The organism is Nocardia sp. NBC_00403 (genome assembly GCF_036046055.1).
Lineage (GTDB): Bacteria > Actinomycetota > Actinomycetes > Mycobacteriales > Mycobacteriaceae > Nocardia.
In genome coordinates, this window is the sequence record NZ_CP107939.1 from 4,764,801 (window position 1) to 4,880,143 (window position 115,343).

The following is a 115,343-nucleotide window of genomic DNA, read 5'->3' on the forward strand; positions in this document are numbered from 1 at the left end:
GCCAGGGGCCTGCGGTGGAGGCCGTCACGCAGGGCGTCCCGGTGTTGCTGGCCGACCTGGCGGCGAGCGGCGAGCGCTGGCCCGGTTTCGCCGCGGAGCTCGCTCGCATCGAAAGGATTGGGCACCCGAGGATTTCCGGACCGATGGTCGCGGTGCCGTTGCACCTGGGTGCGGTCCGGTTGGGTGCGCTCGATCTCTACGGCGAGCATCCCGGTCTGCCGCGGCCCGCAATGATCTCTGCGGGGCTGCACATTGCCGATCTGGTGACCGCACAGCTGGTCGCAGGCGCTGCGCAACCGGGTCATGGTGTGCCCCGGTGGCGGGATCAGCCGTTGACAAGCGGTGTGATCCATCAAGCGGCCGGAATGGTGATCGGGCAGTTGGGTATTCGCGCGGCGGATGCCTACGCGCGGTTGCGTGCCTATGCCTTCGCACACGGGATGTCGCTGGCCGAGGTGGCCGAGTCGGTGGTCGCCAGCCGGATCCGATTCGACGCCGCCGATTGATCGCCGACGACCTGGGCTCACTCCGGTGGTTCGACGACGATGTCGGCGATGTCGATCCGGCCCTCGACGAGGTCGGCGGCGAGGTCGGCGAGGCGAACACCGGTGGTGCGGGCATACCCTGACCGTGCACGACACCGTGTACGGCCGGGTCGAGCCTGCCGTCCATGGTTACATCCGGGAGCCGGGCGTGTCGACCCACCGATTGTGTACGAGAGCAACGGAATTCGTCGGCATGGCCATACCATGGAAATGTCGGCGAGTGCGGCGCTGGACTCGACAGGACGATCGGTCTTCGCGTGCGGGGTGGTGCGGGTGTCGGACAGTCAGGTGCTGGTTGCGGCAGTGTCGCGGCTCGCGGACGCGGTCGCCGTTGTCGGCGAGACCCCGCGGATGGTGCGGCAGCTGATGGACAGCGCCATCGACGTGCTGGATCTGGCGGGCTGCACGGTGACGCTCGTCCAGGACGGGCCGGAGAGATTCACTGAGGCGACACCCGACGCCTTGTTGGAGGTCGAGCGCTGTCAGCACCGCACTGGACGTGGCCCGTGCGTGGCCGCGATGCGGCACGGCGCACCCATCGCGGTCACCAACATCGGCTGTCGGCGTGCGGTGTGGCAGGAATTCTGTGCCGAGGCAGTCCGACAACAGGTTTCGTCGGTAGTGGTGGTACCGATGCGGTCTGGGGATGTCACAGTGGGTGCGCTCGGCATGTACACCCACGAGCCACGCGACTGGACCGAACAAGATCTCTCGGTGGGCGGTTTGCTCGCCAGCATGGCGGCCGGGCACATCGTCAAGTCGACCGCCATTCGTCGCCAGGAACAGCTGACCGAGCAGCTGATGCACGCGCTGGATACCCGGATCATCGTCGAGCAAGCCAAAGGTGTGCTCGCCAATGCCGGGCGGACGACACCCGATGCCGCCTACGAGCTCATCCGAGCCCATGCGCGGACCAATCGTGTGCCGGTGCAGGCGGTCGCCAAAGCCATCGTGGAGCTCGGGCTCCGGATCTGATTCTGCCCCAGCCATTCTCGGCATTCACCGCATCGACGAATTCGCGACGGCACCTCGATAGAGACCGGTAGTCTGACGAACGGTGGATCCGATGGCCCCTGTCCCTGGCCGGATTCGTTTACCACACAGCACCGTCCATGCCCTCGACGGAGTGTTTCGACGTATCTCCTTCTTGTCGTATCACTGTTTGTCAGGGGGCAATCGTGACCATGCTCGATGCAGAATTGGTGCACCGCATCGGTAATGGCGATCGTGACGCATTTGCGCAGTTGTATCGCCGCACGCGAAACCTGGTATTTCAGCGAGTTCTCGCCGTTGTCCGAGACCCTGGATATGCCGAAGAAACGTGCCAGGACGTCTACCTGGAAGTGTGGCGGTGTGCGGGTGGCTTCGATGAACATCGCGGATCGGCACTGACGTGGTTACGGATGCTTGCCCATCGGCAGGCGGTGGACCGGGTACGGCACGAGCGGGCGACCGTCGACCACAATCACCAGTGGGGCGCCCGCGCCTACCAACCGCCCATGGATGTGGTCGCCGAGGAAACCCTGCGCAACCACGACCGCGAAGCCGTCCGCCGGAGCCTGACCGGTCTGAGCTCGCTGCAGCGCGAATCCATCACCCTCGCCTACTATCGCGATCTCACTTATCCGCAGGTCGCGGCCTGCCTCGGTATCGGGCTGCCCGCCGCGAAATCCCGGATCCGCTCCGCGCTGCAGCACCTGAGAACGGATCTTGCCGAGCAATAGCGCCCAGTCGCCGGATGCGGTCGCCGCCGTCACGATCGATGCGTGACGGCGGCGACAGTTTCGGCGATATTGGCGCGGAAGGCGCTGGGGGAGAAGGACATTGCGTGGTCGCGGATGGTTGCGGGGTGGTAGGCGGTCGGGTCGAAGGCGCGCATGGCCGCGGCCATGCCTTCGATGACGTGCTCGTCGCTACCGTGGTCGACGTACGCACCGGTGACGCCAGGGCGGACGGTATCGAGCGCGCCGCCCTGTCCGACGGCGAGAACCGGTGTGCCGCAGGCCATTGCCTCGACCGGCACGATGCCGAAATCCTCGATGCCCGGCATGAGCAATGCATTGCAGCGCCGGTAGGTGTCGAGCAGCACGTCGAAGGACGTGGCGCCGAGAAAGGTGGTTTCGGGGCCCGCGATGGCGTCGAGTTGGCTGCGGAAGCGGCCGTCGCCGAGGACGACAAGGCGGACCCCCGCGCGTTGGGCGGCGCGGATGGCGAGATCGGGGCGTTTGTAGGGCACCAGCCGGCCTGCGAACAGGAAGAAGTCCTCGCGAGGGATCGCGGCATCCGGAGTGAACTGCTCGACCTGCACCGGTGGGTTGACGACCGTGGCAGGCAGGCCCCACCAGTCCTGGACACGGTCGGCGACGGCATGCGAGTTGGCGATGATGTGGGTGAGGTGCGGTGCGGCGCGCAGTTCGGCGCGACGGGCGAGCCTGCCGAGGGCGGTGAGGGCCAGCTGCCCGGCCCGCCCGCCCGCCTCTTGGGCGCGGAATTCGGCATCCCACGCCCAGCGGGCGGGGCTGTGGACATAGACGATGGTCGGTGCGTCCGTGGCGAATACCGCCTGGGTGGCGAAGGAGTGATGACTGATGAGGACCGCGTCGAACCGGCCGCGCAGCGGCAGGCGGCGCAAGGCTCGCGGCACGAAGGGCAACAGCGGGGCGTGCGAACGGCGACCGGTGGCGGCGTGGGCACGGCTGAGCCAGGTGTCGTGCACCGTCTTCAGTGGCGTCCGCACCCCGTCTGGTTCGATGATCGGTGCGAAGACCTCTGCGTGCGGCCAGGTTTCGACGAATTCACCGATGACGGCCTCAGAGCCGCCGAACTCGGTGAAACGCTCGTGCACGATCGCAAGGCGAGGCTCGTTCATGCGCTCACCGGCTCGGTGATCCTTGTGCGTGCGTGGTTGCCGTCGGCGCGGCGATGGGTCATTCGACTTCCTGTCGGAGCACGGGGGGTCGGTGATGGACCGAGGAGCGGATTCATGTCGGGTCGATCCTGCGGGGCGCGGCGTGTCGCCGCAATGCGGGGGCGACGGGCCGGCCTTCGAGCAACCCGTCCACACAACCCTGCTCGATCGCCTTGCGATACACCGCCGCCGCCTCGCGGCACGCGCCGACAGTGTGGGCAATATCGGCGTCGGTGTGGGCGGCGGAGGTGACGAAGGATTGCCCGAGGACGCCGCGTTCGAGGAGTTCCTGCAGAAACAGGGTGCGGAACTCTTGGGACGGCTTACCTTCGGGATCTCGGGTGACGAAGATCAGGCAGGATGGGCGGCCCAGCACCTGCAGGTAGTCGGCGATACCGAGTTCGGCCGCGACCGCGTTCACGCCGTCGGCGAGTAGCTGCCCGGCGTGTTCCATGCGGGCGACCGGGTCACCGGTGCGGTATTCGTCGACCACGGCGCGGAAGGCGGCCAGCGAGCCCGATTCCGGGCCGTGCGTAGTGGACAACAGGAATACGCGGTCGTGGTCGGTGCGCAGGCCACCGAGTTCCATGAACTCGCGTTTGCCTGCCAGCGCCGAGATGGGGAATCCGTTGCCCATGGCCTTGCCCCAGCACGACAGGTCGGGGCGGACGCCGTACACCGCTTGCGCGCCACCGGCCGACCAGCGGAATCCGGTGATCATCTCGTCGAAGACGAGCAGGGTGCCGTAGCGGTCGCACAGATCGCGAACGCCCTCGAGGAAGCCGGGTTCCGGCTCGGCGAGCGCGGTGGCCGCCTCCATGACGACGGCGGCGACCGCGCCGGTGTCGAGCACCGTCGCGAGGGAGGGCAGGTCGTTGTAGCGAAACTTCATGGTGCCCGCTGCCACGTCGCGTGGGATGCCGCTGTCCATCGGAGTGGTCCCGATGAACCAGTCGTCGACCGAGAAGAACGGCTGATCGCACATCGCGATGACACTGCGCCCGGTCGCGGCACGGGCCAGCCGCACCGCCGCCGTGGTCGCATCGGAGCCGTTCTTGGCGAACTTGACCATGTCCGCACCCGGCACAAGGGTCAGGAAATCCTGTGCGGCAAGCACTTCCAGCTCGGTCGGGCGGCTGAAGCTGACCCCGTCGGCGATCGCCGTGGTGACCGCGTCCAGCACCGGCCGGAACCCGTGTCCGAGCGTGACCGAACGCAGGCCCATCCCGTATTCGACATACCAGTTGCCGTCGGCATCCCACACCCGTGCACCGCTGCCGCGGACCAGGATCGGCGCCATGAACTCGGGATACTGATCGGCGCCGCGCGCATAGGTGTGCGCGCCGCCGGGCACCAGATCGTGCAGGCGGGATTGGAGTTGGTTGCTGCGGGTGAAGGGTCGGCGATCGGCCGACGGGTTGCTACCCGGGACATGGACCATGATCGGCTCCCGATGGGTCGTGAGGCACGCACACAGAAAGCCGTCGGCACGAATCTGTTTGCGCGCGATGGATCTCGGAATCACTGTACGTCCGGCTCGGAGACTTGTCCTCGCGAGGACTGGTCGGCCTGTGTAGTTACCGCCCAGAGGTCGTGGTCGGCGCGTCGACCGGTGGCACCGACGTAGGAGTGCATCCGGCCCTCGCGGATCATGCCGACCCGAGCGGCGACTTCGGCGGCACCGAGATCGTCGAGTTCGATGGCCGTCTCGACCCGGCACAGTCCGAGCTCGGCGAAAGCGTAGTCGAGCAGCAGCTGGGTGGCCGCGAGCCGGATCTGTTCAGCACCGGCGGTATCGGTCCAGACGAACATCTTGGCATTGCGGTCGAACATGTCGAGATCGAACAGTCTGCCTTCGCCGAAGTACGCGCCGTCCACCTCGATGGCGAGCACCAGTCCGGTCGGGGAATGCAGACCTGCCCTGGCCCGCAGCAATTCGCGCCACCACCGGGAACGGGAGTGCCGTGCCGCCCAGGCGGCTTCGGATTCGCCGGGTCCCGGATCGAGCCGTCCTCGGCTGTGCATGCGCGCCGCGCACCACTGCGCCCAGTCCCCACGCCTGCGGCTGCGCAGTACCAGGGCCGGATGTTCGGCGTCGGTGAGCCGGATCGGTTTCGGTGTCCGCAGCGGATCCAGCATGTGCAAGACGCGGCCCGCGTAATACCGGGCGGTGGCGACGAGCACGGTGGTCGCCGGAATCGGTGCACCCTCGGGAGCGCTCGGTGTGGTCGGTGCGGCCGATAACTGGCCGTCGTAGCGGGTGATCCAGCGGGCCGTGAAGCCGTTCGGCGGAACCGCCTCCCGGGTGATCGCCCACAGTTCGTGATCACGCCTGGCGCTGCCGACGTCGAAGTATCGCGTCATCATCGCCTCGCGTCGAAACCCCATCAATGCCGCCCCGCGCGAGGTCGCGATGTTCGCGGGCGAGATCGGGGCGGTGAGGCGTTGCAGTCCGGCCGCCCCGAAGGCGAAGTCCAGGATGAGCGATGCCGCGAGCCCGCCGAAACCGTGCCGTGCCACGTCGGCATCCACCCAGAGACCCAGTTCCGCTGACCCGGTCTCGGGTGCGATCGAAACGAGCTCGATCTGCCCGGCGAAGCGGCCTGCGACTTCGATCACCGTGGACAGCCGCCGACCCGCACGCGCCTGCGTGCGGACCACGAGACATTCACGAACCCACTGCTTTCCGCTGTGCCGTGCCGCCCAGTCCAGTGGTGAACTGGTCCAGAACGGCTCGATGGTCCGCTGATCGCGCAACCGGATCCGCCGCCACTGCGCGTAGTCCGCAATCCGGGGCGGCCGCAACACGACGATGACGCCGTGCAGGGTGGCCGGCCCGAGTCGGATATCGGACAACGAAGGTGAGTGATCGGTCACGGCTCACTCCCGGGGTCGCTGACTACCGAGCGAGGTCGTTTTCACCGCACCGTCGGTAGCTACCGAGAGTCGCCAATACCCGCCTGCCGGATCCTTGAGCACGATCCCGCTTTCTGGATGATCGGAAAGCCATGCACCACTGGATAGGACGGCGGAGCGCACGGCTCCGTCGGCGGTCTGGGCCTGGAAGATATCGGTGTCGCCGCGCCCGGCTCTGCCGACGATCGTTCCGGTGAACCGAGGCGAATGCACACTGTTGCGACCCATCACATGCCAGGCGTCCGGGAACATCGCCGGATTGAGTTCATCGGTGGAACTGGAGATGAGGTTGATCGCGGTGCCCTCGGGGCAGCCTGCGGGATCTATGCGCAGCTCGATCGGCGGCTTGTCGAGGTCGGCGTCGAATTGCACATTGGCGAGGTAGGGCTGACGGCAGTAGACCAGGTCGATGCCGACGGAGCGGGCGGCGACCTTGCAGTTGGTCATGCCGAATTGGGCGGGTCCGCCGCGATCACGCCGGCCGATCGACAGCGCGATGTCCGCGCCCTCGAACCAGACATTGGTCAGCCACCAGTCATTGGCCGCGCCATCGATGGCGATGTGCTTGTCGGTGGTGTGCGGGTCGTTGTCGGAGACGAATTCGACGTTCGTCATGGCAAGTCCGGCATTGTGGTCGCTGCCGGTGCCGAGCACCCCGATGTAGTTGCTGGTGAGCTTGGAGGAGGTGACGTAGTTCTGGATGCACGACGTGACGATGCCGACGCCGAAGTTGTTGATGTCGCAGTTGATGAATGCGGTACCGCCGGTGTTGTGGTCGAGGACGACACCGCGCTGCTCCAGAAAGCGTGGATGGTTGTCGCTGAGATGGTTGCCGCGGATCACCACGGCGTCGAACGAACAGCGGAAGCATTCCGAGAGCACGACGGCGGTGGAGCGCGGCCCCGTCATGAAGATGCCGAGGCGGGCGAACCGGATCCGATTGCGCTTGCGGAGGTTGATCAAGGTGGTGTCCGCGTCGCAGACCACAACCGACACGTCCGCGCCGTCGCCGAGGACCGTTGCGTAATCAGACATTTCCGGCCACGACTGCACTATGTAGTGCCCAGCGGGCAGGTAGAGCACCAGCGGCGTGCCGCCGACCGCGGCCGCTGCGGCGAACGCGGCGGTGTCGTCGGCGACGCCGTCACCGACCGCACCGAAGTCACGGACATTGCGTGCCGCGGGTGCGTCGGTGACGTTGGGCGAGCGGAAAGGGCTACCAGGGGGATCGGACGAGGCACACGCCGCGAGTGGGAGCGCGGCGGCGGCGCCCAGCGATGCTGCGAGCAGTCGTCGTCGACCGACGGCGTCCTCGGGCATCCTTACGGCCTCCCCATCAGTCGCTGCAGGCGGCTGCTCGGAACGCTGTGGGCGACAACACCCGTGAGCGCGGTGTCGCCGAAGGTGGCGAGCGCGCCACGCACCTGTGCGCTGGAGGTGCTGCCGAGCTGGACCACGGCGAGGGTCTGGTCGAACAGTGCGGCCAGTGCGATGGCATCGGCGGCGTCGGTGATCGGGGCCACCTGCACAATGACGTGATCGAAGTCGGTGCGCAGTTTGGCAATGACGGCCGAGAACCGATCGGAGGCCAGCAGGTCGGAGGTCTGTGGGTCGGCGTCGCCGAGCGGCAGCACCGAGACACCGGTCTGCTGCCACCAGGTCACCGATTCCGGAACCTGTGCCGAGCCGCGCAGCACGCGAGCCAATCCGGGGGACTGGTCCGATGTATAGGGCTGCAGGCGACCCGCGTTCGACGTGTCGGCATCGACGAGCACCACGTGACGGCCGGTGTCGGCGAACGATTTCGCCAGCGCCATGGTGACGTCCGATTCCGACTTGGTCGTCAGACTGGTCAGCATGATCGCGGCCGCATCGCCATTGCGCAGCAGTCGGGTCCGCAGCCTTCGGGTTTCGTCTTCGGCGCCAGGACGGCCGGCATCGATGATGCCGAGGATCGGCACCGCTAGCACGGCCTCGAGTTCGTTGGACGTGCGCAACGTGCGGTCGGTGCGGTCGCGAACGAACGCGGCCAGACAACCGAGGCCGAGGCCGGCGAGCAGGCCGAGCACGAGCAGCCGCGTTGTCTGCGGACCGGTCGGACCGGTGGGCAGCTCGGCGCGATCGATCACCTCGACGCGTGCCGCGGGCGCCGCGCCGACCTCGATCGTTTCGAGTTCACCGATGAGGCGCCGGAATTGGGCGACCACACCGTTGGCGATATCGCGCGCCCGGGTCGGGGTGCTGTCGGTGACCGAAACGTTGATCATGGTGGTGGCGGGCGGCGAGGTGGCGGCGATCTTGCCCTGGAGATCACCGATGGACATCTTCAGGCCGAGATCATCGATGGTGCGTTTGGCCAGTGTGGCGCTGTTGGCGAGATCGACGTAGGAGCGCACGCGCTGCTGCGCGGCCAGGCCGCCCTGGTAGGAATCGTTCACCGAGGTTCCGGTGGCCATCGTGACATACATGCTGCTGGAAGCCACATAGGTGGTCGGCAGGCTTTGCGCGTATCCCACCGCTGCGAGCACACACAACAGCAACACGCTGGCAATGATCAGCCAGCGCCTACGCGCGATATGCCAGTAGTCGATCAAACCCATTGCCCGGATCCTCTTTTCCCGATGAATACTGGTGTTGCGTGCGGCGGGGACAGCGGGCCCGGCCCGGGCCGGGCCCGCCGCCGATACTCTTTGACCGCCAGATAGATGAGCCATGCGAGCACGGCGGACTGCACGAACTTGCCCAGTGCCTCCATGCTGCCCAGGATTCCGCGCTCGAACAGCGAGGAGGCGCCGGTCATGGCAAGGCCGAGCACCACAATCGGGAAGTAGCGGGAGTACAGCGATTTGGCCCACGCCAGCAGCAGCCCGAAGGTGAAGGCGACCGAGACCACCACGCCGGCGTACCCGCCGAGGACAAAGCCCTCGTTGACGTTGCCCTCGGCCAGTGATACCGAGACCCGCGTCATGTCCACAGAGGCGCCGCGAACGTCGTTGGCCCATGCGGTGCCGGACTGGAACTTCTCCGTGCCGAGCAACTGAGCCGGAATCAGGGTCAGGGCGGCGTGCCGGATCACCTCGTCGGGCGCCACCCAGAAGCCGGGCCCGTGAAAGTAGGCGTCGGTCGCGGCCTCGAGCAGGTCGAAGCGCCGCAGGATACTGAGGAACGGCTGCACCATCGGGGGGTAGCTCGAATTGGTCAGTGCCGATTCGCTTTTGGCGAATTCCGTGGACTTGAACGACTGCAGCCAGCCGAAGCCGCCGATGCCCAGGACCGCGATCACCACCACCCCGACGGCCTTGCCTTTGGTCCAGCCGACGAGCGCGAAGCGGACAGCCACCGCAAGCGCGGCGCCGAGGATCGGGGTCTTGGACTCGGTGGCCACGGTCCACCCGAGCTCCATGACCAGCAGCCCACCCAGCATCAGTACCGTCGTCAGCGGCCGCGCGGGCCGGGCGAAGATGATCAATCCGAGCGCGGCGATGGTGCCGAGAATGGCGACGAAGTTGAGAATCGGGTTCGCGCTGTCGACATCACCGGCATGGCCGGTGGCGCCTGCGGCGATGGTCGCGCCGCGCCCGAGGACGCCGACGGCATAGATGGCCACCAGCGCCGGGATGAAGTCCGGGTCGGTGAGTGTCGCGGGCTCGCCCGCGACACCCAGCATCGAGGACCGCCGCCGCGACCAGATCGCGTACCCGACGATGAACACCGCGTACACCCACATGCCGAACACGACATGGTGCAGAACCAGCGCGATGCTGTCGTCGTAACCGTATTCGGCCAGCCGCGGATCGGGCACGTTGTCGCCGTAGTGCGGATCCGGTTGCACCACCAGCAGCACGACGGGTCGCGCGATATACGACAGCGACCAAAAGGCGGCCTGCGCGATCACGAATACCCGTGCGACACCGGGGACCCATGCGGCAGCCACCACGAGGGTGGCCAGCGCGCAGGCGATCAGCGCGATCTCGGTGTAGGCACTCACGACTGTGACTCGTCGGCACCGCGCGCCGTGTTACCTGGAAACGCGGTGTTGCCCACAACTGCACTGTCACTCGCGGGCTTTGCGAACGTCGGTCGCTCGAGCGAGGCGATGATTTCGCGGGCGCGATCGACATAGCGATGGCCGCCGTCGACGATCCTTCGGTACCCGGCCGCGGCGACCGCGGCCGCCTGCTCCGGGTGCGCCGCGCACCACTGGACGATCTCGTGCAGCTCCGCCGCTTCGGTGAACAAGAAGCATTCGACGGTGTCGCGCAGTAGCTCGGCGTGCTCGTCGGTGCGTTGGCCGACGAAAAGGCCACCCGCTGCGGGCACTTCGAACGTGCGGCAGGTGTGAGTGTCGCGGTTGTCGGAGTTGAGCAGCACCAGATTGGCGGTGATATCGGCGATCACCGCCGAATAGTGCTGTCCGTACACCGGTCCGGCCACCACCGCGCGAGTGGTGCGCAATTCCGGGACCCGACGCCAGCCGGGTCCGCGGACCAGCATCCGATCGCCGTAGGTTCGGGCGAGCGCGACCATGTCATCGCGCCGGTCGGGTCGGCACACGCCGATGAAGCCGAGCAGGAATTGCCGGGCGCCGCGTCGCGCGGCCGGATGATGCCAAGCCGGGTCGTAGGCGCTGCGCACGAAAGTCACCGCGCGGGCGCCACGGTCGCGCAGCTCGGCCACGTTGTGCTGCTTGGTGGTGACGATCAGGTCCCATTCGGATTCGTGCGCGAGATACTCGGGACTGATGTTCTCGGGATTGGCGACGTCGTCGGGGCTGTAGTGCACGTGCAGCCGGGCCAGGGTGTCCAGCAGTCGCCGCTGGTCGAGGTGTACGGATTTGAAGGCGAACAACAGGTCGGGCCGGAAGTCGGCGGCGGCGCGCTCGATGTCGGCGTGTACCTGCTCCACAGCCCACGGCGCGCGCCGGTGCGTGGCCTTGGCGTAGAGCCACGGCGGTGACAACCGTGTGGGCAGGGTGACCGGCGTGGAGTCGATCACGACGACCTCGTGCCCGGCCTGCCGAAATCCGTCGGCCAGCGAGCGGGCATTGCTGCCGACCCAATCGTCGCCGACATACAGGATTCTCACGAGCGTCTCTCCTCACGCATGAGCACGACCGCGGGACCGGCGGCCGACAGTGCGCGCTCGCGGCCGATGAGGGTGCGCACGCGCGCGAGATACCAGAACGCGACCGTCCATTCGACGATCACGCTGCCGTAGACCAGCGTCCACACCGAGTGTGTGCGGAAGGCGATGACCAACGCGACGGCCGCGACGCAGGTCCCGAGGATGGCACCGATCAGCACGCCGGTGGTGTCCTGGCGCACCGGCAGCACAGCGGTGGTGATGAAGGAGGTGATGGTGGTGGCGGGCAGCATGAAGACCTCGACGCGCAACAGCCCGACCGCCGAGGCGAACTCGTCGCCGAAGACCAGATGGATCATCGCGGGAGCGGCCAGCCACACGGCGACCACGGCGAGGCAGGCCAGACACACGCAGGCCGAGAGGGCCTGCAGGGCGCGGCGCCAGAACCCGGCTTCGGCGCTGCGCTTGGCCATCCGTGGCAGTAGCGCGAAACCGATGGGGTCGAGGGTGGATTGGATGGCGCGCACCAGCCGATCGCCCGCGGAGTACAGGCCGAGGGATACCGCGTCCAGCACCGCGGCGTACACCGCAGCGGCGCCCTGGCCGTAGGTGGTGACCAGCAGACGTGAGGCGAAAACCGGTGCACCCGTGCGCAGCACCTCGCGGAAATGCCGTGGCCGCGCGGGCGGCCCGAACGATCGCAGCGAGTCCCACCAGGTCAGCACCACGGTGGGAATGGACGAGACGAGCAGGCACAGCATCGCGATCTCCGCGCTGGGAATCCGCGGCAGCACCACGACCAGTAGCACGAGGTAGCCCACCCGGCCGACCGCCTGATAGCCGGTGGACGCGCCGAATCTGCCCTGCCCGATCAACAGCCAGTCTTCGGAGACCGACCAGAATCCGCCGGCAAAAAGCCCCAGCAGGAGCATCTCCACTTGGTCCGAAGCGCCCGCGGCCAGGCTCAGCAGTAGGGCGGCGCCGATGAGACCGAGGATCGCGGAGCGGATGGCGAGGTAGTCCCCGCGCAATTGGTTGATGTTCGCGATGCGATCGCGGTCGTGGGAATCGTGGACGCGCGCAGCCAGGAAGGAGGTGATGCCGAGATCGACGAGCAGCGATCCGATGAAGTACGACGACATGCCGATGGCTAGCAGGCCGAGACCGTGCGCCCCGAGCACCCTCGCGATCAGCGGCACCGTCACCAAGGTGATGACGTACTGCCCGTACTTACCGAAGGTGACAAGGCCGATGTCACGCAGCACCGCGACAATGCCCTGCGAGCGGTGCGCACCGTCGCCGTTGCGGCCGCGGCCGCCGTCGTATCTGCGGTGGGCGCCGCCGGTGGTCGATGGCGGCCGTTGGTCAAGCGGCGGCGGGTGGCCTGCGGCATGTTTGCGCTCAGACATGCGGGTTCCGTTCGACACGCGGAGTCCGTTCGTCCGGATTCTGGTGTCCCACAGCGCCGGTGCGTCGGGTGAGGGTGTCGAGGAAGTCGGCGACAGTGTGCGCCGAGGCCCCGATATCGAAGTGCTCCGCGCGGGATCGGCCCGCGGCCGACAAACGGGTGCGCAGTGCGCGATCCGCGATGAGCGTGTCCAGCGCGTCGGTGAGCTGCCTTTCGTCACCGCCGTCCACGAGTAGTCCGCTGACGCCGTGCTCGACTATCTCCGCCGGGCCGCCCGGGCCTGCGGCGATGACCGCGCAGCCGGCGTGCATGCCCTCCACGACAACCTGTCCGAACGGCTCGGGCAATACCGAGCAGTGCACCAGGATGTCAGCGTCGTGCAGGTGGGGGTTCGGGTCGTCGACGTGCCCGGTGAAGGTCACCGGTAGCGCGAGATCGCGTGCGAGCTGTTCCAATTCGGCACGGTAGGGCTCTTCGTCGAAGAAGGTGCCACCGATCAGAAGGATCCGGTGCGGGCGCACTGTCGCGGCGGCGGCGGCGCGTAGCAGGACGTCCTGGCCTTTCCACGGACTGAGTCGGCCGACGACGGCGACCACGGTTTCCTCGGGTACGCGCTGGTCGGCGCGGTGCGCGGCGGTGTCGGCGTGCAATTCGACGCCGGGGTAGGCGACGATCGCGGGGCGGCGACCGGTGCGCAGCGTCGCCAATGTTGTTTTGCTATTAGCGATGTAGCCGCGCGCGATCAGTCGCCCCAGGGTTTGCAGGACGAGGGCGGGTACCCGGCCGAAGTAGTCGACGGCGATGCGGTCGTGCACCTGCCAGACGAGCGGAATGCCCGCGCGGCGCGCGGCGACTGCTCCCATCACCAGCGCTTTGCTGCTCTCGGCGACCAGCACCTCGGCGTGTAGGCGTTTCGCGGTGGCGCCGATCGCCCAGCCGAGACGCAGCAGGGCGAGGAACCCGGCGAGCAGCCGGACGGGGCCGGATCCGATGGTCATGGCGCGACTGTCGAATCCGCTTCGCTGCACACAGGTCTCGATCCCGCGCGCCCGCATGCGCTCGACCATCGGTCCATCCTCCGTGAATATCGCCGTGACCTCGGCGCGCCCGAGCTCCCGTAGTGCGGACAACAGCCGCAGTGTGGCGAGTTCGGCACCGGATGGTGCGGCGGTATGCGCGAGGAAGAGGGCTTTGGTCATTGCCTTAGTTCCTCGTACATCGTCAAATGTCGCGTCGCTGTGACATCCCACGAGAAAGTTTCTGCGTGCGAGCGACATTCAGCGGGGGAGGGTAGGATGCCGCGCAGCGCGGCGGAGATTCGGTCCCCGAGTGCGTCGGTGTCACCGGCGCGCACGATGAGTGAAGGGTCGAGCCCGCGTACCGAATCCGGGAGTCCGCCACAGTCGGTGACGATGGGCGCGCGGCCTGCCGCGAGCGATTCCAACGCGATCAGGCCGAATCCTTCCAGGGCGATGGTGGGGACGACGGTCAGTTCGGCCTGCTCGTAGAGCTCGGTGAGTCGCGTGTCGTCGATATGCCCGGCGAAGACTATAGATTCGGCGGCCTTGCTGTCCATCGCGGCGGCCTGAGCGCGCAATTCCTGCTCCGCCGTGCCGGTTCCGACGAGGACGAGACGGGCGTCGGGATGCTGGTCGAGGACGCCCGGCCAGCAGCGCAGCAGATTGGCGATGCCCATGCGGCGTTCCAGTCTGCGCACACACAGGACGGTGCGCCCGGCGGAGGCTGCGGCCGGGATCGGTGTCGCACGGAAGCGGCTGAGATCGACACCGGGAGCGATCACCTCGATCCGTTCGGCAGGCACCCGGTAGTCGTTGGCGAGCACGTCACGGAAGTAGTTGGACAGTACGACGAATCGGTCTGCTCCGGCGTAGCGCAGGCGCTCGACCAGGTATTTCGCCTTTGCGCCCAGTTCGCTCTGACCGGTGAGCCTGCTCTCGGCCGCCCACGGACCGTGGAAGTGCACGACCAGCGGGACCCGTCCGCGCCGATCGATCGCGGCAGGTCCGTACAGGCAGAAATGCCGGTCGAGCACCGTTGCTCGACGCAATTCGGTGCGGTCCAGAAACGCCGTGCGCGCCCGATGCAGGGTGGATCCGCCGAGCGGTCCCCAGGATCGGGCGCCCGGCAGGCCTGGGGCGGAGTCCGTGGACACCGCACCGAAGGCGGCGGCGGACACCTCGACATTCGGCTGTCGGGTGAGTGCGTCGAACAGGTCGGTGAAGTACCGATTCAGTCCACCCGGCGCCGCTGCGAACCACTCGGACCCTGTCATATGTACGCGGAGCGGCCCGGTCGGTGCCGTCACCGTTGCCCCCTGTTGCTGGTGATCTTGATGCGAGCCCTCCTACCGAACTCGCTTCCCGCGCAACAGTCTAAGTTACATCCGGCAATTCGGGCTCCCGAGGAAGATCGACCAGTAGCTGGAACAGTCTTTTTTCAACTCCGGGCTACCGGGCGCATCCGGTGCGACCCGGCGATCTGCGAGTCGACATCACAGTGGGGCGGGGGTGTTTGCCGGGATCTAACCAAGGTCGAAAAGGTTCGGTTGGCCTGTTCGATATCGTGCTGCATCCAATTGGCGCAGCGGCTCGAAAGCCGGTATCGAGTCGCGAGTGAACAGCCGGGCCCGCGGCGCGCTCGAACCCGCCGCCTCCAGCAGTGCGTTCACGGCGGTACGGCCTGCCTCGTCGGCCCCCTCCATGGTGGCCAGGTCGAAATTCGTCTGCACGTAGTCGGCGGCAAGGAAGAGGTTCGGAATCCGTGTGTGCGCGGTAGGTCGATCGGCCCAGGACCCGATCGTATTGACCAGCAGCGGTTCGTCATTGTGGTTCTGCCCGTCGGCCCAGGTGATACCGGGGTCGAGCAGCCACTCGCGCACGATGCCCTCTTTCAATTGAATCCTGCCGTCATCGTTGAGCGCCGCGGTCATCTGCGCCCAGGTCTCCTGGTAGATCTCCGCGCGCGTGCACTGCTTGGCGGTTTTCCCGAAGAGGATGCCGGGGGTATCCCAGTCGGCGATGTCGATGGTCAGACCGTCGACGATACTGCCGTCGCCGTACTTCGCGGCGTAGTCGACATCCCAGAACGCGCGCTGGGTATAGGAGGTCAGCCGCCACGGCGCATCGAGGTAGATGTTGTATCCCGCGCCGAGTTCCAGCTTCTCGTTGACGAACATCTGCATGCCGTTCATCCAGTCGACATGGAGCGCGTCCATCCGGCCCAGAGCCGGGTCGAGGGTGCGGATCTCGGGCGACCACAGGCGGCGGGCCCGGTCGGTCGGCATCGCGCAGACATACCAATCCGCCTCGAAGACCTGGATCGAACCGTCCGGGCGCTGGATGCGGGCGTCGCCGATCCGGTCGTCGTCCACCACGAAGCCCTGCAGTGCGTGACCTGGGTGGAACTGCACGCCCATATTGCGCAGCAGGGAGATCCACGGGTCGAGCCAGGCCTCGTTGGTCGGACCGTTGAGCACCTCGTATACCTTCGGGCCGCCGGTCAGCTCCTGCATCAGCGCTATGAAGAAGCCCTCCATCATGTTGCCCATCGTCCTGGTGCTCGCCACGTACTCCTTGGCGGCGACGAGCGCACGGGTGAGGCCGGTCGCCGCAAGTGCCTGGAACTGGGCCGAACGGGTGCCCGCACCGACGAAATCCCACCAGCTGACGTGCTCCCACTGCCCGAAGCGGCGTTCCTCGCTGGAGGTGAGATAGGTGATCACTCGCCCGGCCATGTACATAGCCTCCGGCAGCGGAATGAGGTTGTTCTTCATGAACACCTCGACGAGGACGCGCTGCATCCCTTCCGGCGTGAGCGCCTGGCGCGGGTCGAAATAGAATCCGAACATCAGGGGGAAGCCATCGGGGAGGTTGTTCGCGCGCGGGTAGCGCGGGTCGTTCACCGAGAACGGAATCAGATTGTCGTAGACGGTTTTGCCGGTGCCGGGCACCGGAATGCGGCGCATCGTGTCGTGCACGTGGTGATAGAACGAGGTGAAGCCGCGGGCGCCGTGTTCACCCGGCAGCGGCGCCCGGCCGTCCACGCCGGTGCCGGGCAGCGGGATGGTGCGCGACTTGCCGCCGAGTTCTTTGCGGTCGAAGACGGTCACCTGGAATCCGCGCTCGGCCAGTTCGTGGGCGGCGGTGAGCCCGCCGATACCCGCGCCGAGCACCGCGACGGTATTGCGCGCGGGACCATTTCGCCTGCGGGGCGCCCGGGCGGCGGCCGGTCCCGCGGTGGTTCCTGTCGCTGCTGCCAGACCTGCGGTTCCCGCCGCTGCGGCGGCTCCGCGCAGCAACGAGCGTCTGCTGAAGCCCGAGTTCTGTGGGCGATGTGTCGATGAACCTCGAGTTGTCATGAAGACCCTGTCTAATTCTGACTATCCTGATCGTCATATTTAGCAGATGGTCGCCGCAGATGGGAGACAATGCAGGCATGACAACGACGTTGGCGCGGATGTCGTGAGTGAGCGCGGCGAGCGAACGGCAGACGCGGCCGCCCCACGACAGCGGCGGCCGGTCCGCTCCTATGGCGGCGTCGACGCGGAAGCCCGGGTAGCCGCCCGGCGCGGCAAGCTGCTGGATGCCGGCCTGGAGCTGTTCGGCACCCGCGGGTATTCGGCGACCGGCGTCAAGGACCTGTGCCGTGCGGCCGGCCTGACCGACCGATACTTCTACGAGTCGTTCGCCGGGACGCGCGAGCTGTTCGCGGCGGTCTTCGACCACGTCATCGACGAGTTGTTCGCCGCGGTGGCGCGTGCGGTGGAGGCGACGCCGCCACAGGGGACGCGCAAACTCCGGGCGGGCATCGGTACGTATCTCACGGCGCTGGCGCAGGATCCGCGCAAACTTCGTATCGTGTTCGTCGAGCCGAACGCAGCGGGGGCGGAGCATCGCCTGCGCGATGCGTTATGGCGCTTCGCGCGATTGGTCGCTGCCACCGCCACCGAGGCGCGGCCGGCGGATCATCCGCCCGCACCGATCGTCGACATTTTCGCGTTGTCGGTGGTCGGCATGCTGGAGCGGGTCATCGTGGAGAAACAAGGCGGTCGGCTGGCGGTGCCGATGGACAAGCTCATCGACTATTGCACCGCCTTTGCCGGGGCTTCGCTGCGGGACATCCATTCGGGCGAAATCGATAAGCGCACAAAGGATTAGGAAACGAAACCTACCGGAAGGGTTGGTCGCAAGTCTGGCCGACATCTCTCGGGTGCGGTAGATTTCACAACGAGTTCGTGCCGGTCACGAACCGGCCCGCGGGGGACTGGCGGGAGGACATCACAGTGGGGACCGAGCATTCGGTTGCAGATCGTTCCGATATAGACCAACAAGAGATTCGAGTACTTGTCGAGAACGGCGAGTATTGGCTACGCAATCGCGGCGATATCGCCATGATGACCGTCACCATCGAGCGATTACGAGAACGCTGGCCGCATGCGCGCATCGGCGTGCTGACCCATCAACCCGCCGTGCTTCAGGCATTGCTGCCGGAGGCGGAACCGATTTGTGGACCCGAGTGGTGTTGGGGATCGGACAGTTGGCAGGGACGGCTGTCGCGAACCGCGGGCACGAGACTGATCGGACCTGCGGCACTGCGGTGGCGCGCCGCGACCGACGGGCCGAAGGATCGGCTGCGGGCCCTGCGTTCCAGCGCATGTCTGCGCCGGTACCACGACGAGTCGGAAGCCGAAGCGGCCGGCGCCGAGTTTCCTGTCGAGATCCCAGCCGCCGTCGCCCACGCGTCGCTGGTCATCGCCCTCGGCGGCGGCTACATGACCGATGTCGATCGCTACCAGGCCAATCGCACCCTCAACCTGCTCGAACGCGCTCATGCGTTGGGCATTCCGACCGCGATGGTCGGGCAGGGCATGGGGCCGCTGCGGGATCCGCTGCTGCAGCGCCGTGCCACGCAGGTGTTGCCGGGCGCCGATTTCATCGCGCTGCGGGAACCGCGCCGCGGCCCGGAACTGCTGAGCGGGTTCGGCGTGGAGCCCGAGCGGGTCATGATCACCGGTGACGACGCGGTCGAGTTCGGCTATCGGTTGCGCGGCGCTCGGATCGGGACCGATATCGGGCTGTGCCTGCGGGTGGCCGATTATTCGAAGGTCAGTGCGGCCGCCCAGGCGACGCTCGGCGGGGTGGTCCGGGACCAGGCCGTCGAGCTCGATGCCGGTGTGGTGCCGCTGATCATCTCCGAATACGCCTCGGAGGATCGACTCGCGACCTTGCCGCTGCTGGCCGGGGCGGCGCGGACGGCGGCACCGGTCGGGCGTGGCGGCACCGCGCACGATGTGGCACGTCAGGTCGCGCGTTGCAGGCTGCTTGTAACAAGTGCCTACCATCTAGCGGTATTCGCACTGTCGCAAGGCATTCCTGCGGTCGGAATTACCGCCTCGGAGTACTACGACGACAAGTTTCACGGCCTGGCCCAAATGTTCGGCACCGGGCTGCAGGTGGTACATCTGAACGATGCGGAGCTCGAGGACAATCTCGGCCGCGCGATCCGGGAGGTATGGGACGATGCGCCGGCTGTCCGGGATTCGTTGCGGCAGAAGGCCGTCGATCAGATCGACGCCAGCCGGGCCGGCCTGGAGCGAGTGTTCCGGTTGGTGGAGAGCGGCCCGGTGCGCCGCGCGACCGTTTAGGGGGCACCTGTCATGACAACGCTGTCGGTATGCGTTCCGGCCTACAACTCGGCGCGCACACTTGCGACGACGCTGCGCTCGGTGCTGGAGCAGGATGTGGATTTCGAGCTCGTCGTCCTCGACAACGCGAGCACCGACGCCACCTCCGAGATCGCGCACTCCTTCGACGACCCGCGCATCCGGGTGCTCCGCAATAGTTCCGTGCTACCGATCGGCGACAACTGGAACACCGTGATCCGGGCCTCGACCGGAAAGCTCGTGAAGGTGGTCTGCGCCGATGACGTGCTGCGACCCGGCGCGCTGACCGCACAGTTGACGGTGATGGCCGACGAGTCGATCGCCATCTGTGCCAGCCGGTTCGAGGTGATCGACGAGGCGGGCGAGGTACTCGAAACCGATCTCGGTTTGGCCGGGTTGGAGGGCAGGCAGCCGGCCCGTGCGCTGGCACGCACGATCGTGCGCCGCGGGCCCGCCGATTTCGGTCCGACCGCGGCGGCGATGTTCCATCGCGAGCACTTCGATCGGGTCGGCGGGCTGCGCGGCGACCTGGTGTTCCCGATGGATGTCGACCTGTTCGCGCGGGTGTCGTCGTTCGGGGTGTTCTACGGAATGCCCGAAATCACCGCCGCGTGGCGGAATTCATCGTTCAACCTGTGCAGCAGCACCTCGACGGTCAGCAAGCTCACCGATATGCTCCGCTTCCACCACCGTCTCGCTGGCGACTACCCGGAGTTGGTGAAGCGTGCCGACGTGCTGGCCGGCGACACCCGGCTGGCGAAGGCGGCGCTGCAGCGGTTGCGGATCCGTACCGTCGCGACGGTACGGCACCGTCCAGATCTGCTCTGAACGGCCCGCTCTCGGCTCTGTACGCCCTCGACGACGAACGTGGTGCCCCCGGAAAGGACACCACGTTAGGTCTTTCCGAGGTCAGATGGTCCAGAGCCTGCCGTAGGTGATCACTGTGTCGCCGCTGGAACTGACCACCCGGACGAACGGACGGATGTTGGTCGGGCCGAGGACACCGGTGACAGTGCCGTGGAAACCGGACATCCGGATGAATCCTGAAGAACCGGAGATGTCGCCGCCCGCGCATTCGACCGTCTGGATGCCGGGGCCGAAACCGACCTCGAGCTGAATGCCGCCGCGCGGGATCAGGTCGTTGAGCTTCAGCAACGCACCTTCGCTGCCGCCGAGATCTAGTCCGAGACTCGGTGACGACCACTCGAATCGCAATTTTCCATTGAGGGTGGCCGGGAATCCGACCATATAGCCGACGGTGATGTGGCCGGTCCAGTCCTCCGCGTCCGGGCCGGAGATCTGGAAGGCCGCCTCACCGTTGTGGAACCACTCGCGGGTCAACGGGTTTCCGTCCAGCGGTGCCACGAAATCGATGCGAGTATCGGATTGGATTGCCTCGACCATACGGTCGCTGTGGTCGACGACTTGATTGGTGCTGTCGATGGCGGCCGCTGCGGTGCCGTTCGCGAAGATCAGGCCCGACGCGACGACCGAGGCCATGGCAAAAATGCGCAGACTCCGGCTACGGAACGGTGCTGTTTCCCTCATCAGATTTATCCCCTTGGATTCCCCTCGCACTGCCGAGCGCTGCCGCGCTCGACGCCCGACCCCCCCGGCTCATGGGGGCGACAAGCCCTTCAATCGTCCCGGGTGGGCTGGTGGTGGTAAATAAAACTAGTCATGTCAACTACGTTGGGTTGATTCAGCAACAATCCGGTTTCGGCACAGCGAATTCAACGCAATATTTCACCATCCCTCCGAGGGGCCCGCCGGGTCGTCGAGCACCCAACGTCCTTCCAGCTCCGGGAACTCGGCTCGAACCTCGGGCAGCAGGTCACGCAGTGTCAGCAGCACCGAATCCGGTCGGGCCGAGACGAGTTCGGCGGGGGAGATGATCGGAATATCGGTGCCGGGCATCCGGCGTCCGTGTTTGGCGGGCGAGGCGTCGGCTACCGCCGCGACGAGTCCGCGGTGCAGGCCGGCCAGGCTGAACAGCGCCACCGCACGGGAGGCGGCGCCATAGGCGTACACGCGTTGTCCGCATGCGGTGGTCGCTTCCAACCAAGCCCGCAACATTTCGGCATGCTGGTCGGTCGTGTGCTGGAGCCCCCGTAGGGCGGCAACATCGGTGTGTTCCGCCTCCGCGGCCAGTACGGCCTGCACCGCTCGATCGGGCTCGACCGCACCGTGTACTGCACCGACCAATACGGTTCCGCCGTAGAGGTCGAATTCCCATGCCGTCGCTACGCTCATGCCTGCCGACTTCAGCAATCGGCCGAGTGCGGCCAGCGAATAGTAAGCAAAGTGTCCGTGCCTCAGCGCGTTCCACTGACCCGCCGAGACGATGGTGGCCAGCGAGTGGTACTGGATCAGCAGCAACCCGTCCGGCGCGGTGGCGGCGGCACGGTCCTTGACTGCCGCGGCCTGATCCGGTTCGTGCATGATGCCGAAGCAGTCGAGCACGATGTCGGCAGGCTCCGCGCTGGTCCGGAATCCGCGTTCGGCGAGCAGCGGCAGCCAGGTGCCGCCGTGCGGACTGCCGAACTCGCGCACCGTGGTCCCGCGCAGCAGACCCGCCTGCGCGACCCGGGCGATCGCATCGGCGGCCTGATCGCGCAGCGCCTGCGGTTCCACGCCGCGCGGCTCCTCGGTGCGGGTGTCGTCGTCGGCCAGCTGCGCGAGCCCACACGCCTCGCACATATCCATGCGGAGCGGATGCGCGTCTTCCTCGACCCCGATCGCCGCGTGGGCGCTGGGGAAGTAGTCGGCGGCGGGCACGGCGCCGAGATCGAGCACCGTTGTCAGCCGGTCGCTTCCGCAACCGCGGCAAGGGCTACCGTCGGCGTTCACGACAGCCACAGTCGTGACACCATGGCCACGTGCGTATCGAGCCGACCGAACTCGCCGATGTCCTTGTCCTGGCGCCGGAGCCCTTTCGTGACGAACGCGGGCTGTTCACCAGGACTTTCGATGCCGAGGAGTTCGAAGCCGCGCTGGGTGTGCCCGGTGCCGCGGCAGCGTTCCTGCAGGACTCGCAGTCGCGGTCGATGCGCGGGGTGGTCCGGGGCATGCACGGCCGCTCCGGGCGCGGCGAGGCGAAACTGGTGCGGTGCGCGAACGGCGCGGTGCACGATGTGCTTGTCGACATCCGGCCCTCGTCGCCGACCTTCGGGCAGCAGCAGTCTTTCCGGCTCGACGACAACGACTTCCGGCACCTGTACGTGCCGCCCGGGTTCCTGCACGGTTTCCAGGCGCTCACCGCGACGGCCGACGTGTGCTATCGCATCGACCGTCCGCATGATCCGACCGAGGACATCGGTGTTGCTTATGACGATCCGGACCTCGCCATCGGCTGGCCGTTGCCGGTCACCGTCGTCTCCGCCCGCGACCGCGCCGCGGGCAGTTGGCAGCACCTGGTCACACGAGTGCGGTGACACCCCGACCGCCGACCCGCCGCATCGAAGCGTCGAGAATCCCGGCGTCGCGAAGTTTCTCGAGGTGCGGCAGTCTGGTGAACCGGTGGAAAAAGTCGTCACTGGTGAGTCCCCTGGCTGTGTATTCCTGATACAGCTCTTGCGCGCCCGCCGGAATGGTCCATGCGGCATGGAAGCCGATGGCTTCGCGCGCGGCGGAGAAGTCGACGCGATAGGAGCGCGGATCGGCGCCGCTCTCCCCGGTGATGTTGAGCCGCGAACCCGGGACCGCGTCCACCACCGCCTGCGCGATGTCCGCGACGGTCAGGTTGTTGGCCTCGGTGCCGATATTGAACGCGCGGCAGTGAATCGCCTCGGTCGGCGCGGTGAGGCAGGTCGCGAAGGCGGTCGCGATGTCGGCCGCGTGCACCAGTGGGCGCCACGGCGTTCCATCGGAGAGCACCTTCACCTCCCCGGTGAGCACTGCGTACCCGACCAGATTGTTCAGCACGATGTCCGCGCGCAGCCGCGGCGAGAAGCCGAATGCCGTGGCATTGCGGAGAAAGACCGGAGTGAAGTCGGCGTCGGCCAGTGCTGCGACGTCGTCCTCGACGCGTACCTTGCTCTCGGCGTAGGGCGTGATCGGCTTCAATGGTGCGTCTTCGGTGACCAGCTCTTCGCCGGCCGCACCGTACACCGAGCAGGTCGAGGCATACAGGAAGCGCGCGACGCCCGCCGCTTTCGCGAGCCGGGCCAGCCGGACCGACGCGTGATGGTTGATGTCGTAGGTGATCTCGGGATGCAACGCGCCCAGCGGGTCGTTCGACAGCGCGGCGAGGTGGATCACCGCGTCGAAACCGGCGAGTTGCTCGACGGTCACATCGCGTAGGTCGACGGCGATGCCGGGCGGATCGCCGGGCAGCGCGCCGAGCACGCAATCGGCGAAGAACCCGGAATCGAGCCCGACCACGTCGTGCCCGTCGGCGCGCAGCACCGGAACCATCACGGTTCCGAGGTACCCCTGGTGCCCGGTGACCAGAACTCGCATGCTCATTTCCCTCCCAAATCGAGGACAACCTTATCGATCACGAATGCCTCGGCGTACTCGGCCCGGCACTGCACACCGCGCAGTCGGGCCAGGCCGGTGAACGCCTGCTCGTCGAACCAGTCGCGGCCTGCCTGCGACGGATAGTGCTTCAGCAGCAGCCTGGCCTTCGCCTCCGTGAATTCCGTGCTGACCGGGTGGAATACGGTCGGCTGCGGGGTATCGGTCTCCCACTTGAGGATCTCGTAGCCGAGTATCAGGTGGTCGCGGAACTCGGTGGGGACCAGCTCCGCGAGCAGCCGATGGTCCTGGTGGGCATCGCCGCGCTGTGGCGCGAAGACCAGATCCGGATCCGCCTTGCCACGGAAGTGCTGCACGGCGTTCTTGATTCGGTCCCAGTGCGCGGGCGCTCTGCCATCGGGAACATCGAGCACGGTGAGATCGAGATCGGCATTCGGACAGAATTCGGCCAGCGCCGTCTGCTCCTCGAACTCCCGCTCACTGTCGCCGCCGGAAATCACCAGGGCGCGGACCCGCAGACCGGGATGCTTCCCAGCCAGCGTCAGCAGGGTGGCGCCCATACCGATGGCGATGTCGTCGCAATGCGCGCCGAGCACAGCTATTTCGGTCAGCGGTGCGGTGGTCAGCGCGATCATGCGTCCTGCTTCTCCCACACCATCCACGGACGAACGCCGGTGCGATAGCCCGCGTCGAGCTCGGCGCGTTCTTTGAACGTGTCGGCGGGCTTCCAGAAGCCTTCGTGCTGGTAGCCGAACAACCGCCCCTGTCCGGCCAGGGCGCCGCAGGCGTCTTCGACGAGATCGCCGCCCGGCGGCAGCAGGTCGAGAACCTCCTGGGTGAGCACGAAGTAGCCGCCGTTCTCCCAGATCGGCATCCGCGACACCGGCATGATTTCTTTGACTTCGCCGTTCGCCGTCACGTCGACGCAGTGGAACGACGACTGCGGTGGTACGACCATCATCGATGCGGCGGCGCCGGAAGCGGTGAACTTCTCGATCATCTCGTCCAACGGCGCGTCGGTGAGGACATCGGCATAGTTGGCAAGGAAGGTCTCTTCGCCTTCGAGATAGGGGCGCACCCGGCGCAGCCGTTCGCCGATCGCCGACTGGACGCCGGTGTCGACGAAGGTGATCGACCAGTCACTGATGTCGCTGTGCAGCAATTCGACACGACCGTCACGGATCACGAAGTCGTTGGACACCGATTCCTGGTAGTTCAGGAAGAAGTTTTTGATGTGCTGGGCGCCGTAGCCGAGGCACAGGATGAATTCTTTGTGCCCGAAGTGTGCGTAGTAGCGCATGACGTGCCACAGCAGCGGCCGGGGGCCGACCATCTGCATCGGCTTGGGGATCACGTCGTCGGTGCCGTCACGCATCCGCATGCCGTAGCCGCCACAGAACAGCACAACCTTCATCGCGCAGGCCTTTCGGTGTTTTGATTGCTCGGATCGGCGCCGGAGTCCAGCGCGGCGAAGTGCAGCGTGGGTAGTGGATAGACGAGCTGGGCGCCCCATTCGGTGATGTGGCGAAGCTGCTCGGTGATCTCGGCTTCGAGATTCCAGGGCAGGACCAGCACGACATCGGGCCGATCGTTGTCGATCCGCCCGGGCTCGTGGATCGGAATCCTGGTGCCTGGCGTGAACTTCCCGTGCTTATACGGGTTTCGGTCGACCGTATAGTCGAGCAGATCTGGCCGGATGCCGCAATAGTTGAGCAGCGTGTTGCCTTTGCCCGGTGCGCCGTAGCCGACCACGCGTTTGCCTTCGGCGCGCTGTTCGAGCAGGAAGCGAAGCAGCTCCTGCCGCACCGCGTCGGCACGGGGTTGCAGGTCACGGTAGCCGGCGACGTCGTGGAGACCGGCGGCTTCTTCGGTGCGGAGCACCTCGAGCATCCGCTCGCTCGGCCCGTCGGCGACCGCCTCGGGCCGTGCCCAGAGCCGAATCGAGCCGCCGTGGGTGGCAAGCAGTTCGACATCGACCACCGTCAATCCGGCGGTGGCGAGGGCCCGCTGGGCCGAGAGCACCGTGTAGTACTGGAAGTGTTCGTGGTAGATCGTATCGAACTGGCCCAGGCGCATCAGGTTCAGCGCGTGGTGCACCTCGATGGAAAGCCAGCCGTCGTCGGCCATGAGCTCGCGCAGCCCGCGAGTGAAACCGCGCAGGTCGGGGACGTGCGCATAGACATTGTTGGCGACGACCAGGTTCGCGGGCCCGTGCTGGGCGCGGACCTTCGCGGCGGAATCCTCGTCCAGGAAAGCGGTTTCGGTGGGTACGCCTGCCAGCCGGGCGGCTGCGCCGACATTGACCGACGGCTCGATCCCCAGGCACCTGATCCCCGCAGCGACTGCGTGCTGCAGCAGGTAGCCGTCGTTGCTTGCAGCTTCCACTATGAACGAATCCGGTCCGAGGCCGAGCTTTTCGATGGCGTGGGTCACAAAAGCTTCGGCATGCCGAACCCAGCTATCGGAATATGATGCGAAGTAGGCATACTCGGTGAATGTTTCCTCGGGCGTGATCAATGCCGGAATTTGCAGAAGGAGACACTCGTCACACAAACGCAGGTGCAGTGGGAAGGTGGGTTCGGCGAGATCGAGTTCGGCTGCGGCGAGAAACTTCTCGCACGGTGGGGTCGCGCCGAGGTCGAGAACGCTTGATAGCTTATTGGAATCACAGAGTCGACAACGCATGCAGGCCCCACTTCTGCGGCTAGTTTGATCGCCCGGCGCATTACCGGCACGCCCCAGACGTCGGTGCGATCCAGTGAGACGTTACAACGAATCGCCTGCATGGCGATGCTGAAATCTTCTGGGTGATAGCGGTTTCTGGACGGATTTCCCCCATGAACGATCGGTAGCATCCGGACAGTTACCGATAGTGTCGGGGGCAATACCCTGATCGCGAAGCGCGGCAATCGGTGGCGCACGTGCTTCACCTGCTTGGTTGTCGCTACAACGATCGTCGAGTGACGGGCGGCAAGCTGGCCGTCCCGCTATTGGCTATCGCGTGGAATACTTTGCGGCCCTTGTGATTCGATATGTGAAACAGACTGTGTTCTGTAACAATCAGCTTCTGGTCACCGACTGATGGAACACCCCAGGCGGTCAGGCTGAGCCGAGGGGACCGATCGATGTCGATCGGGGGCAACGAGTTTCTCTCCCAGGGGGAGGTGCGTCTTCTTATGAGCTTCGAGCTCACCGATGGCGACGATCTGGATGTATCCAGACCGCCGCTGACTTCGCCGCGCTCGGAACGCGAGCGCTGGCAGGCCGAGTATGTACGCCGCTTGGCGGCAACGGATTCAGTGGTCATCGCCGTCGCTGTCGGGTTGGCGCAGGTCATTCGCTTCGGTGGGCCGGTCGCACCGCCGCTGGCTTGGCCGATGCCTTATGAGGTCGGCTATGGAGTTGTCTCTACAACACTGGCTTTGGCCTGGATAACCTTTCTGGCCGCGTGCAATACTCGGTCACCACAGGTGGTCGGCATCGGCTCGGAGGAATACCGGCGGTTGGTCTCGGCCACATTGCGATTGTTCGGTTTCCTTGCCATCGCGTCGCTGATCTTCCAGATCGAGTTCGCGCGTGGTTATCTGGCGATCGCGTTGCCGCTCGGCTTGCTCGGGCTGATGTTCAGCAGGTTGTTGTGGCGGCTGCACGCGCGTGCGCGTCGCGGCGTCGGCGAGTACCGGACATCGGTCCTGGTGGTAGGTGGCGCCGAGGCGGCACAGGCGATGGCGACCGCGTTCTCGCGCGACCCGGACTCCGGCTATCGGGTGGTCGGTGTGTGCATTCCGGACGGGGTCAACGGAGCCACCGCGTACGGCATCGAAGCATCGGGGCGCACCTATTCGGTGGTCGGCGACGACCGGTCGGTACTCGAGGCGGTGCGTCGCAGCGGCGCCGACACCGTCGCAGTCACCGCGACCGACCATCTCGGCCCGGTCGAATTGCGCCGCATGGCCTGGGAACTCGACCCGATCGGGGTGGAACTGATCGTGGCTCCCGGCGTCGTGGACATCGCGGGCACCCGCCTGACAAACCGTCAGGTTGCCGGCATGCCGATGCTGCATATTGCGAAACCGCAGTACGACCGTGCCAAGTCGACCGGCAAGGCGGTGTTCGACGTCTGCTTCGCGGGCACGGTGCTGCTGGCGATCGCGCCGGTGATGCTCGCCATCGCGCTTGCGGTCAAGCTGACCAGCCCTGGGCCGGTGTTCTACCTGTCGGAGCGAATCGGGCGTGGCGGCAAGCCGTTCCGGATGATCAAGTTCCGCAGTATGTATGTCGATGCAGACAGCAATGTCGCCGCACTCATCGAGCGCAACGGCGGCAACCCGGTGTTCTTCAAGATGAAGGACGATCCACGCATCACGCCGATCGGGCGCGTCATCCGCAAGTTCAGCCTCGACGAGCTACCGCAGTTCCTCAACGTGCTCGGCGGTCAGATGAGCGTGGTCGGGCCGCGCCCGCAGGTGCAGCGCGAAGTGGACTCCTACGACGGCAACATGCGGCGCAGGCTGTTGGTGAAGCCGGGGGTCACCGGGTTGTGGCAGGTCAGCGGGCGATCGGATCTGTCGCTGGAAGATTCGGTGCGACTGGATCTTTCCTACGTCGAGAACTGGTCGATGGTGCTGGATCTGCTGTTGATCGCCAAGACCATCGGCGCCGTGGCCCGCGGCGAAGGCGCGTACTGAACGGCCCTGGTCAGGATGGCCGCCGGGCCGGGAATTCGGCGGCCAACTCCTCGAAGACCGCGGTGTTCATGGCGAAGGCGCGCTTGCCTTCGTCGAGCACCCTGCGGCGTTCGAGCTCGTCGAAGGGCAGTTGATCCAGCAGGGCCCGGTATTCGCGCTTGAAGGCGGCCGGGTTGCCGACGGCATCGAAGACGTAGAAGCGCACGCCATCGCCGCGATGCGGCAGGTTCCAGAGTTTTTCGGCGGTGCCGCGGATGACCTGTCCGCCGGACAGGTCGCCGAGGTAGCGGGTGTAGTGGTGGGCGATGTAGCCGGCGGGCCATTGGTGTGCGCACTCGACGATGCGGGCGGCGTAGGCGGCGGTCGCGGGCAGCGGTTGCAGGTCTTCGCGCCAGGCCGGTCCGATCAGGTGGGTGAGGTCGCGTTCCAATTCCGCGGTCCTCGCCAGTTCCGGTCGGATGAACGGACCCGCTACCGGATCGTCGGAGAGGTGGTTCCAGCGCCCTTCGAGTGCGCGGTAGATGAACCAGAGCTGACCGGTGTAGCGGTGATAGGAGTCCACACCGAGCGCGCCGCCGAGCATGTCGCTCATGAACCGGGAGTTCTCGGCCTCGGTGTGCTGTTCCTCGGTGGCGGTACGGATCGCCGTCGAGAACGGAATTGTGTCCGACATGTCCGAAACCACCTCGCTATCTCGCGGGCGTCCGCTGTATGGCTACCCTAACTAACCGGTACGACGATACCGGGTTACCGCCGAAGTCGCACGGGAGTCCCGCAACGCGGCCCGGAAGCCGCGGTCGGCTCGGCGGCGTCGCACGATCGGCCTGCGCAGTGCACCGAAGCGACTCAGGATCCGTGGCCTGCGCACTGTGCGGTCGAACCATTCGCCGAGGGTAACGCCCGCGGCCAGCGCACAGCCGACACCGATGGCCGCGAGCAACTGGTTGGCTCCGATCAGCAACTCGTCGTTGAGCAGCGCGTAGAGACCGCGGTACACGCTGAGTCCCGGCAACAGCGGTGTGATGCCTGCGACCGCGACGACCAGCGGCGGTGTCAATGCGCGACGCGCCATCAGACCACCGGCGAGGCCGACCAGGGTGGCGGCTACGCCGGAGGAAACCACCGGTCCGAAACCGGTCTGCTGTACGAGCAGATAGCAGATCGTGCCCGCGGCACCGCTGCACGCGGCGGCGGCAAGGGCCCGGCGCTCGGCATAGCAAGCAAGGGCGAAGGCCAGCGCCGCGACCGCGCCCGCGATTACCTTCACCGCGAGGTCGGTGATGTCGCGGCTGGCTAGATACACCGGCGGAACCGTGGCGCCGACGAGGTCGCCGATCCGCAACGCGACCGTAATGCCCGCGATGATGCCGCCGGTCATCATGACGACCTCGAGCATGCGCGCGGACGCGGTGATCGGCGCGCCGGTGATGGCATCCTGCACCGCGCCGACCAGCTGTAAACCGCTGAGTAGCACGGTGATTCCGGCCGCGATGATCAGTGTCGGGTCGACATTGATGTGCAGTGGCCCGGCCAGTGTGGCCAGCGCGACCGCGGGTGCGGCCGCGATGGCGCCGCCGACCATGTGCTGGAAGAAGAACGGCAGTCCGAACCGATTGAGCACCCGGTTGGCCCGGTCGATCGCCAGGGTGGTCGCGAAACTGATTGCGGCGACGAGCACGCCGCCGCCGAGCAGGGCCGCAATGGCCGCGGCGAGCAGTGACCAGCCGAAGGTGGCCATCCAGCGGTGATAGGGATGCGGGGCCGAGGTGATGGCGTCGAGCGCGGCACGCGCGTCCTCCGGGGCGACCACTTCGTTGCGGATGCGGCGCGTGAGTCGATCCACGGCGGCCAGCCTGGTGAAGTCGAGCGACCGATAATGCACGATCCGCATGGTGCTCGCGGGCGGCAATTCCGGACCTCGATCGGCCCAGATCCTGATCGCGTCATAGGTGACGTCGATGCTGCAGCGTGACAGCCCGTAGGTGGCGGCGATGAAACGCACCTGAGTGGTCGTGTCGATGACACCGGTGCCCGATGCCAGCACCACTTCGCCGACGCGAACGGCGAGATCGAGCACCTCGGCGACGCGGGCGTCGTCGGTGAGATCGATCGGCTGCAGCGGAGTCGGGGCAGCGACGATGGTGTCGGCGGTGGCCTGCCGGTCGGCGACCAAGCGCCCGACGGCCTGACTCACCACCGGAATTCGCGGTGGCCGACGCAACCATCGCGCGCGCCGCCCGCCGAGTTCGTCGATCCGCGGATCGACGTCGTCTCTTTCCGGAAGTGCGTCAGAGCCCATGGACGCGAACCTAGTCATCTAGGGGTGCCCGCGTCATCCGCGCTGTTCGCGGCGGGCGTGTTGGTTCTCATTCGGTGCGGCAAGGGCCTTGGTCCTGTCCCGGAAAGGTGGTAGAACTTGTTCTAATTCTGCGATGGGAGCGCGTACAGTGCGGTACGGAATTGTGTTGTTCACCAGTGACCGGGGCATTACGCCCGCTGATGCGGCGGCAGCCGCCGAACAGGCCGGCTTCGATGCCTTCTACGTGCCGGAGCACACCCATATCCCGGTGGTCCGTGCCGCGGCACATCCGCGCACCGGCGATGCGAGCCTGCCCGACGACCGTTACCTGCGTACGCTCGATCCGTGGGTCGCGCTGGCCACCGCTGCCGCCGTCACCAGCAGGATCACCTTGTCGACCGCGGTGGCGCTGCCCGCCGAGCACCATCCGATCACCCTCGCCAAAACCCTCGCCTCGCTGGATCACCTGTCCGGCGGCCGGGTCAGCCTGGGCGTCGGATTCGGTTGGAACACCGACGAACTCGCCCATCACGGGGTGCCCGCCGGTAAACGCCGGACGGTGTTGCGCGAGCATCTGGACGCCATGCGGGCCCTCTGGTCGGAGGAGGAGGCAAGCTTCGCCGGACAGTTCGTGAACTTCGGTCCGAGCTGGTCGTGGCCGAAGCCGGTGCAGAAGCACATCCCGGTCATCCTGGGTGCGGCGGGCACCGAACAGTCCTTCACCTGGTTGGCAAAGAATGCCGACGGCTGGCTCACCACGCCGACCGAGGAAGGTCTGGATACCAAGATAGAACTGTTGCACCGGGTCTGGCGCGAACACGACCGCACGGGGACCCCCGAGGTCATCGCGCTGGCCGGACGGCACGATGCCGCCCAGCTCGCGCAGTGGGCCGAATTCGGTGTCACCGAGGTGGTTTTCGGCCTGCCGGACCGCGATGCGGACGATGTGCGCGCCTATCTGACGCGGCTGGCAGGAAAGCTGGGCATCGAAGCAGCCCGCTGACACCGGCGCTGCCGCACCTATCTTCCGCCCGCCGCACCGGGGTAAACCCGGTGCGGCGGGCGGACTCTCGTGCTAGCCGCGACGCCTGCGTGCGAAGAACCAGCCGCCGACCACACCGAGCACGCCGACGCCCACCGCCCCGACAATGGCCACCACGATCAACGTCGACGACTTCGAGTCGGTCGCGCTCGCCGCGCTCGCGGCCTCGGGAGTGCGGCCACCGGTGGATTTTCCGCCGGCCGCAGGTGTGGTGTTCTCGCCGAACACGCCGTCGGTGGCCGAGGTCGAATACTTCGGTCCGTCCTCTTGGGCGCCGGACACGGTGAGATCCAGGCGAATCGGGACCGGGTTGGTTCCGCCTTCCTCGAAGGTCGAGCCCACTTTGACCGCGATGTAATACCAGCCGGCGACCGCCTGCCGGCGAATGTCCAGGTCGTCGGCCTTGCGGTTGTTGTACCGGATCGGCACGGTCGCCAGCGCGGGCTTGTTGGACGGCAGCACATTGTCGGTACCGGTGTAGGCCGCGAAGTCCTCGTCGATCTCCTCACGGATGGGCGAGTACAGGGTGGTGCGGATATTCGAGATGCCGCTCAGGCCGCGGTTGCCGTTCTCGCCGTAGTGCACCCGATACGCCAGCCCCTGTCCCCAGTTCAACCGCACGCGGTAGAAGACGAACTCGCCCGGCCGCAGGGTGTCGGCGTAGCTGCCGCTGCCGGTCAGGGTGGAGGCGACATTGAACGAGCCGCCGCCGGTCGCCGTGGTGCGGGCACCGATCGGCTCGGTGAAGGTCGTCTCCGGACGGACGGCCACCGGACCGGGATCGGTTGCGGCGGGCTCGATTCCGACGAGCAATTCGATCGGCAGTCGTTCTGGTACCCCGTTGGAGACGTGATCCCAGGTCAGCGCGAAGTAGTACCGGCCCCCGCCTTTACACTTGTCGAAGCTGCTGCCGTCCTTGCGTTCCTTGGTCGCGCCATCGAACGCTTTGGCGACGGTGAGCGCTTCACCGTCACTCGACTTGGTTGTCATCTCGGATTCGAAGACGTTGCAGTCCTTGCCATCTGCGCCGTAGACGCGCATTTGGAGGGTATTGATGTCGTCGGTGGACGAGATGTTCGGCAGCCGCGGGAACGACAGCGTGCCGCTGAAGTAGGTGGTGGCGCCCGCGGGCACATCGACGGCCCAGTAGCGCTTTTCTTTCTGGCCGATGGTGTCCAGGTACTGACCCGCAGTGGCAACCGGTGCCGTGTCGTAGCCGGCGGTGCCGGTGATCGGCGCCCCCGCCGCCTTGTAGTTGCGCAGCGCGGCCGCGCTGACTCGTGGCAGCGTCCGCTCGAGCGTGGGGCCATCGGCCGCGTCGGTGTAAGTGCCGCCGGTGGCCTGGGCCATGCAGGTGAGCTGGGCGCGGGCCTTGGCGTCCACGGCGAAGCCGATCGCGTGCATCACCAGGTCGAGGCCCTGCTGCTTCAATTCCCTTGCGACCTCACACGGGTCGGGCGGGGAACAGGTGTCGTCACCATCGGAGACCAGCACGATGGAGCGCGGTCCGGACTTGGGCAGTGTCGCGGCGGCTCGGCGCAGCGCGGTGCCCATCGGTGTCCAGCCGCTCGCCTTGATGCCGTCGACCGCGCTGGTCAGCGCCGCCTTGTCGAGGGTGTCCGGCTGGTGCAGCACCTGCACGTCCCGGCACCCGGCCGGCTTGTCGGACTCGGCATTCCCGGTGCTTGTGCCGTAAACAGTCAGCCCCACCTTGGATTCGGCGGGTGCCGAGCCGACGAAAGTCCGTACGGCGTTCTTGGCGGCATCCATCATGGTGCCCGCCGGGTCGGGACGCTGCATGGAACCTGATGCGTCCAGGATGAGCATGGTCGGCGCGTAGTGAGGGGCCTGCTCTTGGCCCTCCTCCGCGTGGGCGGGTAGGGCGGCAATGGAAAGGCTTGTCAGCCCGATAGCTAGCGCCGCGGTGAGCCCGGTCAGTCGCTTGGTAACTCTCGACATGGTCCTCGTCTGCTTGGTTCGCCTGCTGTATTGCGAGTTGGACATTACAGACAGCAACCAGTCGGTTCCCTTGTTCAAAAGCTCACCGGCATAACAAATCGTTCATCGCTGCTGGTTATCGCACCAGGTCGGCGCGTGCGCGACGACCCACCAGGAGCGGGAACCCCTGGCGGGTCGCCTCGCGATCAGCGCAGGTCGCGACGGCGGAAGGCGGCGATGCCAACTGTCAGCAACATGGCCGCGATCCCGAGCAGCCACAGCACCGGGGCCGCGTGGAAGGCCGCGCCGGGCAGCTTCGGCGGATGGACGAACGGCACCAGGTCGACGAGCCACTGCGGCAGTCCGTCGAGCGAGCCGAGGAAGAAGATCACCATCATGACGCTCAGAACGCCCCAAGCGACCGGCGTGAATCGTGGCACTATGCCGTAAATGGCCACGGCAATTCCGGTCACCACCCACACCGCGGGCAGCTGAACCGCCGCCGCGCCGAGTGTGTCGCCCAGCTTGGCGGCCAGGTCACCGTCCATCGCGCCGTAGACGATGCCGATCGCCGCGCCGGCGATCATCAGGACTACCACCGGACCGAGCAGTGCGAGACCGATGTGGCTCACCGCGTACCGCACCCTGCCCACCGACCCGGCGAGGGTCGCCTCGGCGCGCTGACTTGATTCCTCCTCGTGCAGGCGCAGCACCGCCGAGATGGAGTAGGCGGCCGCCGCGACGGCGAGCATGGCGATCGCGAAGGTGATGAAGGAATTCTGCAGGACATCGGTGCCGCCGACCCGGGCGAGCATGTCGCGGATCTGTTGGCTGTTGTCGAGCATCTTGCCGACGGAGTCGAGGGCGCCGCCCATCAACATGCCGTAGAGGAGGAAGCCGACGGACCAGGCCAGCAGTGAGCCGCGCTGCAGCCGCCACGCCAGCCCGGTCGGTCCGGACAGCGTCGGCGCCGCGACCGGCGGTCCGGGGCGCTCCGCGAGCAGTCCCGAGCCGGTATCGCGCCGGCTCAGCAGTACATAGGCGGCTGCGGTGGTGAGCACGGCAACCGCCGCGAGCGGAATCAGCACCCACCATCGTTCATCCGCATACGGCCGCATCTGGATGCACCAGCCGAGCGGTGAAAACCAGGACAGCACACCATTTCCCGCGTCGCCGACCGCGCGCAGCGCGAACGCGGACCCGAGCGCGCCGAACGCGACGCCGCGTGCGATTCGCGCGCCGGTGCTGACTTGGGCGGCGACCGCGGCGACACCGGCCCAGGCCAGACCCGATGCGGCCAGCGCCGACCCGAAGGCTAGCGAACCGGCGGCGGGCAGGTCGTTGGCGGTCAGCAGTAGCGTGCACAGGATTCCGGCGACCAGACAACCTGCCGCGGTCATCAGGATGGCTGCAGTGAGTCCGGCATAGCGGCCGATGCTGGTCGCGCCGACCAGCTCGGCGCGTCCGGTTTCCTCTTCGACCCTGGTGTGCCGAATGACGGTGAGGATCGTCGCGATCGCGATGATCGCGAAGTAGGGCCCGGCCTTCCACAGGGCGATCGAGCCGAGTTCGGTGCTGAACACCGGCCCGTACATGGCGACAAGTGCGGGGCTTTCGGTGATGGACTTGGCGTAGTTGTCGAGCTCGGCTTGGGTGTCGTAGACACTCTTGGTGCTCGCGACGTAGAAGGCGGGCAGCATGCCGAAGGCGAGTACCCACAGTGGCAAGACGATTCGGTCGCGGCGCAGATAGAGGCGAAGCAACTCGGCGGTACCGGCGAAGTCGGCCGAGCCGCGCACGGCCGGGGCCGCGTGGTGCCTGCCGGCGGTGATGGTGGTCATGCTCGCACCTTCTCTCCGGAATGCGTGGCGGCGGTCCGCGAGTCGTTGCCGTCGACGTGGTAGTGCCGCATGAACAGTTCTTCCAGCGTCGGCGGCGCGCTGACGAGGCTGCGTACGCCGGTGTCGCCGAGCACTCGGATCAACTCGCCGAGGTGCTCACCCTCCACCTGGCAGCGCAGTGTCGAACCGTCGAGTTCGACATCCTCGACGCCGGGGATGCGGGTGAGATCGCCTGGGTTGCCGAGCAATTCGGCGGTGATGGAGGTGCGCGAGAGGTGTCGCATAGCCGCCAGCGAGCCGCTCTCCACGGTGCGGCCGGCCCGGATGATGGTCACCCGATCGCACAGCACCTCGACCTCGGACAGGATGTGGCTCGACAACAGGACTGTGGTGCCGCGCTGGTTGGCTTCCGCGACGCATTCACGAAATACCTGCTCCATCAACGGGTCCAGACCCGAGGTCGGCTCGTCGAGCAGCAGCAGGCGCACGTCGGAGGCGAGCGCCGAGATCAACGCGACCTTCTGCCGGTTGCCCTTCGAATAGGTCCGCGCCTTCTTGCGCGGATCCAGGTCGAACCGTCCGATCAGCTCGGTGCGCCGCTGTTCGTTGATGCCGCCGCGCATTCTGGCGAGCAGGTCGATGGTTTCGCCGCCGGAGAGCGACGGCCATAGTGTGACATCACCTGGTACATAAGCGATTTCGCTATGTAGGGCGACCGCATCGGCCCACGGGTCGCGGCCGAGCAGCGCGACTTTCCCTGAGCTGGCACGCAGGATGCCGAGCAGGATGCGGATCGTGGTCGACTTGCCGGCCCCGTTGGGGCCGAGGAAGCCGTGGATTTCACCTTCGCTGACCGTGAGATCGAGTCCGTCGAGCGCGGTGAAGTGGCCGAAGTTCTTGTGCAGATCATGAACTTCGATGATGTCGGACATCAGGTCTCCTTGGTGAGTGTGTCCAAAATCGAGGGGTCGGTGAGTAGGCCCTGGGTGTAGAACTCCAGGGCAGGTGGTGTGAGCTCTTCGGTGAGCTCACGGGTGATCTTGCGGAAGTCGAGCTTCTCGCCTCGTTGTTGACGCATCTGCACGTAGAGCAGGGTCGCGCCGAGGTTGAGCATCATCAGATATCTGGCGCGCGCAGCCGGGTCTCGGCTCGGCTTGATGCTGCCGGCGTCGACTCCGGCCTGGATGTACACCTCAGCATCGGAAACCATGTGCTCGAAAAGGGATTCGGCCAGTGGGCCGCCCGATTGCAGGCTGCGCACCATGTAGGCGACCAGCGGTCCGTATTCCTCGATGTCGGCCAGCGCGGTGAGCATGCCTTTCGCGATGCTCGGTGCAGTGGTCGCCTTGGCCTTCTCATTCCTGGTCAGCTCCAGCACTCGCTCGTCACAGGCGGCCCGCAGGCCGTCCTTGGAGCCGAAGTGATGGTTCACCAATCCGGGGGAAACGCCGGCGGCGGCGGCGATGACACGAACTCCGACCTGGAATCCGTGCTCACCGAACACCTCGATCGCGGCATCGCGAATTCGGGCGGCGGTCGTGAGATCTGAGGTCTGTGTCACGGCGAATTCTATCTCGGCGGGTCTTTGCGGTAGGGCTCCTCGATTAAACGCATGTTCAACATCTTAAACACTCGTTCAACGAGAGGCAAGAGTTCGCGCGGGATGTCGTGTCAACTGTCACGGTTTGCCCGGACCGGGGCGGGCTAATGTCGAGTGATGACTACCGGCACCGCCTCGACGGCAGATCACCTTCGCGCAGCACTCGACGGACCATGGGGCGCGGTCCGGGAAGAGGCCCGCGGCCGGCTCGCGGACGAGAAATTCGCCGGAGACCCCTACCTCGACTACAAGGCAGCGCGGGCGCGGGTCCTCGACCAGATGCGGGCCATCGCGACCATGGGGATCGCCGAGCGTGGCTTCCGGCTGGAGAACGGCGGTACCGGAGAACCCGGCGCGGCCGTCGTCGCCTTGGAGATGCTGGCATACGCGGACCTGTCACTGTGGGTGAAATCGGGTGTGCAGTGGGGCCTGTTCGGCGGTGCCGTGGAGAACCTCGGCACCGAACGCCACCGCGATGTGGTCAAGGCGCTGCTGTCGCTGGATCTGCTCGGTTGTTTCGCGATGACCGAATCCGGGCACGGTAGCGACGTCGCCAACCTCGAGACGACCGCAACCTACGATCCGGACACCCAGGAATTCGTCGTGCACTCGCCGACGCCGTCGGCGCGCAAGGACTACATCGGCGGTGCGGCCGAACATGCAAGGATGGCAGCGGTTTTCGCGCAGCTGATCACCCAGGGCGAGAGCCGTGGCGTGCACTGTCTGCTTGTCCCCATCCGGGACGAGCACGGCAATGATCTGCCCGGCGTCACCACCTACGACGACGGGCTCAAGGGCGGGCTGCCCGGTGTCGACAACGGGCGCATCGTGTTCGACCAGGTACGGGTGCCACGGGAGAACCTGCTCAACCGATTCGCCGATGTAGCTCCGGACGGCGCCTACGACACCGAGATCGAGAATCCGAGCCGACGCTTCTTCACTACCCTCGGCACCTTGGTGCGCGGTCGAGTGAGCGTCGGCGGCGCCGCGGCCGCCGGTGCGCGGGTCGCGCTGAGCATCGCGACGAGGTACGCGCTCGAGCGGCGTCAGTTCTCCGACCCGGACACCGGCCAGGAGACGCTGCTGCTCGACTACCGCAGTCACCAGCGTCGGTTGCTGCCGTTGATCGCCCGGTCCTACGCGCTGGCCTTCGCGCAGAACGATCTGGTGCGCCGTATGCATCTCGTGCAGACCGGTCAGGACCTGGACCCCGGCTCGCAGCGGGCGCTGGAGACGCGGGCCGCGGGCCTGAAGGTCGCGCAGACCAGGCATGCGACCCGCGCCATCCAGGAGTGCCGCGAAGCCTGCGGCGGCGCAGGCTATCTCACCGAGAACCGGCTGGTCACGCTCAAAGCCGACACCGATGTGTTCACCACCTTCGAGGGCGACAATGTCGTGCTGACCCAGCTGGTGGCCAAGGAACTGCTCACCGCCTATTCGGACGAGATTCGTGAGCTCGATGCGCTCGGCTGGGTGCGCTTCGCCGCGACCATGGCCGGTGACGTGGTGCGCAAGCGTTCGGGTGTGCGCCAACTGATCCAGACACTGCGCGACCGCGGTGACGACACCGTCGACGAGGCCGATGTGTCACGCCGCTCGGTGCAGTTGCAGCTGTTCGCCGACCGTGAGGACTATTTGGTGCGCACCGCAGGCCACCGGCTGCGCGCACGCGCGAAGGACACGACTCCGTTCGAAGCGTTCAACAACGCGCAGGACCACATCCTCGCCGCGGGCGCCGCGCACATCGATCGGTTGATTCTCGAGGAATTCATCGAAGGTATTGCGGGCATCGAGGATCCGGCGGCACGCGACCTCGCCGAGACGGTCTGCGATCTGTTCGCGTACTCGATGCTCGAGGAGAATTCGGCCTGGTTCATCATGCACCGGTTCATGTCGGTCGAACGCGCCAAGGCCGTGCGCAGGGGAGTCAACGAGCTGGTCGACCGGCTGCGCCCGGACGCACTCACGCTCGTCGAAGGCATGGGTGTGCCGGAAGGGATGTTGCGTGCGGCGCTGCTGTCGGACGCGAGCGTCTTCGATCGGGCGGGCCGCAGCGAGGCGCCGGTATAGAGGACGGTCGCGGCTTGGGGCTGGGTCGCTAGGCGTGCAGCCGCGCCGCCGGGTGTACGCGTTCGGTCCGCAGGAGAAACCGATCGGCCGGCGAGCACAGCGCGGTGACCATGGCGATCGCGGCGGCCGCACCGCCGAGGATGTCGGTCGGTAGGTGATAGCCGAGACCGATCATGCCGACAGCCGCGCAGAGCATGGCGAGCACACTTGACCCGAGTGTTGTCGCCCGCGCCCTCGGCGCATCGGTCAGCAGCACGAAGGCAGTGGCCACCGCGACCAAGTGCACCGTGTGTCCGCTCGGATACGCGAGGTAATCGTGCAGCGGCCGCTCCCACAGCGGTTTGAGCAACCAACTGTTGACCGCGACGGCGAGCTCGGGAACCACGACCATCGTTGCCGCACGCCACCACCGGCCGCGGTAGGCGAACCAGCAGGCGGCCACGAGCAGCAGTGGTATCACGATGTAGCCGTTGCTCGGGATCAGGAGGGTTTGGTACACGCCGGGATGGCTGTCGAGCGCCGAGTGGATCGGCGCGGCAAGGTCGCGATCGAGGTCGGTCGGCCCGTCGTCGTGCGGAAAACTCAGCGGCAGACTCACCGTGACCACAGCACACAGCAACACCAGGCCCAGCCGGAATGTGGTAGGCCAACCGAGTGCCTGTCGTGTAGTGCTCACGCCGACGACGATAACCAGCGGTCGTAGTTGATCAGCCGGGCCCGTAGGTCAGGATCGCGGTGACGACGAACCAGAGAACCCACGCGAGGCCGATGACCATACCGATCGCCAGCGTGATCCGCATGAACGCCCTACCGAGGTCCATATCGCCCGACTCTCGCGGATACAGCTTCCACGGGCTGTACCACGGCGCTTCGATCACCAGGGCGGGCGAGTGCGCTTCCCGCTCGGCCATCGCCAGTTCCTCGGCATAGGCCTCGGCCTGGGCCTGCTGGGGGCCGCCGTGCCAGAGGGTGATGTCGATCGGGCCGATGAACCCCTCGTTCAGCAATTCCTGCGGCGCGGGCAGATACGGCAGGATGCCCAGGCTGCGGAAGGCCACCGCGACATCATTGGCCGTCCACAGCTGCTTCTCGCTCTCGGCCAGGGCGTCGAAATAGTGGCGCAACCTGCCGGGGTCGGTACCGAGGATCACATCGAAGCTCGGGTCGCTCCACGCCTGCTGTACCTTCAGCGCGGCACCGCGCAACGGGACGATCAGCGCGACGCCGTGCACCGCGCGCTGGCCGAGGCCGCGCGCGGCCAGCCAGGTCTGCAGGGCGAAGGTGTGCTCGCGCGACTTCTCCAGTGGAGTGCGCCGATCCCGGCCCTCCATGGCGACCGGCTCACCCGAGATCGTCCATGCGCCGTTGAGCGGGATTTCCAGCACGCCGTCTTGGCGGGCGACCAGCGCCTCGGCCTCGATCACCACGCAACTGGTCGGTGTCCAGACCACAGCGTCGAACTGGTGCAGCCGATCCTTGTGGAACAGACTGCAGTTGATCGTCGCGACACCGTGCGGGCTTGCCGGGTCCTTCCAGGTGCGCAGCCAGTCGATCAACGCCCGTTCGGCGTTGGTGCCTGCCGGATTCTGCACTCGCACGAGCATTCACGACCGCCCTTCACGTCGACACTCGATAGTGGAAAGGATACGAGCACCCGGGCCCGGTTCGCTGCGCCTGCGGCCAGACACGGCGTGTTGGGCACGAGATCTACTGCGGCTGTTCGGCGACGACCTTTCCGGCGTGCACCGCGGCGACCAACGCGCTGTGGTCTTCCTCGGTGCGGTCGGCGTAGCGGACCGCGAAGCGGGCGACCGCGTCGTCGAAACGATCGTCACCGTCCAGATAGCCCGCCACCAGCCGCGGATCGAGCGACCGCGAATGTGCGCGAGCGAGCAGGGCGCCTGCGAGCCTGCCGTAGTCGTCGAGATCGCTCGACGGCAGGCCCGCGGGATCGATATCGCCTTTGAGGTTACGGAATTGGCGCACGACGAACGGTAGCGCACCCGTGGGCAACTCGAGTGTGGTCCAACCGAGCAGGATGTCACTCTCGGACTGAACAAGCCTGGCGCCCTGCACAATTCGTTCCCCCTCATGTCGCGGCGACGGCGCGTCCAGGAACGGGGCGAGCGCGGACGGGTTCGCCTGTTTCACCTGGAGCACCAGTGCCTCTCCGTCATTGCCGTGCAGCAGCGCGACATAGCTGTGCAACCCGACACTACCGGTGCCGACGATCCGAAAGGCAATGTCGGACACGGCAAATCGGGCGATCAGATTCCGGCGGGACTCGCGCAACGTGTCGGTGTACCGTTCCAGGCCTTCGGTGACAGCTGCGGCGACCGCAGCCTCGACGTGGGTGAGAATCGGTGGGTCGCTGACGAATCGGTGCTTGCTGATGCCGGTTTCGTGATCCTCCAAGTGCTCGGTCCACTTCGCCACCACCTTGGCGCTGGTGTTCTTGCGCGCCTTCTTCGCAGCCTTCTTGAAGTCGTCGAGCAGATCGTCGGCTCTGGCCTTGCTGATCACCGATTCGTCGGGCAGCGCGGTCCACGATTCCATGAACGGCAGCTGCGCCAACTGGGTGACCGCGAGCCGGTAAGAGGTCGCCGCGTCGCGTGCCGCCTGGTAGCAGTTGTCCTCGTCGGCGCCACCCTCGCGGCCCGCGAGCACCAGACTCGCCGCGAGTCGTTCCAGGTCCCACTCCCACGGCCCGACGATGGTTTCATCGAAATCGTTGATGTCCATGATGATTTCGCCGCGCGGCGTGCCGTACAGGCCGAAGTTCGCGGCATGCGCGTCGCCGCAGATCTGCGCGGCCAGCCCGCTGTCCGGGCTGCCTGCCAGATCGGCGGCCATCAGCCCGGCCGCGCCACGGTAGAAGGTGAACGGGGTGGCGAGCATGCGGCCGATGCGCAACGGCGTCAGATGCGACAGCCGACCCGCATTGCTCGCCTCGATGAATTCGAGCACGCTCGGACGCGTGGCCCAGGTGGCCGCGCGGTCACGAGCGGTGACCGGAACCCGCTGGCGCTGCATACGGCCGCGGGCCAGCACCTCGTCGGCGGACACGTAGGTGCGAAGGTCGATACCACTGTTGGACACAACATCCCACGCTAGCCGGTATGGAACCGCCTGGTCTTGTCGGATTCGCCACGTCGGCCACGTCCCGTCGCCCGCCCTGTGCCGGGGGAGCGCAGCGTCGGGACGGCTGTTCAGTTGGCCGGAACTCCCGGGTCGACCGGAGTGATCGGCAGACGCAGCGCGCCGGGCGCCGCGCCGGGGACGGCCGGATGGTTCGGCGCTACTGGGGTGATTCGCTGGTAGGTGGTGCCGAGCGCCGGGCGGGGGTCCGCCTCGTCCTTGTTGGGCCAGAACGCCATTGCCCGCTCGGCCTGTGCGGTGATGGTCAGCGACGGGTTGACGCCGAGATTGGCCGTCACTGCCGAGCCGTCCGCGATATGCAGCCCGGGATGCCCGTACACCCGCTGATACGGGTCGACCACCCCGGTATCGGCGCTCTCGCCGATGACGCAACCGCCGATGTAGTGCGCGGTTGCCGGGATGTTGAGCACGTCCATGATCAGGCCGTGGGTGTCACCGTTGACCTTCGCGCCGAAACGGCGGCCGACATCGTGGGCCAAGGGAATCCAGGTCGGGTTCGGTTCGCCGGTACCCGCCTTGGTCTTGAGCTGCCCGCGCTTGCGGAAGGAGGTCAGCGAGTTGTCCAGCGACTGCATCACCAGCAGGATTACCGACTTCTCCGACGCGTGCCTGGCATTGAGACTGCGCAGGAACACCAAGGGATGCAACACGATCGCCAGCAGGAAGCGCAGGAACCGGAACGCGCCGCCGTCGACGATCGGCACCGACATCGGGAACAGGGCGTTCTGCCCCTTGCCGTAGTGGCACACCTCGATATGGGTGTCGGCCTCCGGATGGATCGAGGAGGTGATCGCGATGCCCTCGGCGAAATCGTGGCGTGCGCGACTGACCACATTGAGGATGGCCTCGGAGTTACTGCGCGTCAGTTCGCCGAGGCGCGGCGAGAGGTTGGGCAGCACGTGCTCGTCGCGCATCTTGTGCAGCAGCTTCTGGGTGCCGAGCGCGGCGCCGGCGAAGACGACCTGTTCGGCGGTGAAGGTTGTGCGCTCCTTGCGGATCCAGCGATCCGAACGCACGGTATCGATCGCGTAGCCGCCCTCCGGGAGCGGCCGCACCGCGGTAGCTGTGGTGAGTGGGCGGACCTCGGCGCCGGCCTTTTCGGCCAGGTAGAGGTAGTTCGTAGGTGTGGTGTTCTTCGCGTTGTTGGGGCAGCCGGTGAAACATTGCGCGCAGTGCACACAGCCGCGCCGTCGTGGGCCCGCGCCGCCGAAATAGGGATCGTCGACTTCGGTACCCGGGTCGTCCTCATTGAAGAACACCCCCACATCGGTCGGATGGAAGGTGTGGCCGACACCGAGGTCCTCGGCGATCTCCTTGATCACTTCGTCGGCCGGGGTCATCCGTGGATTGGGCGCTACGCCGAGCATGCGCTGTGCCTGGTCGTAGTACGGCGCGAGCTCGGATTTCCAGTCGGTGATGTGTGACCACTGCTTATCGGTATAAAAGTTCGGCAGCGGCTCGTAGAGGGTGTTGCCGTAAATCAGCGAGCCGCCACCGACCCCGGCGCCGGAGAACACCGCGCACTTGCCGAGGATGCTGATCCGCTGCGGACCGGTCAGGCCGAGTCGCGGCGCCCAGATCGAGTTGCGCACATCCCAATTCGTTTTCGGGATGTCCTCGGCATTCCACCGTCTCCCCGCCTCGAGCACACCGACCCGATACCCCTTCTCGGTCAGCCGCAGCGCGCTCACACTGCCGCCGAACCCGGAACCGATCACCACCACGTCGTAGTCGAATGCGGGCATGACTTCCTCTCACTGACCGAATAACGGATGAGATGTTTGCACAGTCATTCTGTCACCGGGTCGGATGCGACGGAATCCATAGCATGCCGCCGTGCCGATGTGGTCGCAACCGGCGTGCCCGGATGGCGCCGGCGGGGGTCGGTGCGGTATGCACGGGCGGTGACAACGGAATCGGGGACCACGGAGCCGGGCGAGCGCGCCGGCTCCGGCAATGACGGCGCGGCGGGCGGCATCTTCGCCGACCGCATCCTCACCGTCCCCAATGCACTGAGCGTGCTGCGCCTCCTGGGGGTGCCGCTGTTCCTGTGGCTTCTGCTGGTCGAGCGGGCCGACGGCTGGGCGTTCGCGCTGCTGGTCGCCAGTGGCGTCACCGACTTCCTGGACGGCAAGCTGGCCAGGCTGCTAGACCAGTCCTCGCGCCTCGGTGCGCTGCTCGACCCGTTCGTGGACCGGCTCTACCTGGTGACGACACTGGCCGCTTTCGTGATCCGCGGGCTCATCCCATGGTGGGTCGCGGTGATCCTGGTCGGTCGTGATCTGTTGCTCACGCTGACGCTTTCGGTGTACAAACGCCGCGCACTCGACCCGCCGGAGGTGATCTACCTGGGCAAAGCGGCTACCTTCGCGTTGATGTCCGCATTGCCCTGGTTGCTTGCAGGTCAGATGGATTGGGCGCTGGCAGGTTTCGGTCGGGCCTTCGGCGGGGCATTCCTGGTCTGGGGTACGGCGGTGTATGTGTGGACCGGTGTCCTCTACACCGGGAAGGCCGTCGCGGTCGCGCGAGCGATACCGTCTGTGCCGCACCGGTCCACATAGCGATTAGAGTTTGCGTGAAGGTTCCCGACGGAAAGGACGGCCTGTGACCCAGACCCCCGAGGATCTGCGCTACACCGAAGAGCACGAGTGGGTGCAACGGATCAGCCCGACACGGGTTCGGGTGGGCATCACCGATTACGCCCAGTCTCAACTCGGTGACGTCGTGTTCGTGCAGCTGCCGGAGGCAGATCGGGATGCGGCCGCGGGCGAGAGCATCGCCGAGGTCGAGTCGACCAAGAGCGTGTCCGATATCTACGCTCCGTTGGCCGCGAAAGTTGTTGCGGTGAACGAGGATCTGGTGCAGAAGCCGGAGACGCTGAACACCGATCCGTTCGGCGAAGGGTGGCTGTTCGAGCTCGAACTGGCCGACCCGGCAACCCTGGATGCTGCACTTGGCGAGCTGCTGGATGCCGCAGGTTATCAAGGAGTTATCGGGGGCTGAATCAGCCTTCCCGGTTCTACCTGCACGGGTACGCCCTGGCAGGGTACGGTCAATGCCAACAGATGTGCCGGTGAGCTGATCCGGTGTTCTAGCGTCAACGATCCCAGGTCGTGGCGGTGAAGGCAGCACCTGCTTGCACGGATAATCAGGTTCGAGGAGGAGAGAAACGGTGAGCGAGAACAAAGACCCGGGTTACGGGGAGACCGCGGCCGAGACGACGTCGGTCTTCCGCGCGGATTTCCTGAACGAGGTCGACGCGTCGCGCTCCGGGGAGCCGACCGGTGAGCAGCCGGTCCAAGGGGTCGAGGGTCTGCCGGTTGGTGCGGCTCTCCTGGTCGTCAAGCGCGGACCGAATGCCGGCTCGCGGTTCCTGCTGGATCAGCCGACCACGTCGGCGGGTCGCCATCCCGACAGTGACATCTTTCTCGACGACGTCACCGTCAGCCGTCGGCACGCCGAGTTCCGGCAGGACGACGATTCCTTCCAGGTGGTCGACGTGGGCAGCCTCAACGGCACCTACGTCAATCGGGAGCCGGTGGACTCCTCGGAGCTGCAGAACGGTGACGAGGTGCAGATCGGAAAGTTCCGTCTCGTCTTCCTCACCGGCCCGCGCGCCCAGGTGAACGAGTCGTCTGCGGGTGCTGGCAGTCTATGACGCATACGGCACGGGTCCTCGTGACGGCCGTGTTGGCAGGGAAGAACGCGGCTTCATGAAAGACTCGATGCTATGACGGGCGCGGCGCAGTGGGCGCGCGGAGGCATGTCGATCGGCTCCGTGCTGGACCTGCTGCGGCCGGACTTCCCGGACATCACCATCTCGAAGATCCGTTTCCTCGAGGCCGAGGGTCTGATCCGGCCGGAGCGCACTCCGTCTGGATACCGCAGATTCTCGATTGCCGACTGTGAACGGCTCAGGTTCGTACTGACCGCGCAACGCGACCAGTACCTGCCGTTGAAGGTGATCAAGGAGCAGCTCGAAGCGATCGACAGCGGTGCGGCGACGCTCGGTGTGCGGGAAGCCCGCGCCCGGGCGCACGCCGTCCGTGACAACGAGCTCGCCACACCGTCCGAGAATGGTCGGGCCGCGCGCGGCGCGACTGTCAGCGCGCCGCGCAGGCTGGGTGTCGTGCCCGGTGAGGTCTCGCCGGACGAGCTGCGATTCGATCACGAAATCCGGCTCACCCGTGCCGATCTGCTGACGCAGGCCAACATCGACGAGAAGTTCTTGAACGACCTGATTCGGGCGAATCTGATCACCCCCGGCGCCGCGGGCTTCTTCGACGCCGAGGCGGTGACGCTCGCACGGACCGCCAAGGCGATGGCGGAATTCGGTCTGGAGGCGCGGCACTTGCGCGCCTTCAAGCTCGCCGCGGACCGGGAAGCGGCGCTGGTTGCCCAGATCGCCGCCCCGATCGCCAAGAGTCGCGACGCGGGCGCCCGCGCCCGCGCAGAGGAGACCGTGCGCGAGCTTGCCGCGCTGTCGCTGACCCTGCACACCTGCCTGGTGAAAGCGTCGGTGCGGAACTCGCTCGGCGGCTGAGTCTTCGGTGCGTCGTCGCTTGTCACGGCCGTAGCGGGTTCCACTCCGACAACACGGAGATTTCGGCTGTGCACACGGATCGCTCGACCCCTTCCCGTTCGCTTAGACTCGGTGGTACGGCGAGCTCTGCGGTAGTCATGCCGGGTGGCCGGCGGAGGTATTGGGAGGCAGTGCGATGAGTGAGCGCAGCGAGCGAATCATGTCACAGGGTGCTTCGCGCATGCCGGAGCTGAGCGTTAGCGAGGCGCAGGCATGAGTGAAATGCGCGTGATCGGCATTCGTGTCGAGCAGCCACAGAACCAGCCCGTGCTGTTGCTCCGTGAGGCGTCCGGCGATCGGTATCTACCGATCTGGATCGGACAGGCCGAGGCGACTGCGATCGTGCTCGAACAGGAGGGGGTGACCCCGATTCGTCCATTGACCCACGATCTGATCAAGATCCTGATCACCGACCTCGGGCACACCCTGAAGGAAGTGCGGATCGTGGATCTGCAAGAGGGCACTTTCTACGCGGATCTGGTCTTCGAGAACGATCTACGGGTTTCGGCGCGGCCGTCGGATTCGGTAGCGATCGCGTTGCGGGTCGGTTGCCCGATCTATGCCGAGGAACCGGTCCTCGAGGAAGCCGGATTGGTCATGCCGGACGAGCGCGAGGACGAGGTCGAGAAGTTCAAGGAGTTCCTCGAGTCGGTTTCGCCCGATGACTTCAAAGCCACTGACAGCTGAGGGATTTCGAACTTTCTTCTAGACCTCAACTACAGGTCGAGACTCTTACCGCGCGTCGCGTTTGGTCGGACGATGCCGCTCCCGGGACAATCAGAGGGAGTAACCTCGATAGTTGGGCCACGTCCGTTATGACTGGGTGTATGTGGTCAACGGAGCCGGGACATTGATGAGGCCAAGGCATCGGCGAAGCAAGGGAGTGGTCAGTGGCAGAGCAATCGCAGGGAGTGGTACAGCCAGGCCTGTTCCCGGACGATTCGGTACCTGACGATCTTGTCGGCTACCGCGTTCCCAGCGCATGCCAGGTAGCCGGGATCACCTATCGGCAGCTCGATTACTGGGCGCGCACCGGTCTGGTCGTGCCGTCCATCCGGAGCGCCGCGGGTTCGGGCAGTCAGCGGCTGTACTCGTTCAAGGACATTCTGGTCCTGAAGATCGTGAAGCGACTATTGGACGCGGGGATCTCGCTGCAGAACATCCGCATCGCGGTCGATCACTTACGCAGTCGCGGCGTGCAGGACTTGGCGGGCATCACACTGTTCTCCGACGGCACCTCGGTGTACGAATGCACCTCGGCCGAGGAGGTAGTTGATTTACTGCAGGGTGGGCAGGGCGTTTTCGGCATCGCGGTGAGCGGTGCAATGCGCGAGTTGACCGGCGCAATCGCCAACTTCCCAGCCGAGCGGGCCGTCAGCGGCAGCGCGAGCGAGCGCCCCGAGGACGAACTGTCGTTCCGGCGCAAGGCGCGGATGAACCAGAAGACCGGCTAGAGATTCTGTGGGAGTGCCCGTCGCCTGCGGCGGGCACTTTGCTTTCTGCGGAAAGTGACGAGGGCGACACCGCCATCCGGGGTCCGGTGGCGCGGTTCGTTGTGCGCGCGGCATAAACTAGCGGTGCGTCGCCGCCGTGCGGGAGAGTCCCGGTCTTCAGAAGAGTCCGGGCGCCGAAGGAGCAGCACCTCCCCGTCAACCTCTCAGGCAACAGGGACCGTACGGGCTTCGACGCCTCTGGAAAGTGGTGACCGCTGCAGACAGCGCACGGTCGCCCGCCCATGGGGAAAGGGGTCGCACCCCGAATCTCTCAGGCTCCACGACAGAGGGGGAGGGCTGGTATCCGTCGACCGCGTTGGTCGACCCGCCCGACCTTGGGAGCTGCTGCCGTGACTCGATCATTCGCCGACCGCCATATCGGACCCGACCGGGACGAACTCGCCCGGATCCTGGACCTCGTCGGCGTCGGTTCGCTCGACGAGCTCGCCACCGCCGCCTTGCCCGCGAGCATCCTCGACGGCTCCGGTCTCGATGTGCTGCCGCCCGCGGCCACCGAGCACGAGGTGCTCACCGAGCTGGCCGAGCTCGCCCATTCGAACACCGTCGCCACCTCGATGATCGGCCTCGGCTACTACGACACGTTGACCCCGCCGGTACTGGTGCGCAGCCTGCTGGAGAATCCGGCTTGGTACACCGCCTACACCCCCTACCAGCCCGAGATCAGCCAGGGCCGTCTCGAAGCGCTGCTCAACTTCCAGACCATGGTGTCGGATCTGACCGGTATGGAGGTCGCCAACTCCTCCATGCTCGACGAGGCCACCGCGGCTGCCGAGGCGATGACGCTGCTGCGCAGGGCGGGCCGGTCGAAGTCCGAGCGACTGCTCATCGACACCGACCTTTTCCCGCAGACCAAGACCGTGCTGTACACCAGGGCCGAGCCGCTCGGCATCGAGATTGTCGAGGCCGACCTCTCCTGCGGTCTGCCCGACGGCGAGTTCTTCGGTGTGCTGGTGCAGATTCCCGGTGCGTCGGGCCGGGTGGTGGACTGGGCGCCGCTGATCGAGGCGGCGCACGAGCGCGGTGCGCTGGTCGCCGTCGGTGCCGATCTGCTCGCGCTGACGCTGATCACGCCGCCGGGGGAGCAGGGCGCGGACGCCTGCTTCGGCACCACACAGCGGTTCGGCGTGCCGATGGGCTTCGGCGGACCGCACGCCGGATATCTGTCGGTGCACTCCAAGCATGCGCGGCAGTTGCCGGGCCGGCTGGTCGGCGTCTCCGTCGACGCGGACGGTTCGGTCGCCTACCGGCTCGCACTGCAGACCCGTGAACAGCACATTCGCCGTGAAAAGGCGACCTCCAACATCTGTACCGCCCAGGTGCTGCTCGCCATCCTTGCCGCGATGTACGCCAGCTATCACGGTCCCGACGGGTTGCGGGAGATCGCGCGGCGGGTGCACGGCCATGCACGGGCCATCGCCGCCGGACTCGACGGCGCTGTCGTGCACGACAACTTCTTCGACACCGTGCTGGTGCACGTGCCCGGCGGCGCGGAAGCCGTTGTGGCGAAGGCGAAGTCGCGTGGCATCAACCTGCGACTGGTGGACGCCGATCACATCGGCATCGCCTGCGACGAAGCCACCACCGCGGCGCATGTCGCCGCCGTGCTCGAATCCTTCGGTACCGCACTGTCTTCCGAGGCGTCGGCCCCGGCCGCGGGCGGATCGATCGAGACCCGCGCCTCCGAATATCTCACGCACCCGGCCTTCACCAACTACCACACCGAGACCGCGATGTTGCGATATCTGCGGCGGCTGTCGGACAAGGATATTGCTCTGGACCGCAGCATGATTCCGCTCGGTTCCTGCACCATGAAGCTGAACGCGACCGCCGAGATGGAGGCCATTACCTGGCCCGGCTTCGCGCGGGTGCATCCGTACGCGCCGGTGGAGGATGCGCCGGGGCTGTTGCGGGTGATCCACGATCTGGAGAGCTGGCTCTCGGCGATCACCGGGTACGACTCGGTGAGCCTGCAGCCGAACGCGGGCAGTCAGGGCGAATACGCCGGGCTGCTCGCCATCCGGCGCTACCACCTCGATCGTGGTGACACGCACCGGGATACGTGCCTGATCCCGTCCAGCGCGCACGGCACCAACGCGGCGTCCGCGGCGATGGCCGGGCTGCGCGTCGAGATGGTGAAGTGTCGTGACAACGGTGATGTCGACCTGGATGACCTGCGCGCCAAGATCGCCGACCACGCCGACCGGCTGGCCTGCATCATGATCACCTACCCGTCCACGCACGGCGTGTACGAGCATGAGGTCGCCGAGCTGTGCGCGCTGGTGCACGATGCGGGCGGTCAGGTGTATGTCGACGGCGCGAACCTGAATGCGCTTGTCGGACTTGCCCGTCCGGGTCGCTTCGGCGGCGATGTGAGCCACCTGAACCTGCACAAGACCTTCTGCATCCCGCACGGCGGCGGTGGTCCAGGCGTCGGCCCGGTGGCGGTGCGCTCGCACCTGGCGCCGTACCTGCCCGGCGATCCGCTCGAAACCGGTTCGCACGCGGTGTCGGCCGCCATGTACGGCTCGGCCTCGATCCTGCCGATTACCTGGGCCTACATTCGGATGATGGGCGCCGACGGTCTGCGCAAGGCCACGCTGACCGCGATCGCCTCGGCCAACTACATCGCCCGCCGCCTCGACGAGCACTTCCCGGTGCTCTACACCGGCGAGCACGGCATGGTCGCCCACGAGTGCATCCTGGATCTGCGCGAGATCACCAAGCAGACCGGCGTCACCGTCGATGATGTCGCAAAGCGTCTGGCGGACTATGGTTTCCACGCCCCGACCATGAGCTTCCCGGTCGCAGGCACCCTGATGGTGGAACCGACCGAAAGCGAGAACCTGGCCGAACTCGACGAGTTCATCCTCGCGATGACCTCGATCCGCGATGAGATCGACAAGGTAGCGGCCGGCGTGTGGCCGGTGGAAGACAACCCATTGCGCGGCGCACCGCACACTGCGGCGTGCCTCGTCGGCGAATGGGATCACCCCTACAGCCGGGAGGTCGCGGTGTTCCCGCACGGTCTGACCCCCGACCGTGGCAAGGTCTGGCCGTCGGTTCGCCGTATCGACGGTGCTTATGGCGACCGCAACCTGGTCTGCTCCTGCCCGCCGCTGGAGGCGTACGCCGACTGACCACCGCCATACCGGCCCGCATCCTCTCCTCGGAGGTCGGGCCGGTATGGCGTCAGCATCTGTTCGTTTGTTGTGCCGCAACGGGTTCGGCTGCTGCCGGGAACCGGGCGAGCGTCCTCGCTCCGAGGACAACTGCGGCAGCTGAGCGCGCTGTGGCGCGGATCGTGCCGCGCGGATGCCCGAACCGATCGTCGGCGGTCTGGGCGCTCAGCGATGAGGGGCGAGCTGGATTCAGGGGGTGGTCAGCGCGCGCACCGTGGCGGTGCCGAAGCTGATGTCGTCGGAGCTGGCCAGGCGGGTGTAGGTACCGCCGGTGCGCTGGGCGGCGGTTTGCAGGGTTTCGGTGCCGTTGCCGCCGATGACGATGACGTCGATGCGGACCGGGCGGGATTTATCCATGGCATTGCCGAGGTCTGCGATCAGTTTGGTGCCGGTGATCGTCGAGTCGTCGTCGGGGCCGTCGGTGATCAGGAGGACCGAATTGGTCCGGCCCGCGGTGTAGCCCTGGACCGCCGCGCGATAGGCGGCCAGTAGCGACGGGTACGCCTGGTCGGTGCGGGATTCGGTGGGGCTCAGGGTATTCAGCGCCGTGGTGAGAGCGGTTCGCTGGTCGACGGTGAGTGGTGCGGTGACCGCCTCGACCCTGTACGGAGCGGCGCCGTCGAGATTTTTGCCGAAGGTCCAGACACCGAGGCCGAAGTCCGGCGGCATGACATTCATCGTCGAGGTGAGTGCGCCGAGGACATTCGTGAGTCGGGTGGTCGAGCCGTCGGTGGTGCCCATCGAGGCGGAGACATCGAGCAGCACCGTCGACTGCACGCCGAGAACCGGGTTGGCGAGGGTGGCGCGCACCTTGTCCAGCGCGCCACGGGATGGCACGGCGGTCGCGGTGGCCGGTGCGGCAGCGAAGCCTGCGGCGGCGAAGGTCTGTGCCTGCTGTGGGGTGCGCAGGTAGTCGGCGAATATCCCTGCGATCAGGTTCTGGGTCTTGTCCACCCAGGGTCCCGACATCAATGCGGCCGGGTGGTCGGCCACCGGCGCAGCACCGGCGGGGCTGAACGTTGCGAGTCCGCCCTGCGCCCTGACCTGCTGCGCGGTGGTGGCCACCACATGAACGGGCGCGTCTGCCGGTTGGGGCGCGCCCGCGACGGCGGCCAGTGCCATCGTAGTGTCCTGAGCCTCGGGTGCTTTGGCGGCGAGCAGGGAGATCGCGGACACCACCTGGCCGGACTGCGCTGCCTGATCGGAGAGTGGATCGGTGCCGGACACGGTCGAGCCGACCGCGGCGGCCGCGGCCAGCGTCGCGTCGCCCGGCGGCAGCGCCATGCGCAGTCCGGCCCAGTCGGGCAGGCCGAGCTCGGCAAGCGAACCCTGTTGCAGGCGTGGCAGATCTGACCAGGTGACCTTGGCTTCGTCGAGCGCCCGGCCCAGGTCTTCCGGGACGGCGAGCACGATCGGGCTGACCGCGACCGGCGCCGGATTGCCCTCGATCAGACCTGGTGTCCGCATGGATTCGATGGAGCGCAGCGAGTCGGCGATCCACAGCGCGGGCTGGGGTCCGAGCTGCTGGTTCCACGGCGCGTTCGCGGTGAAGGCCGCCACCATTGCCGCGGACGGTTGGGCGGTCACCTCGACCTTCGCACAGTGATCACGGATGCGCGGATTGGTCGCGTTGTAGCCGTCGGCGATCGTGCGCACCGAGGGCGCAATGTCCGAGTCGGCTGTGACGTACAGCGTTGCGGGCCCTTCCACGCACTCCGCTGCGGCGGCGCTGTCCCGATCGGCGGCCCTGTTGCTCAGCTTGTTCCAGGCGAACACGCCCGCGACTAGCAGCACGACGGCCGCCACTGCGATAACCGGACCTTTGCTGACCCCCCGTGATCGGGTTCCGCTGCGATGAGTGCCCACGAGATCAAGTGTATGTTCACGTGAGATTTGCCGAGCGGGTGTGGCATCGATCGAGACGTCCGACACCAAACCGCCCGTCAAACCGGTGTAAGCCGGGAGTTCGGGTCCCGGCTTACACCGGCTGGTTACGGCACCGGCATTCGGTTACTCGCGGATCATCCGACCACGGTCGAATTCATGGCCGCCCCAGACACCGGATTGATCGGTGCGAGCGGCGAATTCACCGCAGGCCACCCGGATCGGGCAGCCTGCGCAGACCTCGCGGGCATAGTCGAAATCCTGCGACGGATACGGGAACCACGCTTCGTGATTCGGGTCACCGCGGCACGCCGCTCGGTGCCAGTCCTGGCTGTCCGAGAGCGGGAGCAGATCGGTCAGTGTCGATTCGGCGGGTGCGGTTGTCTCCAGTCGGACGTTCATGGCGATCCTTCTCCTTTCTCACGCGGCTCGAGTGCCTGCCAGTTGCTTCCAGATCTGCCGCTGCCGCTTTTCCAGATGATGCGGCGCCTTCGGCTCCCACAGCAGCCGCATGCCCGCCTCCTCGGGGGTGCGGTCGGCCTTGATCGTGTTGCACGGCGCGCAGCAGGCGATCAGGTTGCTCCACGTATTCGGTCCGCCGCGGCTGCGCGGGCGGACGTGGTCGACGGTGCTGGCCCACGCGGCGCAGTAGCCGCACCGGTGGCTGTCGCGGCGCAGCACCCCGGCCAGCGTCGCGTGGCTCTCGTCCTGCACTCGGACCACATGCTCGAAGTACACGTAGCGCAGCAGCCGGATAGTTTCCGGCAGTGCGATCTCGAGGTGCCTGGACCGGATCGGGAAGTGCGGCTCCCGGTCGGCGACGGACTCGGCGACCCCGCTCATGAGCAGCACGACGGCCCGCTCGGCAGTGATCTCGTCGAGCGCCTCGTAGCTGGCGTTGAGTACCAGCACACGGGTGCGTATCCAATTGTCGACAGTCAACACCACCGGATCGGTGGCACGGTGGAACGTCATGGGAATCACCATGTTTCGAGTGAGAGCGAGCGAATTCGAAGGAGAGTGGCGGGCGGTCAGACGCCGGCCGGGAGGCGGCCGAGATCCGATCCACTGCTGGTCGCGCGCTGGCGCATATTGATCAAAGCCACCTCCTCCTTTCTTGGTGCTCTTGATCACCTCGGAATCGGGTGATCGTCGTCGAATCACATGGTGGCACACCACACCCGCCGTTGTCGGGTCATTTTTCGCCGGCCTCGCGCGCTATCGGCGATCAGCGGTGGCGGAGTTTCCAGCCACAGGGAATACGCAAAGGCGGTCTTGCGCAAAGGCATTGACATACTGAGTCGCGTCGAGTTTCGGCTGTCGGGTCTGCCATGGGATGGCAAGGCGCATCGTTCTCGAGGTGGAGTGCTCACCGATCGAGTCGTGGGAACGAGGGAAATGATCGCGGTCGAAGTACTGCTGTGGGGACTCGTCGCGGGACTTGTCCACTTTGTTGCGATAGTGGTCCTGTACGGAAGTCCGTTGGTGAAACGGATTTATGCCGCCGACAGCGAGGTGAGCCCGCCCGCGCGGATCGGATCGGATCGGCCTCGCGCTATGTCCACTCGTTTGCTGGGTACGCAAATCGAGGTGTACATCATGACGATCGGGTTTGCTTGGCTGCATCCGCTGCTCCCCGTGCACGGTCTGGCCGGAGCGATGTTGCTGGCCGGGTTGTTCGCCGCGCTGCGGGTCTATCCGCCGGTCTGGGCCCTGTGGATACAAGGCGCCTACTCCAACGGTTACCTCTTCGTCGAAGTCTTGGGCGGCGTCAGCGGTACCGTAGTCGTGATGCTCGCACTGTATTTCCTGATGTGAGGGTAGGCCCCAGAGTGGGGCTACCCGGTTCCGAGCTTGTCCGACGGCTCATTTCTGCTCGACCAACCACTGGCGCAGCCACGAGGTGGCGGTGGCGCCCGACGGGTCGACGACGTAGGCGGGATAGTTCTGGTGGACGAAGGAGTTGTAGAACTCCTCGAGTTTCTGCTTGCGCTCGTCCAGGCCCGGATCGGCGAGCTGGTTCTGCAACATCGGGACAATGCCGACGCTCATCAGATCGTTGAAGATTGCGACGGCTTCCTGCTGGTAACGCCACAGCTGCGCCGGGTTCGGATCGGAAGCCTGGGCGAGGAAGCCTGCGAAACGGGCCGCGAAATCGGTGGGCGGGGTCGAGCAGTACAGGTCGCCGTCCGCGCAGAAGGTTCGAGTCTTGTGGCTGAGGAGGCCGAAGCCGCCGATCCGCGGACCACCCGCACCCGCACCCTGCACCGGCGGACCGACGAGCGCGTCATTGGGGGAGCGGCGCGGATCCGAGACGAGGCCGACCGCGGCGATGCGCTCCGGTTCGACCGGACCGAAGCCGGTGCCGATTTCCGCGGCCAGGTCGCCGGCGGCGTCGGCGCCCTGGCTGTAGCCGATGAGCGCGATCTTCGTCGCGCCGCACCGCTGAGCCATGGCGGTGACCAGGCCGCGGGCGTTGTCGGTGGCCTGCTTCTTGGAGCGGCCGTAGACGTCGACCTCCCACGGGAAAGCGGTGGCGGCATAGCTCACGTAGTCGGTCCGCACATCGGAGGGCAGATTGTCGGTGACGCTCGCGAGCATGCCCTCGCCGGGCTTGCTGTCGGAGGTCTCCCAGGTGCCGGGTATCGCGACGACGTAGAGATCGGGGCACTCGGGTGCGGCAGGCGCTATGCCTGCTCCACTGACGGCGCCTGCCACGCCGATCGTGACGGATCCGACGATGGCGCCGATTATTCTGCGAATCATCATGTTCATACCCCGGGTGTACTGGTTCCGAAGCTGGCTGGTTGCCGCTGGCGACCACTTTGGTCCCCACACTGACAACCGTACGGTCTGTCCGGGGAGTTCGACGGGAATCGCGGCCGACAAAGAGTAGACATTTTCCGCCGACCGCCCTGCGCAGGCCCCTCATCAGGGGAATGATCCGATTCCGGCTCTGCCGCATTCGAATTGGGCGGCCGACCAGCTCTATGTGTGGGCCGCCCTGTGCGGCAAGAGGTTTGCCGCCGTGTCAGCTCTGTTCGAGTCGGGCAGCGCCGAAAGACATATTGAAGCGATCACACCAGATGCTGACGCTGGTCAGCGTGGTCAGGTCGGTGTCCACGGCTTCGACCCGGTCAACCTCGTGGTGGCGGATTTCGCCCCCGACTGGTCATCTGGAGTGCTCGGCGCGGCGTGTTAACGCCGGTGTGTTGTTTCGAGAGACCCGCACGTCGTGTTCAGCCGATCGGGGAGTGCCCCAACAGCACGCGTCCGCTGAACCGAGTCTGCTTGGCCCGCGGGAGCGGGTGGAACAGACTGCCGTGCACGTCGCGGTAGCGCATTTCGATATCGCAGGTGCGGGAATAGCCCAGACCGCCGACGGTGTCGATGGCGAAGCGGACGGCCGAGATGAGAGCCTCGGCGGCCACCGTCTTGCGGCTTAGTGTGCGGGCGGCGTAGGCATCGGTGTTGTCGAAGCGCAGATTGTCGGAGTCGGTGAACATGGCAGCGATCAGGTCGGCTGCGGTGGTGTGGGCGTTGGTCATTTCGCCCGCCAACTGGAAGGTGTGCGGGTCGGTGCGGTCGGCTACCAGCAGGGCGGCCGATTCGATGGCGCCGTCGGCGATGCCGAGACAGGCGGCCATGACCAGCGGCATGGCCGCGCCGATCACCACGTTCAGCACCGGCGGCCAGACGCCGACCGGGCGGACCATCGAGACCGCGGCATCGGGCACGAAGACCTCGTCGAAGACCACGGTGTGTGATCCGCTGGCTCGCAAACCGAGTGTGTCCCACGTTCTTTCGATCCGTACGCCGTTGGCGGAGCGCGGGATCGCGCAGTGCAGCACCTGCGGCCCTTCGGGTGCGTCGTCCCATCGGATGCTGGTGACGAGCACCGTGCCGACCTCGCAACCGCTGGCGGGAGCCTTGCGCGCGCTGACGCGGAAGCCGCCCGCGACCCGCGAGGCCCGGCCATTGGAGTCCACCCAGTCCGAGGCGCCGGTACTGACCAGGATCGCGCCCGCCGCCACCTTGGTGAAGACCGGTGTGGCGTCGATTCCGTGGTGATGCCGCCACACTTGCGCGGCCACCAGATGCGAATGCATGGCGAAGGCGACCGCCGTGGACGGGTCGTGACGGCCGAGTTCGCGCAGGACCGCACCCATCTCCTGGTGGGTGGCTCCGCCGCCGCCGAATTCGGTGGGCACGAGCGCGGCCGTGAGTCCGGCGGTGCGCAGCAGGTCGTAGGCGTCCTCGGCGATGTCGCCGGTCCGGTCGCGTTCGGCGACGCCTGGGCTCAGGTTTTGGCCGATCTGCCGCGCGAGGGCGATCCAGTCGGTGGCGGTCCGGGTGGTGTCTACAGCGGTAGTTGTCATGTTTCGAAGTTAGGAACGGCCGCGATAAACGGATAGTCCACAAAGTGGACTCTCCCGGTTCAGAAGTAGGACCCTTCGTGAGGTGACCATGATCCACCACCCATCGACTGCGGGGTACGGCCAGTACTGCCCGATCTCGCGGGCCCTCGACGTGCTCGGTGAGCGCTGGTCGTTACTCATCCTGCGCGACCTGCTCATCGGCACGTCCCGATTCAACGACCTCGTCCGCGGGCTGCCCGGGCTGTCGCGCAGCCTGCTCGCCAAACGGCTGCGCCAATTCGAGCGTGCCGGTCTCGTCGAGACGGCGGGCGGCAACTACCTGCTCACCGCGGCCGGGCAGGAGTTGGAACCGATCCTGTTCGGCCTCGGCGAATGGGGCGCCCGCTGGACCTTCGGCGAACCGCGGCAGGAGGAACTCGACCCGGGTCTGCTGGTCTGGTGGATGCACTCCCGGCTGGACACCTCGTCGTTCCCCGGCAAACGGCACGTGTTCGCGGTCCGCTTCCGCGACGAGGTCCGCCGCTACTGGATCGTCGTCGAGTCCGGCATCGCCTCGGTCTGCGTCGGTGACCCCGGCTACCCGGTCGACGTCACGATCACCGCAGACATGGCCTCGCTCTACCAGGTCTGGCTCGGCCGCATGCCCCTGTCGCACGCCGTGCGAACGGGCCGCGTCGAATTCGCGGGCCCGTCCGCACTGACCCGCCGCATGCCCTCGGTACTGAAACTGAGCCCCGTTGCGCCGTACTCGGATTCGCTATCCACCCTCGATCCCGCCACCCGCGCCTCGTAGCGGCGCCGTGAATCGCCGGGCGGGCGGGGCCGATAGGGTGTCGCGTCAGAGGTTCCCGACGAGGTGCTCGAGACGGCGCGCCACCAGTTCGCGTGCCTGTTCGCGCAGCGCCGGGCGATAGCCGCTCGGATAGACCGGATCGCCCGGTGCGTAGTCCTTCAGGACCTCCTTGGCCAGCGTGATCTTGTGGACCTCGGTCGGTCCATCGGCAATGGCCATGACCTCGGCGTAGTTCATCATGTCGACGAACGGGAGATCGGTGCTGACGCCGATGGCGCCGTGCAGATGCAGTGCGCGCTGCGCGATATCGTGCATCACCTTGGGCATCGCGACCTTGATGGCGGCAATGTCCTTGCGCACCTTCAAGTAGTCCTGTTCCTTATCGATGCGCCACGCGGTGCGCAGCACCAGTAGCCGGAACTGCTCCATCTCGATCCAGCTGTCGGCGATACGTTCCTGCGTCATCTGCAGTCCCGCCAGCGGTCCTTTGCGCATCGGCCGGGAGACGGCGCGCTCAGCCATCATGTCGAAGGCCTTGCGCACCAACGCGACCGTGCGCATGGCGTGATGCACGCGGCCGCCGCCGAGACGGGTCTGGGCCACGACGAAACCCTGACCTTCGGCGCCGAGCAGATGGTCGGCGGGGACCCGGACGTCGGTGAAGCGCAGGTGGCCCTCGTGCTCGCTGAAGCCGTGGACATGGAAGTTCTTGACGATCTCGAGGCCGGGGGTGTCGGCGGGCACGATGAACATCGACATACCCTGGTACGCGCTGACTTCGGTGTCGGTGACCACCATGACGATGTGGAAGCTCGCGAACTGCGCGTTCGAGTTGAACCACTTCTCACCGTTGATCACCCAGGAGTCGCCGTCGCGCACGGCCGTCGTCTTGAATGTCGTCGGATCGGAGCCGCCGGTCGGCTCGGTCATCACATAGCAGGATCCGATCTCACCGGACAGCAACGGTTCGAGGTACTTCGCCTTCTGCTCCGGCGTGCCGTAGTGCGCGAGAATTTCCGCGTTGCCGGAATCCGGTGCCTGACAACCGAATACCGAGGGCGCCCACATCGAGGTGCCGAGCACCTCGTTGAGCAGCGCGAGCTTCATCTGTCCGTAGCCGGGGCCGCCGAGTTCGGGACCCAGGTGACAGGCCCACAGGCCTTGGGCCTTCACCTGCTCCTTGAGTGGCCGCATCAGAGCCATGGCTTCGGTGTTGGTGCGGTCGTAGGGATTCGGGTAGAGCAGATCCAGCGGCTCCACCTCGGTGCGGACGAATTCCGCTGCCCAGTCCAGTTTCTTCTGATATTCCGGGTCGGTTTCGAATTCCCAAGCCATGGTCAGCCTTTCGTCTGTTCGGTCGGGCGCACAATGCCGTCGAGGAAGGTGGTCGCGAGGATGTCGGCGATCTCTTCGGGTGTGTGACCGCCATGCGGGCGGTACCAGAACGTCACCATGTTCAGCATGCCGAGCACGCTGTTGGTGACGACATGGTCGTCGGTGCGCAACAGTCCGGCCGCGCAGCCCGCGTCGATGACGCGCTGCCAGCAGTGCTGCACCTGATCGCGCAGGTCTTGCAGTTGGCTGCCGCGCTCGCCGGTCAATGCCGTCACGTCACGCAATTGGATGGCGACCTCGCGACGGTGCCGTACGATCAGGTCGACGTGGCTGTGGATCAGCTTGCGCAGCTTGGTGATCGGGTCGTCGTCGTTATCGGCGATCTGTTGGGCATCGATGAGCATCAATTGGATGTAGTCCCGCAGGATCTGCCACAGTAGTTCTTCTTTGGACCCGATGTGGTAGTAGAGCGCGCCGCGCTGCACCCCGGCCCGATCACCGATTTCGGCCACGCCGGTACCGTGGAAACCCTTCTCCGCGAACAGTTCCACGGCGGCATCCACAATGCGCTCGCGGGTCGCCTCGGCAGTTGTTTCCGTCGCGGGCGGGCGACCGCGACGGCGTGGAGTGGCGATATCGGTCATCGGCATGGATCCAGCACGACTTTGGAGACGCCGTCGGCTCGTTCGGCGAACATCCGGTAGGCACTCGGCCCCTCGGACATCGGGAGTCGATGCGACACAACCGCTTCCGGAGTCAGCCGCCCGGCCGCCGTGAGACGAAGCAGCGCGGGCAATTCGTATTGGATCGAACACAGCCCGATGTGGAACTCGAGCTCCTTGACCTGCGCCAGCTGCATATGGAAAGGGAACGCTCGATTCTGGCTCACTCCGACCACGCTGACCCGCCCACGATGTCCGACCGCACTGATGGCGAGCTTGATCGTCGCGTCGGCGCCGACCGCCTCCAGCGCGACATCCGCACCGCCGCCGAGCATGTCGCGGATGGCGGCCTTGGGATCGTCGGACTCGATGGGCTCTGCACCCAATTCGGCGGCCCGCTTGCGGCGCTCGCCGACCAGATCGACGCCGAGCACCCGCGCGGCGCCCATCGCGAACGCCGACTGGACCGCCATCAGCCCCACCGGCCCGAGCCCGATGACCACCACGGTGTCACCGGGTGCGATGCGGGCCCGGCGCGCTCCGTACCAGGCGGTGGGGGCGTTATCGGTCAGCACGACCGCGGCCTCGTCGCCGACCGCGTCGGGTAGGCGCACCAAGTTTCCTTCGGCATGGGGGACCGCGAGTAGTTCGGCCTGCGTGCCTGCCAGCGACCCGCCCAGCCCGTAGCAGGCATCGATCGGCAGGGGATGGCGTTCGCAGGCGGCGACGATGCCACGCTTGCACTGCGCGCACCGACCGCAGCCGACCGAGGCGGAGGCGAGCACCCGGTCGCCGATCGCGAAACCTTCGACATCGGGACCGAGTTCGACGATCTCGCCGACCGCTTCATGGCCGACGGTATATCCGGTGCCGTCGGTGAAGCCGTGTCCGGCATAGATGTGCAGGTCGCTACCACAGATGCCCGCCGCTGTGACGCGGATGATTGCCCCGTCGCGCCCCGGCAACGCCGGATCGGGCACTTCGGTGAACGAAATCTGCTGCGGGCCCACGTAGGTCAATGCCTTCATCGGATGCTGCCCTCCACATAGTCGAGTGCTGTGTTGCGCGAAATCGTTGGGGTTTCTTGGTATTCAGGTGCTTTCATCGCCAGCCGCCATCCAGAGCGAGGGTGGCTCCGGTGCAGAATGCCGAGGCATCGGTGGCGAAGAAGAGCGCGGCGCCGACGATCTCGTTCGGTTCGCCGACCCGGGCCAGTGCGTTATGTCTGGTCATCTCGGCCCGTAGCTCGTCGGGCCACGACTTGGCGATATCAGTGGCGAAGGCGCCGCACTGAATGGTGTTGACGCGCACTGTCGGTCCGAATGTCTGTGCAAGACCGCCGGTCAGATTGGACAACCCGGCCTTCGCCGCCGCGTAGGGAACCGCGAGCGGCTCCGGCCGTGCCGCCTCGATCGAGGAGATATTGATGATCGAACCGCCGCTCCCAGCCGCCATGCGCGTGCCGATCACAGCGGACAGGCGGAACGGACCCTTGAGGTTCACCCCGATCACCTTGTCGAACATCGCTTCGGTCACCTGGTCCAGGCTCGGATACAGCAGCGACATTCCCGCGTTGTTGACCAGCACGTCGACCGTGCCGAATTCGGCGTAGACGGTGTCGACCAGTGCATCGCACTGCGCCCAATCGCTGACATTGCATGCCACCGGCAAGGCCCGGCGACCGTAGGTGCTGCGCACCTCGTCGGCGAGCTCGACGCACCCGTCGAGCTTGCGGCTGGCGATCACAACGTCGGCGCCCGCTCCTGCGAACGCGAGCACCATCTCCCTGCCGAGGCCCCGACTTCCCCCGGTGACCAGCACGACCTTGTCCGACAACGACTGTCCCGGCAACGACACCCTGCACTCCATTGGTCTAGGCATACGAACCTATAGGAAATGTTCCAATCAGTACATTAAATGTACCGGCCGATACAATCAAGGGTCTGCACGACCTTCCGTCGCACCCTTTGGACGCGCAGACGAATGGGCGCCCGATGGTCGGCGTGGCGGAATGCTGTGGCAGCAGGCGCCGCAAGTGCGACGCGTCGACCCGACGCATCGAGGTGTCACTACCCACGGGTAACATTGGCGGCGATTTTCCTACCCGACTTTCTCAAAAGTGAGGCAGTAGATGACAGAGCGGATTCAGGTCGGCGGGCTCCAGGTGGCCAGCGTTCTCCACGAGTTCATCGAGAACGAGGCGCTCCCCGGTACCGGCGTAGATTCCGCCGCGTTCTGGGCCGGCGCCGAGCAGGTCATCAATGACCTCGCTCCGCGCAACCGTGTCCTGCTGGCCGAACGCGACGAGATCCAGGGCAAACTCGACGCCTGGCACGCCGAGCATGCCGGCGCGAACTATGACAAGGCCGCTTACAAGAGCTTCCTCGGCGAGATCGGCTACCTGCGCCCGGAACCGGCCGACTTCGCGATCGCCACCGAGAACGTGGACACCGAGATCGCCGTCACCGCAGGTCCGCAGCTCGTGGTTCCGGTGATGAATGCGCGCTTCGCGATCAACGCCGCCAACGCGCGCTGGGGCTCGCTCTACGACGCGCTCTACGGCACCGACGCCATCTCCGAGGCCGACGGCGCGGAGAAGGGCACCAGCTACAACCCGGTCCGCGGCGCCCGGGTGATCGAGTTCGCTCGTGCTTTCCTCGACACCGCGGCACCGCTGGCCAACGGCTCGCACCGTAGCTCGACGCATTACGCCATCGAGAACGGCGCGCTGGCCATCACGCTGGCCAACGACGAGGTGACCACGCTGGCCGCCGACGGCGCCGAGCTGGTCGGCTACCTGGGTGACCCGGCCTCGCCGACCTCGGTGCTGCTGAGGCACAACGGATTGCACGCTGAGATCCAGATCGACGGCTCCTCGCCGATCGGCAAGACCGACCCTGCTGGTGTCAAGGACGTGGTGCTGGAGTCCGCAATCACCACGATCATGGACTTCGAGGATTCGGTCGCCGCGGTGGACGCCGAGGACAAGGTCCTCTGCTACCACAACTGGCTCGGCCTGATGAAGGGCGATCTGGCGGAGAAGGTCAGCAAGGGCGAGAAGACCTTCACCCGCACCATGAACCCCGACCGCGTCTACACCGCCATCGACGGTGGCGAGCTGGTGCTGCACGGCCGTTCGCTGCTGTTCGTGCGCAACGTCGGTCACCTGATGACCAGCGACGCGATCATCGACTCCGATGGCTACGAGGTGCCGGAAGGCATCATGGACGGCCTGATCACCTCGCTGATCGCCACCCACAGCCTCCAAGGCGACACCAAGCTGAAGAACAGCCGCACCGGCTCGGTCTACATCGTGAAGCCGAAGATGCACGGCCCCGACGAGGTCGCCTTCACCAATGAGCTGTTCGGCCGGATCGAGGACGTGCTCGGCCTGCCGCGCAACACCCTGAAGGTCGGCATCATGGACGAGGAGCGCCGCACCACGGTGAACCTGAAGGCGTGTATCGAGGCCGCCCGTGAGCGGGTCGTGTTCATCAACACCGGCTTCCTCGACCGCACCGGCGACGAGATCCACACCTCCATGGAGGCCGGGCCGATGGTCCGCAAGGCCGAAATGAAGCAGCAGCAGTGGATCCTGTCCTACGAGGACTGGAACGTCGACACCGGCTTGACCACCGGCCTGCCCGGCAAGGCGCAGATCGGCAAGGGCATGTGGGCGATGCCGGATCTGATGCACGACATGCTCGAGCAGAAGATCGGCCACCCGCGTGCGGGCGCGAACACCGCATGGGTGCCCTCGCCGACCGCGGCCACCTTGCACGCCACCCATTACCACCAGGTGAATGTCTTCGAGCGCCAGCAGGAGATCGCCGCAGGTGGCCGCCGCGCCACGGTCGACCAGATCCTGGAGATCCCGCTGGCCGCGAACCCGAACTGGTCGGCCGAGGAGAAGCAGCAGGAGCTGGACAACAACTCGCAGGGCATCCTCGGCTACGTGGTGCGCTGGATCGACCAGGGTGTCGGCTGCTCCAAGGTGCCCGACATTCGCGACGTCGGCCTCATGGAAGACCGTGCGACGCTGCGCATTTCGAGCCAGCTGATGGCGAACTGGCTGCGCCACGGCGTCGTCACTGCCGGCGAGGTGCTGGCCAGTTTGGAGCGGATGGCGCCAGTGGTGGACAAGCAGAACGCGGGCGACCCGAACTACCGGCCGCTGGCGCCGGACTTCGCGGGCAGCATTGCTTTCCAGGCCGCCAAGGAACTGGTCCTCGAGGGCACCAAGCAGCCCAACGGCTACACCGAGCCGATCCTGCACCGCCGCCGCCGTGAGGCCAAGGCGCTGGACTGCCTCTGAGTTTCGACGGTGAACTCCCTGGTCGGCACGATGTCGACCAGGGAGTTCGGCTATCACGCGAAGGTCGCTGTCGGGTGGCCGGCGAATTCAGGGCCCGATGCCTATCCGTTACTCTTGGCCTGCACTGCAGACGCCCGATGTGAGGAAGTTTTATGGGAAGCGTTGTCCTTGATGTGATCGCCCTGGTGGCCAACCGCGCCGCGTCGTTCTGGAATTGGGCTGTCACCGGCTCGGCCGGTTTTCCGCCGCTGTGACACCGAGCTGATCGTCTAGCATCCGAGCCCCTGGCTCGTGGCCGTCGTTTTCGGTCGCCACGGCCAGGGGTTTCTTTATCCGGCGGATGTTTGCTCATCGGACGCCAACCCCGCTCGGCGCGTAGTGCGCTCGAGGACGCGCGATTGCGGCTCGGGCCACCTCTCTGCGCCGTATCTTGTTGGCATGAACAGTGTCGCCACCGCCCGCGCGCGTTCGGGCCCGCCGCGCTGGTTCGTTCTGTGGATGGGTTTCCTCACCTGTGTGGTCGCGGTCGTGTGCGCCGCGCTGTGCTGGGAGTTGGCATCCTTCGGGGATCATTTCACCAAAGTGCTACTGTGGGTGGGTCTTTCGGTGGTCAGCGTGGTCGCGCTGTTCTTCGGCCTGATCGGTCTGATTCGGTATCACACCATTCAGCTCAGCCTCGCGGTGCCCTTGTCGATCACTGCGCTCGCCGCGCTGGTCTGGTTCGAGGTCCCGCAGGAAGCGGGCTGGCAGGTGTCGCGAGGCATCCTCGAAGACCAGTCGATCGATTGTGCCAACCCCGGGCCTCGCACCAGGCTCGGTGTCTACGCCATCATCGCCATCACTCCGCGTGACGGCGGCTGTCTGTTCTATGTCCAAGGGACATCGAAAGTTTCGGAAGGCTTCGCCTACTTCCCGCCCGAAAATGCGCCGCCGAGTCTGGGTCCACCGGCCGAACGAGGTGTCGAATATCGGCCCTACGATGGGCGCTGGTACCGGTTCGTCGACTCGTCCTGAGGCCTCAGGTGGAGCTCCGGCACTTCCTCCCTGATCATGATCGACGATACCTGCGTCGAGCGATCCGCCGATTGCGTGACTTACTCGCCGAGCACCTCCTTCAACGTGCTAGCTGTCGCTCCGCTCCATGAGTCGAGCGCAGCGGTACAGCCGGCGATCTCGGCTCCCTGTTTTTGACAGTGCGGCGGCATCAAGGGAGGGGCTGGGCGCCGAGCTGGGTCAGCAGAACGCTGATTACACCCGTTTCTTGGCTTTGGGATTGGAACATGGAGCGGGCGGATTCTTTGACCGGGCCGGAGGGGAGGAGTCGGTCGGCGGCCTGGGACATAGTGAGGCCACCCTGGTGGTGGCGGAACATGAGTTGTAAGAAGAGGATTGCAGCGTCGCGACCGCGGGCGGTGGCGAGGGCGTCGAGTTCGGACATGGTCGCCAGCCCCGGCATGGTGGTGTCCGGCGGGTGATCGGGGGCGGCTACCGAATGGTGGTGCGGCGCGGGTTCTTCGGTGTGCATCCAGGCCATGGGGTGTGGGGACAAGGGGGTCTCGTTCGTGAGGCGGAGCCAGCCGAGCATGGTGCCGATTTCGATGCGTTGCACGTCGGCGAGCTGCTGTGCGAGGCGCAGAACGGTGGGGTCCGCGCTGCGGTCCAGGCGTTGCACCATGATCAGGGCCTGTTGATGGTGCGCGGTCATATCCTGGGCGAAGCCGACCTCGACCGAGGTGAGAATCGGTGTGGCGGTGTGGTGTTCGGGGAGAACGAGTGGGCGCAGTGCTGCCCCGATCACCAGCAGCGCGAAAGCCGACGAGGCGATTGCGGCAACCTTGATACGACCGGTGTGCCAGATCGCTGTGCGCGAGCCGTCCCGGTGAGCATCGGCATCGCTCGCGCCGGCCACGTCCGGGCGGATTGCGTCGGCGTCTGTTCGGATCGAGCTGGACAATTTGCCTACGACCCGACGATCGATTGCTGGTCGGCGGGCGGGCTGTACACATCGTTGTCGAGTTGCAGCACCATGAATCCGTTGTCGGAGCAGGCGACGTAGAGCTGATCGCCGCGCCACTCCGGCGGGGAGAAGCACCAGTCGGTGGAGACGTCGCCGAAGGCGAGCTTGCCGGTGCGCGGGGTGATGGCGTCCCAGGGGTTGAACTGTCCTTCGAGCACCGCGCGGGCCGCAGGCGGCGCGGTCATCAGCGGGACGCCGATGATCGAGGCCAAAGCGTGCGGGGAGTTCCAGAGCGACAGGTTCTGGTCGGTGCGGGCCGGCGGATTGAAGTAGGCGATCTCGTGAATGTCGTGCGGGTTGCGGATATCGAAGACGCGGATACCGGAGGAGATCCAGCCGCAGGCCAGTGCGGTGGGGTCGGTCGGTCGGTCGGCGGCGCAGTAGTGCGATTCGTAGGCGAAGACCGAACCGCCCATGGACGAACCGATATTGGCGTCGATGTGTTGCGGCAGGTTGATCTCCAGCTTGATCTTGCCCGCGACCTTGGGGGCGGTGTCATCGGAGATATCGATGAGTTTCACACCGCCGGAACCACCTTCGTCGACGGTGTAGAGGTAGGGCTTGCCGCTGTAGCTGACCGGAATGCTGTGCTGGGTGGCCCAGCCGTCGGTCCAGAACGTCCGCCCGATGTGCTGCACCTGTGGGTTGGGGTCGCGTCGTTGCACTGCGCTGATATCGAGCACGGTGAAGCCGCCCAGCGCCGACAGGTACATCCGATTGCCGTCGGCGCTGATGCCGAAGCCGTGTGCCTCGATACCGGTCAGGCCCTGCCAGATGACACGCGGGTCGGCCGGATCGGTGAGGTCGACGGCGCTGACGAAGCCGGGGGCGACACCGGAGGCCCAATACGTGTTGCCGTCAGGAGAGAAGCCACCCTCGTGGGTGGTGATCGGCAGTGGCATCAGTAGATTCGTACCTGCGCCAGGATTGAGCAGGCGCGGATGTGCGCAATCGGAGATGTCGTAGACCGATAGGTAGCCGACGCCCTCACCGACGGGAACGCCGGTGCCGACCAGTAACTTGCGAGCGGCATTGACCTTCAGGCTCTCCCAGGTGCCCGCGAGCATGGCGGGTTCGGTCAAGGTCGCCGTCGGCCGCGGGTTCACCGGATCGGACACGTCGAGCACCTGGACGCCGCGGCCCTCGCTGATCAAGTCGCCGGGAAAGAACGAGCCCATGTACGCGCAGTTCTCGTAGCTGGTCGAGGTGATGCCCGCGCCGCGCCCTGCGAAGCCGCCGAGCATGGTCATATTGCACCGGTAGCCTTGGGTGCTGCGCCGACTGTCGCGGTCGGCGGCAGGCACGTCGCCCTGCAGGCCGGTTTCCGGCATCGACCCCGGCCCGCAGTCCGCACGCGGCACCGATGTGCGGCCGACATCGAGGAATTCCTGGACGAAGGTGGCGATATCGGACTGTAGATCGGCCGACGCGCTGCTGGGCACCATCATCGCGGCAATCATCGCGGTGGCGACCAATGCCAGCGTGCGGGCGCGGCGAATCCTCACCAATGGGCGCATCGTTGCATCCCCCAACTTTCTTCGATCTCGAACCATGCCGGCCGCGCTGACTCAGTCAGCAGGCGCGAACTGACTGAATAGTAGTAATACTCAGTAACTTATGGCAGTGGTTTGGAGATAATTCCAGATGCTCGGGTTGTTCGGAAGGCATGATGCTCACCGAGATCGCCGGACCCGGGGCTGGTCGGCGCGGGTGGCCGGGGGATGAACCGGGTCTAGATCTGCGAGGTACTAGCTGCTGAGCAGGGAGGTGTCGAGCGCCTGCGTGTCGACGGCGAGCAACGCGTCGCAGAGCTCTAGAAGGCGCTGTCTGAGTCGAACCGATTGTTTCGCGAGGTTCGACTGTGCTCGGACGTATTCGGCTCGTCCTGTCGGCGTTTCGATGCGCACCGGCTCGTACCCGTAGGCGGAGAGATCGTACGGACTCGCGCGCATATCCAGTTCCCGTGCGGCGCAGGCGAACTCGAAGAAGTCCAGTAACATGTCCGAGGCGATGAGCGGGGCCAGTTTGAAACCCCATTTGTAGAGGTCCATGTTGGCGTGCAAGCAGCCGGGCTGTTCGCGGGATACCTGGTCCGCGCGCGTCAGCGGCTCGATATTTCGCCCGATCGCTTCCGGCGTGAAAAAACGGAAGGCGTCGTAGTGGGTGCAGCGCAGCGACATCGATTCCACGACCTCGTCGGTGCCTGTCCTGCCCAACCGCAGCGGGACCTGCTGGTGGCGGACGTCGTCGGTGCGATAGACCATAGCCCACTCGTGTAACCCGAAACAGGACAGCTGTGCGGGTCGAGATGCGGTGGCGCGCAACAGGTTCGCGACGAACTCGATGGTGTCCCGACGCCGTGCGAGATACGCGGGATCGGCGGTGAACGTGCTACTGCCGGAATCGGATCCGATTCGCGAACCGTCGCCGGCGAGCTCGGTGGTGCTCGGATTCGCCGCGAGATCGCCGGTCGGCACGACGCGATGGTATCCGCGAGCGCCCTCGTATTCGGCCGCGCCTGCGAGTGCCACCCCGTAGCCGGGATGCCAGCGCCGCAACTGCGCGGGCTTGTGCCCGTAGTAGGTGAACAGGAAGTCGATCACCGGATGCGACGACCCCGCCGCCCGCCGTTGGAGATAGGGCCCGACGAGTTCATCCAGCCGTGCCCGATGCGCAGCGGCGTGGGCTCGCCACTGCGCCTCGGGCAGTACGCGCAGACTCATTCGAACGGGACCTGCCTCATTCGATCACTCGGTGCGTGTTGTCACGGACCGTGCCGACGAACTCCTCCACCAGATCCTCGAGTGCGACGATGCCGGTGGTGTTGCCGCGACTGTCCACCACCCGGCCGAGGTGGCTGTTGGTGCGGCGCAGCCGCGCAAGCGCCTCGTACAACGTGGTGCCCATGCTCACCGTCGGCAGCGGCCGAATATCGGTGCGCGGGATAGGGGTGTTCGGTCCGGCCGTCTCATCGGCGACCTTGTCGAGCACATCCTTCACGTGCAGATAACCGACCAGCGATCCATCGACGGCGCGGACCGGATAACGGGAGAAACCGGTCTCCGCGACGGCGGACTCGATGTCGCCGAGCGTGGTTCCGTTGCCGCGCAATGGGACCGACCTGGTTGTTTCCAGTGGCACCACGACATCGGCGACCACGCGATCGGACGTGCCGAGCGCCTGGGTCAGTCGCCGGTGCTCCTCCTCGTCGAGAAGTCCCTCCGACCGGGATTCCCCGATCATCTCGGCCAGCTCGACGCTGGAGACGGTGGCATTGAGCTCGTCTTTCGGCTCGATCCGCAGCAGCCGCAACGACAGGTTCGCGGCCATGTTGTAGATCGCGATGAGCGGGCGGGCCAGCCGCAGCCACGCCAGGTGGATCGGAACCAGCAGCAGCGCGCTGCGTTCCGGACCCGCCAGCGCGATGTTCTTCGGGATCATCTCGCCGAACAGGATGTGCAGGATCACCACGATCGTCAGCGCGACGGCGAAGGCAACCGGATGCAGCAGCTGATCCGGCAGGCCGACCAGCTCGAACGGGCCCTCCAGCAGATGCGCCACCGCGGGCTCGCCGACTCGGCCGAGCAGGATCGAGCAGATGGTGATGCCGAGCTGTGCCGCGGCGAGCATCATCGACAGGTTCTCACCCGCCCGGATCACCGTGGTCGCATTGCGCTTGCCCTGTGCCGCAAGCGCTTCCAGACGGTCCCGGCGGGCCGAGATCAGCGCGAATTCGGCGGCGACGAAGAAGGCATTGCCCGCGAGCAGCACCACCGTGAGCAGCACTCCGAACAGATCACCCACGACTGTGCTCCTGGTCTGCGTGGTGCACACGGGAATGCAGCACCTCGGAGGAGACGGGAATCAACCGCACGCGGTCGATGCGCCGCCCGTCCATCCGTTCGATCCTGGCGATCCAGCCGCCTTCGTCCGAGTCATTCGACGGTCGGTTGTGCGAACCCGGATTCGGTAGCACCACCTCGTCACCGGTCACCGGAATGCGGCCGAGCCGGGTGAGCACGAGGCCGCCGAGCGTCTCGTATTCACCTTCGGGTGCGTCGTATCCGGTCGCGCGCGACACCTCGTCGATACGCAGCAGACCAGAGCAGTCCCACCCGTCGGAGACCCGGCGGACGTCGCGCTCCTCTTCGTCGTGCTCGTCGCGCACATCACCGAGGATCTCCTCGATGATGTCCTCCATGGTGACGATGCCTGCGGTGCCGCCGTATTCGTCGACGACCAGCGCCACCTGCATGCCGTCGCGGCGTACTCGTTCGAGCACCTCGTCACCGTCGAGACTGGCGGGCACGATCGGCACCGGCCGCGCGAGCAACTGCAGCGGAATGGTGCTCCGGACGCTCGCCGTATGGGTGAACGCCTGCTTCACGTGCACAACTCCGAGAGTGTTGTCGAGATCCCCGTCGATCACCGGGAAGCGGGAGTACCCGGTGCGGCTGGCGGCCGCGATGAGATCGGCGATGGTGTCGGACTTGTCCAGCGATTCGATCTTGACACGCGGAGTCATCAACTCCTCGGCGCTGCGCTCGCCGAACTGCAGCGAGCGGTCGATCACCACTGCGGTGCGCTGATCGAGCGCGCCGCGCAGCGCAGACGTTCGCACCAACGAGCCGAGCTCCTGCGGTGAACGCGCTGAGCGCAATTCCTCCGCGGGTTCCACCCCGAGGCGGCGAACCACCCAGTTCGCGGTGCCGTTGAGGAAGTGGATCATCCACTTGAACACCACCGAGAACGCGATCATCGGACCCGCGGTGAGTCGCGCGGTGCCGAGCGGCATCGCGATCGCGATGTTTTTGGGCACCAGCTCGCCGTAGATCATCGACAGCGAGGTGGCCAGCACCAGCGCCAGCGTCAGCGAGATGCCGTGCGCGGCACCCGCGCTCACGCCGAGCGCGATGAACGGCGGGGACAGCAGCCTGGCCAGCACCGGTTCGGCAATGTAGCCGGTAATCAGTGTGGTGATGGTGATCCCGAGCTGGGCGCCGGAGAGCTGGAACGACAGCGTGCGATGCGCCTGACGGACCATCCGCGAGCGTGCGTCACCGGTGCGCGCATGCGCCTCGACGGTGCTGCGTTCGAGTGCGGTCAGGGAGAATTCGGCGGCGACGAACAGCGCGGTGCCTGCGGTGAGTGCAATGAAACCGACCAGGCTGAGCGCGGTGAGCACGACAGACATCATCAGCACCGCCCGCGGGACGCGGCACGGTCGACCGCGGGGAATCGAACTGAATCAGAGTGGACTGCTGCGGGAAGGAGAGCGCCGGGTTTGTCACCCGGCTCGGTAGAGGAGCCCTCCTGTGCGGCGCCCTCGGACGCGGGTGACAACTTGTTCCTTTCGCGAATGGGAGCTGTAATGCCGGAGACCGGCAACCCTCATGCTACCGGCTGTGTCTTTTGGCCGCGCCTGCGGCGCGGCGTGTTCGCGGCCCCCGAGGCTCGCGTCCGAGCGGCCGAGACTCGTGCCTGCGGCACATGCGCTTCGGCCGCTCGGACGCGAGCCGGCCGCGAACGGTCGCTCGTAAGACTCGCTCCGTGGTGGGTGGGTGGGTGGGTGGTGTCAGGTGCCATGACGAGGCGAGCCTGCTGGAGAGGGCTGCCCGGCTCTTGCTGGTCGCTGTGGGGTGGTATTCCATCGGCGAAACCGGCGGCCGACCGCACTTGGAGGATGATTTTGTTGTGCGGTTCGGTTTGGGCTGCGTGTGCGGGGGTAGGTGCGCGCGCAGCGTCATTGATGGTTTGTGCCTGGTCTTGGCCGCTGCTGGGTGCGGGTGTTCTTCGGTGAAACGGGCGGCCGACCGCACTTGGAGGATGATTTTGTTGTGCGGTTCGGTTTGGGCTGCGCGTGCGGGGGTAGGTGCACGCGCAGCACCGCTGATGGAGTGCGCCCGGTTTACCAGCCGCTGGGCAGGGGGCGGCCCTCGGCGAAACCTGCGGCGGACTGGACGCCGAGGACGGCCTTGTCGTGCAGTTCGGCGAGGCTGCGCGCGCCCGCGTAAGTGCAGGCGCTACGAACGCCGGAGCAGATGTGGTCGATGAGGTCCTCGACGCCGGGGCGCTCCGGATCCAGACGCATCCGTGAGCTGGAGATGCCCTCCTCGAACAGTGCCTTGCGGGCCCGGTCGAAACCGCTGTCGGAGGCGGTGCGGGCGGCGACGGCGCGCTTGGAGGCCATGCCGAAGCTCTCCTTGTAGGCGTTGCCGTCGCGGTCGACGCGCAGGTCGCCAGGCGACTCGTAGGTGCCTGCGAACCAGGAGCCGATCATCACGTTGGACGCGCCGGCGGCAAGTGCGAGTGCGACGTCGCGCGGGTGCCGGACGCCACCGTCCGCCCAGATGTGCACACCGAGTTCCTTTGCCGCGGTGGCGCATTCGGCGACCGCTGAGAACTGCGGGCGGCCGACGCCGGTCATCATGCGAGTGGTGCACATGGCGCCGGGGCCGACGCCGACCTTGATGATGTCCGCGCCTGCCGCGGCGAGGTCGCGAGTGCCCGCCGCCGAGACGACGTTGCCTGCGACCAACGGAACGCCGAGGCCGAGGTCGCGGATGGCGCTGAGGGTTTCGAGCATCTTGGCCTGGTGGCCGTGCGCGGTGTCGATGACGAGCAGGTCGGCGCCGGAGTCGGCGAGCGCCTTGGCCCGGGCGGCCACGTCACCGTTGATGCCGACGGCGGCGGCGACGCGCAGCTGATTGTTGGCGTCGACATTCGGCTGGTAGATGCCATCACGGACCGAACCGGTGCGAGTCATTACACCCGCCAGGGAGCCGTCCTCGCCGACCAACACGGCCAACTGGGCATGCTTGGCTTCGAGCAGATCGAAGATGTCGCGCGGTGAGGTGCTGGCCGGGGCCTGCACGAAATCGGTCATCGCGACGTCGCGCAGCCGGGCGAACCGGTCGACGTCGGTGCATGACGCCTCGGTGACGACGCCGATCGGCTTGCCGCCGTCCACCACAACGACGGCACCGTGGGCGCGCTTGTGCATCAGAGCGACGGCCTCGGACACCGAACGCTCGGGGTCGAGGGTCACCGGGGTGTCGGCGGTGAGCGATCGGCTCTTGACGAAGCCGATGGTGTCGGCGGCCGCGCTGATGGGCAGATCCTGCGGCAGCACCACGATGCCGCCGCGACGGGCGACCGTCTCGGCCATCCGGCGCCCCGCGACCGCGGTCATATTCGCCACGACGATGGGGATGGTGGTGCCGGACCCGTCGGCAGTCGACAGATCGACGTCGAACCGCGACGCGACATCCGTCCGATTCGGGACGAGGAAGATGTCGTCGTAGGTCAGGTCATACGGCGGCTGATGGCCAGGGAGAAACTGCACTTAACCGATGATATCCGGCTCTGTGGGGCCGCGTGCAATTCCCCAGCATTGGACGCGTGGCATAAGAGAGACGCCCATCACACACGGTGGCGGTTGCCGGGGCGGGGTGAGCAGCGCGACCAATGCCGGCTGCTGGCATCGACAGGCGCGCCCAGATGACCGCGGATCCGCGGCAGCGGAGGAAGATCGGCGGTGCGGTGTTCGGCTACGTGGTGCCGAGTCCGTTCTCGGTCCGCGGCCGGGTTGTCCGTCGGACTTCAAGCTTCCGCTTGGGCACGTGAGAGCTGGATTGTGGTCGCGCACATGACAATCACCGTGCAGCCGATCACTACGAGGCCGATGGTGCCGGTGCGCAGCCGCTCGTCGAGGACGGTGATGCCGACGTAGGCGGCAGCCAAGGGCTCGGTGATGCAGATGGCGGGCAGCGAGGCGACGAGGGGGCCGGCTTGGAACGCGCGCTGCTGGAGGTAGAAACCGATCAAACTGGAGGCGACGAGCGCCCAGGTCTGCCAACTGCCGAGTATCTGACCGAGGCCGTGCTCGAACGAGGTCGTGACGTATTCGGTGAGCGCGGCGGCCAGACCGAACAGCGCGCCGCCCGCCGTGCCGAGCAGCATCGCGCGCAGGGCCGGGGCCGCGGTGGCGGCACCGATCGCGATCGCGGCGGCGATCAGGCCGAGCAGGATCGCCAGCGGCACGATCCACTCGTGCAGGGGTGCGTTGGCATTTCCCTCCGACGGATCACCGACGATCAGGAAGCACGCCAATGCCGCGACGAGTGCGATGGCGGTCGCCCAGGTGCGTACGGTGACGGTGCGTCTATTGAGACGCGCGGACAGCGGCAGCGCGAAGACGAGCATGCTCACAAGGATCGGCTGGACGAGAAGCACCGCGCCCAGCGCGAGCGCAACGACCTGCATTGCGAAGCCGCCCGCGTCCCCGAGGATCCCAGCCCACCACCGTGGATTGCGCAGCAGTGCGCGGATCAACGAGTCGCCCTCGGGCACCGCCGCGGCCGCATGCTGCTGGGCGACCGCGGCGACTGCGAACAGCAGCGCCGCGAGCAATGCGCACACGATGGCGCCCAGCGGATGGTGGGGCATAGGTTAGTTTGCCATGCGGTTGCTGTTGCCCGCCACTCCCTGCGGCCGACCGGCGCGTCGACGTGTATTCCCGGGCGTGTCACCCGCGGTGGTCCGGCTCGGCGCGGCGTTCGACGAACCGGTCGCGCGCCCGGTCGAACTCGTTGCGTGACCGGTCGTCGCCGAACCGGCGGCGCGATTCGACGACGACGCCGGGCCCGCGGCTGGTGACGTCTTCGTCGCGCCCGCTGCGCGGCCTACCGCCGCCGAAGTGCCTGTCGAACGGCCGGAAGTCTTCGCTGCGCCCGCGCCGCGCGCACCCGAACGTGCGCCGCGCCCGCTCGACCCGCGACCGCCTGCCGCGGCACTGCCGGACTTGCGGCTCGTGGACCCGGATCGACCGCCAGCCGTCGCGGACTTCGGCTCTGCGTCGTTGGCCACCGCGGCAACGACGGGTATGCCCGACGGCTGCCCGGCACCGGTGATCGCGATCAGTCGCCGATCTCCCGGCCGCACCTCCACCGCGTCGATGTCCACACCCGCCTTGCGGGTCATCTTGTCGACGTCGTCGCGCTCGTCCTCGGTGACCAGCGTGACGACGACGCCGTCCTCGCCCGCGCGGGCCGTGCGCCCGGCACGATGCAGGTAGGCCTTGGACTCGGCAGGCGGGTCCACGTGCACGACAAGGGAAATCCCGTCCACATGGATACCGCGCGCGGCGACGTCGGTGGTCACCAGAACCGGGGTCGAGCCGTCGGAGAACGCGGCGAGGGTCCGGGTCCGGTTGTTCTGCGCCTTGCCGCCGTGCAGCGCGCCCGCGGCGATGCCCGCGGCGCGCAACTGCTTGGCCAGCCGGTCGGCGCCGTGCTTTGTCCGCACGAACATGATGGTCAGCCCGTCGCGGGCGGCGATCTCGGCGATGACGGTGCGCTTGTCGATCTTGCGCAGATGCAGCAGATGGTGCGACATGGTCGCGACCGAGGCCGACGGCGGCGCGGTCGAATGCGTGACCGGGGAGTCCAGGTAGCGCTTGACGAGCTTGTCGACCTCGCCGTCCAGTGTGGCCGAGAACAGCAGTCGCTGACCATCTTTCGGTGTCCGGTCCAGCAACTTGGTGACCTGGGGCAGGAAGCCCATATCGGCCATGTGGTCGGCCTCGTCCAACGCGGTGATGCGGACTTCAGAGAGGTCGGCCGAGCGCTGATTCACCAGGTCTTCCAGCCTGCCAGGTGTGGCAATCAGCAGGTCGACGCCGCGAGCAAGCCGGTCGGCCTGACGCTTGATCGGCGCACCTCCGACCACTGCGGCAACCCGCAAACCGAGCGAAAGCGCCGGGTTATCCAGTGCGCGTTCGATCTGTGCGGCCAGTTCCCTGGTCGGCACCAGCACGAGTCCGCGTGGTTTGCCGGGCTTGGCCGACGCACCGGCGAGCCGGGCGAGCATGGGCAGCCCGAAGGCGAGCGTCTTACCGGAACCCGTCGGCCCGCGCCCGAGCACATCCCTGCCCGCCATTGCGTCGGGCACCGTCGCGGCCTGGATCGGGAACGGAGCCTCGATGCCGTCGTTGCGCAGTGCCTGCACCAGCGGGACCGGCAGGCCCAGATCGGCGAAGGTCACGGCGGGCGCCGCGGTGGCAGGGGGCGAGGAGGTCAAAGGTGTGTGTGCCTTTCGTGTCTCGGCGCGGCGGGAAACCGGGCACTCGTGGTGCGTGCCGAGAAAGTTGGCCCGGCCTTCGGGAAGAGTGCTGGGGCCGGGTGGTCAGCGAGGACCGAGTGATTCAGTTGCGGAGCAGCCGATCCAGTTCGACCAACCAGGGTACCGCGACGGCCATGGTCGGAACGACAAGAATGGCCGCCGAGCCGAGATAGGCGGCCGAGGCGACCCGGATATCGCCGATACGTCCGCCGAGTCGTTGGATGCGGATGAGCGTGGTCGGCCCGCCCGCGGCCAGCGCGCCCTGCGGGGCGGTGGACTTCGAACAGGCGACCAGCGCCCGCGCGAGCGGTGTCGGGCCGGTCACCTTTACGGCGGAGTCGTCGGCGAGCAGTTCGATCAGCAGCTTCACCGAGCCGAGCGCGGCCCTGCTGCGCACCACCACTGGGAAGGCTTCATGGACCGCGGTGAATGCCTCGAGTACCAGGTCGTGGCGGGCGCGCAGGTGCGAGCGTTCGTGGCTGACGATGGCGGTGACTTCGGCATCGGCCAGATTGGTGAGCGTGCCCTCGCTGAGCACGACCCGTTGGCGCAAGCCGGGGAGACAGTAGGCGATCGGCTCGGTCGTGGCGAGCACCCGGATGTCGGCTGCCCGGCGATGCGGTCCGCTCTGGTCGAGCAGGTCGACCAGCATGCGGTGATGAGCGCGCCGTCTGCGCGTGTGCACGCCAACTCGGATCACTGCGTAGATCAGCCGGGCGCCGATCATCAGGGTGAGCGCGAAGACGAAGACATAAGCCAGCCACAGCGGCAGGCCGAGTGCGTCGATTTCCCTGGCCGGCGAGGTCGTCGGTCGGCCATCGGGTCCCGGGACGAGCAGTTCGGCGGCGATGGCCAGACCGGAGCCGAATGCGCTGAGCACGGCGGCCAGCGCGATGGCCTGCCACAGCACGAGTGCGGCCCGAGGCGTCCGGTATGTCCAGGTCGCCCGGCTCAGTAGTGCTGGGGCAGGCCCCGCGAGAAGCAAAGCGAGTCCGGCGAAGACCGGCGCGGTTGCGTTCATCGACTCAGCTCACTGCGTTGTGGGGCCAGGGCGCTCACGGCATTGTGAGGCCGGGTCCAAGATTACTGCGACGGCGGCGCAGTGCCCTCGGATGCTTCGAGCTTAGCGAGTGCTTCGCGCAAAGCGTCAGCCTCATCCCTGCCGACCTGTTCGACGAAATGGACGAGTGCCGCTGCCCGGCTGCCCGCTTCGTCGGCCTGTTGCAATGCGTCGAACATCAAACTGGCGACCAGTTCGTCGCGAGTGTGCACCGGCGCATAGCGATGTGCGCGGTCGTCGCGCCGCTGGACGACGAGGTTCTTCTTCGCCAACCGCTGCAACACCGTCATCACGGTGGTGTAGGCGAGCTCACGTCGCGCAGCCAATGCCTCGTGCACTTGCCGGACCGTTTGCGGTTCGTCACTCGACCACAACTGGTCCATGACCGCTTTCTCGAGTTCACCAAGTCCTGCCATCCCACAAGTTTACGGACTCAACGACACAATTGCGTACTACACGTCGTCGTAACTGCCTGATAGCTGTGTGGCATTTGTCATAGTTGACGGCCCCGACCCGTAGGCCGCGCGCACGTGCCTGGTGCCGATGGGCACGATCATCGGCCGACCGGACACCGGGTCTTCCAGCACCGAGGCGTCGAGATCGAACACCTCACGCAACAGTTCGGCATCGATGATGTCACCCGGTGTGCCCTGTGCGACGATCCGGCCCGCGCGCATGACGATCAGTTCGTCGCTGTAGCGGATGGCCAGATTCAGGTCGTGCAGCACCATCACCACGGTCCGTCCGAGGTCGTCGTGCAACCGGTCGACGAGGTCGAGCACCTCGACCGAGTGCGCGAGATCGAGGTAGGTGGTCGGCTCGTCCAGCAGCAGGATGTCGGTGCCCTGGGCCAGCGCCATCGAGATCCAGGCCCGCTGGCGCTGCCCGCCGGAGAGTTCGTCGAGCGGGCGGTCGGCGAGATCGGCGATGCCGGTCTGTTCCAGCGCGGTCATCACTTCGGCCTCGTCGGTGACCGACCACTGCCGGATCCAGGATTGGTGCGGGTGGCGGCCGCGGGCAACCAGATCGGCGACCGTCAGCCCTTCCGGTGCGATGGGAGACTGGGGAAGCATGCCGACCACGCGGGCGACATCCTTGGTCTTCATCGACGAGATTGCCTTGCCGTCCAACAGGACTCGGCCCTGCTGCGGTCGCAGCAGGCGGCCGAGCGAGCGCAGCAGCGTCGACTTGCCGCAGCCGTTCGGGCCGATGACGGTGGTGATCACGCCGGGGGCGACGTCGATGCAGAGTTCGTCGACGATGACGCGATCGCCGTAGCCAAGGGTGATGTTCTCGGCGGAAAGCCGGTGTGCGTCGACGCTTTCGGCGGATGCGGTAGTCATGACAGGGTCGCCTTCCGATTCATACGCACGAGCAGGTAGAGCAGGAACGGACCGCCGAACGCCGCGGTCACCACACCGACCGGCAAGTCCACCGGAAACAGTGTTCGCGACGCCACATCCGCCCCGACCACCGCGATGGCGCCGACGAGCGCCGCGCCGATGAGCGGTTCGCCGGGTGTTCGCAGCAATCTGCGTGCGATCTGGGGTCCGGCCAGGCCCACGAAACCGACCGGGCCGACGACCGCGGTGGCGACCGCGGCGGCCACGACCGCCGCACCGATCAGCATCGCCTGCTGCGTTTGGATACGGACGCCGAGCACCCTGGTGGTCTCGGTGCCGAGGCGCAGCGCGGCGAGCGTGCGGGCCGAGCCGAGCGCAACCGCAACGACGACGGTCAGTGCGAGCGCCGCCGGGATCAACCGGGACATGTCGGTGCTGTTGAGCGACCCGTTGAGCCAGAGCTGGGCGCGTGCCGCGTCCTGCAGGCTGGCGCGAGTGAGCAGGAAACTGATACCGGACAAGAGGAATGCGTTCACACCGATGCCGACCAGTACCAACCGCAGACCGGTGACGCCGTGGTCGCCGGTCGGGCTGCGCCCCCACGCGAGCAGGTAGATCGCCACCGCGGTGAGCAGGCCGCCCGCAAGTGCGGCAAGTGGCGCGCCGGCCGATACGGCGAACCCCGTTGTGGCGCCGCCGGTTCCGACGATGACCGCCACCGCGCCGAGGCTCGCTCCCGCGGTGATGCCGAGGACATCCGGTGCGGCGAGCGGGTTGTGCAGGATCGACTGGGTGAGGGCGCCTGCGAGGCCGAGCGCGGCGCCGACCACGACCGTGGTGAGCGCGCGGGGGAGGCGCGACTCCAGCACGATGAAACGTTGAGAGCGCGTGCCGCCACCGGTCAGCACATCGAGGACCCGGCCGACGGGAATGTGCGCATCGCCGATCGTCATGTCGAGGCAGAACATGGCGAAAAGCACTGCGGCGAGCATCAACACGACCAGCAGCATCGTCGGCCGGAGCACCAGCGACAGCGGGCCGATGCGCAGGGCGGGGCGAACGCGGCCGGGCCCCGCGGACTTGCCGATATCTGCGGACGGTGGGCTCGTCGTGGCGAGCGTGTTCGAGGAAAGCATCACAGGTTCACCAGCTTTCGGCGTCGCACGAGCAGAATGAAGCACGGTGCGCCGATCGCGGCGAGGGTGACACCGACCTCGAGCTCGCCGGGCCTTGCCACGACGCGTCCGACGATATCGGCAATCAGCAGCAGCAACGCGCCGAACAAGCCGGAGTACGGGATCAACCAGCGGTAGTCGGGTCCGGTGAACACTCGGGCCAGATGGGGCACTACCAATCCGAGAAAGGCAATGGGCCCGACGGCGGCGGTCGCGGCTCCGCACAGCAGGACGATCGCGGCCAGCCCCAGCGCCCGGCTGCGCCCGATATCGACACCGAGCCCGCGGGCGACCTCGTCGCCGAGGCTGAGCAGGTTCAATCCCGGCGATGCCGCCACCGCCAGCACGAGACCGACCGCCAGGAACGGCAACACCTGCCAGAACACTTCCGCGTCGCGCCCGCTCACGCTGCCGACTACCCAGAACCGATACGTGTCCAGCGCCGTGGTGTCCAGCAATACAACGGTATTCGTCATTGCCTGCAGGAATGCGGTCACCGCCGCGCCGGCCAGCACCAGGCTCAGCGGGCTCGCCTTCCCGCCGCCGATGGACGACACCGTGAACACCACCAGCCCGGCGATCAGCGCCCCGGCGAAGGCGAACCAGATGTACTGCTCGGGCGCGGTGAAGGCGAAGAGGTAGACGCTCAGGGCCGCAAGAAATGCGGCGCCCGCATTGAGGCCGAGCATCCCGGCGTCGGCGAGCGGGTTGCGGGTGTAGCCCTGGATCAGCGCACCGGCGATGCCGAGTGCCAGTCCACAGGCAAGCGCGAGCGCGGTGCGGGGCAATCGAAGCCCGCGCACGATCTCTTCGGCCGTCGATCCGGCCTGGCAGTGGAAGGGGCCGACCGGGCAGGTGAGTGCGTCGTGCATCGCGGCATAGACAGTGCCGGGCGAGAGCGTGCGGGTCCCGATCGCGATGCCGGCCACCGCGGCGGCCAGCAGCACAGCCGTCAGCAGGAGCAGTCCGAGCCACCGACGCCGCGAGGTTTTCGCCTGCGGTCCGGTGCTGCGTGTCCGCGCCTGTTGCGCAGTTTTCGATCGTGCCGCCTTCGGCGCGGCGGTGCCTGATGCCGTCACGGCGACGAACTACTCCTGACTCTGTATCTCGCGCGGGTTGCGAAGTCTGGTAAGCCTAACCTATCTTCCGCTATAGACCCATGATGGAGCCGACCCCGAGGAGGTTCGATGCCCGAGCCAGTGATGACCTACACGGCCCGCCGCTCCCACGTGGAATTCGGACGCGTGTGTAACCGGCTTCGCGCACTGCAACCGGAACATCCGCGCGTCTACGCGGTGGCCGCAATGTCCGAGCAGAGCAAACGTCGATGGTGGCGGCTCTCGGATGGATTGCGGGAGGGGCGGATCGAGCTGATGTACCGCCGCCACGCGGCAGAGATGATCAGCGCGGACACTGCCGCCGAGGTAGTGGCGACCGCCCTGATCCATGCGGTGATCGGCCGGGTGGTCGCGCTGCTTGTCTTCGAGGGGCGGGCCTGGGATCCGGGGCTGGAGAACCTCTGGATCCACACCGACAACGATGGTGGCATCGATTGGGCAGGCCTGGTGGACACCACCATTCGCGTGCTCGACGGTGACCGGCTGGTTGGACAGCCCGGTGTGGTGACGCTGCCGTGCGAGCGCGCGATGTACGTCTGGCTGGCGCACCGGTGCGAGCCGTCGCTGACGATGATCCAGTACAGCCTCGCGCGCTGTTCGGCCCTGAGCGCCCGCCGCTTCTGGTCGTTGGTCGGCGAATCCGTCATCGGCGCAGCGACTTACGTGCCGGACCTGGCGCGCAGGGATGCGCTGGTCGGCGCACAGCGTGGTCAGGGGCTGCTCATGGCATTCGAGGAGCGCGGCCTGCCGGTGCGTCGAACGGCGGGTTGCCTGGTCAGGTAGCCCGAAATGGCAGCACTGTGCAGCGCATCGGGCGTCAGCTCGAGCTCCATCCCGACCAGCGGTGGACATCGACGGCGATCACCGGTCCCGGCGGTGGCTGTTTCGTGTAGTCGGGATAGCGTGCGGTCAACTGGCGCTTCGCCATTCGCTCCTCGTCGGAGCCGACGATACGGGCGTTGCCGTCGGCGCGCGCCCACCACAACTGGGTCCAGTCGTCGTCATAGCGGTCGGCGAGCACGCTGACTGCCGGATTGGCCGCGATGTTCGCCAACCGTCGCAACTTCGTGGACGTTTTGGGCTTCGCGTCGACACTGGTGTAGACGACATCGTCGACCAGGATGAACACAATCGGAACGATGTGTGGCAGGCCGGACCTCGACGCGGTCGCCAGTCGTGCGACGGGGCTGGTCGCGAACCGTCTGCGTGCTTCGTCGGGACTCAGTCGCACGCCGGCCTCCTCGAATTGGCGCGGTGTCCACAGTAAGTATGCAGGCGAGCGGGAGTTGTTCATGCTGCCACACCTGTCCGTGTCGGCCCATTGACTAATGATAAGCAGGTGCATATCGTATGCACATGTATATCAATTCAGTCTCTGGATAAGTAAGGAGGACGGGGCATGCGGGTTCGCGCCGTGCAGGGTGCGTCCCCGATCTATCGCCCCTGACCATCAATGGGAAATACACGACCTCTGTGGAGAGACCTCCTCGACGACCGCAGGCTGCCGTGGCAAACCTGGCGTCGGCACCGCGCGCCCGGTTCGTCGCTGGCCGACCTGGTGCTCAACAGCAGATGGAAATCCGGAGCCGCGGCCCGAGCCGGTGGCCCGTTCATGATCAGCATGACCCAATACACGACCACGCAGGTGACCGACGTTCCGGCCATCTGGCGTGCCTCGGAGCGGTTGGGTGATCAGCTGGCGATGATCGACGGCGCGGTCGGCGTGCTGACCTATTTCCGACCCGCACACCGTCAGGTCGGGTCGCTGTCGATCTGGGCGGATGACAGGGGATTGGCGAAGTTCATGGGCCTGCCTTACCACGTCGAGATCATGCGGAAGTATCGGCCGCGCGGTCTGCCGATCCGGTCGGCCAAGTGGTGGACCGAGGAATTTCGCATCGGTGTGGCGCTGATGGAGGGATTGCAGCTGCTCGACGATCACGATGAGCGCCGTGTGGTGCGCCCCAAGGTATGACCCGGTCGCCCGCGGCGAGTCGGCCCTGCGGGGACCTGCAATTCGGTCGGCGCGGACCGTCGGCCGCCGACGCGTCCGCGGGCTCACGCTCATAAAGAGAAGGGAGGTTACCCACTCCTTCCACTCTCAACTTATAACGCACCGGGGGGCTTGCGGCAAGACCCGGGTCGTGCCGCAGAATTGCCGGCCGAGGCCAAAACCCGCGGAAATGGGAGTCGTGAAATTGCGTGTGGTGTTGTCGACCTATGGGTCGCGCGGGGACGTCGAACCGCTGGTGGGACTCGCGGTGCAGTTGCGGGCACACGGCGCAGAGGTGCGGGTGTGCGCGCCGCCGGACGAGGACTTCGCGCAGCGGCTGGCCGGTGTCGGCGTGCCGATGGTGCCGGTCGGCCGGTCGGCGCGCGCGCTGACGACTGCGGCGCCGTCGTCGTCGTCCCTGCCCCAGCGCGCGGCCGAGCTGATCGCCGGCCAGTTCGAGGCGGTCGCCGCGGCGGCCGCGGGATGCGACGCTCTGGTGGCGACCGGCATGTTGCCTGCCGCGGCCGGCGCGCTCTCGGTGGCCGAGAAGCTGGGCATCCGCTCCGTGTCCGTGACTTTCCAGCAGCTCACACTGCCGTCGCCGCACCACCCGCCGCTGGCGTATGCGGGCCGGCCGTTCCCGCCGGAGGTGACCGACAACCGGGTGCTGTGGGACCTGGACGCCCAAAGCGGCAACGCCCTGTTCGGTGCGGCGCTCAACACCAACCGGGCGTCGATCGGCCTGCCCCCGGTGGACAACGTTCGCGACTACGTCATCGGTGACCAGCCGTGGCTGGCGACGGACCCGACCCTGGACCCGTGGCAGGAGACGCCGGACCTCGACGTAGTGCAGACCGGCGCGTGGATCCTGCCCGACGTTCGCCCACTCCCGGACGAACTGGTGGCGTTCCTGGACGCCGGCGCACCACCGGTGTACGCAGGCTTCGGCAGCATGCCCATGCGCGCCTCGAAGGACATCGCCGAGGTGACCATCGAGGCGATCCGCGCGCAGGGCCGTCGCGCACTCGTCGCCCGCGGTTGGGCGGACATGGGCCTGATCGACGATCGGGACGATTGTTTCGTTGTCGGCGAGGTCAACCACCAGGCACTGTTCGGCCGGGTGGCCGCCGTCGTGCACCACGGCGGCGCGGGCACCACGACGACGGCCACCCGGGCCGGCGCGCCTCAGGTGGTGGTACCACAGGCGGCGGACCAGCCGTACTGGGCCGGCCGGGTGGCCGACCTGGGCATCGGCGCGCAACACGACGGTCCGACTCCGACCACCGAGTCCCTGTCGGCCGCGCTCGCGACGGCTTTGACCTCCGAGACCCGCGCACGAGCGACCACGGTGGCCGGCGCGATTCGCACCGACGGGGCGACGGTGGGCGCGACTCTGCTGCTCGACGCGGTCAGCCGAGAAAGACCGCCGGTATCCGCATGAACCACGTGGGGTCGTCGAGCCGGAAAAGTAAGGGGCACATGTCAACTCGAGGGTACGAAGCAGAATTGCAGTCCGAGCGGAGCTACGTGGCCGGGCTCTACACGCGGCTCGACGCCGAGCGCGCGCGAGCGAAGGGTAAGTACAGCGCGGCGTTGCGGGGAAACGGCGGGACACCGATGGAACGGGAAGTCGAGGTGCGCGCGCTGGCCAAGGAGGTGAAGCGGCTGGATGTGGCCGACAACGGGCTGTGTTTCGGTCGGTTGGACACTCTTTCGGGCGAACATTCCTACATCGGCCGGATCGGCCTTTTCGATGAGGAGAACGAGTTCGAACCGGTGCTCCTCGATTGGCGGGCGCCGGCGGCGCGGGCGTTCTATGTCGCCACCGCCGCAACCCCGGAGAACATGCGTCGGCGCCGCCAGTTCCACACACGCGCGCGTCGTGTGGTCGATTTCACCGACGATGTGCTCGGCCGCCCCAGTGGTGGCGAGGGAGGGGACGCAGCCCTGCTCGCGGCGGTCAACGCGCCGCGCGGTGACGGGATGGGCGACATCGTGGCGACGATCCAGGCCGAGCAGGACGAGATCATCCGGCTCGATCACCCCGGGGTGCTGGTGATCGAGGGTGGTCCGGGCACCGGGAAGACCGTGGTGGCACTGCACCGCGTTGCGTACCTGCTTTACACCCAACGGGAGCGGATGGAACGCCAGGGTGTGCTCGTGGTCGGGCCCAACCCGGCGTTCCTGAACCACATCGCCCGCGTACTGCCGTCGCTGGGCGAGACCAACGTGGTGTTCACGACCACCGGCGACCTCGTGCCCGGGCTGCGCGTCACCTCCGAGGACACCCCGCAAGCCGCGCGGCTCAAGGGCTCGCTGCAGATCCTGGATGTGCTCGCGGCGGCGGTCGCCGATCGCCAGCGACTGCCCGAGGATCCGGTGACGATCGAACTGACGGACGTCACGGTGCGGATCGACGCCGAGACCGCGGAGTGGGCCAGGACCGAGGCGCGCGCGAGTGGGCTGCCGCACAACGAATCCCGCGCGGTGTTCCGCGAGATCGTCACGTGGGCGCTCACCGAACGGGCGATAGCCCGGATCGGCCGAGGCTGGCTGACCCGGGCGGACCGCGAAGCATGGGAGCAGTTGCGGGAGGACCTGGTCGAGGAGCTCGCGGACCACGACACCTTCACCGCCGCGCTCGACGAATTCTGGCCGATTCTGACGCCGGAAACACTTCTGGCACAGCTGTACACGTCTCCCGAGCGGCTGCGCGCGGCAGGCGCCGACCCGGCGCTGTTGCGCGCCGACGGCGACGCCTGGACGGTGTCGGACGTGCCGCTGCTCGACGAACTGGTCGACCTGCTCGGCCGTGACAAGCCCGCCGACCAGAGCGCCGAGCGGGAACGGAAAGCCGAGGCCGAGTATGCAGCCGGCGTGCTGGACATCATGATCAGCCGCGAGGACCTGATGGACGACGAGGACCATCTGCTCGCCCAGGACCTGCTGTACGCCGAGGACCTGGCGGATCGCTTCCTCGAGCGCGACACCCGGGAACTCGCCGAACGCGCTGCCGCGGACCGGGACTGGACCTACCGGCACGTCGTGATAGACGAGGCCCAAGAACTGTCCGAAATGGACTGGCGGGTGCTGATGCGGCGTTGCCCGGGCCGATCCTTCACGGTGGTGGGCGATCTCGCCCAACGCCGGTCGGTGGCCGGAGCGACCTCGTGGGACACGATGCTGGAGCCGTACGTGCCCGGCCGCTGGGCCTACCGGTCGCTGTCGGTGAACTACCGCACCCCGGCGGAGATCATGACCGTCGCCGCCGCGCTGCTCGCCGAGTTCGCGCCCGGGGTCAAGCCACCGGAGTCGGTCCGCGCGTGCGGCCTCCAGCCATGGTCCAGGCGGGTCGCCGAGGACGAATTGCCCACTGCCATCGAGGAATTCGTACGGGAGGAAGCCGGTCGCGAAGGCACCAGCGTCGTGATCGGGCCACCGGGTGTGCCGGGCGCGGTGGCGGCGTCGGAGACGAAGGGCTTGGAGTTCGACGCCGTCCTGGTCGTGGAACCAGAACGGATCCTCGCCGACGGCCCACGCGGCGCGGCCGAGCTCTATGTCGCCCTCACCCGTGCCACCCAACGCCTCGGCGTGCTGCACCAGGGCCCATTGCCGCAGGCCCTGACCGGACTCGCCGAAACCGGGACACCCGTCCCGGCCGGGAATCAACAGTCGGTGTAGCGAGGTGGGCGGGACAGCCCGCCCACCTCACGGTCGGACCGATGCCCTCAGTCCGCGCGCAGCGTGTCCAGCAGTTGCGCCGCCGCGGCGGTACGGAGTAGGGCAGGGGTACAGCTGAAATGAGTGCGGCCAGACGGCTGGACTTTCCCGGGTTCCTGGATCGTCACGCCTGTTTCGACGCGAGCTCGATCACGGTGATATCGGAGGGGGCGCCCACACGGACCGGAGGTCCCCACGCGCCCGCGCCACGGGTGACGTAGAGCTGGGTGTCGCCGTAGCGTTCCAGACCGGCGACGGTTGGATTGGCCAGGCCGGCAAGGAAATTGCCCGGCCACATCTGGCCGCCGTGGGTGTGGCCGGACAGCTGCAGATCGACGCCGAACTCGACCGCGTCGTGAATCTGCACCGGCTGATGTGCCAGCAGCACCGCGGTACGCGCGAGATCACGGTTTCCGAGCGCCGCGACGAAATCCGGCCCCTGCCCGATGCGTGCACCCTGAATATCGTTGACGCCTGCGAGGTCGAAATGTGGCAGTTCGGCGCGGCTGTTCGCCAGCAGGTGCAGTCCGAGTTCCTGCACGTGCTCGGTCCATTGTTCGGCGCCGGAGAAGTATTCGTGGTTGCCGGTGACGAAATAGGCGCCATGTCTCGCGTGTAGCCGCGACAGCGGTTCGACCGCTGACCGCAGGTGTTCGACGCTACCGTCGACCAGATCGCCGACCACGGCAATAAGATCCGGCTGTGTGCCGTTGATCGTCTGGACCACCCGCTCGGCGAACCCGCGGCCCAGAATCGGACCGAGATGAATATCGCTGACCACGGCGATCCGGAATCCGTGCGCGGCGCGCGGCAGATTGGCCAGCGGCACCGTCAACTGCTTTACCCGCGGACCGGTCAGCACGCCGTAGCTGCCATAGCCGACGGTGGTCACCGCCGCCAGCGCCGCCGCACCGCTCGCCGCACGAGAAACGAAGAGCCGCCGCGAAACCGGCGCGGGATCTTCCTGCTGCTTCCGGCGATCTCGCGTCGCGGCGTCGGATACCCCGGTTGCGGGAACCACTACGTGCTGGGGTGCCGGGACCATCGTCGCGGAGCTGTTCGCGCGGGTGATCCACCGTCGGAACAGCGGCCGGACCAGCTCGCTCACCAGCAGCCACAGCACGAGATAGACCAACAGCGCCCCCCACATATAGCCGGGCCAGGCGATGATCTGGATGATCAGGAACGGAATCCCGGCCGATTCGGCCACGAACGCACCGACCAACAGCGCCGGCCCCGCGATGATCACCCCGGTACCCGCTCGGCGGGCGATCGACCAGCGCACCGTCGTATCTCGCACGAGCCGCCGCCACAGATACCAGTGCAGCCCGCCGAACATCCCCACAACAACGAGTCCTGCGACAACCAACATCACGACAACGAACACGACGCCCACGGCCTCACTCTATGTCGAGGCGAAGTTCGACGAGCCGAACCAAGTGGCTTCCCGTGGCGCTGCCACGGCGGCGTCGCAGCCCGCTATCGCCACTCGTCCCGGCGGATCACGTTGTTCTGCAACATATCCAGCGTGGCGAGGCAAATGCGGTCGCGGAGGTGCCCGACCAAGGCAGTCCATTGACGTGTGTACCCGGCACCACGCTGTAGCTCTTTGCGCAGCGAGGCGGGTGTACGCGCCCCTCGGGCTCACTGGGTTTCGGTTTCCACGAAGATCGAACCATCGGCTGATGTTGCCTCGAGGATCGGCGAAATGCGTTGCCGGGATTCCATTCGAGGGCTGTCCCGCGCAAGCGTGCTGGGGGAGAAGCTCTCGGTGCGAAGAGAGGGCGGCGGGTTTCAGGTGGTTGCCATCTGAAACCCGCCGCCGGCAGAGGATCGGGGCCGCCGCAGCCCTCGGGGCTCGCTCGATCCGAACGCCGAAGTTAGTATAGGTCAGGCTTACCTAACTTGGCAACTGGTGTGGCGCATGGCGGGTTGGAGGCGACGGAAACCCCGGATCATCTCGTCGACAACTGGCACGCGGCCGGGCGGTAAACCCTCGTGGGAACGTGCGCCCCGCACGCCCCGGCAGGGTCGCCGCATTTGTGTGGTGTAAAGGTGAACGTATGACGCAGCAAAATGCGACCGCGATCGAATCGCTGGCCGATGTCACGCCCGAGCAAATGACCGAGCTCAGCAAGGGCTCCTTCACCGATCTGATCGGCCTCGAGTTCACCGAGGTGACCCCGGACGTCGTGCGCGGTCAACTGACGGCGGGTCCACAGCTGCTCCAGCTGGCCGGGATCATCAATGGTGGCGTGTACTGCACCATCGTCGAAACGCTTGCGAGCGTCGGCGCCGGTGTCTGGTTCGCCGCGCAGGGTAATGAGGGGACCGTCGTCGGTGTCAACAACAGCACCGACTTCCTGCGCGCGGTCCGTGCGGGCAAAGTCTACGGCGAATCGACGCCGCTGCACCGCGGTCGACTGCAGCAGCTCTGGCAGGTGGTGCTCACCGACGACGCCGGTCGCACGGTGGCACGTGGGCAGGTCCGCCTGCAGAACCTGCCCGCGCGGGACTGACGGGTCGCTCGTCGGGCATGGTCGGATCGACCGTGCCAGAATGGCCGTCACCCATCGATCCGCCCAGCTGAGGAGCCCGTATGCGTCTTTCGCCGCACGAGCAGGAACGGCTGCTGTTGAGCTACGCGGCCGAGCTGGCCCGGCGTCGGCAGGCCCGCGGGCTCAAACTGAACCATCCCGAGGCGATCGCGTTGATCACCGACCATGTGCTGGAGGGCGCGCGGGACGGGCGATCGGTCGCGGAGCTGATGTCGTCGGGGCGAACGGTTCTCGCGCGTGCCGATGTCATGGAGGGTGTTCCTGAGATGATCCATGATGTGCAGGTCGAGGCCACCTTCCCGGATGGAACCAAGCTCGTCACTGTCCACCACCCGATCGGGTGAGCGCCATGATTCCCGGCGAATACCTCTGTGCCGAAGGCACTATCGAACTGAACGCAGGCGCGGACCGCATCGAGCTCGACGTCGTCAATGCCGGCGACCGACCGGTCCAGGTCGGCAGTCATGTGCATTTCCCGCAGGCCAATGCCGCATTGTGGTTCGATAGGGCCGCCGCGCACGGGCGTCGGCTCGACATACCAGCCGGGACAGCCGTTCGCTTCGAACCCGGCCTCGGGCAACGTGTCTCGCTGGTGCCGCTCGGCGGCACCCGTGAGGTCTACGGCATCAGCCCGTCCCCGCCCGGCCGCCTCGATGACTAGCGCGACGCCGTGCGGGCTCGACGTGTGCGATGCCGTATTCCGGAAGGTAGGACGCGATGGGTGAACTGAGCCGGGCTCGCTATGCCGAGCTGTACGGACCCACCGCCGGTGACCGGATTCGCCTCGCCGACACCGATCTGCTGATCGAGATCACCGAGGACCGTAGCGGCGGCCCTGGACGGGCGGGCGACGAGGCGGTGTTCGGCGGCGGCAAGGTGCTGCGCGAATCCATGGGGCAGGCCCGTGCCACCCGCGCCGAGGGGACGCCGGACACCGTGATCACCGGTGCGGTCATCGTCGACCACTGGGGAATCATCAAGGCCGACATCGGTATTCGCGACGGTCGGATCTGTGCCATCGGCAAGGCGGGCAACCCCGAAACCATGTCAGGGGTGCATCCCGATCTGGTGGTCGGACCGTCCACCGAGATCATCGCAGGCAACGGCCGGATCGTCACTGCGGGCGCCATCGACTGCCACGTGCACTTCATCTGCCCGCAGCTGATGGACGAGGCGCTCGGCGGCGGCATCACCACGCTGATCGGCGGCGGCACCGGCCCCGCCGAGGGCAGCAAGGCGACCACAGTGACGCCGGGGTCCTGGCATCTGGCGCGCATGCTGGAGGCCACCGACGGCTGGCCGATGAACATTGTGCTGCTCGGCAAGGGCAACACTGTCAGCGCCGAATCGATGTGGGAGCAATTGCGCGGCGGCGCTTCGGGTTTCAAGCTGCACGAGGATTGGGGCTCCACCCCGGCTGCCATCGATGCCTGCCTCACCGTCGCCGACGCGGCGGGGGTCCAGGTCGCCTTGCATTCGGACACGTTGAACGAGGCGGGCTTCGTCGAAGACACGCTCGCCGCCATTGCGGGCCGCGGCATCCACGCCTATCACACCGAGGGCGCGGGCGGCGGCCACGCGCCCGACATCATCACCGTCGCTTCCCATCTCAACGTGCTGCCCAGCTCCACCAATCCGACTCGACCACACACCGTCAATACTCTCGACGAGCATTTGGACATGCTGATGGTGTGCCATCACCTCAGTGCCTCCATTCCGGAGGATCTCGCCTTCGCAGAGAGCCGCATTCGTCCATCCACCATCGCCGCCGAGGATCTCCTGCACGACCTCGGCGCGATATCCATGATCGGCAGTGATTCGCAAGCCATGGGCCGCATCGGCGAGGTCGTCATGCGCACCTGGCAGACCGCGCATGTGATGAAACGTCGCCGTGGCGCGCTGCCCGGCGACGGCACTGCCGACAATGTCCGCGTCCAGCGCTACATCGCGAAGTACACCATCTGCCCCGCGATCGCCCACGGCCTCGAGGACGAGATCGGCTCGGTGGAAGTCGGCAAGCTCGCCGACCTGGTTCTCTGGGACCCCGCCTTCTTCGGTGTCCGTCCGCACGCGGTGCTCAAAGGCGGCATGATCGCCTGGGCGGCCATGGGCGACGCCAACGCCTCCATTCCGACGCCGCAACCGGTGCTGCCGCGTCCCATGTTCGGTGCCGCGGCCGCCGTCGTCGCGTCCACCTCCGTGCACTTCGTCTCCGAACACGCGATCGAGGACGGGCTCGCCGATCGTCTCGATGTGCGACGAAAGCTGCTGCCCGTCAAGAACGTTCGCAAGCGGACCAAGGCCGATATGCCGCACAACGATGCCATGCCGCGGATCGAAGTGGACCCCGATACTTTCACCGTCCGCATCGATGGCGAGGTCTGGACCGAGCAGCCCGCCACCGAACTGCCGATGGCGCAGCGCTACTTCCTGTTCTGAGCCGATCCCGGTAACCGGTCGGTTGCATACCACTCGCGCGCATAGGTAAGGTCGGGCGAATCAGAGTGGGGGCGTTCCGAGTTCGTTCCCATCCAGCGGCGCGGTCGGGCGCATAGCGAAGGGGACGACATCGGTGAGCAACGATCTCAGTGGCGCGGCCGATGAGCTGGCCCGGTGGGCGGAGAATCTGGAGCGCAAAGCGCAGCAGTACCAGGACCTGCAGGGCAGGATGGCCGCTGTCAGTGTGACGGCTAACTCTGCGGACAAGCGCGTCAGTGTCACCGTCGATGCCAACGGTGTCACCACCGGCATCTACCTCGCCCCCAGTTCGCGCGGCATGGACCCCGCCGTCCTCTCCACCGAACTCATGGCCTGCACCCGTCGCGCCCAGGCGAAACTGCGCACCCAGGTCACCGACTTGATCCACAACGCCGTCGGTGCAGATGGCGCAGGGCAAGCGATCATCAGTCAGTATGCCGAGAAGTTCCCGGACCCCGACCCGACCGACGCGCCGCCCTCGTACACCCCGCCGCCCGCCCCGTCGCCGACCTTCGATGCCGCCCCATCATCACCGTCCGGGTCGGTGTCGGGCCGCCCACCTGCCGGTACGCGCAAGCCCAACCGCGACGATATCGTCGTCCCCGACGAGCCCAGCGAAGAGGACCTGTACTACCAGCGCAAGTCCTGGTTGGAGTGAGCCGGTCCGGCTGAACTCGCGGATCCACACATTCCGAGGATCCGGCTGGCGGGGGCGAGAACTGTCGTCCGTTGTCGGCCGGCTCGTAGACGCTGGCCGGTCGTGATCCGTGCCGACCCGACTTCGCGGCTGCGGTGACGGCCCGACAGAACCAGGCTAACGCCTGCGGCCGATGTCACTGTGCCGAGCGGATCGCCCGAACAATGATGTCGGCGACGCCGCGCATACCTTGCAGCGTCGGGTGGTAGGGGACAAGGGTTTCGGTGGCGAGCACGGGGTCGAACCAGCGGACTCCGGTGGGGGCGCACATATCGTGGCCGACGGCTTGGGATTTGGTGTCGATATAGGTCGCCGATCGGGCGGTTGCCTCGCGGGAAACGACGGTGTTGAGGCGGTCGAATTCGGCCTGGACGTAGCGGGCGTCGGCGGGGCGCAGGCCGGGGAGTTCGGGGCAGCCCCCGTCGCGGACATAAAGGGGCCAGCCGTCCACGAAGATGGCGGCCTTCGGGGCGAGGTTCGAAATTTGCTGCAAGGCAGCGGAATACGGTGCCGCGATGGCGTCGATATCGGCGTCCCATGCGGGGTCGACGCAGGCTCCGCCGACGATCCCGGCCAGGTGGCAGGTGACGACGTGCTTGGTCATCTGGGCGTCGTTGGCGCCGATGTGGAGGGTCACCAGTCTGGTGTCGGGGCCGAGGGCCTCGAATTGCGGTGTGATGCCGGGGCCTTGGGAGTTGGTGAGATCGGTGATCTTGGCCGAGCTGCACGTCCGGTCGTCCAGCCGGAGGCCGAGGTCTTTGGCGACCAGCTTCGGGGTGTTGGTGGTCGAGCGGGCGCATTGTGGTGGAGCGCTGGTATCGAAGTTCTGTACTCCGGTCGTTGCCGCGCCGGAATCGCCCAGCGCCACGTACTCCGCACCGCCGTCGACAGGCGCTGCGGCGGCGGGCGTGAGGAATGTCGAGGCGAGCGCGAACAGGCCGGCGGTGATTGCGGCAGCGGGCCAACGGATCCGGCGGGTTGTCATGGCTGTGCTCCCGATCGGTCGGATTCCGGCAACGCCACGGCGGGCCGGTTTGAAAGTGAGACGCATCAGTCTCGATTGTGACGCAGGGTACTCGCTGCGCAGCGGCTCTCGCAAGACCATGCGCCGCGAAATCGGCAGGCCGGGTTCGCGAGCCGCGACAATCCTGTTGCGGTGGCAGACTGCGACTATGACGACATTCGACTGGGCCGATGTTGACACCTATCTCGTGGACAGGCTGGTGGGAGACCGGGATACGGCGGCGGCGTTGGCGACGAACGCGGCCGAAGGGCTGCCCGCCATCGATGTGTCCGCCGCGCAAGGGAAATTTCTGCACCTGGTCGCGCGGTCGATCGGTGCGCGGCGGGTGCTCGAGATCGGCACACTCGGCGGGTACAGCACGATTTGGCTGGCTCGTGCGGTAGGGGAGAAGGGATTGGTGGTCACCCTCGAATTCGAACCCCGCCATGCCGAGGTGGCGCGCGGGAACGTGAACCGCGCCGGGGTGGGCGATCAGGTCGACATCCGGGTCGGTGCCGCACTCGACAGCTTGCCGGCGCTGGCCGCCGAGGATCCTGAGCCTTTCGACCTGGTATTCATTGACGCCGACAAGGTGAACAACTCGAACTACGTCCAGTGGGCGCTGCGGTTGACCCGCCCCGATTCGGTGATCATCGTCGATAATGTGGTCCGCAACGGTGCGGTGGCCGACGGGGCCTCCACCGAACCGGCGGTCCAAGCCAGCCGTGATCTGATCGATCTCCTTTCGAACAACCCGCAGCTGGACGCAACCGTCCTGCAGACGGTGGGTTCCAAAGGCTGGGACGGCTTCGTCTACGCCGTCGTCAACGCCCAAATACCCGCCTAACCCTGTCGCAGCGTCGCGAGCGGGACCTGGTGGAGGGCTTCTCGGAAGATGCCGCAGTCAGGTCCCGTTCGCGCGCGAGGCGGGTTGCGGTCAGGGGATCAGGACTACTTTGCCGACGGTGGCGCGGGTTTGCAGTGCGCGGTGGGCCTTCGCGGCGTCGGCGAGCGCGAAGCGCTGGACGGCCGGGCGCAGGCGGCCCGCGGCGGCCTCGGCGAGGGCGCGGTCTTCGAGGATGCGGATGGTGCCGCCGACTCTCTGCAGCATCGGTGGTCCGATGACCATTTGCGAACTGATGCCACGCTCGGCCAGCTCCTCCTCGCTGAACGCGAACGGCTGGTCACCGGGCTTTCTGCTGGACCAGCCGTAGACGAGATGCTGTCCCCCCTTGCCGAGTAGATCTACTGCGGCACGGGTGATTTCGCCGCCGACCGAGTCGAAAAGGATGGTGGCACTGCGGTCGCCGAGCAGTGCGCGGACCTGCGCGACCCAATCGGACTGCGTGTAGTCGACGGCGATGTCCGCGCCATTGCGTTGCACCAAATCGACTTTCGCCGGCCCGCCGGCCAGCCCGACCACTGTGGCCCCGGCGTTCCGGGCGTACTGGACCAGCAGTGTCCCGATGCCGCCCGCGGCGGCTGTCACCACTGCAACGCTGCCCGGGCCGAGCTCGGCGAACTGCAGGATGCCCATGGTGGTGCGGCCGGTGCCGATGACGGCGACCGCCGCCGCCGGATCGATATTCTCGGGAATCTCTTGCAGCCGAGCGGCTTCCGTCACGGCGAACTCGGCGTAGCCGCCGGGCACATTGCCGAGATGCGCGACGACCTGTTTGCCGAGCCATGTGGTGTCGACGTCGGGACCGATCTGGTCGACGGTCCCGGCGACCTCGCGCCCAGGGACAGTGGGCAATTCGGGGAGGGGGACCGGGCCTTGCGCACCGCTCCGGATGGCGGTGTCGATCATGTGGACACCGGCTGCCGCCACCGCAATGCGCACTTGGCCCGGTCCGGGTTCTGGATCCGGGACCTTCTCATAGCGGAGGTTCTCGGCGGGGCCGAAGGCGTGAAGTTGGATGGCGTGCACGGGGACTCCTGTTCGCGGGGTGGTCGCGACCCACTCTTCAACATCAACCGTGGTTCAGGTCAATTGCACATGCGCCGTGCGACGACGAGCAGCTGGCGGTGTGCGGCAGGCAAGGTTGGTCAAATTGATCACCATACGTAGATATGCGCATCAACGCACTTGGTTGTCGGCAACCCGCCCAACGCCCGGCCGAGCCGGGCGCGGCAAGGACGGGGAGGGGTCCGTGTTCGCCTGCTCGGGTAGTGAAGTGCGCGCAGGCGGGGCGAAGATGCCGGCTCTCGAGTGGGTGCACACGTGTGCGCAGCTGGGGGTGACTACTACCGGGGCCTCGATGGTGCATGCAAAAGGGGGTGCCGGCGAGGGTCTACCAGGTGGCGTCCGCCATGCAGTGTCACCTCTTGGCGCGCGCCTCGAAGCCGTCGCAGAGTGCGGACAGTCCGAGGTAGAGCAGGTCCTCGGAGGTCAGGTCGCTCACGCCGATGCCGTCCAGTTCGGCGAGTGCGGGCGGAACCGGCTGCTGTGACTTTCCTTGCAGCAAGGCGCGCAGTCCGTTGTCTCCATCGGGGTTGATTCCGTCGCGGGCGAACAGGGCGCCGCTGATCTGTGGCAAGGTTGCGCCGGAGATGTAGTTCCACACCGTGAAGGCCATGGTGGTTGCCTCGCGGGCCGAGACGTTCAGCTCCCGCAGCCCCTCGACGAGCCACGCCAGACATGCCAGGCTCTGTGGGCCGAAGCTGTAGCGGGGCATCGCGAAGGTGAGTAGCACCCACGGATGCTGTTGGTAGAGCGCCCAATCGATCTCGGCGGCGATGCGGACCCGGTCGCGCCAGGTCCAGTTCCTGCCCTCTGGTGACGGGTACGGATTGCGACGTGCGACCTCGTCGGTCATTGCGGCGAGCAGCTCGTCCTTGTTCGCGACGTGCCGGTAGAGCGACATGGCGCCGACGCCCATGCGCTCGGCGATGTGGCGCATCGACAGCGCATCCAAACCGCCGGTGTCGGCCAACGTGATGGCGGTGTCGACGATGGCGGATTTGGTGAGCTTCGGCTCAGTCATCCTATGACTCGCTTCCAGTTCCCGGCTCGGCTGCGTACACTGTACCCGAGCTCGGGCGTACGGCGTACGCGACACGGGAATCGAATCGACTGAGGTGTTGGAATGACAGAGGTGCAGGCAGTGCGGCTGACAACGCCGCCGCTACCGGCCGGCTCGCGCCGTGCCTGGCTGGGTCTTGCGGTGCTTTTGCTGCCGGTGCTGTTGGTGTCGATGGACATCTCGGTGCTGTTCCTCGCCATGCCGACCCTCACCCTCGACCTCGACCCGTCGGCCACTCAGCAACTGTGGATCCTCGACATCTACGGCTTCCTGATCGCGGGCCTGCTGATCACCATGGGCAATCTCGGCGACCGGATCGGGCGGCGCAATATCCTGCTCGTCGGCGCCTCGGTCTTCGGCGTGGCATCGATCATCGCCGCCTTCGCGCCGAGCGCGGGTGTGCTGATCGCCGCGCGCGCACTGATGGGTGTGGGTGGCGCGACGCTGCTGCCCTCGAGCCTCGCCCTGATTTCCAGCCTCTTCCCGAATGCTCGTGAGCGCGCCGCCGCCATCGGCGTGTGGACCGCCTTCTTCGCTGGCGGCTCGGCCGTCGGGCCAATCCTCGGCGGGCTGCTGCTGCACCATTTCTGGTGGGGCTCGGTCTTTCTCATCAACATCCCGGTGCTGCTGATCCTGCTCGCCTTCGGCCCGTTCCTGCTGCCGGAGCACCGCGCCGGTGTGCTCGGCCCGCTGGACATCCCGAGCGTCGTGCTGTCGATCGGCGGCATTCTGCCGATGGTGTACGCAGTCAAGCACCTTGCGGCCGAAGGTCTGGATGTAAAGGCACTCGCCATCGGGTTGGTCGGCGTGGCATTGCTGACCATCTTCGTGCGGCGGCAGCGGCAGCTGGCCGAACCGCTGCTCGATCTGCGTTTGTTCCGTCGTGCCCAGTTCTCTGTCGCGATCGGCTCCAGCCTGACCGGCATGATGTCGCTGGCCGCGATGAGTTACCTCACCAGCGTCTATCTGCAGTCGGTGACCGGGCGAGACCCCCTGGCGGCAGCCATGTTCGGCATCCCCATGGCGGTGGCGGTGTTCGTGTTCTCGATGGGCGGCGCCCGTGTGGCCCGGCGCTTCGGTGTCCGGAGTTCCTTCGTATTTGCCCTGCTGGCCTCGGCGGTCGGCAATCTGCTGCTGCTCGGTGTCGGCGTCGACGGCGGCCTCGCGTGGTATCTCATCGGATCCACGATTGCCGGCATCGGCTACGGCCTTGCCTTCACCATGGTGTCCGAGGTCGCGGTCTCCTCGGTGCCGCCGGAGCGGGCCGGCTCGGCTGTCGGCATCTCCGAGACCAGCTTCGAGCTGGGCAATGCCCTCGGCCTCGCGCTGCTGGGTTCGATTGCGGCCCTGGTCTTCCGGTCGGGTGGGGACTACTCCGCCACGCTGGGCGAGACCATTCAGCGGTCCGACGGCAACACCGCCCTCATCGACTCCGCTCGCGAGTCGTTCGTCGCCGGCATGCATGTGGCAACCTCGGTCGGTGCTGTGCTGTTGGTTGTCATGGCAATCGTGGCCTATTTCGCTCCGCGGCAGCATCGCTGATCACGCCGAAGGATGGCGCGGCTCCACCGACTGCCCGCGCGCGCGAGTGAGCCGATAGGGCCGATCACAGCGGATCGGGAACGGCGGTTGATCATGTCGGCCGTCGATACCGGATGTGCAGTGGCCCCTCGGCCAATACAGTCGAGTGTGTGAACGAGACACCGGCCACCGGCAATGGACGGCCGCTCGCCGAGCGGATCGCGAGCCGACTGCTCTACCCGACCTCACGGCCGCGCGAGACGACGTTGCGTGCGGAGGTCTCCGGCCGGATCGTCCTGGTGACCGGCGCGTCGCACGGCATCGGAAAGGCCAGCGCCCACAAGCTGGGAGCGGCCGGTGCGATCGTGCTGCTGGTGGCGCGTTCGCGCCCGGACCTCGAACAGGTAGCCGCCGAGATCGCCGCAGCGGGTGGCACCGCGCACGTGTACCCCACCGATCTGACCGACATGGACGCTGTCGAGCGACTCGGCCGCGAATTGCTCGACGCGCACGGGCACATCGACGTGCTGGTGAACAATGCGGGCAAGTCGATTCGCCGCTCGATCGACGAATCCTATGATCGCTTCCACGATTTCACCCGCACCATCGACGTGAACTACCTCGGCCCGGTGAAGCTGCTGCTGACGCTGCTGCCGAGTATGCGTGAACGCAGGCAGGGTCACATCGTCAACATCTCCACCTGGGGTGTGCGGATGCCGCCCGCACCGAGGTGGGCGGCGTATGGCGCCTCGAAATCCGCCTTCGACGTCTGGCTGCGCAGCGTCGCCGCCGAAATCGCCGCCGACAAGGTCACCACCACCTCGATCTACATGCCCCTCGTCCACACCAGGATGAGCGCACCCACCGACTTCAGCCGTGTCCCCGGCCTCACCGTCGACGAAGCCTCCGACCTCGTCTGTCACGCGATCACCACCAAGCCTCGCGAGATCGCTCCATGGTGGTCGTCCGGTGTGCAAGCCTGGTCGGACCTGACCCGTGGCCGCGCCCAGCGTTTCATGGAACGCACCTTTCGCCGCTGACCGTCGTCGGTTGGGACAGGCGCCGGTAGCCGCCTGCGACACGCCGGGGCATAGGATCGGCGGATGCCAGGATCCGCCGAGCGAGCTACCAGCCTGGCGCTGCTCTTCACCCTCGCCGACTCACGGCTGCCGATCGGCGGGCATGTGCACTCCGGCGGCGTCGAGGAGGCGGTTGCTTCCGGGCTCGTGCGTGATGTCGCGACGGTGGAGCTTTATCTACGTCGTCGGATACGCACCTCCGGGCTGGTTGCCGCGTCGTTGGCGGCGGCGGTGTGCTCGGGCGCGCTCGAGCCGGTGTGTGCGGAGGCCGAGGCCGACGCGAGGACGCCCGCGCCCGGTGCCCGCACGGCGTCGCGCGCACAGGGCCGCGGTCTCCTGCGTCTGGCCAAACAGATTTGGCCGCAACATGATTGGGTCGCGCTCGGGTCGCGTCCGCATCTGTCTACGGTGTTCGGCATGGTCGGGGCGGCCTGCGCGGTCACGCCGCAGGAGACTGCGGGAGTTGTCCTGTACACGACGCTGACCGGCGCGGCGACCGCCGCTCAGCGACTGCTCGCCTTGGATCCGGCTGCCATTGCCGCATGCACGGTCCGGCTCACCGATCTATGCGATCGAACCGCCGTCGAGGCCGCGACCGGGCTCGCGGCGCTGTCGGATCCACTGCAGGACGTGCTTGCCCAACGGCACGCGCAACGGGAAATGCCGCTGTTCGCCAGCTGACCGGCGCCGGACCGAGAGAAGGAGATCGTCACTCATGCCCCCACATCTGATCGACGGCGAACCGCACGCTCACACCCATGATCGGCCCAAGCGTGCCCGCACGGCGGGGGAGGCGCTGCGCATCGGCATCGGAGGACCGGTCGGTTCCGGCAAGACCGCGCTGGTTGCCGCGCTGTGCAGGCAGCTGCGCGACGAGCTGTCGCTCGCGGTGCTGACCAACGACATCTACACCACCGAGGATGCGGACTTCCTGCGCAGGCACGCGGTATTGCCGGACGAGCGGATCACCGCGGTGCAGACCGGCGGTTGCCCGCACACGGCGATTCGCGACGACATCACCGCGAACCTCGACGCCATCGATGATCTGATCGCGGCGAACCCGCCGCTCGATCTGATCCTGGTGGAATCGGGTGGCGACAACCTCACCGCGACGTTCTCCTCTGGTCTGATCGACGTGCAGATCTTTGTCGTCGATGTCGCGGGCGGCGACAAGGTGCCGCGCAAGGGCGGCCCTGGCGTTACCTTCTCGGACTTGTTGGTGATCAACAAGACCGATCTTGCCCCGTTCGTCGGCGCCGACCTCGGCGTCATGGCGCGTGACGCGGCGAAGGTGCGCGAGGGTCGCCGGACGGCAATGATTTCGCTCACCGACGATCCAGCCGCAACCCCGGTGCTCGCCTGGGTGCGCGAGCAATTGCGGGCGATCGCCGAACAGGATCACCAGCCCGGCGCTGCCGAATCGGCCGTTGCGCACTGAATTACGTATCGTCGCGGCCGTCGGCTCGCTGCCGGAGATCCATGCCAGCGGCGGGCTGACGGCGCGGCGCACCGGTTCCGACACAGTGCACATGGTCGGTACCGCCGCCACCCCACTCGGCGGTGACGAGCTCGATATCGCGATCACGGTCGGCCCCGGCGCACGATTGGTGGTCCGCTCGGTGGCGGCGACCATCGCGCTGCCCAGTGCCGCGACCCTGCGATCGAGCGCCCGGTGGCGTTTCGAGGTCGCGGCAGGAGGCGAGTTGGACTTCGATCCGGAGCCGACGATCGTGGCGGGGGGTGCCCACCATCACGCTGTTACCACGGTTCGATTGGCGACCGGTGCCCGGTTGCGGTTGCGCGAACGGGTGCAGATCGGCAGGGTCGGCGAGGACGGCGGTGGCTGGCGCGGCGATGTGATCGCCGACATCGGCGACCTTCCGTTACTTCGGCACCGCCTGGCACTCGGCGCGGGTGGCGCTGCCGACGATGGACTCGCCGCGCCGCGCGCGTTGGACAGTGAGCTCGTCTATCCCGACGATCGTCCGGTCGAAACAATCGGTTTGACCGGGTCGCGCCTGCCGTTGGCGGCCGGCGGGACGCTGTTCACCCGAGTCGGGCCACTGCTCGCCGGCTGATCCGCCGGCCGACGAATCCCGTGCAGCGGACCGCGACCTCTTAATTGCTGAAAGATTGCTGGTGCGTGGAGTGGCTCCACGTGCTGGTCTCGGCCGGGTACCTGCTCGGGCGATGTTCTCCTCGGGCCGAGCGAGAGTTGCCGATGGCTGTTCGCGAAGAATGTGCGGTCGATGCGGTTAGCCGAGCGCAAGATGGGACATAAGAGAAGGGTGGGAACTCGACAGTGTCGTCGAGTTCCCACCCTTACCGGTTTCGAGCTCGATCAGTCGCCGACGACCCGTGAGGGTGCGTTGAAGGCGTTGATCGCACCGACCGCGGCACCGGCTGCCGCACCAACAACTGCCGCGGGGATCGTGATCACCGCGGCACCGAAACTGGCGCCCAGCATCGGCCCTGCCAGGATGCCGATAGGCAGCAATGGCACGCCGGCCACCAGGCCGACTACGCCGCCGACGGCGGCCGAGGTCAGCGCAATCGGGACCGACGAGGCTGCCCCCGCTACCGCACCCATCGCGGCGGTACCGATGGTCTGTCCGGCGATTCGGTCGGATCTGCTGCGTTCCATCCCGATCGAATCGAGGAACGTTGCGAGATCGGCCTCGGCCAGCGCGGAACTGTCGTTGATCTGGATCGCCTGTTCCTGGTTGATCCATTCCGGCGCCGGTATCGTGACGTCACCGAAGCGGAACTGGCCGGGGGGTGGCGCGATCGGCGGGACCGGGGCCACCGGGGCGGGCGGGTGCAGCACCCCGACGGGCGCGAGATAGCGCTTTTCCGGCGCCGTTCGCGACCACTGCAGTGAACTGTGCGTGTCGTCAGGGATGTTCAGCCCCTCATACGGCATCGCGTTGGGCGAGTCGGCCGCAGGCCACTGCGCCTTCTGCTCGGGGTGCGTGACCGCATTCGACTGAGCGGGTTCGGCATTGGCAGTGCCGGTTCCCACCAGCGCCAGGACTAGCGGTACCGCGCCCGCCGCGACCATCGAACCCACTTTTTGTCGCTGCGGGTTGGGAGCTCTGTGCTTGCCCGTGGCCATACATCACCTTTCATTCCGGAGAGTTGTCGTGTTCGACGCCACACATTCGGACCCAACTGGGCAAGAGGATTGGTCGATTCTCAGGAAAGGCAAAGGTTTGATATTGCCAGATATTAGCTGTAGCGCTGTGTTGTGAGGTTCGAGGCGGTTGCCTCCTGGAAATGCGCGCCAGGATTCGCGTGCCAGAAGTTCGCTCGACAAGTGGAACGTGGGTGAGCCGAACGATGATGCTGATCGGATACGGCCGGGGCCGCCCGCCTCAGCCTGCCCTGCGGTCGGCCGCCGCCTTCTCCGCCTTGTCGAGGGCCTTGGCCTTCTCCACGGTCTTGCCGTTCTCGGCAGGCGGCGCGCCGAGCGCGGCCGCGAGCTCGTCGGCATCCTCCTCGTCGGCGTTGACCGTCTCGAGAGCGAGCCGGGCGAACACCCACTGCTCGGTCGCCGCCATCTGACCGCGGCTGCGCCCGAGGAAGGTCACGAACCACTGGATGACGGTGATGATCCGGCTGCGGTAGCCGACCAGGTAGTAGAGGTGCAGCGCGAGCCAGGCCAGCCAGGCAATGAACCCGCCGAACTCCAGCTTGCCGATCTGGCAGACGGCGCTGAACCGCGACACTGTCGCCATGCTGCCCTTGTTGAAGTACTTGAACGGCTTGCGATCCTGCGGCGCTTGGCCTTTCAGGCCGGCCTTGATCTGCTTGGCCGCATAGGTCGAACCCTGGATCGCGCCCTGCGCCATGCCGGGCACGTCCGGCACCGACATCAGGTCGCCGACGACGAAAACGTTCGGGTAGCCCTTGATGGTGAGGTCGGGTTCGACGATGACCCGCCCGGCGCGATCGACCTGGGTGCCCTCGGACTGTTCGGCGAGCATCTTGCCGAGCGGGCTGCCCTGGACGCCGGCCGACCACACCTTGCAGGAGGACTCGATGCGGCGAACGGTGCCGTCGGAGTCCTTCACCGTGACGCCGTGCGCGTCGATATCGGTCACCATGGCATTGAGCTGGATCTCGACGCCCATCTTCTCGAGCCGCCGCTGCGCCTTGCCGCCCAGCTTCGGGCCCATCGGGCCGAGCACCGCGCCCGCGCCTTCGAGCAGGACGACTCGCGCGTCACGCGGATCGATGTTGTGGAACGTGCCTTCGAGCGTGCGATCGGAGAGTTCGGCGATCTGGCCCGCCAATTCGACACCGGTGGGTCCGGCGCCCACAACTACGAAGGTGAGCAGCCGGTCCCGCATTTCCTGCGTGGTGGCCAGTTCGGCCCCTTCGAACGCGCCCAGGATGCGCGCGCGTAGCTCGAGTGCGTCATCGATGGTCTTCATGCCCGGCGCGTAGGTGGCGAACTTGTCGTTGCCGAAGTAGGACTGCTGCGCTCCGGTCGCCACGATCAGACTGTCGAACTCGGTGACGGTGTTCTGGTTGAGCAGTTGCGAGGTCACCGTCTTGGCCTGCAGGTCGATATCGATGACATCGCCGAGCAGCACCTGCGCGTTCTTCTGCTTGCGCAGGACCAGGCGGGTGGCCGGCGCGATTTCGCCCACCGAGAGGATGCCGGTGGCCACCTGGTAGAGCAGGGGCTGGAAGAGGTGGGTGGAGGTCTTGGAGATCAGGGTGACGTCCACATCGGCGTGCTTGAGGTGCTTGGTTCCGAACAAGCCGCCGAAGCCGGAGCCGATAACCACCACCCGATGACGACGGTTCTCGACAGACTCAGTGCTCATCGTCCTGCTCCTCGACAGACCTGGGCTTGGCCCCACGAACGTTGTTGACCCGCCTTACGGTAGTCGGCGCCGACTCGACCGTCACGGCGAGATCCCGGTTCCTGCTGTGCTGCGAAGCGATACCACCCTGCCGCCGATCCGCCGGGTGGAGCGTTGATGGGGCGAACCGACCGAATGAATGTGAGAAAGAGAATACGATAGATGCTGTCGTTCAGGGAGGTTTGCCATGGTTGCCCGCGACCGTGTCGTCGGCCGAAAGCCCAGCGCACAGCCTGAATCCGAGAATGCTTCGTTGATCGATATCCCTGATGGGCACCTCATCGATCGCGCATTGCGATGCGTTCCGGAGCGCCGCAGAGTCCTTGCCTCACCGCCCCGCGGCAGCGCGACCACCGCGGTCGACGGCGACGCGGGTCTGCCCTATTTCGGGCGCGGACTGCATTATCTGCGCTGGGGTCCGGCGGAGATGATGAACCGCTATCGCCGCTACGGCCCCGTGTCACTCAACAGCTCCCTCGGTATCGATCGGGTGCTGGTCTGCGGACCCGATGCGATCGACGAGGTGCTCGGCAGGCGCCGCCGCGATTTCGGTCAGGGGTGGGACTACTTCATCGGCCCGTTCTTCAGGCGCGGTCTGCTGCTGCTCGAATTCGAGGAGCACATGTTCCATCGCCGGATCATGCAGCAGGCGTTCACCAGGGACCGGCTGGAGGCCCATCTGACCGCGCTGACGCCGGTGGCCGGCGAGGCAATCGGGCGCTGGGTTCCGCACGGCGAGACCCGCAGGACAATCAAGCTGTACCCGACGATCAAGGAACTGACCCTCGAGATCGCGGGGGAGACCTTCATGGCCGTCGACGTCGGCGCCCAACGTCGCATGCTGCTGGGTGCCTTCCTCGACTGCACGCACGCCGGGCTCTCGATCATCCGTCATCCGGTCCCCGGCGGGCATTGGCGTGCGGGTCTGCAGGGCCGCAAGGTGCTGGAGGACTACTTCACGGCGATGCTGCCGCAGAAGCGGCGCACCGAATCACCGGACTTCTTCTCTGGTCTGTGCCATGCGCGCACCGAGGACGGTGCGGAATTCAGCGACGCCGATGTGGTGAACCACATGATCTTCCTGATCATGGCCGCCCACGACACCACCACGACGACGGCCACAGCGGTCGCCTACTACCTGGGTAAACATCCGCAATGGCAGCAGCGTGTGCGTGCCGAAGTGTCGGCCATCGATCACGAAACCGGCAGTGCCGCACCGACGATCGCGGATCTGGACCGGATGCACGACCTCGACCTGGTGATCAAGGAGAGTCTGCGGTTGGTGCCGCCGGTGCCCGGTCTGGTGCGGCGGGCGGTGCGCGACACCGAAATCGCGGGCCGCTACATTCCGGCGGGCACGCCCTGCGATCTCGCCTACAGCGTCAACCATATGCTGCCGGAGCTGTGGACGAGGCCCGAGCGGTTCGACCCCGAGCGTTTTGCCGAACATCGCAGGGAAGACAAGTCGCACCGCCTCGCCTGGCTGCCGTTCGGTGCGGGCGCACACAAGTGCATCGGCATGCACTTCGGCACGTTCGAGGTGAAAACGATCATCGCCGCACTGGTGCGCGCATACGAGTGGACGATCCCCGAGGACTATCGAATGCCCTGGGGTTTCTCGACCATTCCGTTTCCGAGAGACGGCGCTCCGGTCGACCTACGCCGCCTGTGACGGGACCGCGCAGCAGCAGTCCTCGGCTGCTGCGCGGTTGGGGTGGTCAACGCCCGGAGAAAAGGAGCTCCGCAACCTTGGTGTCGGTCTCGGCGCCCTCGGTGTAGCCGCCGGCGTCGCCGAGCGAACTCATGATCGCCAGGGTGTAGCGCTCGCCGGGGCCTGCGAAGCCGACCGAATTCACCACCCAGCCACCCTGCTCGGCAGACCAGCCGTTCTTCAGCCCCGGTTGCATCTTCGGACCTGCGCCCCACACACCCCAGTGCTGGTTCATGTCCACCGAGCGCATCCGGTCGAAGAGATAGCTGCGGTCGTCGGGATGCATACGCGTGAAAATGTTGTCCATCAACCGGTCCAGGTCGGCGGCCGTGCACTTCTGGAAGGACCAGTCCGGGAACAACGCGGTGGTTGTTGGTAGCGGGACGAGGGTAACCATGCCGTTGGCGCGGAAGGCATTGTTGTAGGCCATCCGGTCGAAGCCCGCGTACTTGTTCCAGAGGAAATCGGCGGCGGCGTCGTTGGAGGTCGCCAGCATCGACTCCATCAGTCCGCGATCGCCCGGCGTGAGGTCGATCGCGCCGACCCGCGCGCGATTGAGCAGGTCCTCGGCAATCGCGAGCTTGATGGTCGAGGCGGTCCAGACCGAGTTCTCGGCATTCTCGTTCGCGTACACCCCGCCGCTGACCCGATCGCGAACCACGTAGCCGGTGACGCCGGGCCGACCGCTCAGGTAGGCGTCCACGGCCGCGATCCGGTTGCTCATATCGCAGTCGAAGCCGGGCAGGCAGCCTTGCATATGCGCGGGCGGCGCGGCGTTCGCGATCGGTAACAGCGCAGGTACGCTCGGTATCAAGATCGCCGCGGCAGCAAGGACACAGGTTGATGCGGCCACGCGGGGAACGGCCCGGGTGACGGCCAAGGGGTAACGCACGAGGGAACACGATGGCACATCGGCGCGCTGGGCGCACGTCTTGAGCTGGGCTGGCGACTGTGCTACTGCGAACGTTGCGCGCTTGCCTTGCAGTGTCTTTCGCAGCGGGTCGATCAGCGGAAAGCTGCGCGCAATTCCTCGACGGTTCGTCCGTTGAGCCGGTAGCAGTGCGCGAAGGCCTCGGAGTGACTATCGCGTGGCCAGGAATGTAAGACACAGGTGCGGCCATATGAGCGCGAGTTGACCAGCTCCCATCTGTCTCCGACTCGGCGGACTGTGAACCCGCCTCTCGGAACAAGGGGAATCACCATCGCAACCATGAAACGCGAACCAGCCTTTCGTGCAGTCTCCCGTTCCTCCCCGGTTGAGCACTGTTGCACATCGAGGCACTCGATCCGAGGTGACACGACGAAGTAAATCGTTCGTGTGTGGCTTATTTCACTCTCGGGCCACTGGGGTGCCGAAATTGCGTACCGATCGCTGGGCGTATAAACGTGCACGAAGCCCGAGGCGTTTCGACACAGAATCCGGACCCGACGAGAGGGCGCAGATGCCGCTGCACATCCACCGTGCCGAGCGCTCCGACGCCCTGGCGGATTCGCTGGCTGCGATGCTGGCCGTGCCGCTGCCCGATCCGTTCGCCGCGGAGGTGGTCGCGGTGCCCGCCAAAGGGGTGGAGCGCTGGCTGACACAGCGGTTGTCGACGGTGCTCGGCGTCGGCGGATCGGCGCGGACCGATGGTGTCGCGGCGAATATCGAATTCCCGTCGCCTGCCGCGCTGGTCGCCGCGTCGCTTGCCGCAGCGAGCGGAGTGCGACCCGAGGACGATCCGTGGGCGTCCGAGCGTGTGGTGTGGACGTTGCTGCGGGTGATCGACGCGTCGCTGTCCGAACCGTGGTCGGCGGTGCTTGCCCGGCACCTGGGTGCCAACGATCCCGTCGGAGGCGAACATCGCGTGGGCCGCCGCTACGCCACCGCCGCGCACTTGGCCGCACTGTTCGACAGTTACGCCGCACAGCGCCCGGCGCTCATCACGGAGTGGGCGGCGGGTGCCGACACCGACGGCGCCGGCGATCCGGTGCCCGACGATCTGGTGTGGCAGCCGGCGCTGTGGCGCCGGTTGCGGGCCGAGGTCGGTGAGCTCAGCCCCGCCGAGCGTCTTGCGGCCGCGTGCGACCGGTTGCGTGCGCAGCCCGAACTGGTCGATCTTCCGGTCCGGCTGTCGCTGTTCGGCGTGACCAGGTTGCCGAGCGATCAGCTCGCGGTGCTGTCGGCACTGGCCGCCGGGCGCGACATTCATCTGTGGCTGGCCCACCCCAGTCCGGCCATGTGGTCGCAACTGGCCGGGCGGCCGGCTGCCGTTGCCCGCGTCGACGATGTCGGCGCGACGGTCACTCGGCATCCGCTGCTGGCGGGGCTCGCACGCGACGTGCGTGAACTCCAGCAGCGGGTGGCCGGCGTCGTCGCCACCGATGTCCACCACCCGGAGGACACCGCACCACTGACATTATTGAGTGCGATGCAGGCCGGGATTCGTGATGATGTCTGGCCACCGACCTCGGGTCTCGGTGTCACCGGCGACGGCAGCATCCAGGTGCATGCGTGCCACGGCCCCGCACGTCAGGTGGAGGTGCTGCGGGAATGCTTGCTCGGGGTGTTCGCGTCCGATCCCACCTTGGAGCCGCGCGACGTGCTGATCATGTGCCCCGAAGTCGAGGCGTATGCGCCATTGGTTCGGGCCGCGTTCGGGCAGCGGACGTCGGGTTCGGGTGAGGCGGTTGTGGATTCGGCACATCCAGCGCACCGGTTGCGGGTGCGGCTCGCCGATCGCGGGCGCGGGGTCACCAATCCGCTGCTCGCGGTGATCGGGGTGCTGCTCGAACTGGCCGACGGGCGGGTGACGGTGACTCAGGTGCTGGACTTGGCCGCCTCCGAAACCGTCCGGCGCCGTTGCGGATTCGACGACGATGATATCGAGCGGTTGCGCGAGTGGGCGGCGGAATCGGGAGCGCGGTGGGGGATCGGGCAGCGGCAGCGGCAGGCGTTCGGGCTTGCCGACTTCGCGCAGAACACCCTCAACAGCGCGGTGGACCGGATCCTGCTCGGCGTCACCGCGGACGAATCATCGGAGGACTGGCTGGATCTGGCGCTGCCGCTGGACGACGTGGACAGCAACGACGTCGATCTCGCGGGCCGGTTCGCGGAATTCATCGACCGGCTCGCCGTCTGTCTGCGCGACCTGCGCGGGCCTCGACCCGCCCACGAATGGGCGACGGTGCTCGGTCGCTGCCTCGATTTGCTCACCGATGTGCCCGACAGCCAGGCGTGGGTGCGTACCGAGGCGCGTCGCGAGCTGGCCGCCGCCACCGAGCATGCCGGCGGTGTGCCGCTGCGGCTGGCCGATATCGGCGTGCTGCTGGCCGGACGGCTCGCGGCCCGGCCGACGCGTGCCAATTTCCGCACCGGTGAGCTGACGGTCTGCACCTTGGTGCCGATGCGGTCGGTCCCGCACCGCGTTGTGGTGCTGCTCGGCCTGGACGATGAGGTGTTCCCGCGGACCAGCGGCGTCGACGGCGACGACGTGCTTGCCCGTAATCCACTACTCGGCGAACGGGATCCGCGCAGCGAAGACCGGCAGCTGCTGTTGGACGCGATCATGGCGGCACGCGAGCGGTTGCTGGTGTTCCACACCGGCGCCGACCCGGTTACCGGTGCGCACCGGCCCCCCGCGATTCCGGTTGCCGAACTGCTCGACGCGATTCGGGTGTATGTCGGCGCCGACGGCATGTCGTCAGTGGTGACCCGGCATCCACTGCAGGCCTTCGATCGACGTAACTTTCTGGCGGAGCAGCCTTTCAGCTTCGACACGGTCGCCTTGGCCGGCGCGCAGGCCGCAGGCGGTGCCGCGCAGCCGCGCCCGGCGTTCCTCGCCGGACCGCTGCCTGCGGTCGATTTCACCGATGTCGCACTCGCGGACCTGATTTCGTTTGTCGAACACCCGATCCGCGCGTTCCTGTGGCAGCGTCTGGGCCTGCGCGTGCCCGAGCACGACGAGGACATCGCCGATCGGCTGCCCATCGAACTCGACGGACTCGCGAAATGGGAACTGGGCGAACGCCTGCTTGCCGCCCGGCTGACCGGCGCGGATCCGGCCGGTCTTCGTGCTGCGGAGTGGCGGCGCGGCACGCTGCCACCGTTCGGTTTCGGCGCCGCTGTTCTCGACGAGGTCGAGAACACCGTCGACAAACTGGTCCGCGCATCGCTGCCCGAATATCAGGGATCGGCGCGCGCTGTCGACATCGCGATCGATCTCGGCAACGGCCGCAGGCTCACCGGGACAGTGCCGGAGGTGCGTGGCGAAACCCTGGTCCGCACCACGTTCTCCCGGCTCGCACCGAAACACCGCATCGCTGCATGGGTGTCGCTGCTGGCACTGGCGGTCACCGAGGACCGCTCGTGGCACGCGGTGACCACCGGCCGCGGCCAATTCGGCCGCCCCGCATGGCGTTCCGTGCTCACCGCCCCCGACGCGCCTGCCGCGCTGACGGTGCTGCGAGAACTGGTGAAACTGCGCGACGCCGGCCTCACCGAACCTCTCCCGATCGCCCCGGGAGCCACCGCCGCCTACGCCGACCGCCGCTTCCGCGGCTCCACCGTCGAGGAAGCGTGTGCCGCCGCAGAACGCGAATTCAACGGCGGCCCCAACGGTCCGGGCCCCTTCGGCGACCACACCGACCGCCACCTCCGCTATGTCTGGGGACCCGCCCCCCGCCTCGAACACCTCACCGAAGCCCCCGAACCTCCCGGCGAACCCGGCGAAATCACCCGCTTCGGTGCCCTGGCCCGCCGTATGTGGGCACCGCTGCTGGCCGCCGAAAGCCAGGGCCAGCCGTGACCCTGGTCCTCGTTTCGCATCATGGGGTGGCATGTTTTCCGGGGGTTGTCGGCGTGGCATGTCGGGGGAGCGGGGCCGGGCGGGTGACGATGGTGGCGAATCCTGGGTGGCCGGGTGGTAGCCGAGGTTCGGATACGCGACCGTCGGGGTCGTTGTCGGACAGCGGAAGTGGGTGGTGGGCGTGACCGTTCAGGACACGGCGTTCGCCATCCCGGAGATGGCGGCAGCCGACCGGTTCGATCCGAATGGGCCGTTGCCGACCGGTACCACGGTGTTGGAGGCGAGTGCGGGGACCGGTAAGACACACGCGATCGTCGGTCTCGCGGTGCGGTATGTGGCGGAGGCCGGGATCGATGTCTCGCAGCTGTTGCTGGTGACGTTCAGTCGGGCTGCGACGCAGGAGCTTCGGGAACGCACCCGGGATCGGTTCGTAGCGGTTGCCGCGGCGCTGGCCGATCCAGAGCGGGCGCGGACGCACTCCGATGAGCTGATTCGCCTTGTTGCCCAGGCAGATTCGAGTGAGGTGGGCACACGTCGCAATCGATTGCTCACGGCGCTCTCGGATTTCGATGCGGGGACCATCGCCACGACGCACAGCTTCTGCCAGCGCATGCTGGACGAGCTCGGGTTGGCCGGTGAGCACGACCCCGGTTCGCGTCTGGTGGAGACCGTCGACGACCTGGTGGGGACCGTCGCCGACGATCTGTTCCTGAACCGGTACGCCCGCGCCGAACCGCCGTTCTCCTTGAAGGAGGCGCACACGCTGGCGCTGGCCGCCGTCGGCGACCGGCACGCGGTGCTCGTCCCGAAGGGCGACGGCGCCGCGGGGGAGCGGGTCGGCTTCGCGACCGCTGTCCGCGCCGAGACCGAACGCCGAAAGCGCCTGGCCGGTCTGCGCGATTTCGACGATCTACTGGTGCTGCTGCACGACGTCCTCGCCGATCCCACGCACGGTCCGCGCGCCTGCCGCCGCATTCGCAATCGCTATCGAGTCGCCCTCGTCGACGAGTTCCAGGACACCGACCCGCTGCAATGGGACATCCTGCGCCTCGCCTTCCACGGCCACTCGACCCTGGTTCTGGTCGGCGACCCCAAACAGGCCATCTACGCCTTCCGTGGCGCGGAGGTGCTCAGCTATCTCGACGCCGTCCAACACGCCGACACCCGTAAAGAACTCACCACCAACTGGCGCAGCGACGCAGGCCTACTGGCGGCCCTCGATCACCTGCACGGCGGAGCGGCGTTGGGCCACAAGGAAATCGCCGTCTACCCGGTGGCCGCCACCCGGCCGTGGTCCCGGCTGTCGGGCCCCGGAGATCTCATCACACCGTTGCGTCTGCGCTGTTTGCCCCGCACCGGTGCAGGGCCACTGAACAAGTCGGGCTTCCCTGCCGTCGGCCGCATGCGCGCCAAGGTCGCCGAAGACTTGGCAGCCGACATCGTCGGGCTGCTGGAATCGGGGGTCCTGGTCGAAGTGCAGGCAGGACCACCAGCCGCGGCCAACTCGCGCGGCGCGAGTGCCACGGTCGAACCGAGCGCCGCCGCTGGTATCACCTCGGATGGCGCGGTCGGCGTTCCAGGCGTGGTGCGCAGGCCGATCGGGCCCGGCGACATTGCGGTGCTGGTGCGCACCAGGTCTCAGATCGATGTGGTGCGGGCGGCTCTGGATCGTGTGGGAGTCGCTTCCGTTCTCGCAGGCGGCACCAGTGTGTTCGCGACGAGCAGCGCCACCGATTGGCTCTGGTTGCTGCGTGCGCTCGAACAGCCACATCGGTCCGATCGGGTGCGGTTGGCCGCGTGCACACCTCTGCTCGGGATTACTGCCGTCGAAATCGACAGCGGCGGAGCCGATCTGGTGGGTCGGATCAGTTCGCAGCTGCGTGAGTCTGCGCGGTTGTTCGTGCGGGCCGGTTTCGCAGCGGTGTTCGAGAAGCTGTCCGCCGAAGCGAATCTGGCACCGCGACTGCTGACGATCGAGAACGGCGAGCGGCAGCTGACCGATCTGCGGCACATCGCGCAGTTGCTCGATCAGGTGGCGTTGACCGAAGGCCTCGGGTTGACAGCGCTGACCCGCTGGCTTGCCGACCGGGTGCGCGATCCCGCGTCCGGGTCGGTGGCCGATCGCAGCCGCAGGCTCGATCGGGATGCGGCGGCGGTGCAGATCGCCACGGTGCATGCAAGCAAGGGCCTCGAATTCCCCATCGTCTACCTGCCCTTCGCGTGGGACAACGCGAAGAACCCTTATCCGGCGACCCTGCTGTATCACGACGACCACGGCGCCCGCGTGCTGGATGTCGGCGGCCAGGACGCCGCCGGGTACGCCGAACGCAAGCTGCGCAGTGAGACCGAGGAAGCGGGTGAGGAACTGCGCCTGCTGTATGTCGCCCTCACCCGGGCGATGTGCCAGATCGTCACCTGGTGGGCTCCGGCGATCACCACGGCGGCTTCGCCGTTGCACCGGATGATCCTCGGCCGCCCCGACGGCGGCGATATTGTTCCCGGCCGCGCCGCCGTGCCCGCGGATGCTGCTGCGGTACAACTGCTTTCGGCATGGGGTGCGGGCTCGGCCGCGGCGATTTCGGTGACGGGTGTCGAAGGGTTCGACGCCGTCGAGATCCGGCGGGTGCGCAGCGAATCCGCGACCGGAGCGCTTGCGGCCGCGCAGTTTTCCCGCGTTATGGATCAGCAATGGCGGCGCACCTCGTACTCGGCGTTGACCGCAGGCGCCCACGATGCGGCTGTCGCAGAGTCCGAACCCGAGGACGAGCGAGGTCCGGCCGACGAACCGAGCGCACCGGTGCTGGAGGAGACCGACCCGCCGGTAGCGGGGGTCGCGTCGCTGATGAACGCCCTGCCCTACGGAGCAGAGTTCGGCACCCTCGTGCACGGCGTACTCGAGCTGATCGATACCGACGCGGCTGACCTGGCCACCGAGGTGCACAGTCGCTGCCGTGCGGCGACCGAGGAATTGATGGCAGAGGCGGATCCCGAAATCCTGGGTACCGCATTGCTGGCGGTGCTGCGCACGCCACTCGGATTCGGTTGTCTTGCCGACATCTGCGGACCAGACAAGCTGAACGAGCTCGAATTCGAGCTTCCCTTGTCCGGCGGCGACGCCCCCTGCGCGCACGCGGCTACGCTGGGTCGCATCGCCGACCTGCTGCGTGAGCACCTTCCGTCCGATGACGACTTCGGCTCCTACGCAGACCAATTGGCAGCACTGGACGACGTCCCCCTGCGCGGCTACCTCACCGGCAGCATCGACGCTGTGCTGCGCGTCACCGAATCACCTGGCGCCGAACCGCGATTCGTCATCGTCGACTACAAAACCAACCGCCTCGGCTCCGGCGACCTCACCGTCGATCATTACACCCACGACCGGATGGCCGCGGAAATGCTGCGCTCCCACTACCCCCTGCAGGCGCTGCTCTATTCGGCAGCGCTGCACCGCTACCTACGCTGGCGCTTGCCCACCTACGACCCGGTCCACCATCTCGGCGGCGCCCGCTACCTCTTCGTCCGCGGCATGATCGGCCCCGAAACCCCCTCGGGTTGCGGCGTCTTCGACTGGAACCCACCGACCGAACTGATCATCGCCCTCTCCGCTCTGCTCGCCGGCGAGTCCGGCCGATGAGGGCGACTACCGTCCATTGCACGCGATGGGACTCCGCACCCGCCAATTCGTGGGTGACCGGTTGCGAGGAGCGCGACCGCTCGGCGCCGCCCACCCCGCCCTCTACGCAAGTGGCTGTCCCGCAGGC

The 115,343-nt window shown here is 66.8% G+C and carries 97 protein-coding genes, 1 pseudogene and 1 riboswitch (1 of these 99 only partly in view); of the genes and pseudogenes, 40 read left to right on the forward strand and 58 right to left on the reverse strand.

All coding sequences use genetic code 11. From position 1 onward, the window contains the following. From OHQ90_RS21140 to OHQ90_RS21155, 4 genes are all read left to right on the forward strand, one after another. Positions 1-506: the 3' portion of a GAF and ANTAR domain-containing protein gene (locus OHQ90_RS21140; protein ID WP_328400038.1), read on the forward strand. 214 nt of this gene lie to the left of the window's left edge; only the last 506 of its 720 coding nucleotides appear in the window; the start codon falls outside the window, past its left edge; the stop codon is at positions 504-506. Beyond that, positions 503-628 (forward strand): hypothetical protein, encoded by a 126-nt coding sequence (locus tag OHQ90_RS21145; protein ID WP_328400040.1) that lies wholly within the window; start codon positions 503-505, stop codon positions 626-628. Before OHQ90_RS21140 ends, OHQ90_RS21145 begins: the two co-directional genes overlap by 4 nt. A 127-nt stretch (positions 629-755) precedes the next feature. After that, complete coding sequence (locus tag OHQ90_RS21150; protein ID WP_328400042.1) at positions 756-1,520, forward strand: GAF and ANTAR domain-containing protein; 765 nt, start codon at positions 756-758, stop codon at positions 1,518-1,520. Between the two features lie 209 nt (positions 1,521-1,729). After that, positions 1,730-2,269 carry a sigma-70 family RNA polymerase sigma factor gene (locus OHQ90_RS21155; protein WP_328412980.1) on the forward strand — a complete coding sequence of 180 codons (540 nt, stop codon included), beginning with the start codon at positions 1,730-1,732 and terminating at the stop codon, positions 2,267-2,269. Between the two features lie 29 nt (positions 2,270-2,298). Here the strand turns inward: OHQ90_RS21155 and OHQ90_RS21160 are convergent, their stop codons facing one another. The 11 genes from OHQ90_RS21160 to OHQ90_RS21210 form a co-directional block, all read right to left on the reverse strand. After that, the gene (locus tag OHQ90_RS21160) at positions 2,299-3,414 is read right to left on the reverse strand and encodes a glycosyltransferase (protein WP_328400044.1); all 1,116 of its coding nucleotides are present in this window, start codon (positions 3,412-3,414) and stop codon (positions 2,299-2,301) included. Between the two features lie 112 nt (positions 3,415-3,526). Continuing rightward, positions 3,527-4,894, reverse strand: coding sequence for a glutamate-1-semialdehyde 2,1-aminomutase (locus OHQ90_RS21165; protein WP_328400046.1), 1,368 nt, complete (start codon positions 4,892-4,894; stop codon positions 3,527-3,529). A gap of 80 nt (positions 4,895-4,974) precedes the next feature. After that, positions 4,975-6,330 (reverse strand): GNAT family N-acetyltransferase, encoded by a 1,356-nt coding sequence (locus OHQ90_RS21170; protein ID WP_328400048.1) that lies wholly within the window; start codon positions 6,328-6,330, stop codon positions 4,975-4,977. 3 nt (positions 6,331-6,333) lie between these two features. Then, positions 6,334-7,689, reverse strand: coding sequence for a glycosyl hydrolase family 28-related protein (locus OHQ90_RS21175; protein WP_328400050.1), 1,356 nt, complete (start codon positions 7,687-7,689; stop codon positions 6,334-6,336). Positions 7,690-7,691: 2 nt separating this feature from the next. Then, entirely contained in the window at positions 7,692-8,969 is a 1,278-nt protein-coding gene (locus tag OHQ90_RS21180; RefSeq protein ID WP_328400052.1) for a protein tyrosine kinase, read from the reverse strand. Then, positions 8,960-10,357: a hypothetical protein gene (locus OHQ90_RS21185; protein ID WP_328400054.1), complete on the reverse strand. Its 1,398-nt coding sequence runs from the start codon at positions 10,355-10,357 to the stop codon at positions 8,960-8,962. The genes OHQ90_RS21180 and OHQ90_RS21185 overlap by 10 nt, the downstream gene beginning before the upstream one ends. Further along, on the reverse strand, positions 10,354-11,454 hold the full coding sequence (locus tag OHQ90_RS21190) for a CgeB family protein (RefSeq protein ID WP_328400056.1): 1,101 nt from the start codon (positions 11,452-11,454) through the stop codon (positions 10,354-10,356). Before OHQ90_RS21190 ends, OHQ90_RS21185 begins: the two co-directional genes overlap by 4 nt. Continuing rightward, positions 11,451-12,860 (reverse strand): lipopolysaccharide biosynthesis protein, encoded by a 1,410-nt coding sequence (locus OHQ90_RS21195; protein ID WP_328400058.1) that lies wholly within the window; start codon positions 12,858-12,860, stop codon positions 11,451-11,453. Before OHQ90_RS21195 ends, OHQ90_RS21190 begins: the two co-directional genes overlap by 4 nt. Then, positions 12,853-14,058 (reverse strand): glycosyltransferase family 4 protein, encoded by a 1,206-nt coding sequence (locus OHQ90_RS21200; RefSeq protein WP_328400060.1) that lies wholly within the window; start codon positions 14,056-14,058, stop codon positions 12,853-12,855. The genes OHQ90_RS21195 and OHQ90_RS21200 overlap by 8 nt, the downstream gene beginning before the upstream one ends. Further along, the gene (locus tag OHQ90_RS21205; protein ID WP_328412982.1) at positions 14,055-15,152 is read right to left on the reverse strand and encodes a glycosyltransferase family 4 protein; all 1,098 of its coding nucleotides are present in this window, start codon (positions 15,150-15,152) and stop codon (positions 14,055-14,057) included. Before OHQ90_RS21205 ends, OHQ90_RS21200 begins: the two co-directional genes overlap by 4 nt. A gap of 249 nt (positions 15,153-15,401) precedes the next feature. Continuing rightward, a complete protein-coding gene (locus tag OHQ90_RS21210) occupies positions 15,402-17,237 on the reverse strand; it encodes a hydroxysqualene dehydroxylase (RefSeq protein ID WP_328400062.1) in 1,836 nt (611 codons plus the stop codon). 103 nt (positions 17,238-17,340) lie between these two features. Between OHQ90_RS21210 and OHQ90_RS21215 the strand changes: the two genes are divergently transcribed. The 3 genes from OHQ90_RS21215 (at position 17,341) to OHQ90_RS21225 (ending at position 20,369) form a co-directional block, all read left to right on the forward strand. Then, positions 17,341-18,036, forward strand: coding sequence for a TetR/AcrR family transcriptional regulator (locus OHQ90_RS21215; RefSeq protein WP_328400064.1), 696 nt, complete (start codon positions 17,341-17,343; stop codon positions 18,034-18,036). Between the two features lie 77 nt (positions 18,037-18,113). Then, the gene (locus OHQ90_RS21220; protein ID WP_328400066.1) at positions 18,114-19,523 is read left to right on the forward strand and encodes a polysaccharide pyruvyl transferase family protein; all 1,410 of its coding nucleotides are present in this window, start codon (positions 18,114-18,116) and stop codon (positions 19,521-19,523) included. A gap of 12 nt (positions 19,524-19,535) precedes the next feature. Beyond that, the gene (locus OHQ90_RS21225) at positions 19,536-20,369 is read left to right on the forward strand and encodes a glycosyltransferase family 2 protein (protein ID WP_328400067.1); all 834 of its coding nucleotides are present in this window, start codon (positions 19,536-19,538) and stop codon (positions 20,367-20,369) included. Between the two features lie 81 nt (positions 20,370-20,450). On the opposite strand, the gene OHQ90_RS21230 is transcribed toward OHQ90_RS21225, so the two are convergent. Continuing rightward, positions 20,451-21,089, reverse strand: coding sequence for an MspA family porin (locus tag OHQ90_RS21230; protein WP_328400069.1), 639 nt, complete (start codon positions 21,087-21,089; stop codon positions 20,451-20,453). Positions 21,090-21,287: 198 nt separating this feature from the next. After that, a complete protein-coding gene (locus OHQ90_RS21235) occupies positions 21,288-22,391 on the reverse strand; it encodes a class I SAM-dependent methyltransferase (protein WP_328400071.1) in 1,104 nt (367 codons plus the stop codon). 29 nt (positions 22,392-22,420) lie between these two features. On the opposite strand from OHQ90_RS21235, the gene rfbC reads away from it, so the two are divergent. After that, positions 22,421-22,975, forward strand: coding sequence for a dTDP-4-dehydrorhamnose 3,5-epimerase (gene rfbC / locus OHQ90_RS21240; RefSeq protein ID WP_328400073.1), 555 nt, complete (start codon positions 22,421-22,423; stop codon positions 22,973-22,975). On the opposite strand, the gene OHQ90_RS21245 is transcribed toward rfbC, so the two are convergent. The 4 genes from OHQ90_RS21245 to OHQ90_RS21260 are packed head-to-tail and all read right to left on the reverse strand — an operon-like array spanning position 22,959 to position 26,705. Beyond that, a complete protein-coding gene (locus OHQ90_RS21245) occupies positions 22,959-24,002 on the reverse strand; it encodes an NAD-dependent epimerase/dehydratase family protein (RefSeq protein WP_328412984.1) in 1,044 nt (347 codons plus the stop codon). The two genes, rfbC and OHQ90_RS21245, sit on opposite strands and share 17 nt — an antisense overlap. A 2-nt stretch (positions 24,003-24,004) precedes the next feature. Then, positions 24,005-24,655, reverse strand: coding sequence for a PIG-L deacetylase family protein (locus OHQ90_RS21250; RefSeq protein WP_328400075.1), 651 nt, complete (start codon positions 24,653-24,655; stop codon positions 24,005-24,007). Beyond that, a complete protein-coding gene (locus OHQ90_RS21255) occupies positions 24,652-25,434 on the reverse strand; it encodes a glucose-1-phosphate cytidylyltransferase (RefSeq protein ID WP_328400077.1) in 783 nt (260 codons plus the stop codon). The genes OHQ90_RS21250 and OHQ90_RS21255 overlap by 4 nt, the downstream gene beginning before the upstream one ends. After that, a complete protein-coding gene (locus OHQ90_RS21260) occupies positions 25,431-26,705 on the reverse strand; it encodes a class I SAM-dependent methyltransferase (RefSeq protein ID WP_328400079.1) in 1,275 nt (424 codons plus the stop codon). Before OHQ90_RS21260 ends, OHQ90_RS21255 begins: the two co-directional genes overlap by 4 nt. Before the next feature lie 440 nt (positions 26,706-27,145). Between OHQ90_RS21260 and OHQ90_RS21265 the strand changes: the two genes are divergently transcribed. Then, entirely contained in the window at positions 27,146-28,708 is a 1,563-nt protein-coding gene (locus OHQ90_RS21265) for a sugar transferase (RefSeq protein WP_328400081.1), read from the forward strand. Between the two features lie 10 nt (positions 28,709-28,718). On the opposite strand, the gene OHQ90_RS21270 is transcribed toward OHQ90_RS21265, so the two are convergent. Both OHQ90_RS21270 and OHQ90_RS21275 read right to left on the reverse strand, forming a co-directional pair. After that, positions 28,719-29,381, reverse strand: a complete 663-nt coding sequence (locus OHQ90_RS21270) for a biliverdin-producing heme oxygenase (RefSeq protein ID WP_328400083.1) — start codon at positions 29,379-29,381, stop codon at positions 28,719-28,721. Positions 29,382-29,432: 51 nt separating this feature from the next. Beyond that, on the reverse strand, positions 29,433-30,911 hold the full coding sequence (locus OHQ90_RS21275; protein WP_442941483.1) for a threonine/serine ThrE exporter family protein: 1,479 nt from the start codon (positions 30,909-30,911) through the stop codon (positions 29,433-29,435). 244 nt (positions 30,912-31,155) lie between these two features. On the opposite strand from OHQ90_RS21275, the gene OHQ90_RS21280 reads away from it, so the two are divergent. Next, on the forward strand, positions 31,156-32,010 hold the full coding sequence (locus tag OHQ90_RS21280; RefSeq protein WP_328412986.1) for a TIGR03619 family F420-dependent LLM class oxidoreductase: 855 nt from the start codon (positions 31,156-31,158) through the stop codon (positions 32,008-32,010). Positions 32,011-32,082: 72 nt separating this feature from the next. Here OHQ90_RS21280 and OHQ90_RS21285 read toward each other — a convergent pair whose 3' ends face one another. The 4 genes from OHQ90_RS21285 to OHQ90_RS21300 all read right to left on the reverse strand — a co-directional run bounded on the left by OHQ90_RS21285 (position 32,083) and on the right by OHQ90_RS21300 (position 37,389). Beyond that, positions 32,083-34,008, reverse strand: coding sequence for a vWA domain-containing protein (locus tag OHQ90_RS21285; RefSeq protein WP_328400087.1), 1,926 nt, complete (start codon positions 34,006-34,008; stop codon positions 32,083-32,085). Between the two features lie 185 nt (positions 34,009-34,193). Then, positions 34,194-35,828: an ABC transporter permease gene (locus OHQ90_RS21290; protein ID WP_328400089.1), complete on the reverse strand. Its 1,635-nt coding sequence runs from the start codon at positions 35,826-35,828 to the stop codon at positions 34,194-34,196. Continuing rightward, entirely contained in the window at positions 35,825-36,760 is a 936-nt protein-coding gene (locus OHQ90_RS21295; protein WP_328400091.1) for an ABC transporter ATP-binding protein, read from the reverse strand. Before OHQ90_RS21295 ends, OHQ90_RS21290 begins: the two co-directional genes overlap by 4 nt. Beyond that, a complete protein-coding gene (locus tag OHQ90_RS21300) occupies positions 36,760-37,389 on the reverse strand; it encodes a TetR/AcrR family transcriptional regulator (RefSeq protein WP_328400093.1) in 630 nt (209 codons plus the stop codon). The genes OHQ90_RS21295 and OHQ90_RS21300 overlap by 1 nt, the downstream gene beginning before the upstream one ends. Before the next feature lie 156 nt (positions 37,390-37,545). Here OHQ90_RS21300 and OHQ90_RS21305 point away from each other — a divergent pair, with 156 nt between their 5' ends. After that, positions 37,546-39,498 carry an acyl-CoA dehydrogenase family protein gene (locus OHQ90_RS21305; RefSeq protein ID WP_328400095.1) on the forward strand — a complete coding sequence of 651 codons (1,953 nt, stop codon included), beginning with the start codon at positions 37,546-37,548 and terminating at the stop codon, positions 39,496-39,498. A 28-nt stretch (positions 39,499-39,526) separates the two neighbouring features. On the opposite strand, the gene OHQ90_RS21310 is transcribed toward OHQ90_RS21305, so the two are convergent. The 4 genes from OHQ90_RS21310 to OHQ90_RS21325 all read right to left on the reverse strand — a co-directional run bounded on the left by OHQ90_RS21310 (position 39,527) and on the right by OHQ90_RS21325 (position 44,402). Continuing rightward, positions 39,527-40,174, reverse strand: a complete 648-nt coding sequence (locus OHQ90_RS21310) for a phosphatase PAP2 family protein (protein WP_328400097.1) — start codon at positions 40,172-40,174, stop codon at positions 39,527-39,529. A gap of 31 nt (positions 40,175-40,205) precedes the next feature. Continuing rightward, entirely contained in the window at positions 40,206-41,102 is an 897-nt protein-coding gene (locus OHQ90_RS21315; RefSeq protein WP_328400099.1) for a nuclease-related domain-containing protein, read from the reverse strand. A 103-nt stretch (positions 41,103-41,205) separates the two neighbouring features. After that, positions 41,206-42,597 carry a DUF2252 domain-containing protein gene (locus OHQ90_RS21320; protein ID WP_328400101.1) on the reverse strand — a complete coding sequence of 464 codons (1,392 nt, stop codon included), beginning with the start codon at positions 42,595-42,597 and terminating at the stop codon, positions 41,206-41,208. Between the two features lie 110 nt (positions 42,598-42,707). Next, the gene (locus OHQ90_RS21325) at positions 42,708-44,402 is read right to left on the reverse strand and encodes a GMC family oxidoreductase (protein ID WP_328400103.1); all 1,695 of its coding nucleotides are present in this window, start codon (positions 44,400-44,402) and stop codon (positions 42,708-42,710) included. A gap of 159 nt (positions 44,403-44,561) precedes the next feature. On the opposite strand from OHQ90_RS21325, the gene OHQ90_RS21330 reads away from it, so the two are divergent. From OHQ90_RS21330 to gcvP, 7 genes and pseudogenes are all read left to right on the forward strand, one after another. Further along, complete coding sequence (locus OHQ90_RS21330) at positions 44,562-45,218, forward strand: CDP-alcohol phosphatidyltransferase family protein (RefSeq protein ID WP_406229670.1); 657 nt, start codon at positions 44,562-44,564, stop codon at positions 45,216-45,218. A gap of 43 nt (positions 45,219-45,261) precedes the next feature. Further along, entirely contained in the window at positions 45,262-45,660 is a 399-nt protein-coding gene (gene gcvH, locus OHQ90_RS21335; protein WP_328400105.1) for a glycine cleavage system protein GcvH, read from the forward strand. Between the two features lie 169 nt (positions 45,661-45,829). Next, on the forward strand, positions 45,830-46,315 hold the full coding sequence (gene odhI / locus OHQ90_RS21340) for an oxoglutarate dehydrogenase inhibitor Odhl (RefSeq protein WP_328400107.1): 486 nt from the start codon (positions 45,830-45,832) through the stop codon (positions 46,313-46,315). A 72-nt stretch (positions 46,316-46,387) separates the two neighbouring features. Next, positions 46,388-47,200 carry a transcriptional regulator FtsR gene (gene ftsR / locus OHQ90_RS21345; RefSeq protein ID WP_328400109.1) on the forward strand — a complete coding sequence of 271 codons (813 nt, stop codon included), beginning with the start codon at positions 46,388-46,390 and terminating at the stop codon, positions 47,198-47,200. Between the two features lie 252 nt (positions 47,201-47,452). Then, entirely contained in the window at positions 47,453-47,926 is a 474-nt protein-coding gene (locus OHQ90_RS21350; protein ID WP_328400111.1) for a bifunctional nuclease family protein, read from the forward strand. A gap of 215 nt (positions 47,927-48,141) precedes the next feature. Continuing rightward, a pseudogene (locus OHQ90_RS21355) lies at positions 48,142-48,693 on the forward strand (MerR family transcriptional regulator); the annotation flags it as partial. Between the two features lie 129 nt (positions 48,694-48,822). Beyond that, positions 48,823-48,923, forward strand: a riboswitch (glycine riboswitch). A 159-nt stretch (positions 48,924-49,082) separates the two neighbouring features. Further along, entirely contained in the window at positions 49,083-51,890 is a 2,808-nt protein-coding gene (gene gcvP, locus OHQ90_RS21360; protein WP_328400113.1) for an aminomethyl-transferring glycine dehydrogenase, read from the forward strand. Positions 51,891-52,121: 231 nt separating this feature from the next. Here gcvP and OHQ90_RS21365 read toward each other — a convergent pair whose 3' ends face one another. The 3 genes from OHQ90_RS21365 to OHQ90_RS21375 form a co-directional block, all read right to left on the reverse strand. Next, positions 52,122-53,798, reverse strand: a complete 1,677-nt coding sequence (locus tag OHQ90_RS21365) for a VWA domain-containing protein (protein ID WP_328400115.1) — start codon at positions 53,796-53,798, stop codon at positions 52,122-52,124. 144 nt (positions 53,799-53,942) lie between these two features. Continuing rightward, positions 53,943-54,218 (reverse strand): WhiB family transcriptional regulator, encoded by a 276-nt coding sequence (locus OHQ90_RS21370; protein ID WP_328400117.1) that lies wholly within the window; start codon positions 54,216-54,218, stop codon positions 53,943-53,945. Positions 54,219-54,236: 18 nt separating this feature from the next. Further along, the gene (locus tag OHQ90_RS21375) at positions 54,237-54,791 is read right to left on the reverse strand and encodes an HNH endonuclease (protein ID WP_328400119.1); all 555 of its coding nucleotides are present in this window, start codon (positions 54,789-54,791) and stop codon (positions 54,237-54,239) included. A gap of 408 nt (positions 54,792-55,199) precedes the next feature. On the opposite strand from OHQ90_RS21375, the gene OHQ90_RS21380 reads away from it, so the two are divergent. Next, complete coding sequence (locus OHQ90_RS21380) at positions 55,200-55,634, forward strand: hypothetical protein (RefSeq protein ID WP_328400121.1); 435 nt, start codon at positions 55,200-55,202, stop codon at positions 55,632-55,634. A 48-nt stretch (positions 55,635-55,682) separates the two neighbouring features. Here OHQ90_RS21380 and OHQ90_RS21385 read toward each other — a convergent pair whose 3' ends face one another. From OHQ90_RS21385 to OHQ90_RS21395, 3 genes are all read right to left on the reverse strand, one after another. Continuing rightward, positions 55,683-56,585 carry a cutinase family protein gene (locus OHQ90_RS21385; RefSeq protein WP_328412990.1) on the reverse strand — a complete coding sequence of 301 codons (903 nt, stop codon included), beginning with the start codon at positions 56,583-56,585 and terminating at the stop codon, positions 55,683-55,685. Between the two features lie 262 nt (positions 56,586-56,847). Then, on the reverse strand, positions 56,848-56,940 hold the full coding sequence (locus tag OHQ90_RS21390; protein ID WP_328400123.1) for a DM13 domain-containing protein: 93 nt from the start codon (positions 56,938-56,940) through the stop codon (positions 56,848-56,850). Between the two features lie 115 nt (positions 56,941-57,055). Then, a complete protein-coding gene (locus OHQ90_RS21395) occupies positions 57,056-58,195 on the reverse strand; it encodes an acyl-CoA dehydrogenase family protein (protein ID WP_328400125.1) in 1,140 nt (379 codons plus the stop codon). An 88-nt stretch (positions 58,196-58,283) separates the two neighbouring features. Between OHQ90_RS21395 and OHQ90_RS21400 the strand changes: the two genes are divergently transcribed. Next, positions 58,284-58,988 (forward strand): winged helix-turn-helix transcriptional regulator, encoded by a 705-nt coding sequence (locus tag OHQ90_RS21400; RefSeq protein WP_328412992.1) that lies wholly within the window; start codon positions 58,284-58,286, stop codon positions 58,986-58,988. A gap of 45 nt (positions 58,989-59,033) precedes the next feature. On the opposite strand, the gene OHQ90_RS21405 is transcribed toward OHQ90_RS21400, so the two are convergent. The 4 genes from OHQ90_RS21405 to OHQ90_RS21420 form a co-directional block, all read right to left on the reverse strand. Beyond that, positions 59,034-60,323, reverse strand: coding sequence for an acyl-CoA dehydrogenase family protein (locus OHQ90_RS21405; RefSeq protein ID WP_328400127.1), 1,290 nt, complete (start codon positions 60,321-60,323; stop codon positions 59,034-59,036). 2 nt (positions 60,324-60,325) lie between these two features. Beyond that, entirely contained in the window at positions 60,326-60,967 is a 642-nt protein-coding gene (locus OHQ90_RS21410; protein ID WP_328400129.1) for a TetR/AcrR family transcriptional regulator, read from the reverse strand. Then, a complete protein-coding gene (locus OHQ90_RS21415; protein WP_328400131.1) occupies positions 60,964-62,013 on the reverse strand; it encodes an alcohol dehydrogenase catalytic domain-containing protein in 1,050 nt (349 codons plus the stop codon). Before OHQ90_RS21415 ends, OHQ90_RS21410 begins: the two co-directional genes overlap by 4 nt. Before the next feature lie 73 nt (positions 62,014-62,086). Beyond that, positions 62,087-62,842, reverse strand: coding sequence for an SDR family NAD(P)-dependent oxidoreductase (locus tag OHQ90_RS21420; protein ID WP_442941148.1), 756 nt, complete (start codon positions 62,840-62,842; stop codon positions 62,087-62,089). 274 nt (positions 62,843-63,116) lie between these two features. On the opposite strand from OHQ90_RS21420, the gene OHQ90_RS21425 reads away from it, so the two are divergent. Continuing rightward, positions 63,117-65,300, forward strand: coding sequence for a malate synthase G (locus OHQ90_RS21425; RefSeq protein WP_328400135.1), 2,184 nt, complete (start codon positions 63,117-63,119; stop codon positions 65,298-65,300). 438 nt (positions 65,301-65,738) lie between these two features. Continuing rightward, positions 65,739-66,314 (forward strand): hypothetical protein, encoded by a 576-nt coding sequence (locus OHQ90_RS21430; RefSeq protein ID WP_328400137.1) that lies wholly within the window; start codon positions 65,739-65,741, stop codon positions 66,312-66,314. 190 nt (positions 66,315-66,504) lie between these two features. Here OHQ90_RS21430 and OHQ90_RS21435 read toward each other — a convergent pair whose 3' ends face one another. The 13 genes from OHQ90_RS21435 to OHQ90_RS21495 form a co-directional block, all read right to left on the reverse strand. Then, positions 66,505-67,158, reverse strand: a complete 654-nt coding sequence (locus OHQ90_RS21435; protein ID WP_328412994.1) for a DUF305 domain-containing protein — start codon at positions 67,156-67,158, stop codon at positions 66,505-66,507. Positions 67,159-67,259: 101 nt separating this feature from the next. Next, complete coding sequence (locus OHQ90_RS21440; protein ID WP_328400139.1) at positions 67,260-68,834, reverse strand: LVIVD repeat-containing protein; 1,575 nt, start codon at positions 68,832-68,834, stop codon at positions 67,260-67,262. Positions 68,835-69,065: 231 nt separating this feature from the next. Then, complete coding sequence (locus OHQ90_RS21445; protein WP_328400141.1) at positions 69,066-70,040, reverse strand: 3-methyladenine DNA glycosylase; 975 nt, start codon at positions 70,038-70,040, stop codon at positions 69,066-69,068. A gap of 16 nt (positions 70,041-70,056) precedes the next feature. Next, a complete protein-coding gene (locus OHQ90_RS21450; protein ID WP_328400143.1) occupies positions 70,057-71,121 on the reverse strand; it encodes a hemolysin family protein in 1,065 nt (354 codons plus the stop codon). Continuing rightward, positions 71,114-72,511, reverse strand: coding sequence for a hemolysin family protein (locus tag OHQ90_RS21455; protein ID WP_328412996.1), 1,398 nt, complete (start codon positions 72,509-72,511; stop codon positions 71,114-71,116). Before OHQ90_RS21455 ends, OHQ90_RS21450 begins: the two co-directional genes overlap by 8 nt. 714 nt (positions 72,512-73,225) lie before the next feature. Continuing rightward, positions 73,226-74,662: a GuaB1 family IMP dehydrogenase-related protein gene (locus OHQ90_RS21460; RefSeq protein WP_328400145.1), complete on the reverse strand. Its 1,437-nt coding sequence runs from the start codon at positions 74,660-74,662 to the stop codon at positions 73,226-73,228. Positions 74,663-74,919: 257 nt separating this feature from the next. After that, entirely contained in the window at positions 74,920-75,765 is an 846-nt protein-coding gene (locus OHQ90_RS21465) for a DMT family transporter (RefSeq protein WP_328400147.1), read from the reverse strand. Positions 75,766-75,768: 3 nt separating this feature from the next. Continuing rightward, positions 75,769-77,397 carry a DEAD/DEAH box helicase gene (locus OHQ90_RS21470; protein ID WP_328400149.1) on the reverse strand — a complete coding sequence of 543 codons (1,629 nt, stop codon included), beginning with the start codon at positions 77,395-77,397 and terminating at the stop codon, positions 75,769-75,771. A 124-nt stretch (positions 77,398-77,521) separates the two neighbouring features. Beyond that, positions 77,522-78,460 carry a M56 family metallopeptidase gene (locus OHQ90_RS21475; RefSeq protein ID WP_328400151.1) on the reverse strand — a complete coding sequence of 313 codons (939 nt, stop codon included), beginning with the start codon at positions 78,458-78,460 and terminating at the stop codon, positions 77,522-77,524. Between the two features lie 62 nt (positions 78,461-78,522). Continuing rightward, positions 78,523-78,915, reverse strand: a complete 393-nt coding sequence (locus tag OHQ90_RS21480) for a BlaI/MecI/CopY family transcriptional regulator (protein ID WP_328400153.1) — start codon at positions 78,913-78,915, stop codon at positions 78,523-78,525. Between the two features lie 36 nt (positions 78,916-78,951). Further along, positions 78,952-79,842: an ABC transporter ATP-binding protein gene (locus tag OHQ90_RS21485; protein ID WP_328400158.1), complete on the reverse strand. Its 891-nt coding sequence runs from the start codon at positions 79,840-79,842 to the stop codon at positions 78,952-78,954. Further along, the gene (locus tag OHQ90_RS21490) at positions 79,839-80,852 is read right to left on the reverse strand and encodes a FecCD family ABC transporter permease (RefSeq protein WP_328412997.1); all 1,014 of its coding nucleotides are present in this window, start codon (positions 80,850-80,852) and stop codon (positions 79,839-79,841) included. The genes OHQ90_RS21485 and OHQ90_RS21490 overlap by 4 nt, the downstream gene beginning before the upstream one ends. 125 nt (positions 80,853-80,977) lie before the next feature. Beyond that, the gene (locus OHQ90_RS21495) at positions 80,978-81,982 is read right to left on the reverse strand and encodes a FecCD family ABC transporter permease (protein ID WP_328412999.1); all 1,005 of its coding nucleotides are present in this window, start codon (positions 81,980-81,982) and stop codon (positions 80,978-80,980) included. Positions 81,983-82,204: 222 nt separating this feature from the next. Between OHQ90_RS21495 and OHQ90_RS21500 the strand changes: the two genes are divergently transcribed. Beyond that, the gene (locus OHQ90_RS21500) at positions 82,205-82,918 is read left to right on the forward strand and encodes a hypothetical protein (protein WP_328400160.1); all 714 of its coding nucleotides are present in this window, start codon (positions 82,205-82,207) and stop codon (positions 82,916-82,918) included. Positions 82,919-82,952: 34 nt separating this feature from the next. Here OHQ90_RS21500 and OHQ90_RS21505 read toward each other — a convergent pair whose 3' ends face one another. Further along, positions 82,953-83,360: a TIGR03668 family PPOX class F420-dependent oxidoreductase gene (locus OHQ90_RS21505; RefSeq protein ID WP_328413001.1), complete on the reverse strand. Its 408-nt coding sequence runs from the start codon at positions 83,358-83,360 to the stop codon at positions 82,953-82,955. 228 nt (positions 83,361-83,588) lie between these two features. Between OHQ90_RS21505 and OHQ90_RS21510 the strand changes: the two genes are divergently transcribed. From OHQ90_RS21510 to helR, 3 genes are all read left to right on the forward strand, one after another. Beyond that, positions 83,589-84,110: a hypothetical protein gene (locus OHQ90_RS21510; protein WP_328400162.1), complete on the forward strand. Its 522-nt coding sequence runs from the start codon at positions 83,589-83,591 to the stop codon at positions 84,108-84,110. 223 nt (positions 84,111-84,333) lie between these two features. After that, on the forward strand, positions 84,334-85,569 hold the full coding sequence (locus OHQ90_RS21515; protein WP_328413003.1) for a glycosyltransferase: 1,236 nt from the start codon (positions 84,334-84,336) through the stop codon (positions 85,567-85,569). A gap of 38 nt (positions 85,570-85,607) precedes the next feature. Beyond that, on the forward strand, positions 85,608-87,809 hold the full coding sequence (gene helR / locus OHQ90_RS21520; protein WP_328400164.1) for an RNA polymerase recycling motor ATPase HelR: 2,202 nt from the start codon (positions 85,608-85,610) through the stop codon (positions 87,807-87,809). Between the two features lie 163 nt (positions 87,810-87,972). Here helR and OHQ90_RS21525 read toward each other — a convergent pair whose 3' ends face one another. Continuing rightward, the gene (locus OHQ90_RS21525; protein ID WP_328400166.1) at positions 87,973-89,244 is read right to left on the reverse strand and encodes a metallophosphoesterase; all 1,272 of its coding nucleotides are present in this window, start codon (positions 89,242-89,244) and stop codon (positions 87,973-87,975) included. A 724-nt stretch (positions 89,245-89,968) separates the two neighbouring features. On the opposite strand from OHQ90_RS21525, the gene OHQ90_RS21530 reads away from it, so the two are divergent. The 5 genes from OHQ90_RS21530 to OHQ90_RS21550 all read left to right on the forward strand — a co-directional run bounded on the left by OHQ90_RS21530 (position 89,969) and on the right by OHQ90_RS21550 (position 93,542). After that, positions 89,969-90,367 carry a PaaI family thioesterase gene (locus tag OHQ90_RS21530; protein ID WP_328413005.1) on the forward strand — a complete coding sequence of 133 codons (399 nt, stop codon included), beginning with the start codon at positions 89,969-89,971 and terminating at the stop codon, positions 90,365-90,367. Positions 90,368-90,447: 80 nt separating this feature from the next. Beyond that, a complete protein-coding gene (locus OHQ90_RS21535) occupies positions 90,448-90,750 on the forward strand; it encodes an urease subunit gamma (protein ID WP_328400170.1) in 303 nt (100 codons plus the stop codon). A gap of 5 nt (positions 90,751-90,755) precedes the next feature. Then, positions 90,756-91,067, forward strand: a complete 312-nt coding sequence (locus OHQ90_RS21540; RefSeq protein WP_328413007.1) for an urease subunit beta — start codon at positions 90,756-90,758, stop codon at positions 91,065-91,067. Positions 91,068-91,123: 56 nt separating this feature from the next. Continuing rightward, positions 91,124-92,845 (forward strand): urease subunit alpha, encoded by a 1,722-nt coding sequence (locus OHQ90_RS21545; RefSeq protein ID WP_328400172.1) that lies wholly within the window; start codon positions 91,124-91,126, stop codon positions 92,843-92,845. A gap of 133 nt (positions 92,846-92,978) precedes the next feature. Then, positions 92,979-93,542 (forward strand): YbaB/EbfC family nucleoid-associated protein, encoded by a 564-nt coding sequence (locus OHQ90_RS21550; RefSeq protein ID WP_328400174.1) that lies wholly within the window; start codon positions 92,979-92,981, stop codon positions 93,540-93,542. Positions 93,543-93,717: 175 nt separating this feature from the next. On the opposite strand, the gene OHQ90_RS21555 is transcribed toward OHQ90_RS21550, so the two are convergent. Continuing rightward, complete coding sequence (locus tag OHQ90_RS21555; protein ID WP_328400176.1) at positions 93,718-94,566, reverse strand: SGNH/GDSL hydrolase family protein; 849 nt, start codon at positions 94,564-94,566, stop codon at positions 93,718-93,720. A gap of 187 nt (positions 94,567-94,753) precedes the next feature. Between OHQ90_RS21555 and OHQ90_RS21560 the strand changes: the two genes are divergently transcribed. After that, positions 94,754-95,431: an O-methyltransferase gene (locus OHQ90_RS21560; protein ID WP_328400178.1), complete on the forward strand. Its 678-nt coding sequence runs from the start codon at positions 94,754-94,756 to the stop codon at positions 95,429-95,431. A gap of 90 nt (positions 95,432-95,521) precedes the next feature. On the opposite strand, the gene OHQ90_RS21565 is transcribed toward OHQ90_RS21560, so the two are convergent. Together OHQ90_RS21565 and OHQ90_RS21570 are read right to left on the reverse strand one after the other, a co-directional pair. After that, on the reverse strand, positions 95,522-96,514 hold the full coding sequence (locus OHQ90_RS21565) for a zinc-binding dehydrogenase (RefSeq protein WP_328400180.1): 993 nt from the start codon (positions 96,512-96,514) through the stop codon (positions 95,522-95,524). Between the two features lie 391 nt (positions 96,515-96,905). Next, positions 96,906-97,571: a TetR/AcrR family transcriptional regulator gene (locus tag OHQ90_RS21570; protein ID WP_328400182.1), complete on the reverse strand. Its 666-nt coding sequence runs from the start codon at positions 97,569-97,571 to the stop codon at positions 96,906-96,908. A 102-nt stretch (positions 97,572-97,673) separates the two neighbouring features. On the opposite strand from OHQ90_RS21570, the gene OHQ90_RS21575 reads away from it, so the two are divergent. The 5 genes from OHQ90_RS21575 (at position 97,674) to OHQ90_RS21595 (ending at position 102,288) form a co-directional block, all read left to right on the forward strand. Further along, complete coding sequence (locus OHQ90_RS21575) at positions 97,674-99,152, forward strand: MFS transporter (protein WP_328400184.1); 1,479 nt, start codon at positions 97,674-97,676, stop codon at positions 99,150-99,152. 149 nt (positions 99,153-99,301) lie between these two features. Then, positions 99,302-100,171: an SDR family NAD(P)-dependent oxidoreductase gene (locus OHQ90_RS21580; RefSeq protein ID WP_328400186.1), complete on the forward strand. Its 870-nt coding sequence runs from the start codon at positions 99,302-99,304 to the stop codon at positions 100,169-100,171. A gap of 63 nt (positions 100,172-100,234) precedes the next feature. Next, positions 100,235-100,891: an urease accessory protein UreF gene (locus OHQ90_RS21585; RefSeq protein WP_328400188.1), complete on the forward strand. Its 657-nt coding sequence runs from the start codon at positions 100,235-100,237 to the stop codon at positions 100,889-100,891. Positions 100,892-100,925: 34 nt separating this feature from the next. Beyond that, the gene (gene ureG / locus OHQ90_RS21590) at positions 100,926-101,648 is read left to right on the forward strand and encodes an urease accessory protein UreG (protein ID WP_328400190.1); all 723 of its coding nucleotides are present in this window, start codon (positions 100,926-100,928) and stop codon (positions 101,646-101,648) included. Further along, complete coding sequence (locus tag OHQ90_RS21595; protein ID WP_328400192.1) at positions 101,638-102,288, forward strand: urease accessory protein UreD; 651 nt, start codon at positions 101,638-101,640, stop codon at positions 102,286-102,288. The genes ureG and OHQ90_RS21595 overlap by 11 nt, the downstream gene beginning before the upstream one ends. A gap of 263 nt (positions 102,289-102,551) precedes the next feature. Here the strand turns inward: OHQ90_RS21595 and OHQ90_RS21600 are convergent, their stop codons facing one another. Beyond that, positions 102,552-103,325 carry a hypothetical protein gene (locus tag OHQ90_RS21600; protein WP_328400194.1) on the reverse strand — a complete coding sequence of 258 codons (774 nt, stop codon included), beginning with the start codon at positions 103,323-103,325 and terminating at the stop codon, positions 102,552-102,554. Between the two features lie 259 nt (positions 103,326-103,584). Beyond that, complete coding sequence (locus tag OHQ90_RS21605; protein WP_328400196.1) at positions 103,585-105,045, reverse strand: NAD(P)/FAD-dependent oxidoreductase; 1,461 nt, start codon at positions 105,043-105,045, stop codon at positions 103,585-103,587. A gap of 226 nt (positions 105,046-105,271) precedes the next feature. Between OHQ90_RS21605 and OHQ90_RS21610 the strand changes: the two genes are divergently transcribed. After that, entirely contained in the window at positions 105,272-106,756 is a 1,485-nt protein-coding gene (locus OHQ90_RS21610) for a cytochrome P450 (RefSeq protein ID WP_442941149.1), read from the forward strand. 46 nt (positions 106,757-106,802) lie between these two features. Here OHQ90_RS21610 and OHQ90_RS21615 read toward each other — a convergent pair whose 3' ends face one another. Then, positions 106,803-107,687: a tat pathway signal sequence gene (locus OHQ90_RS21615; protein ID WP_328400200.1), complete on the reverse strand. Its 885-nt coding sequence runs from the start codon at positions 107,685-107,687 to the stop codon at positions 106,803-106,805. 550 nt (positions 107,688-108,237) lie between these two features. Between OHQ90_RS21615 and recC the strand changes: the two genes are divergently transcribed. Further along, entirely contained in the window at positions 108,238-111,582 is a 3,345-nt protein-coding gene (gene recC / locus OHQ90_RS21620; RefSeq protein WP_328400202.1) for an exodeoxyribonuclease V subunit gamma, read from the forward strand. Positions 111,583-111,799: 217 nt separating this feature from the next. Beyond that, a complete protein-coding gene (locus OHQ90_RS21625) occupies positions 111,800-115,216 on the forward strand; it encodes a UvrD-helicase domain-containing protein (protein ID WP_328413008.1) in 3,417 nt (1,138 codons plus the stop codon). The last annotated feature ends 127 nt before the right edge of the window (positions 115,217-115,343 follow it).

Coding starts and splice junctions, on each gene's coding strand:
- OHQ90_RS21150 (WP_328400042.1), top strand. CDS start 756: ATGTCGGCGAGTGCGGCGCTGGACTCGACAGGACGATCGGTCTTCGCG.
- OHQ90_RS21155 (WP_328412980.1), top strand. CDS start 1,730: ATGCTCGATGCAGAATTGGTGCACCGCATCGGTAATGGCGATCGTGAC.
- OHQ90_RS21160 (WP_328400044.1), bottom strand. CDS start 3,414: ATGAACGAGCCTCGCCTTGCGATCGTGCACGAGCGTTTCACCGAGTTC.
- OHQ90_RS21165 (WP_328400046.1), bottom strand. CDS start 4,894: ATGGTCCATGTCCCGGGTAGCAACCCGTCGGCCGATCGCCGACCCTTC.
- OHQ90_RS21175 (WP_328400050.1), bottom strand. CDS start 7,689: ATGCCCGAGGACGCCGTCGGTCGACGACGACTGCTCGCAGCATCGCTG.
- OHQ90_RS21180 (WP_328400052.1), bottom strand. CDS start 8,969: ATGGGTTTGATCGACTACTGGCATATCGCGCGTAGGCGCTGGCTGATC.
- OHQ90_RS21195 (WP_328400058.1), bottom strand. CDS start 12,860: ATGTCTGAGCGCAAACATGCCGCAGGCCACCCGCCGCCGCTTGACCAA.
- OHQ90_RS21200 (WP_328400060.1), bottom strand. CDS start 14,058: ATGACCAAAGCCCTCTTCCTCGCGCATACCGCCGCACCATCCGGTGCC.
- OHQ90_RS21205 (WP_328412982.1), bottom strand. CDS start 15,152: ATGACAGGGTCCGAGTGGTTCGCAGCGGCGCCGGGTGGACTGAATCGG.
- OHQ90_RS21210 (WP_328400062.1), bottom strand. CDS start 17,237: ATGACAACTCGAGGTTCATCGACACATCGCCCACAGAACTCGGGCTTC.
- OHQ90_RS21225 (WP_328400067.1), top strand. CDS start 19,536: ATGACAACGCTGTCGGTATGCGTTCCGGCCTACAACTCGGCGCGCACA.
- OHQ90_RS21230 (WP_328400069.1), bottom strand. CDS start 21,089: ATGAGGGAAACAGCACCGTTCCGTAGCCGGAGTCTGCGCATTTTTGCC.
- OHQ90_RS21245 (WP_328412984.1), bottom strand. CDS start 24,002: ATGCGAGTTCTGGTCACCGGGCACCAGGGGTACCTCGGAACCGTGATG.
- OHQ90_RS21250 (WP_328400075.1), bottom strand. CDS start 24,655: ATGATCGCGCTGACCACCGCACCGCTGACCGAAATAGCTGTGCTCGGC.
- OHQ90_RS21255 (WP_328400077.1), bottom strand. CDS start 25,434: ATGAAGGTTGTGCTGTTCTGTGGCGGCTACGGCATGCGGATGCGTGAC.
- OHQ90_RS21260 (WP_328400079.1), bottom strand. CDS start 26,705: ATGCGTTGTCGACTCTGTGATTCCAATAAGCTATCAAGCGTTCTCGAC.
- OHQ90_RS21265 (WP_328400081.1), top strand. CDS start 27,146: ATGTCGATCGGGGGCAACGAGTTTCTCTCCCAGGGGGAGGTGCGTCTT.
- OHQ90_RS21270 (WP_328400083.1), bottom strand. CDS start 29,381: ATGTCGGACACAATTCCGTTCTCGACGGCGATCCGTACCGCCACCGAG.
- OHQ90_RS21285 (WP_328400087.1), bottom strand. CDS start 34,008: ATGTCGAGAGTTACCAAGCGACTGACCGGGCTCACCGCGGCGCTAGCT.
- OHQ90_RS21290 (WP_328400089.1), bottom strand. CDS start 35,828: ATGACCACCATCACCGCCGGCAGGCACCACGCGGCCCCGGCCGTGCGC.
- OHQ90_RS21295 (WP_328400091.1), bottom strand. CDS start 36,760: ATGTCCGACATCATCGAAGTTCATGATCTGCACAAGAACTTCGGCCAC.
- OHQ90_RS21305 (WP_328400095.1), top strand. CDS start 37,546: ATGACTACCGGCACCGCCTCGACGGCAGATCACCTTCGCGCAGCACTC.
- OHQ90_RS21315 (WP_328400099.1), bottom strand. CDS start 41,102: ATGCTCGTGCGAGTGCAGAATCCGGCAGGCACCAACGCCGAACGGGCG.
- OHQ90_RS21325 (WP_328400103.1), bottom strand. CDS start 44,402: ATGCCCGCATTCGACTACGACGTGGTGGTGATCGGTTCCGGGTTCGGC.
- ftsR (WP_328400109.1), top strand. CDS start 46,388: ATGACGGGCGCGGCGCAGTGGGCGCGCGGAGGCATGTCGATCGGCTCC.
- OHQ90_RS21350 (WP_328400111.1), top strand. CDS start 47,453: ATGAGTGAAATGCGCGTGATCGGCATTCGTGTCGAGCAGCCACAGAAC.
- OHQ90_RS21370 (WP_328400117.1), bottom strand. CDS start 54,218: ATGAACGTCCGACTGGAGACAACCGCACCCGCCGAATCGACACTGACC.
- OHQ90_RS21375 (WP_328400119.1), bottom strand. CDS start 54,791: ATGACGTTCCACCGTGCCACCGATCCGGTGGTGTTGACTGTCGACAAT.
- OHQ90_RS21385 (WP_328412990.1), bottom strand. CDS start 56,585: ATGATGATTCGCAGAATAATCGGCGCCATCGTCGGATCCGTCACGATC.
- OHQ90_RS21395 (WP_328400125.1), bottom strand. CDS start 58,195: ATGACAACTACCGCTGTAGACACCACCCGGACCGCCACCGACTGGATC.
- OHQ90_RS21400 (WP_328412992.1), top strand. CDS start 58,284: ATGATCCACCACCCATCGACTGCGGGGTACGGCCAGTACTGCCCGATC.
- OHQ90_RS21405 (WP_328400127.1), bottom strand. CDS start 60,323: ATGGCTTGGGAATTCGAAACCGACCCGGAATATCAGAAGAAACTGGAC.
- OHQ90_RS21410 (WP_328400129.1), bottom strand. CDS start 60,967: ATGACCGATATCGCCACTCCACGCCGTCGCGGTCGCCCGCCCGCGACG.
- OHQ90_RS21415 (WP_328400131.1), bottom strand. CDS start 62,013: ATGAAGGCATTGACCTACGTGGGCCCGCAGCAGATTTCGTTCACCGAA.
- OHQ90_RS21425 (WP_328400135.1), top strand. CDS start 63,117: ATGACAGAGCGGATTCAGGTCGGCGGGCTCCAGGTGGCCAGCGTTCTC.
- OHQ90_RS21430 (WP_328400137.1), top strand. CDS start 65,739: ATGAACAGTGTCGCCACCGCCCGCGCGCGTTCGGGCCCGCCGCGCTGG.
- OHQ90_RS21440 (WP_328400139.1), bottom strand. CDS start 68,834: ATGCGCCCATTGGTGAGGATTCGCCGCGCCCGCACGCTGGCATTGGTC.
- OHQ90_RS21445 (WP_328400141.1), bottom strand. CDS start 70,040: ATGAGTCTGCGCGTACTGCCCGAGGCGCAGTGGCGAGCCCACGCCGCT.
- OHQ90_RS21455 (WP_328412996.1), bottom strand. CDS start 72,511: ATGTCTGTCGTGCTCACCGCGCTCAGCCTGGTCGGTTTCATTGCACTC.
- OHQ90_RS21465 (WP_328400147.1), bottom strand. CDS start 75,765: ATGCCCCACCATCCGCTGGGCGCCATCGTGTGCGCATTGCTCGCGGCG.
- OHQ90_RS21475 (WP_328400151.1), bottom strand. CDS start 78,460: ATGAACGCAACCGCGCCGGTCTTCGCCGGACTCGCTTTGCTTCTCGCG.
- OHQ90_RS21480 (WP_328400153.1), bottom strand. CDS start 78,915: ATGGCAGGACTTGGTGAACTCGAGAAAGCGGTCATGGACCAGTTGTGG.
- OHQ90_RS21485 (WP_328400158.1), bottom strand. CDS start 79,842: ATGACTACCGCATCCGCCGAAAGCGTCGACGCACACCGGCTTTCCGCC.
- OHQ90_RS21490 (WP_328412997.1), bottom strand. CDS start 80,852: ATGCTGCTGGTCGTGTTGATGCTCGCCGCAGTGCTTTTCGCCATGTTC.
- OHQ90_RS21500 (WP_328400160.1), top strand. CDS start 82,205: ATGCCCGAGCCAGTGATGACCTACACGGCCCGCCGCTCCCACGTGGAA.
- OHQ90_RS21510 (WP_328400162.1), top strand. CDS start 83,589: ATGGGAAATACACGACCTCTGTGGAGAGACCTCCTCGACGACCGCAGG.
- helR (WP_328400164.1), top strand. CDS start 85,608: ATGTCAACTCGAGGGTACGAAGCAGAATTGCAGTCCGAGCGGAGCTAC.
- OHQ90_RS21530 (WP_328413005.1), top strand. CDS start 89,969: ATGACCGAGCTCAGCAAGGGCTCCTTCACCGATCTGATCGGCCTCGAG.
- OHQ90_RS21535 (WP_328400170.1), top strand. CDS start 90,448: ATGCGTCTTTCGCCGCACGAGCAGGAACGGCTGCTGTTGAGCTACGCG.
- OHQ90_RS21540 (WP_328413007.1), top strand. CDS start 90,756: ATGATTCCCGGCGAATACCTCTGTGCCGAAGGCACTATCGAACTGAAC.
- OHQ90_RS21545 (WP_328400172.1), top strand. CDS start 91,124: ATGGGTGAACTGAGCCGGGCTCGCTATGCCGAGCTGTACGGACCCACC.
- OHQ90_RS21555 (WP_328400176.1), bottom strand. CDS start 94,566: ATGACAACCCGCCGGATCCGTTGGCCCGCTGCCGCAATCACCGCCGGC.
- OHQ90_RS21560 (WP_328400178.1), top strand. CDS start 94,754: ATGACGACATTCGACTGGGCCGATGTTGACACCTATCTCGTGGACAGG.
- OHQ90_RS21570 (WP_328400182.1), bottom strand. CDS start 97,571: ATGACTGAGCCGAAGCTCACCAAATCCGCCATCGTCGACACCGCCATC.
- OHQ90_RS21575 (WP_328400184.1), top strand. CDS start 97,674: ATGACAGAGGTGCAGGCAGTGCGGCTGACAACGCCGCCGCTACCGGCC.
- OHQ90_RS21585 (WP_328400188.1), top strand. CDS start 100,235: ATGCCAGGATCCGCCGAGCGAGCTACCAGCCTGGCGCTGCTCTTCACC.
- ureG (WP_328400190.1), top strand. CDS start 100,926: ATGCCCCCACATCTGATCGACGGCGAACCGCACGCTCACACCCATGAT.
- OHQ90_RS21600 (WP_328400194.1), bottom strand. CDS start 103,325: ATGGCCACGGGCAAGCACAGAGCTCCCAACCCGCAGCGACAAAAAGTG.
- OHQ90_RS21605 (WP_328400196.1), bottom strand. CDS start 105,045: ATGAGCACTGAGTCTGTCGAGAACCGTCGTCATCGGGTGGTGGTTATC.
- OHQ90_RS21610 (WP_442941149.1), top strand. CDS start 105,272: ATGGTTGCCCGCGACCGTGTCGTCGGCCGAAAGCCCAGCGCACAGCCT.
- recC (WP_328400202.1), top strand. CDS start 108,238: ATGCCGCTGCACATCCACCGTGCCGAGCGCTCCGACGCCCTGGCGGAT.
- OHQ90_RS21625 (WP_328413008.1), top strand. CDS start 111,800: ATGGCGGCAGCCGACCGGTTCGATCCGAATGGGCCGTTGCCGACCGGT.